The 82,570-nt window shown below is 69.0% G+C and carries 74 protein-coding genes; 42 read left to right on the top strand and 32 right to left on the bottom strand.

Going from position 1 to position 82,570, the window contains the following annotated elements:
* Positions 1 to 141 precede the first annotated feature (141 nt).
* Entirely contained in the window at positions 142 to 570 is a 429-nt protein-coding gene (locus ASE78_RS17925; protein ID WP_056499063.1) for a TIGR01244 family sulfur transferase, read from the top strand.
* A 116-nt stretch (positions 571 to 686) separates the two neighbouring features.
* On the opposite strand, the gene nrdR is transcribed toward ASE78_RS17925, so the two are convergent.
* The 4 genes from nrdR to rpiB form a co-directional block, all read right to left on the bottom strand.
* The gene (gene nrdR, locus ASE78_RS17920) at positions 687 to 1,148 is read right to left on the bottom strand and encodes a transcriptional regulator NrdR (protein WP_082448146.1); all 462 of its coding nucleotides are present in this window, start codon (positions 1,146 to 1,148) and stop codon (positions 687 to 689) included.
* Positions 1,149 to 1,213: 65 nt separating this feature from the next.
* Complete coding sequence (locus ASE78_RS19105) at positions 1,214 to 1,366, bottom strand: hypothetical protein (protein WP_164490767.1); 153 nt, start codon at positions 1,364 to 1,366, stop codon at positions 1,214 to 1,216.
* Positions 1,367 to 1,377: 11 nt separating this feature from the next.
* Positions 1,378 to 2,679 carry a serine hydroxymethyltransferase gene (gene glyA, locus ASE78_RS17915; RefSeq protein ID WP_056499060.1) on the bottom strand — a complete coding sequence of 434 codons (1,302 nt, stop codon included), beginning with the start codon at positions 2,677 to 2,679 and terminating at the stop codon, positions 1,378 to 1,380.
* A gap of 653 nt (positions 2,680 to 3,332) precedes the next feature.
* Positions 3,333 to 3,773, bottom strand: a complete 441-nt coding sequence (rpiB, locus tag ASE78_RS17910) for a ribose 5-phosphate isomerase B (RefSeq protein ID WP_056499057.1) — start codon at positions 3,771 to 3,773, stop codon at positions 3,333 to 3,335.
* 72 nt (positions 3,774 to 3,845) lie between these two features.
* Here rpiB and ASE78_RS17905 point away from each other — a divergent pair, with 72 nt between their 5' ends.
* Positions 3,846 to 4,325 (top strand): hypothetical protein, encoded by a 480-nt coding sequence (locus ASE78_RS17905; RefSeq protein ID WP_156351555.1) that lies wholly within the window; start codon positions 3,846 to 3,848, stop codon positions 4,323 to 4,325.
* Complete coding sequence (locus ASE78_RS17900) at positions 4,318 to 4,803, top strand: DUF3429 domain-containing protein (protein WP_230636037.1); 486 nt, start codon at positions 4,318 to 4,320, stop codon at positions 4,801 to 4,803. The genes ASE78_RS17905 and ASE78_RS17900 overlap by 8 nt, the downstream gene beginning before the upstream one ends.
* 309 nt (positions 4,804 to 5,112) lie before the next feature.
* Here the strand turns inward: ASE78_RS17900 and hemA are convergent, their stop codons facing one another.
* Both hemA and murI read right to left on the bottom strand, forming a co-directional pair.
* The gene (gene hemA / locus ASE78_RS17895) at positions 5,113 to 6,357 is read right to left on the bottom strand and encodes a 5-aminolevulinate synthase (RefSeq protein ID WP_056499053.1); all 1,245 of its coding nucleotides are present in this window, start codon (positions 6,355 to 6,357) and stop codon (positions 5,113 to 5,115) included.
* Positions 6,358 to 6,682: 325 nt separating this feature from the next.
* Positions 6,683 to 7,480, bottom strand: coding sequence for a glutamate racemase (gene murI / locus ASE78_RS17890; protein ID WP_056499359.1), 798 nt, complete (start codon positions 7,478 to 7,480; stop codon positions 6,683 to 6,685).
* 143 nt (positions 7,481 to 7,623) lie between these two features.
* On the opposite strand from murI, the gene plsY reads away from it, so the two are divergent.
* The 4 genes from plsY (at position 7,624) to topA (ending at position 12,645) form a co-directional block, all read left to right on the top strand.
* Entirely contained in the window at positions 7,624 to 8,190 is a 567-nt protein-coding gene (gene plsY / locus ASE78_RS19735; protein ID WP_056499050.1) for a glycerol-3-phosphate 1-O-acyltransferase PlsY, read from the top strand.
* Positions 8,183 to 9,274, top strand: coding sequence for a DNA-processing protein DprA (gene dprA / locus ASE78_RS17880; protein WP_056499046.1), 1,092 nt, complete (start codon positions 8,183 to 8,185; stop codon positions 9,272 to 9,274). Before plsY ends, dprA begins: the two co-directional genes overlap by 8 nt.
* The gene (locus ASE78_RS17875) at positions 9,271 to 9,927 is read left to right on the top strand and encodes a hypothetical protein (RefSeq protein ID WP_156351554.1); all 657 of its coding nucleotides are present in this window, start codon (positions 9,271 to 9,273) and stop codon (positions 9,925 to 9,927) included. Before dprA ends, ASE78_RS17875 begins: the two co-directional genes overlap by 4 nt.
* 117 nt (positions 9,928 to 10,044) lie before the next feature.
* Positions 10,045 to 12,645 carry a type I DNA topoisomerase gene (gene topA / locus ASE78_RS17870; RefSeq protein ID WP_056499040.1) on the top strand — a complete coding sequence of 867 codons (2,601 nt, stop codon included), beginning with the start codon at positions 10,045 to 10,047 and terminating at the stop codon, positions 12,643 to 12,645.
* A 183-nt stretch (positions 12,646 to 12,828) separates the two neighbouring features.
* On the opposite strand, the gene ASE78_RS17865 is transcribed toward topA, so the two are convergent.
* On the bottom strand, positions 12,829 to 13,101 hold the full coding sequence (locus ASE78_RS17865) for a hypothetical protein (protein WP_056499037.1): 273 nt from the start codon (positions 13,099 to 13,101) through the stop codon (positions 12,829 to 12,831).
* A 168-nt stretch (positions 13,102 to 13,269) separates the two neighbouring features.
* Here ASE78_RS17865 and ASE78_RS17860 point away from each other — a divergent pair, with 168 nt between their 5' ends.
* On the top strand, positions 13,270 to 14,274 hold the full coding sequence (locus ASE78_RS17860) for a TrmH family RNA methyltransferase (protein WP_082467312.1): 1,005 nt from the start codon (positions 13,270 to 13,272) through the stop codon (positions 14,272 to 14,274).
* Between the two features lie 306 nt (positions 14,275 to 14,580).
* Here the strand turns inward: ASE78_RS17860 and ASE78_RS17855 are convergent, their stop codons facing one another.
* A complete protein-coding gene (locus ASE78_RS17855; protein ID WP_056499034.1) occupies positions 14,581 to 14,892 on the bottom strand; it encodes a chorismate mutase in 312 nt (103 codons plus the stop codon).
* 124 nt (positions 14,893 to 15,016) lie between these two features.
* Here ASE78_RS17855 and ASE78_RS17850 point away from each other — a divergent pair, with 124 nt between their 5' ends.
* The 3 genes from ASE78_RS17850 (at position 15,017) to ASE78_RS17840 (ending at position 16,999) form a co-directional block, all read left to right on the top strand.
* Positions 15,017 to 15,253 carry a hypothetical protein gene (locus tag ASE78_RS17850; protein ID WP_056499033.1) on the top strand — a complete coding sequence of 79 codons (237 nt, stop codon included), beginning with the start codon at positions 15,017 to 15,019 and terminating at the stop codon, positions 15,251 to 15,253.
* A gap of 350 nt (positions 15,254 to 15,603) precedes the next feature.
* Complete coding sequence (rpsD, locus tag ASE78_RS17845) at positions 15,604 to 16,215, top strand: 30S ribosomal protein S4 (RefSeq protein WP_055758364.1); 612 nt, start codon at positions 15,604 to 15,606, stop codon at positions 16,213 to 16,215.
* A gap of 202 nt (positions 16,216 to 16,417) precedes the next feature.
* A complete protein-coding gene (locus ASE78_RS17840; RefSeq protein ID WP_056499030.1) occupies positions 16,418 to 16,999 on the top strand; it encodes a hypothetical protein in 582 nt (193 codons plus the stop codon).
* Positions 17,000 to 17,230: 231 nt separating this feature from the next.
* Here ASE78_RS17840 and ASE78_RS17835 read toward each other — a convergent pair whose 3' ends face one another.
* Positions 17,231 to 17,815 (bottom strand): septal ring lytic transglycosylase RlpA family protein, encoded by a 585-nt coding sequence (locus ASE78_RS17835; RefSeq protein WP_056499027.1) that lies wholly within the window; start codon positions 17,813 to 17,815, stop codon positions 17,231 to 17,233.
* A 93-nt stretch (positions 17,816 to 17,908) separates the two neighbouring features.
* On the opposite strand from ASE78_RS17835, the gene ASE78_RS17830 reads away from it, so the two are divergent.
* Genes ASE78_RS17830 through ASE78_RS17815 form a run of 4 tightly spaced genes read left to right on the top strand, consistent with a single transcriptional unit; the run spans position 17,909 to position 21,159 of the window.
* Complete coding sequence (locus ASE78_RS17830; protein ID WP_056499025.1) at positions 17,909 to 19,018, top strand: S-(hydroxymethyl)glutathione dehydrogenase/class III alcohol dehydrogenase; 1,110 nt, start codon at positions 17,909 to 17,911, stop codon at positions 19,016 to 19,018.
* 58 nt (positions 19,019 to 19,076) lie between these two features.
* A complete protein-coding gene (locus ASE78_RS17825; RefSeq protein ID WP_056499022.1) occupies positions 19,077 to 20,087 on the top strand; it encodes an aldo/keto reductase in 1,011 nt (336 codons plus the stop codon).
* The gene (locus ASE78_RS17820) at positions 20,084 to 20,815 is read left to right on the top strand and encodes an SDR family oxidoreductase (RefSeq protein ID WP_056499021.1); all 732 of its coding nucleotides are present in this window, start codon (positions 20,084 to 20,086) and stop codon (positions 20,813 to 20,815) included. Before ASE78_RS17825 ends, ASE78_RS17820 begins: the two co-directional genes overlap by 4 nt.
* Positions 20,812 to 21,159: an L-rhamnose mutarotase gene (locus ASE78_RS17815; RefSeq protein ID WP_056499017.1), complete on the top strand. Its 348-nt coding sequence runs from the start codon at positions 20,812 to 20,814 to the stop codon at positions 21,157 to 21,159. The genes ASE78_RS17820 and ASE78_RS17815 overlap by 4 nt, the downstream gene beginning before the upstream one ends.
* 41 nt (positions 21,160 to 21,200) lie before the next feature.
* Here the strand turns inward: ASE78_RS17815 and manD are convergent, their stop codons facing one another.
* Complete coding sequence (manD, locus tag ASE78_RS17810; RefSeq protein WP_156349082.1) at positions 21,201 to 22,448, bottom strand: D-mannonate dehydratase ManD; 1,248 nt, start codon at positions 22,446 to 22,448, stop codon at positions 21,201 to 21,203.
* A 107-nt stretch (positions 22,449 to 22,555) separates the two neighbouring features.
* Between manD and fucP the strand changes: the two genes are divergently transcribed.
* The 3 genes from fucP to dacB are packed head-to-tail and all read left to right on the top strand — an operon-like array spanning position 22,556 to position 26,524.
* Complete coding sequence (gene fucP / locus ASE78_RS17805; RefSeq protein WP_082467311.1) at positions 22,556 to 23,881, top strand: L-fucose:H+ symporter permease; 1,326 nt, start codon at positions 22,556 to 22,558, stop codon at positions 23,879 to 23,881.
* Positions 23,882 to 23,915: 34 nt separating this feature from the next.
* Positions 23,916 to 25,154: a dicarboxylate/amino acid:cation symporter gene (locus ASE78_RS17800; RefSeq protein ID WP_056499013.1), complete on the top strand. Its 1,239-nt coding sequence runs from the start codon at positions 23,916 to 23,918 to the stop codon at positions 25,152 to 25,154.
* Positions 25,151 to 26,524 (top strand): D-alanyl-D-alanine carboxypeptidase/D-alanyl-D-alanine-endopeptidase, encoded by a 1,374-nt coding sequence (gene dacB, locus ASE78_RS17795; protein WP_056499010.1) that lies wholly within the window; start codon positions 25,151 to 25,153, stop codon positions 26,522 to 26,524. The genes ASE78_RS17800 and dacB overlap by 4 nt, the downstream gene beginning before the upstream one ends.
* Here dacB and ASE78_RS17790 read toward each other — a convergent pair.
* The 4 genes from ASE78_RS17790 to ASE78_RS17775 all read right to left on the bottom strand — a co-directional run bounded on the left by ASE78_RS17790 (position 26,519) and on the right by ASE78_RS17775 (position 30,877).
* Positions 26,519 to 27,961, bottom strand: coding sequence for an MFS transporter (locus ASE78_RS17790; RefSeq protein WP_235515140.1), 1,443 nt, complete (start codon positions 27,959 to 27,961; stop codon positions 26,519 to 26,521). The two genes, dacB and ASE78_RS17790, sit on opposite strands and share 6 nt — an antisense overlap.
* Entirely contained in the window at positions 27,958 to 28,887 is a 930-nt protein-coding gene (locus ASE78_RS17785) for a DUF808 domain-containing protein (protein ID WP_056499348.1), read from the bottom strand. Before ASE78_RS17785 ends, ASE78_RS17790 begins: the two co-directional genes overlap by 4 nt.
* Before the next feature lie 74 nt (positions 28,888 to 28,961).
* Positions 28,962 to 30,005, bottom strand: a complete 1,044-nt coding sequence (locus ASE78_RS17780; protein ID WP_056499007.1) for a glycosyltransferase family 4 protein — start codon at positions 30,003 to 30,005, stop codon at positions 28,962 to 28,964.
* Positions 30,002 to 30,877 carry a UDP-2,3-diacylglucosamine diphosphatase gene (locus ASE78_RS17775; RefSeq protein ID WP_235515139.1) on the bottom strand — a complete coding sequence of 292 codons (876 nt, stop codon included), beginning with the start codon at positions 30,875 to 30,877 and terminating at the stop codon, positions 30,002 to 30,004. Before ASE78_RS17775 ends, ASE78_RS17780 begins: the two co-directional genes overlap by 4 nt.
* Before the next feature lie 263 nt (positions 30,878 to 31,140).
* On the opposite strand from ASE78_RS17775, the gene ASE78_RS17770 reads away from it, so the two are divergent.
* Together ASE78_RS17770 and ASE78_RS17765 are read left to right on the top strand one after the other, a co-directional pair.
* On the top strand, positions 31,141 to 31,836 hold the full coding sequence (locus ASE78_RS17770) for a class I SAM-dependent methyltransferase (RefSeq protein ID WP_056499002.1): 696 nt from the start codon (positions 31,141 to 31,143) through the stop codon (positions 31,834 to 31,836).
* A 24-nt stretch (positions 31,837 to 31,860) separates the two neighbouring features.
* Positions 31,861 to 32,472 (top strand): hypothetical protein, encoded by a 612-nt coding sequence (locus ASE78_RS17765; RefSeq protein ID WP_056498998.1) that lies wholly within the window; start codon positions 31,861 to 31,863, stop codon positions 32,470 to 32,472.
* Between the two features lie 141 nt (positions 32,473 to 32,613).
* Here ASE78_RS17765 and ASE78_RS17760 read toward each other — a convergent pair whose 3' ends face one another.
* Complete coding sequence (locus tag ASE78_RS17760; RefSeq protein ID WP_056498995.1) at positions 32,614 to 34,278, bottom strand: aminotransferase class III-fold pyridoxal phosphate-dependent enzyme; 1,665 nt, start codon at positions 34,276 to 34,278, stop codon at positions 32,614 to 32,616.
* A gap of 44 nt (positions 34,279 to 34,322) precedes the next feature.
* Between ASE78_RS17760 and asd the strand changes: the two genes are divergently transcribed.
* Positions 34,323 to 35,198, top strand: coding sequence for an archaetidylserine decarboxylase (asd, locus tag ASE78_RS17755; protein ID WP_200911083.1), 876 nt, complete (start codon positions 34,323 to 34,325; stop codon positions 35,196 to 35,198).
* Positions 35,199 to 35,354: 156 nt separating this feature from the next.
* Here asd and ASE78_RS17750 read toward each other — a convergent pair whose 3' ends face one another.
* Together ASE78_RS17750 and ASE78_RS17745 are read right to left on the bottom strand one after the other, a co-directional pair.
* Positions 35,355 to 36,728 carry a sensor histidine kinase gene (locus ASE78_RS17750; protein ID WP_056498992.1) on the bottom strand — a complete coding sequence of 458 codons (1,374 nt, stop codon included), beginning with the start codon at positions 36,726 to 36,728 and terminating at the stop codon, positions 35,355 to 35,357.
* Between the two features lie 138 nt (positions 36,729 to 36,866).
* The gene (locus ASE78_RS17745) at positions 36,867 to 37,520 is read right to left on the bottom strand and encodes a response regulator transcription factor (protein WP_056499338.1); all 654 of its coding nucleotides are present in this window, start codon (positions 37,518 to 37,520) and stop codon (positions 36,867 to 36,869) included.
* Between the two features lie 113 nt (positions 37,521 to 37,633).
* Between ASE78_RS17745 and ASE78_RS17740 the strand changes: the two genes are divergently transcribed.
* From ASE78_RS17740 to pelF, 13 genes are all read left to right on the top strand, one after another.
* Positions 37,634 to 38,707 carry an ABC transporter substrate-binding protein gene (locus ASE78_RS17740; protein ID WP_056498989.1) on the top strand — a complete coding sequence of 358 codons (1,074 nt, stop codon included), beginning with the start codon at positions 37,634 to 37,636 and terminating at the stop codon, positions 38,705 to 38,707.
* On the top strand, positions 38,704 to 40,215 hold the full coding sequence (locus ASE78_RS17735) for an OprO/OprP family phosphate-selective porin (protein WP_056498987.1): 1,512 nt from the start codon (positions 38,704 to 38,706) through the stop codon (positions 40,213 to 40,215). The genes ASE78_RS17740 and ASE78_RS17735 overlap by 4 nt, the downstream gene beginning before the upstream one ends.
* Before the next feature lie 26 nt (positions 40,216 to 40,241).
* On the top strand, positions 40,242 to 41,543 hold the full coding sequence (locus ASE78_RS17730; protein ID WP_055758313.1) for a CitMHS family transporter: 1,302 nt from the start codon (positions 40,242 to 40,244) through the stop codon (positions 41,541 to 41,543).
* On the top strand, positions 41,543 to 42,580 hold the full coding sequence (locus ASE78_RS17725) for an AbrB family transcriptional regulator (protein WP_056498984.1): 1,038 nt from the start codon (positions 41,543 to 41,545) through the stop codon (positions 42,578 to 42,580). Before ASE78_RS17730 ends, ASE78_RS17725 begins: the two co-directional genes overlap by 1 nt.
* Before the next feature lie 17 nt (positions 42,581 to 42,597).
* Complete coding sequence (locus ASE78_RS17720; protein ID WP_156351553.1) at positions 42,598 to 43,269, top strand: alpha/beta fold hydrolase; 672 nt, start codon at positions 42,598 to 42,600, stop codon at positions 43,267 to 43,269.
* 166 nt (positions 43,270 to 43,435) lie between these two features.
* On the top strand, positions 43,436 to 47,464 hold the full coding sequence (locus ASE78_RS17715) for a cadherin domain-containing protein (protein ID WP_082467309.1): 4,029 nt from the start codon (positions 43,436 to 43,438) through the stop codon (positions 47,462 to 47,464).
* 45 nt (positions 47,465 to 47,509) lie between these two features.
* Complete coding sequence (pelG, locus tag ASE78_RS17710; RefSeq protein ID WP_056498978.1) at positions 47,510 to 48,907, top strand: exopolysaccharide Pel transporter PelG; 1,398 nt, start codon at positions 47,510 to 47,512, stop codon at positions 48,905 to 48,907.
* Between the two features lie 2 nt (positions 48,908 to 48,909).
* Positions 48,910 to 49,773, top strand: a complete 864-nt coding sequence (locus ASE78_RS17705; RefSeq protein WP_056498975.1) for an endo alpha-1,4 polygalactosaminidase — start codon at positions 48,910 to 48,912, stop codon at positions 49,771 to 49,773.
* Complete coding sequence (locus ASE78_RS17700) at positions 49,770 to 51,497, top strand: hypothetical protein (protein WP_056498972.1); 1,728 nt, start codon at positions 49,770 to 49,772, stop codon at positions 51,495 to 51,497. The genes ASE78_RS17705 and ASE78_RS17700 overlap by 4 nt, the downstream gene beginning before the upstream one ends.
* A complete protein-coding gene (locus ASE78_RS17695) occupies positions 51,494 to 52,969 on the top strand; it encodes a hypothetical protein (RefSeq protein WP_056498969.1) in 1,476 nt (491 codons plus the stop codon). Before ASE78_RS17700 ends, ASE78_RS17695 begins: the two co-directional genes overlap by 4 nt.
* A complete protein-coding gene (locus ASE78_RS17690; RefSeq protein WP_056498966.1) occupies positions 52,966 to 53,907 on the top strand; it encodes a hypothetical protein in 942 nt (313 codons plus the stop codon). The genes ASE78_RS17695 and ASE78_RS17690 overlap by 4 nt, the downstream gene beginning before the upstream one ends.
* On the top strand, positions 53,904 to 54,746 hold the full coding sequence (locus ASE78_RS17685) for a hypothetical protein (RefSeq protein WP_056498963.1): 843 nt from the start codon (positions 53,904 to 53,906) through the stop codon (positions 54,744 to 54,746). Before ASE78_RS17690 ends, ASE78_RS17685 begins: the two co-directional genes overlap by 4 nt.
* Positions 54,719 to 56,224, top strand: coding sequence for a GT4 family glycosyltransferase PelF (pelF, locus tag ASE78_RS17680; protein ID WP_235515138.1), 1,506 nt, complete (start codon positions 54,719 to 54,721; stop codon positions 56,222 to 56,224). Before ASE78_RS17685 ends, pelF begins: the two co-directional genes overlap by 28 nt.
* Here the strand turns inward: pelF and ASE78_RS17675 are convergent.
* Genes ASE78_RS17675 through ASE78_RS17660 form a run of 4 tightly spaced genes read right to left on the bottom strand, consistent with a single transcriptional unit; the run spans position 56,221 to position 61,604 of the window.
* A complete protein-coding gene (locus ASE78_RS17675; RefSeq protein WP_056498961.1) occupies positions 56,221 to 56,877 on the bottom strand; it encodes an HPP family protein in 657 nt (218 codons plus the stop codon). The genes pelF and ASE78_RS17675 overlap by 4 nt on opposite strands.
* 47 nt (positions 56,878 to 56,924) lie before the next feature.
* Positions 56,925 to 58,475 carry a TolC family outer membrane protein gene (locus tag ASE78_RS17670; protein WP_056498958.1) on the bottom strand — a complete coding sequence of 517 codons (1,551 nt, stop codon included), beginning with the start codon at positions 58,473 to 58,475 and terminating at the stop codon, positions 56,925 to 56,927.
* On the bottom strand, positions 58,465 to 59,841 hold the full coding sequence (locus ASE78_RS17665) for an HlyD family type I secretion periplasmic adaptor subunit (protein WP_056498956.1): 1,377 nt from the start codon (positions 59,839 to 59,841) through the stop codon (positions 58,465 to 58,467). The genes ASE78_RS17670 and ASE78_RS17665 overlap by 11 nt, the downstream gene beginning before the upstream one ends.
* Positions 59,841 to 61,604 (bottom strand): type I secretion system permease/ATPase, encoded by a 1,764-nt coding sequence (locus ASE78_RS17660; RefSeq protein WP_082467308.1) that lies wholly within the window; start codon positions 61,602 to 61,604, stop codon positions 59,841 to 59,843. Before ASE78_RS17660 ends, ASE78_RS17665 begins: the two co-directional genes overlap by 1 nt.
* Before the next feature lie 132 nt (positions 61,605 to 61,736).
* Between ASE78_RS17660 and ASE78_RS17655 the strand changes: the two genes are divergently transcribed.
* Positions 61,737 to 63,587 carry a M61 family metallopeptidase gene (locus ASE78_RS17655; protein ID WP_056498954.1) on the top strand — a complete coding sequence of 617 codons (1,851 nt, stop codon included), beginning with the start codon at positions 61,737 to 61,739 and terminating at the stop codon, positions 63,585 to 63,587.
* Positions 63,572 to 64,480 (top strand): ROK family protein, encoded by a 909-nt coding sequence (locus tag ASE78_RS17650; RefSeq protein ID WP_056498951.1) that lies wholly within the window; start codon positions 63,572 to 63,574, stop codon positions 64,478 to 64,480. The genes ASE78_RS17655 and ASE78_RS17650 overlap by 16 nt, the downstream gene beginning before the upstream one ends.
* On the opposite strand, the gene ASE78_RS17645 is transcribed toward ASE78_RS17650, so the two are convergent.
* The 3 genes from ASE78_RS17645 to ASE78_RS17635 form a co-directional block, all read right to left on the bottom strand.
* Positions 64,477 to 64,809, bottom strand: a complete 333-nt coding sequence (locus ASE78_RS17645) for a hypothetical protein (RefSeq protein WP_055758270.1) — start codon at positions 64,807 to 64,809, stop codon at positions 64,477 to 64,479. The two genes, ASE78_RS17650 and ASE78_RS17645, sit on opposite strands and share 4 nt — an antisense overlap.
* A 284-nt stretch (positions 64,810 to 65,093) precedes the next feature.
* Positions 65,094 to 66,626 (bottom strand): carboxylesterase/lipase family protein, encoded by a 1,533-nt coding sequence (locus ASE78_RS17640; protein ID WP_162236514.1) that lies wholly within the window; start codon positions 66,624 to 66,626, stop codon positions 65,094 to 65,096.
* Positions 66,627 to 66,771: 145 nt separating this feature from the next.
* A complete protein-coding gene (locus ASE78_RS17635) occupies positions 66,772 to 69,285 on the bottom strand; it encodes a glycoside hydrolase family 3 protein (RefSeq protein WP_082467306.1) in 2,514 nt (837 codons plus the stop codon).
* 252 nt (positions 69,286 to 69,537) lie between these two features.
* On the opposite strand from ASE78_RS17635, the gene ASE78_RS17630 reads away from it, so the two are divergent.
* The gene (locus ASE78_RS17630) at positions 69,538 to 70,740 is read left to right on the top strand and encodes an ROK family transcriptional regulator (RefSeq protein ID WP_056498948.1); all 1,203 of its coding nucleotides are present in this window, start codon (positions 69,538 to 69,540) and stop codon (positions 70,738 to 70,740) included.
* A 95-nt stretch (positions 70,741 to 70,835) separates the two neighbouring features.
* Positions 70,836 to 71,768: an ROK family protein gene (locus ASE78_RS17625; RefSeq protein ID WP_056498946.1), complete on the top strand. Its 933-nt coding sequence runs from the start codon at positions 70,836 to 70,838 to the stop codon at positions 71,766 to 71,768.
* 16 nt (positions 71,769 to 71,784) lie between these two features.
* Here the strand turns inward: ASE78_RS17625 and ASE78_RS17620 are convergent, their stop codons facing one another.
* The 3 genes from ASE78_RS17620 to ASE78_RS17610 all read right to left on the bottom strand — a co-directional run bounded on the left by ASE78_RS17620 (position 71,785) and on the right by ASE78_RS17610 (position 75,022).
* Positions 71,785 to 72,126: a DUF3060 domain-containing protein gene (locus ASE78_RS17620; protein ID WP_055758259.1), complete on the bottom strand. Its 342-nt coding sequence runs from the start codon at positions 72,124 to 72,126 to the stop codon at positions 71,785 to 71,787.
* Positions 72,127 to 72,195: 69 nt separating this feature from the next.
* The gene (locus tag ASE78_RS17615; RefSeq protein WP_056498943.1) at positions 72,196 to 73,548 is read right to left on the bottom strand and encodes an MFS transporter; all 1,353 of its coding nucleotides are present in this window, start codon (positions 73,546 to 73,548) and stop codon (positions 72,196 to 72,198) included.
* Positions 73,549 to 73,621: 73 nt separating this feature from the next.
* A complete protein-coding gene (locus ASE78_RS17610) occupies positions 73,622 to 75,022 on the bottom strand; it encodes a glutamate ligase domain-containing protein (protein WP_056498940.1) in 1,401 nt (466 codons plus the stop codon).
* Between the two features lie 48 nt (positions 75,023 to 75,070).
* Between ASE78_RS17610 and ASE78_RS17605 the strand changes: the two genes are divergently transcribed.
* A complete protein-coding gene (locus ASE78_RS17605; protein ID WP_056498937.1) occupies positions 75,071 to 75,886 on the top strand; it encodes an LD-carboxypeptidase in 816 nt (271 codons plus the stop codon).
* Positions 75,887 to 76,195: 309 nt separating this feature from the next.
* On the opposite strand, the gene ASE78_RS17600 is transcribed toward ASE78_RS17605, so the two are convergent.
* Complete coding sequence (locus ASE78_RS17600; RefSeq protein WP_056498934.1) at positions 76,196 to 77,395, bottom strand: penicillin-binding protein activator; 1,200 nt, start codon at positions 77,393 to 77,395, stop codon at positions 76,196 to 76,198.
* Positions 77,396 to 77,406: 11 nt separating this feature from the next.
* Between ASE78_RS17600 and rsmI the strand changes: the two genes are divergently transcribed.
* Together rsmI and ASE78_RS17590 are read left to right on the top strand one after the other, a co-directional pair.
* Positions 77,407 to 78,243 carry a 16S rRNA (cytidine(1402)-2'-O)-methyltransferase gene (gene rsmI, locus ASE78_RS17595; RefSeq protein ID WP_056498931.1) on the top strand — a complete coding sequence of 279 codons (837 nt, stop codon included), beginning with the start codon at positions 77,407 to 77,409 and terminating at the stop codon, positions 78,241 to 78,243.
* Positions 78,240 to 78,608: a YraN family protein gene (locus tag ASE78_RS17590; RefSeq protein WP_056498927.1), complete on the top strand. Its 369-nt coding sequence runs from the start codon at positions 78,240 to 78,242 to the stop codon at positions 78,606 to 78,608. The genes rsmI and ASE78_RS17590 overlap by 4 nt, the downstream gene beginning before the upstream one ends.
* A 389-nt stretch (positions 78,609 to 78,997) precedes the next feature.
* Here the strand turns inward: ASE78_RS17590 and ASE78_RS18860 are convergent, their stop codons facing one another.
* From ASE78_RS18860 to ASE78_RS17575, 4 genes are all read right to left on the bottom strand, one after another.
* Complete coding sequence (locus ASE78_RS18860) at positions 78,998 to 79,174, bottom strand: hypothetical protein (RefSeq protein WP_156351552.1); 177 nt, start codon at positions 79,172 to 79,174, stop codon at positions 78,998 to 79,000.
* A 97-nt stretch (positions 79,175 to 79,271) separates the two neighbouring features.
* A complete protein-coding gene (locus ASE78_RS17585) occupies positions 79,272 to 80,138 on the bottom strand; it encodes a general secretion pathway protein GspK (protein ID WP_056498924.1) in 867 nt (288 codons plus the stop codon).
* Positions 80,135 to 80,800 carry a type II secretion system protein GspJ gene (locus ASE78_RS17580; RefSeq protein WP_082467305.1) on the bottom strand — a complete coding sequence of 222 codons (666 nt, stop codon included), beginning with the start codon at positions 80,798 to 80,800 and terminating at the stop codon, positions 80,135 to 80,137. The genes ASE78_RS17585 and ASE78_RS17580 overlap by 4 nt, the downstream gene beginning before the upstream one ends.
* Complete coding sequence (locus ASE78_RS17575; RefSeq protein ID WP_056498919.1) at positions 80,797 to 81,819, bottom strand: hypothetical protein; 1,023 nt, start codon at positions 81,817 to 81,819, stop codon at positions 80,797 to 80,799. The genes ASE78_RS17580 and ASE78_RS17575 overlap by 4 nt, the downstream gene beginning before the upstream one ends.
* A gap of 80 nt (positions 81,820 to 81,899) precedes the next feature.
* Between ASE78_RS17575 and gspN the strand changes: the two genes are divergently transcribed.
* A complete protein-coding gene (gspN, locus tag ASE78_RS17570; RefSeq protein WP_056498916.1) occupies positions 81,900 to 82,526 on the top strand; it encodes a type II secretion system protein N in 627 nt (208 codons plus the stop codon).
* Positions 82,527 to 82,570: the final 44 nt, after the last annotated feature.

Here is an 82,570-nt window from a genome sequence, read left to right as displayed (position 1 = left end):
GGGGGGGGGTTAGGTTCGGGGTGGACGCTACGTTCCCGCGCAGGCCAACCCACCCCCGACCCCTCCCTTGTCAGGGAGGGGAGAAGCGGAACGTCGATCCGCCATTTGCACGCCCCCCCACCCCACGCTACACCCGCCCCCATGGACATCCGCCGTATCGACGACCGCATTTCGGTCAGCCCGCAGATCACCGTCGCCGACGTGGCGACGCTCAAGGCGCAGGGCTTCACCACCATCGTCAACAACCGCCCCGACGGCGAGGACATGGGCCAGCCCGATGGCGACAGCATCGCGGCAGCGGCGGAAAGTGCGGGCCTAACCTATCACGCGATCCCGATCACCCATGCCGGTTTCAGCCATCCGCAGATCGACGCGATGACCGCCGTCCTCGCCGACGCACCGGGACAGGTGCTCGCCTATTGCCGCTCGGGCACGCGCTCGTGCAACCTGTGGGCGCTGGCCAGCGCCAAGCGGGGGGAGGCATCGGACACGCTGGTCGCCAAGGGGCAGGCGGCAGGCTACGACCTGTCGGGAATGCGCCCGACGCTCGACGCGCTGGCGGGTAGATAAGCCACATTCGTCACTCCCGCGAAGGCGGGAGTCCATACACGCAACGCCTGCGCATCCTGTCCGAACCGCAGCGTCTATGGATTCCCGCCTTCGCGGGAATGACACAGGGGCAGGTGCTACTCCTGCCCCGCATCCCCCAGCGTCCCCGCGAACGCCTCGAAATCCTTCGCCTCGCGGAAGTCTTTGTAAACGCTGGCGAACCGGATGTAGGCGACCGGGTCGAGGCCCTGCAACCCCTCCATCACCAGCTCGCCGATCCTGAGCGACGTGACCTCGCTGTCGCCGGTCGTCTCCAACTGGCGCTGGATGCCCGACACGATCCGCTCGACCTGAATCGGGGTGATCGGCCGCTTGCGACACGCCGTCGCGACCGACCGGAGCAGCTTGTCGCGATCGAACGCCTGCCGCCGGTCGTCGGACTTCACGACGGTCAGGTCGCGGAGCTGGATACGCTCGAACGTGGTGAAGCGCGCGCCGCAGCCGCTGCACTGGCGCCGCCGCCGGATCGCCGCGCCATCGTCGCTCGGGCGGCTGTCCTTCACCTGACTGTCTTCATGGGCACAAAAGGGGCAGCGCATCGTCATTCCTGTATTCGAGGCCACCCCGGAACCCGGCCGATCGCTTGGGACCGGCCGGGTTTCCCTCAGTAGCGCGGCTTCTTCGCCTTGAAATAGGCATAGCCGGCACCCGCCGCCGCGCCGATCAGCGGGCCGACGAACGGCACCGGGATCGCCACGACCGCGCCCAGCGCGCCCCATTTCGCCATGCTCTTGCCGAGCGTCTTGTCCTTGACCATGCGCCTACTCCTTACAGACCGGGATAGATCGGGAACCGCTCGCACAGCGCCCGAACCCGGGCCTTAACGTCCGCCTCGACCTGTGGGTCCCCGGCCTCGCCCTTCGCGCGCAGACCGTCGAGCACGTCGGCGACCATGTGGCCGATCTGCGTGAACTCGGCCTCGCCGAAACCGCGCGTCGTGCCGGCGGGCGATCCGACGCGGATGCCGCTGGTCTTGACCGGGGGCAGCGGGTCGAACGGAATGCCGTTCTTGTTGCAGGTGATGGCGGCGCGCTCCAGCGCCTCGTCGGCATCGCGGCCGGTGACGCCCAGCGGCGTCAGGTCGATCAGCGCCAGATGCGTATCGGTGCCACCGGCAACGACGTTCGCGCCACGCCCTTTCAGCGTCGCCGCCAGCGTCTGCGCATTGGCCACCACCGCGCGGATATAATCCTTGAACTCAGGCCGCAGCGCCTCGCCGAACGCTACCGCCTTGGCGGCGATGACGTGCATCAGCGGCCCGCCCTGCAATCCCGGGAACACCGCCGAGTTGATCTTCTTGGCGATCGCCTCGTCATTCGTCAGCACCATGCCGCCGCGTGGGCCCCGCAGCGTCTTGTGCGTGGTGGTGGTGACGACATGGGCATGGCCGAACGGGGTCGGGTGCTGCCCGGCGGCAACGATCCCCGCGAAATGCGCCATGTCGACCATGAACTTCGCGCCCACCTCGTCAGCGATCGCGCGGAACCGCGCGAAATCGATCTGGCGCGGATAGGCCGACCCGCCGGCGATGATGAGCGTCGGGCGATGCTCCTTCGCCAGCGCCTCGACCGCGTCGTAATCGATCAGATGCGTCTCGCGGTCGACGCCATACTGCACCGCATTGAACCACTTGCCCGACATCGCCGCCCTGGCACCGTGCGTCAGGTGGCCGCCGGCATCGAGGCTCATGCCCATGATCGTGTCGCCCGGCTTGGTCAGCGCCAGCATCACCGCGCCGTTCGCCTGCGCCCCCGAATGCGGCTGCACGTTGACGAAGCCGCAGCCGAACAACGCCTTGGCGCGGTCGATCGCCAGTTGCTCGACCTCGTCCGACGGGTGGCAGCCCTGATAGTAACGCTTGCCGGGATAGCCCTCGGCGTATTTGTTGGTGAAGACCGACCCTTGCGCTTCCAGCACCGCCTTCGACACGATGTTTTCCGACGCGATCAGCTCGATCTGATAGCGTTCGCGCTCCAGCTCATGGGCGACGCCGGCGAAGACGGCGGGGTCGGCATCGGCGAGCGACGTGTCGAAGAACCCGGCGGGGCGGAACTGGTCGATAGCGGTCATGGGTCAAGCGGCTCCGAAGGAGAATGGGCTTGCGCGCGCACTTAGTCCCCCTGTCATCGAAATGCCACCCGGCAGATGGGGTTTGCTTCCCTGGGATGGGGGTGATCGGGTTTCACGCGGAGGCGCGGTGGGCGCGAAGAAGGTTGGTTCGCGCGGAGGCGCGGAGGCGCAGAGAGGATTCGGACGCGGCAGCGTCTCTCTTGATTCCACAGGTCGTTTCCCCGCACGGAAACGTCACCCCGGCGACGGCTGGGATCAGTCGACATTCAGCGACAACCATGGATTTTCGTCATTCCCGCGAAGGCGGGAATCCATATGCGCCAGCGTCACGACTCCGGCCGACACGTCAGCGGGTATGGACTCCCGCCTTCGCGGGAGTGACGACAAGCGATAAAGCAGTCGTCCTGCGTGAGCGGACTGAACGTCGATCCGGCCGAGGATTTCGAGCAGTTCCTGTCACGCACCCTTGCCGGGAAATCCCAGCCTTCGCTGGGATGACGCTCGTTTCGAGGCACGCAGATCGGACGCCAGCGGCACCGAACAGCGACATCCGGGGCAACAGGTCCGTGCGCCGCACCCCCTCTGCGCCTCCGCGCCTCTGCGCGAACCAGCCTTCTTCTTCGCGCCCTTTGCGCCTTCGCGTGAACCCAAATTCAAACCGGCGGATTGCCCAGCTTGTCCACCCGCCGCCGATGCCTGTCGCCCCCGAACGGCGTCATCAGAAACGCCGACAGGCAAGCCTTCGCCATCTCCGACCCCACCAGCCGCGCGCCCATCGCGATCACATTCGCGTCGTTATGCTCACGCGCCAACGCGGCGGACAGCGGTTCGGATACCAAGGCACAGCGGCACGCCGCCACCCGGTTCACCGCGATCGAGATGCCGATTCCCGACCCGCACAGCGCCACGCCGAAGTCGGCCTCGCCCCCCGCCACCGCCTGCGCGAGCTTGTAGCCATAGTCGGGATAATCGACGCTCGCCGCCTCATGCGGGCCAAGATCGGATACGTCATGCCCCTCCCCATGCAACCAAGTGGCGAGTTCTGCCTTGAGCGCCAGGGCGGCATGGTCGGAAGCGAGTGCGATACGGGCCATGGCGCAGCTTCTAGCGGGACGTGACACGGCGCGCTAGGTCGAGAAGAAGGCAATGCCTAAGGAGTCGGGCGGATGCGATGGGCGATGATCGGACTGGGACTGTCGGTGGCACTGGCCGGCTGCGGAGCGAACGAACGGCGCAGCGAAGGGGCCGCCACCCAGGCCGCGATCGAGAACAGCGCCGAAACCGACCTCCCCGCCCCGCGCTCGCCGACCCCTACGCCAACGCCGACACCCACCCCGACCCCCAGCACCACGGCGACCCCGCCGGCCGACGCCACGCGCTATCGCGGCCGCTGGACCGGGGTCGAAGGGACGTATCTGGTCGTCAGCGACTCCACGCCGGGCGCGGTACAGCTCGAGATGCAGTACGATCTCGACAACAAGGGCAGCTTCCCCGGCACGGTGACGCCCGAGGGCATCCGCTTCGAGCGCGGCGGCGAGACGCTGCTGCTGCGCCCCTCCGACGGGGCGGCGACCGGCCTCAAGTGGCTGGCGGACAAGCGCGACTGCCTGACCGTCGCGTCGGGCGAAGGCTATTGCCGTGACTGATCCGGTCGTCGAACCGTCGCGTAAGCCACCGGTGTCGGCGTTGCTGCTCGGCTATGCCGGGCTGTTGCCGCCGATCATCGCGATCGTCGTGTGGCTGACCAATCCGTTCCTCGGCGGGCTCCTGCTGACGCTATCGCTGCTCTACGCCGCGCTGATCCTCAGCTTTCTGGGCGGCATGTGGTGGGGTGCCGCCGCCGCCCGCGTCACCGGGGCCGGGCTGGCACTGTGGCTGGCGGTCGCGGTCGTGCCCTCGCTCGTCGCGCTGGCGGCGGGTGCGGTGTTCTTCCCATCCCCGACGTCGGGCGCGGCGATCCTCGCCGCCGGGCTGCTCGTATCGCTCACGGTCGACATGGCGCTGGTGCGCGCGGGGCATGTCCCGCCATGGTGGATGAAGCTGCGGGTGCCGCTATCGGTCGGCCTCGCCGTCCTGACGCTGGTCGCCGGGCTGCTGTTGGAGCGGGTGATAAGCGGACTTTGATCCGCGCGTGGGTGTGACGATACGAAGAGGAAGGTCGGCTCGCGCAGAGGCGCAGAGAGGATTCGGACGCGGCAGTGTCCTTCGTGAATTCCGGTCCCATCTACCTTGAAACAAGGCGTTATCCCAGCGAAGGCTGGGATTTCCCGGGGCTGGTGCGCGACAGGAGCCGCTTGAGGCCCCAGCCTTCGCTGGGGCGACGCCTCGATCAAACGGTATGAAACGACCGTGAGCCGCAACCCCTCCGCGCCTCAGCGCGAACCTAAATTCTTCTACTTCTCCGAACTTCGCGACCTCCGCGCGAACCTGAAATCAGGCCGCCTTGCGCAACTCCAGCCGGCCCCAGATCTCGACCAGCGCCGCCGTCAGGTCGCGCATCATCGCCTCGTCATGCGCCGGCCCCGGCGTGAAGCGCAGCCGTTCGGTCCCGCGCGGCACCGTCGGATAATTGATCGGCTGCACATACACGCCATATTCGCGCAACAGGATGTCGCTGATCCGCTTGGCCTTCACCGGATCGCCGACCATCAGCGGCACGATATGCGTGGTCGTATCCATCACCGGCAGCCCGGCGTCGGCGAACAGCGCCTTGAGCGTGCCCGCCGCCGCCTGCTGCCCGTCGCGCTCGGCACACGATGCCTTCAGATGCCGCACGCTGGCCAGCGCGCCTGCGACCAGCACCGGCGACAGCGAGGTCGTGAAAATGAACCCCGGCGCGTACGACCGGATCACGTCGATCACCGTGCGATCGGCGGCGATATAGCCGCCCATCACCCCGAACGCCTTGCCCAGCGTCCCCTCGACGATCGTCAGCCGGTCGGCCGCATCGTCACGCTCCGAAATGCCGCCGCCGCGCGCGCCGTACATGCCCACCGCATGCACCTCGTCGAGATAGGTCAGCGCATTATACTTGTCGGCCAGATCGCAGATCGCGTGGATCGGCGCGACGTCGCCGTCCATCGAATAGACGCTCTCGAACGCGATCAGCTTCGGGACGGCGGGGTCCTCGGCCGCCAGCAGTTCCTCGAGGTGATGGAGGTCGTTATGGCGGAACACCCGCTTCCCGCAGCCCGAATGGCGGATGCCGGCGATCATCGACGCATGGTTCAGCTCGTCGGAAAAGATCACGCAACCCGGCAGCACCCGCGCCAGCGTCGACAGCGTCGCCTCGTTCGACACGTATCCGCTGGTGAACAGCAGCGCGGCTTCCTTACCATGCAGGTCGGCGAGTTCGGTTTCCAGATCGATGTGATAATGGGTGTTGCCGCCGATGTTGCGCGTACCGCCAGAGCCTGCGCCGACGTCGTGCAGCGCTTCCTCCATCGCCGCGATAACGGCGGGGTGCTGCCCCATCGCAAGATAGTCGTTCGAACACCATACGGTGATCGGCTTCGGCCCGTTGTGCCCGGCGAAGCAGCGCGCGTTGGGGAACTGCCCCTTGTTGCGCAGGATGTCGATAAAGACGCGGTAGCGCCCTTCCTCGTGCAGACGATCGATCGCCTGGGCGAAGACACGGTTATAATCGACCGAGCGGGCCGGACGTGCGTCGATGCTCATGGGGCGCGGGTGTACCCTTTGAAACAGGGTGTTGCCAGCGGATAAAAGCGGTCACGCTGATCGTCAGGTTGGACATATTGTCCTATCCGTGGCGCGGGATAGTCGGCTTCACGCGAAGAAGAAAATTTGGTTCGCGCAGAGGCGCGGAGGCGCAGAGAGGACCCGGACGCGGCAGCGTCTCTCCCAATCCGACAGCGCGGCACGGAGCAGCGCCATTCGGCGCGGGACGACCGTGAGCCGCAACCCCTCCGTGCCTCCGCGCCCCTGCGCGAACTAAATCTTCTTCTTCTTCGCGCCCTCCGCGCCTTCGCGTGAACCCGAATCGCTACAGCGCCTCGACCACCCCGAACCCCCGAGCCTGCAACGCCGCCCCCAGCACCGCCTCCCGCTCCCCCAACCGCGTGAACACCAGCGTCCCCGGCGAAGGCGTCCCCGGAAACGCCTGCCCCTCGGTCAACGCCACGATCCGCCGAGCGATTCCCGGCCCGCCATCGATGAACGCCACCCCGGGCAGCACCACGCGCATCGCGTCCTCCAGCAGCGGAAAATGCGTGCAGGCGTTGACGATCACGTCGATCCGCCCGCCCCCCGCCTGCCCCACCAGCCCCGCCAGCTCGCCCGCCACCGCCCCCTCGGGCAGCGGCACCCCCGCCAGCGCCGCTTCCGCCAGCTCGACCAGTGCCGCCGATCCATGCCGCAGCACGGTGCAGTCCGCCGCGAAGCGCGCCGCCAGATCGTCGACATAGGGCTGGCGCACCGTCGCCTGCGTGCCGAGCACGCCGATCACCCGGCTCCGGCTCATCGCTGCGGCGGGCTTGATCGCCGGCACCGTCCCCACCACCGGCACATCGAGCGCCGCGCGCACCGCGCCCAGCGCGATCGTCGAGGCAGTGTTGCACGCGATCACCACCAGCTTGGGCCGATACCGTTCGACCAGCCGCCCGAGCAGCGCCGGCACCCGCGCCGCGATCTCACCCTCCGAGCGCGTGCCATAGGGAAACCCGGCCGAATCGGCGGCATAGACGATCGGCGCGTTCGGCAGCAGCGCCAGCGTCGGCGTCACCACCGACAGACCGCCCACGCCTGAATCGAAGAACAGGATCGGTCGTATCGCCTGCGTCATGATCGTATCCGTACCCTCGGCGCGTCCGGCGCACCCGCCGCGTTGCAAGAAATCCTCCATTCCCTTACCTTGGCCCGCGTTGACGGCAAGTTCAGGGGGCATCACTGCCGAGCGAAATCATCTGGTGGCCGCCGGTCGCGGCGATGCTGATCGGCTATGTACTGGGATCGATTCCGTGGGGAATCCTGCTCACCCGCATCGCCGGCGCGGGCGATCTGCGTTCGATCGGGTCGGGCAACATCGGTGCCACCAACGTCCTGCGTACCGGCCGCAAGGGGCTGGCCGCTGCCACGCTGCTGCTCGATCTGTTGAAGGGCGCCGCCGCCGTGTGGATCGTCGCCGCGCTGTTCCCGGGCGAGCAACTGGTCGCGGGCGCGGCGGCGTTCATCGGCCATTGCTATCCGCTGTGGCTGCGCTTTCGCGGCGGCAAGGGCGTGGCGACGATGATGGGCGTCGTCGTCGCGCTGCACCCGTTGAGCGGCCTTGCCTATGCCGTCGTCTGGCTCGGGCTGCTCGGCACACTGCGCATCTCGTCGGTCGCGGGCATGGCGGCGGCGGTCGCCGCGCCGGTCGCGGCGGCGGCGGCGGGCCGGTTCGATCTGGTGCTGCTGTTCCTCGGGCTGGCCGCGATCGTGCTGTGGAAACACCGCGAGAATATCGACCGGCTGCTCGTCGGCACCGAACCCCGGATTGGCCGCAAACGTGACTGACAGCGCGGCGCGCTTCGCGGCGCTCCGCCTGATCCGCTCGGCGAACGTCGGCCCCGTCACCTTCCGAGCGCTGATTGATCGCTACGGCGATGCGATTCGCGCGATCGACGCGCTGCCCGCGCTCGCCCAGCGCGGCGGCGGCCGCCCGCCGCTGCTGGCCGACGAGGCCATCGTCCGGCGCGAGATCGCCACCGTCCGTTCGCTCGGCGGGCGCTATCTGCTGCTCGGCGATCCCGACTATCCGCCGCTCCTCGCCGAACTGGACACTGCGCCGCCCGCGCTGATCGTGCGTGGCGACCGCTCGCTGCCCGCCCGGCCCTGCGTGGCGCTGGTCGGCGCGCGCAACGCCTCGGCGGCGGCGGTGCGATTCGCACGCGGGCTGGCCGAGGAACTGGGCGCAGGCGGTTTCGTCGTCGTTTCCGGCCTCGCGCGCGGCATCGACACGGCGGCGCATGGCGGCGCGATCGGCCATGCCACGATCGGCGTCATCGCCAGCGGCATCGACGTGGTGTTCCCGCCCGAAAACCGCGATTTGCAGGAAGCGGTGGCGACGCAGGGCCTGCTCGTCGCCGAACAGCCGCCCGGCACCCAACCGCTCGCCCGCCACTTCCCCTCGCGCAACCGCATCATCGCCGGCCTGTCGCTCGGCACCGTCGTGATCGAGGCCGCGCCGAAGTCCGGCTCGCTCATCACCGCACGGCTGGCGGGTGAAGCGGGGCGCGAGGTGATGGCCGTCCCCGGATCGCCGCTCGATCCGCGCGCGCAGGGGTGCAACCTGCTGATCCGCGAAGGCGCGACGCTGGTCCAGACCGCCGCCGACGTCGCCGAAATGCTCCGCCCGATCGACCCGCGCGCGCTCCGCGCGCCCGGTAGCGGTTATGTGCCGCAACCCGCCACCCCGGCCGACGCCGACGACCGCGACCGTAGCCGGATCACGACGCTGCTCGGCCCGGTGCCGGTCGCAATCGACGAACTGGTCCGCCAGTCGGGCCGCCCCACCGCCATCGTCCAGACGGTGCTGCTCGAACTCGAACTGGCCGGCCGGCTGGAGCGGCACGCAGGGGGCAGGGTGAGCCTGACATGACGACGATCGGGAGCGTATCCGGGCTGTTGCATGCGGCATGGCGCGAGGCGATGCGCGATCCGGCGATGGCGGCAATCGCGCTGATCGTACTGACCGGCACCGGCGTGGTTGTCGACATTCTCGACGACGCAGACGCAAACGTCGTGCCGATGGTGCTGCTGATCGCGCTAGCATCGTTCGGCCTGCAATATGCGCTGATCCGCCGCACGATGCGACGGGGCGGACTGCTTGCGACAGCCGCGCCCGGGGCCATCGCAGCGTTTTTCGGACTGTTGTTCGTCAGCAGCATCGCCATCACCCTCGGCTTTGTGCTGCTGATCCTGCCCGGCCTCTGGCTCTACGCCCGCTGGATCGCGGCGGTGCCGATCCTGTTCGCCCACCGCGATCGCGGCGTCATCGAGGCGATGGACGAAAGCACGCGACGCAGCCGTGCGCTGATGCCGCGCCTTTTCTTGATAGCGGTGCTGATCCATCTGCCGGTCGGCATCGGATTGCTCGTTTCCGAACTGGTCTACAACGATGTCCAGCCCGATATTGCACTGACCGTCCTCCTCCGCATCGCCGACAGCGGCTCGCAAATCCTCGGCTGGTATCTCGCGGTCGCGGTCTACCGCGCGACGCAGCCCGAACCGCTCGATGCCGTCTTCGCCTGACACTCCCGTCGCAACCGTCACAAACCCGCGGTACCGATCACGCCCGCCGCGACTTGACGCCACCCCCCGCCGCTCCCCACTCTCGCACGTACACGTAAGGGATCGTTCGCCACCGCCATGCAGCTCGTCATCGTCGAATCGCCCGCCAAGGCGAAGACCATCGAAAAATACCTGGGGTCGGACTATCGCGTCCTCGCCTCCTACGGCCATGTCCGCGACCTGCCGCCCAAGGACGGATCGGTGAAGCCCGACGACGGTTTCGCGATGGATTGGGAAACTTACGCCGACAAGACCAAGCAGTTGAAGGCGATCACCGATCTCGCCAAGACCGCCGACCGCCTGATCCTCGCGACCGATCCCGATCGCGAAGGCGAGGCGATTAGCTGGCATGTGCAGGAAGTGCTGCGCAAGCGCCGCGCGTTGCCCAAGGAAGTCGAACGGGTCACGTTCAACGCGATCACCAAGCCGGCGATCCTCGCGGCGATGAAGGCCCCGCGCGAGCTCGATACCGACCTGATCGACGCCTATCGCGCCCGCCGCGCGCTCGACTATCTCGTCGGCTTCACCCTGTCGCCGGTGCTGTGGCGCAAGCTGCCCGGCGCCAAGTCGGCCGGCCGCGTCCAGTCGGTGGCGCTCAGGCTGCTGGTCGAGCGCGAGCGCGAGATCGAAACGTTCATCGCGCAGGAATATTGGTCGGTCATCGCCAGGATGGAGGCCGACGGCACGCCGTTCGACGCGCGCCTCGTGAAGCTCAAGGGCAAGAAGCTCGACCGCCTGTCGCTCGGCGATGCCGGATCGGCCGAGGTCGCCAAGGCGGCGGTCGTCGACGGCCGCTTCACCGTCATCAACGTCGAGACGAAGCCCGCGACGCGCAACCCGCCGCCGCCGTTCACCACCTCGACGCTGCAACAGGAAGCCGCGCGCAAGCTGGGCTTCGCCGCCAGTCACACGATGCGGATCGCGCAGAGCCTCTACGAAGACGGCGCGATCACCTATATGCGGACCGACGGCGTGCAGATGGACGGATCGGCGATCGACGCCGCGCGCGGCGCGATCGCCAAGCGCTACGACGGCAGCTACGTCCCCGACAAGCCGCGCCAGTATCAGGCAAAGGCCAAGAACGCGCAGGAAGCGCACGAGGCGATCCGCCCGACCGATTTCTCAAAGGACCGCGCTGGCTCTGGCGACCACGGCCGCCTCTACGACCTCATCTGGAAGCGCGCGCTCGCCAGCCAGATGGCATCGGCGCGGATGGAGCGCACCGCCGTCGAGTTGGAGGACCAGACCGGCCAGACCGGGCTTCGCGCCACCGGACAGGTCGTGCTCTTCCCCGGCTATCTCGCGCTGTACGAGGAAGGCCGCGACGATACGGCGGACGAGGATTCGCGTCGCCTCCCCCTCCTGCGTACCGGCGACGCGCCGGCCAAGAAGGACGTCGTCGCCGAACAGCATTTCACCCAGCCGCCGCCGCGCTTCTCCGAAGCGTCGCTGGTCAAGCGGCTGGAGGAACTCGGCATCGGCCGCCCCTCGACCTATGCCTCGATCATTCAGGTACTGAAGGATCGCGGCTATGTCCGCGTCGAGAAGAATCGCTTCTTCGCCGAGGAAACCGGGCGGCTGCTCACCGCCTTCCTCGAACGCTTCTTTGAGAAATACGTCGGCTACGACTTCACCGCCGAGCTGGAGGAGGAGTTGGACGACGTCTCGGGCGGCCGCGCCCAGTGGCAGGCGGTGCTCGAAGCCTTCTGGCGCGACTTCAAGCCGCGCACCTCGGAAGTGATGGAACAGCAGCCCAGCGCGATCACCGCCGAGCTCGACCAGTTCCTGGGGTCCTACCTGTTCCCCGAACGGGCCGACGGCACCGATCCCCGGCTGTGCCCCAATTGCGGCGAGGGTCGCCTTGCCCTTCGCGGTGGCAAGTTCGGTGCGTTCGTCGCCTGCTCCAACTATCCCGAGTGCAAATACACCCGCCGCTTCGCGCAGCCCGGCGGCGAGGAGGAAGGCGACTCCGGCCCCGAAGGGCTGGGCAAGGATCCCGAAACCGGCCTTGAGGTCGAGCGCAAGTCGGGGCGTTTCGGCCCCTATATCCAGCTCGGCGACGGCAAGGAGGCGAAGCGCGCCTCGATCCCCAAGGACATCGGTGAGCTGAATCTGGAGTGGGCGCTCAAGCTCTTGAGCCTGCCGCGCACCATCGGCAACCACCCGGAGACGGGCGAGCCGATCGAGGCGGCGATCGGCCGCTACGGCCCGTACCTCAAGCACGCCGGCAAATACGCCCGGTTGCAGACGACCGCCGACGTGTTCGAAACCGGCATGAACGCCGCCGTCGTGAAGCTCGCCGAAGCGGCGGCGGGCGGCGGGCGCGCGGCACGCGGCGCGGCCAGGGAACCGCTGCGCGTGCTCGGCATCCATCCGCGCACCGAGATCGAGCTGAAGCTGATGGAAGGGCGCTACGGCCCCTATATCACCGATGGCACGACCAACGCGACCGTGCCCAAGTCGATCGACCCGCAGGCCCTGACGCTGGAGGAAGCCGCGCAACTGATCGACGACCGCGCCGCCGCCGCCCCGGCCAAGGGCAAGAAAAAGGCCCCGGCCAAGAAAGCCGCGCCGAAAAAGGCCGCCGCCAAGAAGGCCGACGCCGCCGACGCCCCGGCGAAGAAGCCGGCGGCAAAAAAACCGGCCGCAAAGAAGGCCGCGCCCAAAAAGGCCGAGTAGCCCCCCTTCCCTCTCCCCTTCAGGGGAGAGGGATGCGCAGACTAGGTCCTTGCAAAGCAAGGGCCTAGTCGGAGCTGGGAGAGGGGAAGCGCTCGCGAATGCGAGCGCGCGAGCCTGAAGGGCTCGCTTGCCCCTCACCCAACCTCCGCTAGCCAGCGAGCCGGCAAGCTCCGATACCGCCGCTCAGTTCGCGAGCGCACCCATCGCGACGAACGCCCGCGCCGCCTTCTGCGCCTCGGCAATCTGCCGCGCGGTCATGTCGGTCGCGATCTCGCTGCGCCATTCCTGCGCGGTGTCCAGGCCGGACATCGCCGCCAGATTGAACCACTTGTGCGCTTCGACCAGATCGATCCGCGTGTCGTCGGTCCCGCTCGAATAGCGGATACCAAGGTCCAGCCAGCGCAATCCCTCGTCGCCCGAATGCAGGCGATGCGCGTCCTTCAAGCTCTGCCCCATGTCACAACCCCTGTTCACCAGGCCCTGTCCATCGCGAGCCTTTTGGTACGGAGGTTTGATTACCGGACATGGTGTTGAACAATGGTTAACGCCGCCGCCCACCGTCCGAAGGGATGACGTGTCCGTCCCCCTTCCCCCCGCCGCCCACCGGCGGTATCGAACGCGGCCATGTTCCACGCCTATATCCTGCGCTGCGCCGACGGCAGCTATTTCACCGGCCACACCGACGATCTCGATCGCGCCGTCGCCGCGCACGGCGCGGGTCAGGTGCCCGGCCATACGCAGGACCGCCTGCCCGTCGACCTGATGTGGAGCGAGGGCTTCGACGACGAAGCCGATGCGCTGGCCCGCGTCGAACAGGTGGGCGAATGGTCGCGCAAGAAGAAGGAAGGGCTGTTTCGCGGCGACTGGTCGACCGTCTCGGCGCAGCATCGCGGCGATCCCTCCCCTGCGCGCAGCGACGCCCCGGTCATCGTTCTCGTCCGCCCGCAACTGGGGCAGAACATCGGCAAGGCGGCGCGCGCCATGCTGAACTTCGGCCTCGTCGAAATGCGTCTCGTCGCCCCGCGCGACGGCTGGCCCAATCCCGAAGCGGGTCCGGCCGCCAGCGGTGCCGATCAGGTGCTGCGCGACGCGGTGGTGTATGAAACCGTCGCCGAAGCGGTCGCCGACTGCGCGCATGTGTATGCGACGACGGTGCGCAAGCGCGGCATCACCAAGCCGGTCGTAACCCCCGAAGCGGCCGCCACCGCGATCCGCGCCGAGGGTGGCCGTTCGGCCATTCTGTTCGGCCCCGAACGCTCCGGCCTCGAAACCGACGACGTGGCGCTCGCCCGCACCATCCTGACCGTGCCGATCAACCCCGAATTCGGCTCGCTCAATCTGGCACAGGCGGTGATCCTCGTCGCGTATGAATGGTCGAAGGGCGAGGGGCTGGCCAGCCCACCGGTCGTCGATCTGGGCGAACCCGCCCCGCACGAGGAGCTGGAGGGGATGATCGGCCAGCTCGACGACATGCTGGAGGCGGCACGGTTCTTCTATCCCCCCGAACGCGCCGTCACCTCGCGCCGCACGCTGCGCACCCTGCTCACCAAGGCCGGCTGGACCTCGCAGGAAGTCCGCACGATGCGCGGCGTGCTGTCGGCCTTGGACGGGGCAAAGCGCCGCCGCTGACCCTTGGGCGGGATCGACATTCAGTTTCGGCAGTGGAAACTTGCCCCCGACCCCCGCGTCATCCCCGCGCAGGCGGGGATCCATACACGCCGACGCCGGTAATCGACCCTGGTCCGCTGCGTCTATGGGTTCCCGCCTGCGCGGGAACGACGGAAAGGCGTGACATTGGGTGAATGTCGCGTCCGACATAAACCCCGTCATTCCGGCGCAGGCCGGAATCCATGGACAGGCGAGGTTTGCGATGGAGCCGCTACGGCCCGTATCCGTGGATTCCGGCCTGCGCCGGAATGACAGGTGCGTTGTGGCTTACCCCCGCGTCGCGTCGAACCTTGCCAGTTCATGGGCGATCGACGCCTCGACCAGCGCTTCCCACAGCTCGCCTATCGCCGCCTCGGGCGCGCCCACCGCGACCGCCGCCGCACGCGCATTGGCGATGACCTGCGCTTTCCGCGCCTCGTCGCGTACCGCGCCGCGGTCCGGCTTGATCCGCGCGGCGGCGTCCATATAGCCGAAGCGCCGCGCCAGCAGCGCCACCAGCTCGCGGTCGAGGCTGTCGACGCCAGCGCGGACCTCGGCCATGGTGGTGCAGTCGGCGGGCGGCAGGATCTTGGTCGTCATGGCCACCCGCTTTAGCGTCGCGAACGCCGCTGTCGACCGTCTCGCGACCAACCGGTTGCCCCGCGCATCCCACTCTGCTTGTATCGGGTTCGGCCCGCGCGCCACATCGAAGGACCCTGCCCCCATGTCGACCGCCCTCCTGCTCGCAGCCCTCCTCGCACAAGCGCCCACGCCCCCCGTCGCGCCGGTGCCGCCCAAGAACCCGAACGAGCGCATCTGTCGCAAGATGCCTGCCCCCACCGGATCGCGCGTCGCCGCCAAGCGCGAATGCCACAGCGCGACCGAATGGGCGGCGATCGACGCGGCGAACAACAGCGACGTCGAACAGATGCGCCGCCGCACCAGCCGCCAGAATTATTGAGGGGCGGATCGACTTTCTTCTCCCCTCCCTGACAAGGGAGGGGCCGGGGGTGGGTTGGCCGGTTGTGGAGCGCGTCCGTTCCTCACCAACCGACCCACCCCCAACCCCTCCCTGCCAGGGAGGGGAGCAAGGTTGCCGGCGCTCCGATCGACTTTTGCTCCGCTCCCAGGCGGCACCGCCCCACCCCCGCCTTGACTCCACCGCCCCCGCCGTCTAACCGCGCCGCTTCGCAATTTGGCCCCGCACCCCGGTGAAGCGGTGGCCCCGGCATCCGCCGGCCGCGAAGACCGGGACTCGCGATCACCCTGCCGGGTGGTCAAACGTCATACGCAATTGCATTGGAAATACCCATGTCGAAGCGCTCCAGCGCCAAGTACAAGCTCGATCGCCGTCTTGGCGAGAATATCTGGGGTCGCCCCAAGAGCCCGGTCAACAAGCGCGAATACGGCCCCGGCCAGCATGGCCAGCGCCGCAAGGGCAAGATGTCGGACTTCGGCATCCAGCTCCGCGCCAAGCAGAAGCTCAAGGGCTATTACGGCGACGTCACCGAAAAGCAGTTCAAGCGCACCTACGAAGAAGCGTCGCGCATGAAGGGCGATACCGGCCAGAACCTGATCGGCCTGCTCGAACAGCGCCTCGACATGATCGTGTACCGCGCGAAGTTCGCGCCGACGGTGTGGGCCGCGCGCCAGCTCGTCAGCCACGGTCACGTCCGCGTCAACGGCGTGAAGTGCAACATCGCGTCGCGCCGCTGCTTCGTCGGCGATGAGATTTCGCTCGGCACCAAGGCGCAGGAAATGGCGCTGGTCCTCGAAGCGCAGCAGCTCGCCGAGCGTGACATCCCCGAGTACATCGGCGCCGAAGGCACCAAGGTGACGTTCACCCGCGTTCCCACGCTGGACGAAGTGCCCTACCCGGTGAAGATGGAACCGAACCTGGTGGTCGAGTTCTATTCGCGCTGAGCCAAGGTCCAGCAAAGCTGGACCAAGGCACTTCCTCAGCGCGAACGGCCGGCGCTGCCAAGGCAGCCACCGACGACATGGGCTTCGCCCATGGCGCTGGCAGAAACAGAAAAGGGCGGCCCCGCAACGGGCCGCCCTTTTCGCATATACACCCCACAACGCCTGCCGCATGTTCCACCCCGCTTCCCATCCGCGAGGTTCCATGCGTCACCCGTTACTCGCCCTGTCCGCCCTGTTCCTCACCCCGCTCGCGGCAGCGGCACAGAGCGCCGCGCCGACCGACAACCCCGAAATGGCCCGCCTGTTCGCCGAGGATCAGGCGGTCCGCACCAACATCACGCCTGCGCAGATGCGGGACATCCCCTTCGTTCGGAAGATGCTCGCCGACGATGCCGCGCGCCGCATCCGCACCCGCACCCTGCTCGACACCGGCAAGCTGTCGACCGGCGAGGACTATTACGCCGCCGCCTTCGTGTTCCAGCATGGTGGCAAGCCCGAGGATTATCTCCTCGCCCATTCGCTGGCGCTGGCCGCCGTCGCGCGCGGCAAGGCAGGTGCAAGCTGGATCGCCGCCGCCACGCTCGACCGCTATCTGCAAGTGATCGGCCAGAAGCAGATCTACGGCACGCAATCACGCCAGATGAACGGCCAGCCGCCGACCCGCGACCCCTATGACCGCGCGCTCGTTCCCGACAGCCTGCGTACCGCGCTCGGCGTGCCGGTGCTGGCGGAGCAGGACGCCGACCTTCTGGAGATGCAGGCCGAACGGGTCGCCCCGCGTTGAGGGCTGTCCTACACCCGGCCGATCCGCCATGCTGCCCGCCGCCACCCCTGCGGGTGCCTGCTCCTTGACCCCGTCGAACCCCGTCCCGACGCCCCGGCCCTTGTTGCGAACGCTACGCAACAAATGCGTCGCTAGTGTAAACTTTGTAAACTTTGGCGGGAATGGCGCGGCCCGCCACGGGCAAAGCCCGTGTCGTCGGTCGGCGCTTTTTGCGCCGCCGGCCAGACGCGCCTAGTACGGCTCGGCGCTGCTCCGCAGCGCCTTGCCCGGCGCGTTGTGCAATTGCCCCAGCAAATTCAACCGGATAGCCTCGCTGACCGGCGGCAACCCCCGCGCCGCCTTCCCCTTGCGCAGCCGCGCCCGGTCACGCGCGTCGGGCGAGACAAGCCGCACCCGCACCGGCACCACCCCGGCGCGCGCCACCCCCAACGCCTCGGCCGCGCCGCGCGACAGGTCGAGGATCCGCCCCTTGCCGACGAACGGCCCACGATCATTGATCCGCACCAATATCCGCCGCCCGGTGTCGAGCGCCGTCACCTCGACATAGCTGGGCAAGGGCAGCGTGGTGTGCGCCCCCGTCACCCAGTCGCTGCGAAACCGCTCGCCATTGGCGGTGCGCTTCCCCGACTCGGCACCGTACCAACTGGCCAGCCCGAGCATGTCGTACCCCGGATCGGCGGCGGGCACATAGGCCACGCCCCGCACCCGGTACGGCGCGCCCACCTTGACCACGGCATCGCTGACCGGGCGATAGTCGCCCCCGGCACAGGCGGACAGCAGCAGGGCGGCGCACGGAAGGACGAGACGAAGCGACATCACCCGCCCTCTAGCGCACCGGCGGCGGCGCGTCCCCCCTTGCCGTTCCCGGCCCGTCGCCGCTACCCCACGCCCAACCTCAGGAGACATCCCATGAAGACTCGTGCCGCCGTCGCCTTCGAAGCGAAGCGCCCACTCGAAATCGTCGAACTCGACCTCGAAGGCCCAAAGCCCGGCGAAGTACTGATCGAGATCATGGCGACCGGCATCTGCCACACCGACGCCTATACCCTCGACGGGCTGGACAGCGAGGGGCTGTTCCCCTCGGTGCTGGGCCACGAAGGCGCCGGCATCGTCCGCGAAGTCGGCGCGGGCGTGACCAGCGTGGCGGTGGGCGATCACGTCATCCCGCTCTACACCCCCGAATGCCGCCAGTGTAAATCATGCCTGTCGGGCAAGACCAACCTCTGCACCGCGATCCGCGCGACGCAAGGCAAGGGGCTGATGCCCGACGGCACCACGCGGTTCAGCTACAAGGGGCAGCCGATCTATCATTACATGGGCTGCTCGACCTTCTCGAACTTCACCGTCCTGCCCGAGATCGCCGTCGCCAAGATCCGCGAGGACGCGCCGTTCCAGACGAGCTGCTACGTCGGCTGCGGCGTCACCACCGGCGTCGGCGCGGTCGTGAACACCGCGAAGGTCGCGCCCGGCGACAATGTCATCGTGTTCGGTCTGGGCGGCATCGGCCTCAACGTGTTGCAGGGCGCGCGGATGGCCGGCGCGAACCTGATCGTCGGCGTCGACATCAATCCCGACCGCGAGGAATGGGGCCGCCGCTTCGGCATGACCCATTTCGTCAACCCGCGCGAGGTGGCCGGCGACCTTGTCCAGCATCTGGTCGCGCTGACCGACGGCGGTGCCGATTATACCTTCGACTGCACCGGCAACACCGACGTGATGCGCCAGGCGCTGGAGGCCTGCCATCGCGGCTGGGGCACCAGCATCATCATCGGCGTCGCCGAAGCCGGCAAGGAAATCGCCACCCGCCCGTTCCAGCTCGTGACCGGCCGCAACTGGCGCGGCACCGCGTTCGGCGGCGCGAAGGGGCGGACCGACGTGCCGAAGATCGTCGACTGGTACATGAACGGCAAGATCGAGATCGACCCGATGATTACCCATGTCCTCTCGCTCGACGAGATCAACAAGGGCTTCGACCTGATGCACGCCGGGGAAAGCATCCGCTCGGTCGTCGTCTACTGATCCTTTCGTTTTGACAGGTGAAATTTCTTCGCGAATATAAGCGAAGAGAGGACAGCGCATGACGTCTGGGCAACCGCCCGCCCCGCTTGGTTTCGGCGGGGCGGCGATCGGAAATCTGTATCGACCGATCGGCGACGATGCCGCGCGCGGCGCGGTCGCCGCCGCATGGGACGGCGGCATCCGCCGGTTCGATACCGCGCCACACTATGGCTTCGGCCTGTCCGAACGCCGGCTGGGCGCGGCGCTCGCCGACCTCGATCCCGGCGGCACCGCTCATATCTCGACCAAGGTCGGCCGCGTGCTGCAACCCGTCGCGCCTGATGCATTGTCGGGGGAGCGGCAGGGCTTCGTCTCGCCCGAACCGGTCGAAAGCGCGTTCGATTACAGCCGCGACGGCGTGCTGCGATCGTTCGGGGAGAGCCTGCACCGGCTGCGCCGCGACCGAATCGACCTGCTGCTCGCCCACGACCTCGGGGCGATGACCCACGGCGCGGATCACCCGGCGATGCTCGCGACCTTCCTCGACGGCGGCTACCGCGCGATGCGCGACCTGCGCGACGCGGGCAGCATCGGCGCGATCGGCATCGGCGTGAACGAGATCGCGGTGTGCGAGGAACTGATCGACCGGGTCGAGCTGGACGCGATCCTGCTCGCCGGGCGCTACACCCTGCTCGAACAGGCGGCACTCGATTCGCTGCTGCCGCGTTGCCGGTCGCTCGGCGTCGAGATCATCATCGGCGGCCCGTACAACTCGGGGATTCTCGCCACCGGCACCGGCGGCGACGCGCGCTACAATTACGAATTGGCACCGCCCGACGTGGTCCGCCGGGTCGATGCCATCGCCGAGCTGTGCGACGCCCATGCCGTGCCGATGGCCGCCGCCGCGCTGCAATTCGTCCAGGCCCATCCGGCGGTCGCCGCCGTCATCCCCGGCATGGCGACCGCGCACGAAGTCGCCGATACGCTGCGGCTCGCCCGCCTGCCGCTGCCCCCCGCCCTGTGGCACGACCTGATCGACGCCGGTCTGGTTCGCGCCGACGCCCCCCTGCCCATTTCGGAGCCTGCATGACCCGTCTTTCTGGCAAGACCGCCATCGTTACCGCCGCCGCGCAAGGCATCGGCCGCGCCGCCGCCGAACTGTTCGCCCGCGAAGGCGCGCGGGTGCTGGCACTCGACATCAACGGCGATGCGCTGGCGTCGCTGGCGGGCTGCGAGGGCCATGTCGTCGACCTGCTCGACCCTCAAGCGATCGAGGCGTTCGCGGCCCGGGTCGGCGCGGTCGACATCCTCTTCAACTGCGCCGGCTTCGTCCACGCCGGCACGATCCTGACGACCGGGGAAGCCGACTGGGACTTCAGCTTCGACCTCAACGTTCGCGCGCAATATCGCCTGATCCGCGTGCTGCTCCCGGCGATGATCGATGCGGGCGGTGGGTCGATCGTCAACATGTCGTCGGTCGCCAGCCATGTGATCGCGGTGCCCAACCGCTTCGTCTATACCGCGTCAAAGGCGGCGGTGATCGGCCTCACCAAATCGGTCGCGCTCGATTTCGTCGCCCAGGGCATCCGCTGCAACGCGATCTGCCCCGGCACCGTCCAGTCGCCCTCGTTGGAGGAGCGCATGGCCGCGACCGGCGATGCGGAGGCGGCGCGCGCGTCGTTCACCGCGCGCCAGCCGATGGGGCGATTGGGCCGGGCGGAGGAGATCGCCGAACTGGCGCTGTATCTCGCCTCCGACGCTTCGTCCTACACCACCGGCGCGGTGCATGTGATCGACGGCGGCTGGTCGAACGCATGACCGGACAGGTTCTGACACTGGACCTGATCGACGACGCGGCCGCGATCGCCGAATATGATCGCTGGCATAGACCCGGCAACGTGCCCGCCGGCGTGCTGGCGGCGATCCGCGCGGCGGGGATCGTCGCGATGGAGATCTATCGCACCGGCAACCGGCTGGTGATGGTCATGCGGACCACGCCGGACTTCGACCCCGCCGCCAAATCGCGGGCCGACGCCGCCGATCCGGCGGTGATCGCATGGGAAGCGCGCATGGGGCAGTTCCAACGCGCGCTGCCCCACGCCCCGGACGGCAGCCGCTGGACGCCGATGGCGCGCATCTTTGCGCTCAGCGAGCATCCGTGACCCGCCCCGGCCCGATCGGACGACCGGGCCGGGCTATGGCATCACCAGTGCCACAGCGTCCCGTCGACCAGCCGCGCGACCGGCAACTGCTTCGGGCTATAGGGATATTTCGCTGCCAGCGCCTCGTCGATGTCGACACCGTGGCCGGGCGTGTCGCCAACCTTCAGATACCCGTCCTCGAACCGGTAATCGTGCGGAAAGACCTCGTCGGTTTCGGGCGCATGCGCCATATATTCCTGGATGCCGAAATTCGGGACCCAGGTGTCGAAATGCAGCGCCGCCCCCATGCACACCGGCGACAGGTCGGTCGCGCCATGGCTGCCGGTGCGGACATGGTAGAGCGAGGCGAGATCGGCGATCCGGCGCAACTGGGTGATGCCGCCGGCATGGACCACGGTCGCGCGGATATAGTCGATCAACTGCTCCTCGATCAGCGTGCGGCAGTCGTGGATCGAATTGAACACCTCGCCCACCGCCAATGGCGTGGTGGTATGCTGGCGGATGATGCGGAACCCCTCCTGATTCTCGGCCGGGGTCGCATCCTCCATCCAGAACAGGTTGTACGGCTCCAGCGCCTTGCCCAGCCGCGCCGCCTCGATCGGGGTCAGCCGGTGGTGGACGTCGTGGAGCAGCTCGATCTCGTCGCCATGCGCCAGCCGGATCGCCTCGAACAGCTTGGGAGCATGGCGCAAATAGGCGGGCGTCGACCACAAGGTCTCCTGCGGCAGCGCGCCGCCCGCCGGTTCGTAGATCTTGCCCGCGCCCGACCCGACGCCATAGGCACCCTTAACGCCGGGCACCCCCGATTGCGCCCGGATCGCGCGATAGCCCAGCGCGCGGTAATGGGCGACGGTATCGACCGTCTCCGCGATGTCCGTGCCATTGGCATGGCCGTACACCAGCACGCCGTCGCGCGACCGGCCGCCGAGCAACTGGTAGAGCGGCAGCCCGGCGACCTTCGCCTTGATGTCCCACAGCGCGGTATCGACCGCCGCGATCGCGGTCATCGTCACCGGCCCGCGCCGCCAATAGGCACCGCGATACAGATACTGCCAGACATCCTCGATCCGGTGCGCGTCGCGCCCGATCAGGACGGGGACGACATGCTCGGTCAGATAGGCGGCGACCGCCAGTTCGCGCCCGTTCAGCGTTGCGTCGCCGATGCCGTACACCCCCTGATCGGTTTCGATCTTCAGCGTGACGAAATTGCGCCCCGGACAGGTCACGATCACCCGCGCGTCGCGAATGACCAGCGGTGCGCCGGGCGCGGGATTGGATCGACCTGTCATCGTGCGACTCTCCTGGTATCATGCGGGCATCGTCGTGCGCCTGCGCCATTCGTTAGCGCTAACAACCCGAAGAATGAACCCGGAAATCGCCGGGTCGAGAGGATGCCATGCCGATCCCGACCATTCCCGTCCCGCCCCCGCCCGGACCGTCGCCCGATGGCGGGCGTCATCCGTTCATCACGCCGGGCTATCGCACCGGCTTCGTGGTCATCGTCAGCCTGTTCCTGCTGTGGGCGGTCGCCAACAACTTCAACGACATCCTGATCCGCCAGTTTCAAAAGGCGCTGGCGCTCAACCGGGCGGAAGCGGGGTTCATCCAGTTCGTCTTCTACCTCGGCTATTTCGTCATGGCGTTGCCCGCCGGGCTGGTGATGCGTCGCTTCGGCTATCGTGCCGGCATCCTCGCGGGGCTCGGATTCTATGCGCTGGGGGCGGTGCTGTTCTATCCCGCGGCGGACGTGCGGGTGTATGGCGCATTCCTCGGCGCGCTGTTCGTCATCGCCGCCGGCGCGGCGTTCCTCGAAACAGCGGCCAACCCCTATATCGTCGCGTTCGGCGATCCGGCCCGCGCCGAACAGCGGCTCAATCTGGCGCAGGCGTTCAACGGGCTGGGCGCGACGCTCGCCCCCAGCCTCGGCGCATGGTTCATCTTTTCGGGCGTCGAACACGATGCCGCGACGCTGGACGCGATGAACGCCGCCAGCCTCGACGCCTATCGCGCGGCCGAGGCGCAGATGGTGCAGCTCCCCTATCTGGTGCTGGCCGGAGTCGTCGTGCTGGTGGCGGCGGTGGTCGCGGTCGTCCGTCTGCCGCCGATCGCGCATGACGCGCCCGGCGGCACGCTGCGCGGGATCGGATCGGTCTGGCGCGTAGGCGCGCTGCGCGGCGCGGTGATCGCGCAGTTCTTCTATGTCGGTGCGCAGGTTGGCGTGTGGAGCTTCTTCGTCGATTTCGTCAAGGCGATCAGCCCGGCGACGTCCGAACGCCAGGCCGCCTATTATCTGTCGATCAGCCTGTTGCTGTTCATGATCGGCCGCCTCGCCGGCGCGGCGCTGATGCAGCGGATCGCGGCGGTGCGACTGCTCGCGCTGTTCGCCATCGCCAATATCGTGCTGACGCTGGTCGCGGCCTTCGCCGGGGGCACCGTCGCGATCGGGGCGTTGCTGCTCACCGGCTTCTTCATGTCGATCATGTTCCCGACGATCTTCTCGCTAGGGCTGCGCGATCTGGGGCCGCAGGCGACCTTGGGCGCGCCGCTCATCATCATGGCGGTGATCGGCGGCGCGCTCTTCCCGCCGCTGATGGGCTGGCTCAGCCGGGGTGCCTTTACCATCCAGCATGCGATGCTGCTGCCCTGCCTCGCCTTCGCCGTCGTCCTGGCGTTCGCGGTATGGATGCAGCGAAGGGTGGCATCGCCGCAGTGCGCAGCCTAGCATCGCCGCCGGGGACCCAAGGGGGAGTGGCGGATTGAAGGGGTGGTTCGCTATTCCGTTGTGGCGGCGGGTGCTGGGCGGCCTCGCGCTCGGGCTGCTGCTCGGGCTGTTCTGGCCGCAGGCCGCGCCGTCGGTCGCGATCCTCGGCGACCTGTTCGTCCGGGCGATTCGCATGCTGGTCGCGCCGATCGTGCTGGTGACGATCGCCGCCGGAATCACCCAATTGGCCGATCCGGGCAGACTGGGGCGGATCGGCGGACGCACCGCGCTGCTGTTCGCCGCGACGACGCTGGTGGCGGTCGCGGTCGGCATCGCCACCGCGCTGCTGGTCCGGCCCGGCGTCGGCGCGGGCGTCGGCGGCGCGGCACCGCAGGACCTCGGCGCGATAGCCACCCCCTATGCGCAACTGGTCGGCATCGTGCCGCTCAACATCGTCGAGGCGCTGACGAAGGGGGACATGCTCGCACTGATCTTCGTCGCGATCCTGACCGGATGCGGCACGGTGCTGGCCGGGGAAGCCGGCGCGCCATTCGCCCGACTGCTCCAGTCGCTGTCGGCGGTGTTGCTGCGCATCGTCACGCTGGTGATGGAGGCGACCCCGTTCGGGGTGTTCGCGCTGATCGCCAATGCGGTGGCGAGCGGCGGCGCGGCGGTGTTCGTCCATATCGGCTGGCTGGCGCTGGCGGTGCTGATCGGGTCGCTGGTGCAACTGACGGTGGTTCACGCCGCGCTGGTGCGGCTGGTCGCGCGGCTGCCGGTGCGGCCCTTCTACGCGAAGATCGTCGATGCACTGGTCGTCGCCTTTTCGACCGCGTCCTCCTCCGCCACCTTGCCGGTGGCGATGCGGATCGCGGGCGAGCGACTGGGGATCGCGCGGCCGGTCTATTCCACCGTGCTGCCGCTGGGGGCCAGCATCGGCAAGGACGGGACGGCGATGTATGTCGGCCTGCTCGCCACCTTCGCGTTGCAGGCGTTCGGGGTGCCGCTGACGCCAGCGGTCCTGGTAACGGTATGGCTGACTGGCGCGCTGGCCGCGTTCGGCACCGCGCCGGTCCCGTCGGCGTCGCTGTTCATGCTCGCCGCCGTGCTGTCGGCAGTGGGCGTGTCGGCGGAGGCGACCGCGCTGGTCGTCGGCTTCGTCCTGCCGTTCGACCGGCTGCTCGACATGACGCGGACGGTGCCGTCGGCCAGCGCCAATCTCGGCGTGGCGCTCGCCGTCGCGCGGATCGAGGGCGCGCTCGACCATGATGTCTATCTGGAGCGACGCCGATGAGCGTCGTTCTCGCGCTCCTGCTGGGTGCCGCACCGGTCGAGGCGCAGGTTCGCCAGGTGCTGGCGGAGGCACCGGCGGGCACCCGCTTCGGGCTGGTCGTGGTCGACGATCAGGGCACCGAACACATCGCCATCGCCCCCGACGACCGGTTCGTGCCGGCGTCGAACACCAAGATCTTCACCACCGCCGCCGCTTTCGCGATGCTGCCGGTCGACGGGCCGGATACGGCGGCGACCGGGGTCCGGCTGGAGGGTGACGACGTCGTCCTGGTCGGCGCGGGCGATGCGCGGCTGTCGGCGGCGGCGGATTGTGTCGTCGACTGTCTCGCGACGCTGGCCGATGCCGTCGCCGCGCGGACGCGACGGGTGGGCGACGTGATCGGCGACGACAGCGCCTTCCCCGATCAGCGCTGGTCGCCCGGCATGGCGTGGAACAACATCCCCACCCGCTCGGGCACCGGCGTGTCGGCGCTGACCCTCGACGACAATGAGGCGACACTGACGGTGCGGGTCGATGGCGAGGGCCGGGTGACGGTGGCCGGCGCGAGCTATTACCGGATCGAGTCGCGAGTGATGGTCGGCCCGCGCAGCGCGATCGGCGTCGACCGGATGCCGGGCAGCGACCTGCTGCGCATCCATGGCACGATCGCGCCGGGCACGGTCGAGACGATCCGGGTCGGGATCGACAATCCGGCGCACTATGCGGCATGGACCTTCGCCGCGATGCTGCGGGCGCGCGGCATGGCGGTGCGCGGGCATATCGGCGTGCGCCACCGGCCATGGCAACCGGGCGACGAGCGCGCGGTCGTGCAGCGCGCCGCGCCGCCGGCGATGCTCGCGACCACCGCCCCCGCACCGTTGCCGGACGACCTGCGCATCACCAACAAGACCAGCCAGAATCTGCACGCTGAACTGCTGCTGCGCCGGATCGGCGCGCTGCGTGGCGGCGGATCGATCGGCAACGGGATCGCGCGGATCGCGGTACTGATCGAGGCGGCGGGCGTGCCGCGCACCGCATGGGACCTGTCCGACGGGTCGGGCATGTCGACCTACAACCGGGTATCGCCGCGCGCGATGGTGCGGTTCCTGCGCTGGATCGATGGCCAGCCATGGGGGGCGGCATGGGTGTCGACGCTGCCGGTGGCGGGGGTCGACGGCACGCTCGCCCGGCGGTTTCAGGGCACGGCGCTCGCCGGGCGGCTGTCGGCCAAGACCGGATCACTGTCGGGCACCTCGGCGTTGGCCGGGGTGATGACCGCCGCGAGCGGACGGCGGCTGACCTTCGCCTTCTATGCCAATGATGTCCCCGAGGGCGGTTCGGCGACGGCGATCATGGACCGCGCGCTGCTGACGATCGCCGCCGCGCTATAATGCCGGTTTCGGCCTGACAACGAACGGCACGAACAGGATCGCGGCGAGGCTGAGCAGCGCCGAGAGCAGGAAGAACCCGTCATAGCCGATCGCCACCACCATGCCGCCCCCGGCCCCGGCGAGCAGGCGCGGCAACAGAAAGGCGAACCCCGACAGAAAGGCATATTGCGCGCCCGCGAAGCGCGGATCGACCAGCAGCGACAGATAGACGACGAACACCGCCGCCGCCATCGCATTGCCGAACTGATCGGCGGCGGTGGCGAGGTACAGCCATGCCTCGACCGGCGGGCGATGTGCCAGCCAGACGAAGCCGAGGTTACCGATCGCGGCAAACAACGCGCCCATCGCCAGCCCCCGGCCGGGCGACCAGCGCGCGGCGATCCATCCGCCCGCGCCGATGCCCGCGATCGTCGCGGCGAACGCGACATGGCTGTCGGCCAGCCCGATCTGCGTCAGGCTGTAGCCGAGCGAGCGGATCATCGGCTTCGACAGATTCAGCGCCAGCACGTCGCCCATCCGGTAGAGCGAGACGAACGCCAGCAGCACGATCGCCACGTGGTCGTAGCGGCGGAAGAATTCGACATAGGGTCCAAGCGCGAGCGAGGTTCGCAGCCGGGACGTGGGGCCGGCACGCCGGATGCGCGGCAGGGCGATCGCCATCGCGACGAACGGCAGCATGCAGGCGAGCAGGACATAGGGGGTGACATTGGTCGCCGCGCCGATCCCGCCGGCGCTACCCGCCGCGACCACGCCCCAGGTGATTGCACCGGCGACGAGCCCCACGACGGTCAGGATCGCGGCGCTCGCCAGCAGACCGGTGAGCAACGCCACCGTCCGGCGCCCCTCGCCCTTCATCATGGCGATGAGCGGAAACGGCAGCAGCGCGCCACCGGCGACGACGAGATAGGCGATGCCCCACCCGCCACGATCGGCGAGGAGCAGCGCGCCGCTGCCCGCCGCGACCATTGCCGAACGATAGCCCCACAGGTTCGCCGCCGCGATCGGCCCCTGTGCTTCGGGCGTCGGCGCTTGTTCGATCCGCCACGCATCGACCGCGATGTCGAGCGTCGTCGTCCAGAAGGCGAGCAGCACCGCATACCCTGCGGTCAGCCGCAGGTCGCGCGGATCGCTCATCCCCAGCCCGGCCAACGCGGTGGCGATGCCGAGCAGCGCCAGCAATATCCATCCGCGCCGCCGCCCCCAGCAGCGCGCGAAACCCGGCACGTCGTAGCGGTCGAGCAGCGGTGCCCACAGGAACTTGGCGCTGGGCAGCAACTGCACCCATGCGAAGAAGCCGATGACGACCAGCGCCGCCCCCGCCGCCTGCAACCGCAGCGCGAGGACCGTCGAGAACATCACGAGCGGCAGGCCGCTCGCGAAGCCGAGCAGCGCGAATAGCGGCAGGCGGCCGGGCGATGCCGGCCGAGCGATGCTCAATGCTTGCGCGGGATCAGGTGCAGCGCACCGACGACGATCCCGCCGACGATGATGCCGACCACCGCCGACAGCGCGGCGTTGACGATCCATGCGACCACCCCGCCAATCGCGGGCAGGGCTTGTGCAGCATGATGCGCGGTGTCGTGGATCAGGTGCGGCAGGGTGACGAGGCCGAATTCCTCCATGCCATGCACGATGATCTGTCCGCCGACCCACAGCATCGCCGCCGTGCCGATCAGCGCCAGCGCCTTCAGCAACACTGGCATCGCCTTCACCAGCCCGCGACCGACCGCCTGCGCGACCGCGCTGCTCCGTTTGGCGAGAGCGAGGCCGATGTCGTCCATCTTCACGATCAGCGCGACCGCACCGTACACCCCGGCAGTGATCGCGATACCGACCGCCGCCAGCACCACCGCCTGCATCCCGATGCCCATGTCGGGCAGTTCGGCGAGCGCGATCGCCATGATCTCACCCGACAGGATCAGGTCGGTGCGGATGGCACCTGCGACCTGCCGGTTTTCCAGTTCGACCGGATCGGTGATGGTCGCCGCTTCATCGGCTTCGTGGCCGCCGGTGAACGAACCGATGATCTTGTGCGCCGCTTCGTAGCACAGGAACGCGCCGCCGACCATCAGGATGGGGGTGATCGCCCATGGCGCGAACGCGCTGAGCAGCAGTGCGGCGGGCAGCAGGATCAGCAGCTTGTTCTTGAGCGAGCCCATCGCGATCTTGCCGATGATCGGCAGTTCGCGCGCCGGCGACAGGCCGACGACATAGCGCGGCGTTACCGCCGCATCGTCGATCACCACGCCCGCCGCCTTGGCCCCGGCACGGCTGGCCGCCGCCGTCACGTCGTCGAGCGAGGCCGCCGCCAGCTTCGCGATCGCCGCGACGTCATCGAGCAGAGCCACCAATCCACCGGCCATCGCCTGTTCCCCTTGTCCGTTGCGGACGTGGTAGCGGGCAAGATGCTGCGACGCCACGAAAAGCGTCGGCGGGACTATGGCGCGGGGGCGGGCACCTGTGCGTCGACCAGATTGCCGACGAACTGGTCGGTGCAGCGCGACCAGCAATAGCCGCTGCCGATCCGCGCGCAGGCGTCGCGATCGGCGGTGAGCGCGAGGGTGACGGCGCTGGCCAGATCGTCGTCGATCGCACCGATCCGCTCATGGCCGCCGCCCATCCCGTCGGTGCCGATGACGTCGAGCGGTCCGGGCACAGGATAGCCCGCGACCGGCGTGCCGCAGGCCAGCGCCTCGATCATCACGAGGCCAAAGGTGTCGGTACGGCTGGGGAACACCAGCACATCGGCGGCGCGGTACGCGGCGGCGAGCGCCGCGCCCTGCTTCACGCCCACGAACCGGGCGAGCGGATAGCGCCGTTCGAGGTCGGCGCGCGCCGGACCGTCGCCGACCAGCAGCTTGGTGCCCGGCACGTCAAGTGCCAGAAACGCCTCGATATTCTTTTCGATCGCGATCCGCCCGACATGCAGCAGGATCGGACGCGGCAGCGTCGCAAGGTCGAGCCGGCCGCCATCGGGCTTGAATAACGACAGGTCGACGCCCCGCGACCAGCGACGGGTATGGTCGATGCCACGGCTGGACAGCGCCTCGGCGACGCGAGCGGTGGCGGTCATCACCCCGCTGGCGCGGGCGTGGAAACGGCGCAGAAACGGCCAGAACAGCCCGGCCGGAAGATGCGTCCGCATCGCCAGATAGTCGGCAAAATTGGTGTGGAACGAGGTGGTGAAGCGCGCGCCGCGCGCCTTGCACCAGCCGCGCGCCGCCCAGCCGAGCGGGCCTTCGGTCGCGATATGGATCGCATCAGGATGGAAGGCGGACAGGCGCTTGCCCAGTTCACCACCGCACCCCAGCGCAAGGCGGATTTCGGGATAGCCGGGGCAGGCGCGGGTGGCGAAGCCGTCGGGGGTGAACGTCTCCACCACATGGCCGCGCTGCTGCAACCGGCCGATCGTCGTCTGGAGCGTTCGGACGACGCCGTTGACCTGCGGGGTCCACGCATCGCTGACGATCGCGATCCTCATGCGGTGGCGACCGCCCGGGGCGGGGCGAGCGCCTTCGCCGGGGCATTGGCGAGGTCCCTGCCCCATGTCTCGGCGCGCCAGTCGATCAGCGACATGGCCCCGCTGTGATCCTCGACCAGCGCGGTGCAGCTCTCCACCCAATCGCCGTCGTTGTAATAGGTGATGTCGCCGATCTGGCGGATTTCGGCGGTGTGGATATGGCCACACACCACGCCGTCGACGCCGTGTTCGGCGGCGGCATGCGCCACCGTTTCCTCGAACCGGCCGATGAAATTGACCGCGTTCTTGACCCGGTGCTTGGCATAGGCCGACAGCGACCAGTAAGGCAGGCCGAGCTTGCGCCGTCCGAAGTTCCAGACGCTGTTGGCTTTCAGCAGCGCGGTATAGGCATAGTCGCCGAGGAAGGCGAGCCAGCGGGCATAGAGCACCACGCCGTCGAACTTGTCGCCGTGAAGCACCAGCAGGCGGCGGCCGTCGGCGGTTTCGTGAATGTCCTCCTCGACCATCTCGACGCCGCCAAATTCGAGGCCGACGTAATCGCGGAACGCCTCGTCATGGTTGCCAGGGATGTAGATGACGCGGGTGCCGCGGCGCGCGAACTTCAGGATCGACCGGATCACGTCGTTGTGCGCCGAGGGCCAGTACCAGCCCTTGCGGATCTGCCAGCCGTCGACGATGTCGCCGACCAGATACAGCGTCTCGCATTCGATCGAATGGAGGAAATCGACCAGTTGCGCCGCGCTGCACCCCGGCGTGCCGAGGTGGACGTCGGAGATGAACACGGTGCGATACGAGCGTTTCGGTCCGTCGACCTGATAGGATTGCGGGTCGTTGATCCAGTCCGGTACCTTGCGCGCCAGTGATGTCATCATCGACCGATCGGACTTTTTTGCGACCGGACGAGCTTCCGTCCGGGATATTGTGGTCGTCGTCATCGTTTGCCTCCACGATAGCGGACCGGACCTGCGTCCTTGTTGCCATCGATCTAGCGGCATCGCGCGACACTATTGTTGCGCGGCGATGACGTGCGCTTGCATCAAACTGAAACCTTGGCGACTTCATACCGCCATCGCCGTGTCATCGAAGCGCGTCACCCTTTTTCGTCGGACCGCCGTCTCGGCGCTGACGTGAGGGAATGTACGTTTTGGCTCAGGAATTGAACCGCGTCGGCGTGGCCAGCGCCTATGACCGTTGGGCACCGATCTATGATCTGGTGTTCGGACCGGTATTCCGGCGCGGCCGGCGCGCCGCGATCGACGCCGCCGAGGAAGTGGGCGGGCGCATCCTGGAGGTCGGGGTCGGCACCGGCATCTCGCTGCCGCATTACCGCGCCGACAGCCGGATCACCGGCATCGATATTGCCGACCAGATGCTCGACAAGGCGCGCGACCGGGTGAAGCGGCTGAACCTGACCCAGGTCGAGCGGATCGCGATCGGCGATGCCGAGGCGCTCGACTTTCCTGACGCCTCGTTCGACGTGGTGGTCGCGCAGTACGTCGTGTCGGCGGTGCCGCACCCCGAGCGCGCCTTGAGCGAGTTCCTGCGCGTGGTGCGGCCCGGCGGGCTGATCGTCATCACCACCCGGCTGGGGGCGGAAACCGGGGTGCGATCGAAGATCGAGCGCGCGCTGATGCCCGTCACCAGCCGGCTGGGCTGGCGTACCGATTTCCCGTGGTCGGTCTATGGCGACTGGGCGCTGCGCCATCCGCATGCCGAACTGGTCGAACGCCGCCCGCTCCCGCCGCTCGGCCATTTCTCGCTCGTCTGTTTCCGCCGCACCGCCGACGGACAGGACAATACCCCGACGCTCGCGCACGCCGCGACCGCCTGAACCCCCTTGCACAAGGCTGCTACGATGTCCGGTTTCAAGGAAGCGTTGAAGGAACAGCGGTGGGACGATCACCGCTATTATCACCACAGCATCATCAACCAAGCGCTGCATTTCGTCAGCGCAACGACGTTCCTGATCGCTTATGTGGTGGTGTGGATAGACCCGGCCGTCGCCAGCCTGCTCGGCTGGCTGGTGGCGATGACCGCGCGGCAATCGGGCCATTTCTTCTTCGAGCCCAAGACCTACGATCACCAGAACCAGGCGACGCACGCCCACAAGGAAGAGATCAAGGTCGGCTACAACCTGTTCCGCAAAGTGGTGTTCATGGGACTGTGGGCGGCGACGCCGATCCCGCTGCTGATCGACCCGACGTTCTTCGGCCTGTTCGAGCCGCATGTCGGCTTCGTCGGTTTCCTGCGGCACCTTGCGCTGCTGTGGCTGGGCTTCGCGGTCGGCGGGCTGGTGTTCCGGGTGGTGCAGTTGTTCGTGCAGCGCGACGTGATGACTGGGCTGGTGTGGGCGACGAAGATCATCACCGACCCGTTCAACGACTTCGTGCTGTATCGCAAGGCGCCGGTGCAGTTGTTGAAGGGTGCGCGGATCGATACCGATCTGCAGGAAGCGGCACGGCATTAAGGCGCGCCGGGCAAGGGGGTAGCGCAGCTACTCCCGAGCCGAAGTAGGCGCGCCCGGCCGGCGGCGCGAAAAGCGCTGTTCGACGCCACGGGCTTTGCCCGTGGCGGGCCGGTGGAAGATTGCACTGGGCAGCATTCGCCATCACCGTCCTGCCCACCCCCGCCCGAAGCGCTTGGCGAGGGTTTCCTTCAGCACCGTCCGGCGCAGCAGCTTGTCGGTGGTGCCGGGCGCCGACCACCACCAGCCATCGGCCTGCATCGCGCGCGCCGCCGCGACGAAGCGCGCCACGACGTCGGCGAACGCCGCATCGTCATAGTCGAGGCTGAAGATCAGGCGGCCGGTGCCGACCCAGCTCAGCGCCAGCCCCTCCGCGCGCAGATAATATTGCAGCATCCAGTTGTAGCGCGACGGCACGGTGTAGGTCACGGTCCACACCGTCTGCATGCCCGCCGCGCGTACCGGGAGGTTGGCCGCCGCCATCGCCGCATTAAACTGCGCGATCCGCGCGTCCCAGCGGGTATCGACGCCGTCATACATTGCCTGAACCTGCGGCGAATCGAGGCGATCGAGGAACACGTCCATCGCCCCCATCACATACGGATGCGCGTTGAAGGTGCCGCGCGCGAAACAGATGTCGGCAGGGCGATCGGCGCGGAAGCGGGTCATCAGATCGGCACGGCCGCACAGCACGCCTACGGGTAAGCCGCCGCCCAGCGTTTTGCCATATGTCACCATATCGGGTGCCACGCCGAACGCCTCGGCCATGCCGCCCTTTGCCAAGCGGAAGCCCATGAACACCTCGTCGAAGATCAACACCACGCCGGCCTTGGTGCAGACGTCGCGCAGCCTGACCAGCCAGTCGCGATAGGCGGCGCGATCGAGATGGGCGGCGCGGCTGCTGTCGACCAGCGTGCCGTCGGAGGGTGCGCCCTTGTTGGGGTGGAGCGCCTGCAACGGGTTCACCAGCACGCAGGCGATGTCCTTGCGCGTGGCCAGCACATGGAGGGTGCGCTCGGACATTTCGGCCAGTGTCAGCGTGTTGTCCTGCGGCACCGGGTTGCCGATGCCAGGCTGCACATCGCCCCACCAACCGTGATAGGCCCCGGCGAAGCGCACCACCCGGCGACGACGGGTGTGATAGCGGGCAAGGCGCACCGCCTGCATCACCGCTTCGGTGCCCGACATGTGGAACGACACCTCGTCCATGCCGCTGATCGCCTTCAACCGGGCGACGTTGGCGGTGATGAGCGGGTGGTAGGTGCCGAGCACCGGGCCAAGCGCAGCGACTCGCGCGCTGCCCTCGGCAATGCACGATTTGTAGAAGTCGTGGCCGAACAGGTTGACGCCGTAGGAGCCGGCGAGGTCGTAAAAGACATTGCCGTCGAGGTCGGTGACGGTGACGCCGGCCGAGGATTCGTAGAATGCCCCGGTGGCGAGGCGATCACGGACCAGCGCACTGAACTGGAACGGCACGCGGTAGCGGCCGGTGAATTGCAGGTCAGACAGACCTTCGCGCAGGTCCTTCGTCGCGGCGACGGTTTTGGCGAAACGCTCGGCGTAGAGCGCGGAGAGGCGATCGAAACCGGCGCGGCGCTGTGCGGCGATCTCTGCGGGCACATCGTCGGCGGCGAAGAAGCGCGCGTCGTCATAGTCGTAGAAGGCGACCTGGCGCGCGATCCGCTGGCCCCAGCGGACATGGCCGGTCAGCGAGCCGTGCTTGGCGCGGCTGAGCGCGAGGCGGGTGCGCCCCCTGGTGGCGACGAGGCCGGCGGTGGCGGCGGCGAGAGCGAGAGCGAGCGGCGACATGGCTGACGCGAATATGACCCGATGACGAACTATTGATGACGGCGATGGAACAGACTTCGCCCAACCCGCTCGCCCGGATGATCGCCAGACTGACCGCGATCGAATCGCTCAACTATGCCGCGACGAACTGGCTGCCGCGCCGCACGCTTACGCGGGCGATGGGGCGGTTCAGCAAGATCGAGCAGCCGTGGATTGCCAGGGCATCGATCGCGGTGTGGCGGACGTTCAGCGCGGTCGACCTGTCCGATGCGGCGGAGACGCGCTGGCCCTCGATGCACGCCTGTTTCATCCGGCGGCTGCGGTCGGGCGCGCGGACCTTTGCGGCGAATGCGAATCAGATCGCGTCGCCGTCGGACGGGATTATCGTCGCGAGTGGTCGAATCGAGCGCGACAGCATCGTGCAGGCCAAGGGGCAGCGCTATTCGATTGCCGAACTGACCGGGGGTGAGGGCGAAGCCTATCTCGGCGGGAGCTTCGTGACGCTGCGGCTGACGGCAGGGATGTATCACCGGTTCCATGCGCCGCAGGACGGGACGGTCGACCGGGTGCGTTATTTTCCGGGCGATTGTTTCAACGTGAACCCGCCCGCGCTCAAACGGGTCGAACGGCTGTATTGCCGCAACGAGCGCGCGACGGTGCGGCTACGGCTGGACGATGGCACGCCGGTGTTGCTGGTGCCGGTGGCGGCGATCCTGGTCGCGGCGATCCGGCTGACCTTCCTCGACACGGTAAAGCTGCTGCGCGAGCGGGCGGAGCCGGTGGCGACGTGCGATGCGCGGCTGGAACAGGGCGAAGAGATGGGATGGTTCGAGCATGGCTCGACGATCGTGATGCTGTTGCCCGCGCCGTACCGGCTGGCCGAAGGGGTCGCGACCGGCGACCGGGTGTGGGCGGGGAACGTGCTGTTCGCGCGGGGGTGAGTCACCTTATTGCGCACAATTTCGTCATTCCCGCGCAGGCGGGAATCCATACACGCCGACGCTTGTGCTAGAGTCGTTACGGTAGCGTTTATGGATTCCCGCCTTCGCGGGAATGACGATTATGGGCCGGATAGCGGCGCGACGCGCCGGTCCACGTCAAGGCGTCGGAAAGCGCAGCGTCACGCACAGGCCGGGTTGCGCGTCGGACAGCTCGACGCTGGCGGCCATGCGTTCGGCTGCCGAGCGGACCACCGCCAAACCCAGACCGCTGCCGTCGGGGCCGTCCGCCGGCCCCAGCCGGACGAACCGCTCGAAGGCGCGGGCGCGGTCGGCGGCGGGGATGCCGGGGCCGTCGTCACGGACGATCAGCAGCACCGCATCGGGGGTCAGCGCCAGCGCGATGGTCACGGTGCCGCCGCGCGCGTTGTAGCGGATGCCATTGTCGATCAGGTTGCTCACGATCTCGAACAGCAGCGACCAATAGCCCGCGACGACGAAGCTGCGATCGTCGGCGGCATCGAGTTGCAGGTCGACCCCCGCCTCGATCCCCTGCGCGATGCGGCGCGAAATGACGGCGGTGGCGACCTTGCGCAGATCGACCTGTTCGAACGGGGCGGCGGCACCGGCTTCCTCGGCGCGGGCGAGCGACAGAAGCTGGGTAAGCAGCCGTTCGAGCCGGGTGACGGCATCGCCGATCTCGTCGAGCGCATCGGCCTCGCCGCGCCGGGCGAGTGCGACTTGCAGTTTCAGCACCGACAAGGGCGTGCGCATCTGGTGCGAGGCGTCGGCGGTGAAGCGGCGGGTGGCGGCGGTCGCGGTATCGAGCTGTGCCAGCAGCCGGTCGAAGGCGGTGGCAAGCGGGCGGAGTTCGATGGGCAATGGCCCCGGATCGAGCGGCGAGAGGTCGGGCAGCGCGCGGCCGTCGCGTGCCTCCACCGCGCCGCGCAGGCGGGCGAGCGGGCGCAGGCTCCAGCCGAGTGCCGGGCGCAGCAGCAGCACGGCGATGCCGACCAGCAGCAGCTCGCCGACCAGCAGCGCCACGACCAGCCGCCGGGTAAGCGCGGCGCGGTTGTCGAGCGTTTCGGCCACCTGCACCACCACCGGCTGCGCAATCGCGGGCAGCGCGCGGCGGACCTCGGCGATGCGGATGCGCTGACCGCGATAGGTGGCGAAGCGGAAGCGCGGCACGTCGGTCGTCAGATCGGCAGGATCGGGCGCGGGAAGATCGGCATAGCCGGTGAGCAGATCGCCGCCGACCGCGATACGGTAGTAGACGTTATCGCGCTCGCCGTTCTCCAGCATGCCGAAGGCAGCGGGTGGCAGGTCGAGCGTCACCTCACCGCGTTCGACCTCGACCGTTTCGGCGATCGCACCCAGCGCGCCGCCGAGCACGCGATCGTTGGTGCGGCGCACGACGTCGGCGATGAGCGTCGCGCCGACCAGCGCGACGACGACCGCCACCAGCGCGAGCGGGCCGAGCATGGCGGCGAGCAGGCGCGTGCGCAGCGCGATGGCGCGGGGGGCGGGCATCAGGGGACTATGGCTCCCCTCCCTGACAGGGAGGGGTTGGGGGTGGGTCGGCCGGTTGGTTGGCGTGCGGTCCCTCGCGGGCCGACCCACCCCCGGCCCCTCTCTTCCAGGGAGGGGAGCCATCAGGCATCATCTCCTTCACCCCGCGTCCAGCAGGTAGCCGACGCCGCGCACCGTGCGGATCTGCGGGCCGTCGGGGGCGAGCTTGGTGCGCAGGCGGGTGACGTTCACCTCGATCGCGTTGGGGCCGACCGGTTCGTCATAGCCGAACACTTCGGACAGCAGCAGGTCGCGCGGCACCACCTGTCCGGCGCGGGTGGCGAGTGTGTCGAGCACCGCCCATTCGCGGCGGCGCAAGTCGAGGGTGCGTGTCCCAACCTGCGCGGTGCCGGTCGAGCGGTTCAGGACCAGTGTGCCCACGGTCAGTTCGGGCACCGGATCGCCGCCGCGCCGGCGGCCAAGCGCGCGGACGCGGGCCTCCAGTTCTTCCGGCTCGAAGGGTTTGCGCAGATAATCATCGGCGCCGAGGTCGAGGCCCCGCACCCGGTCGTCGAGCGCATCGCGCGCGGTCAGCATCAGCACCGGCACGCGCTCGCCGCGCCGGCGCATCTCGCGCAGCACGGTGAAGCCATCGATGCCGGGCAGCCCGACGTCGAGGATCGCCAGCGCATAGGGTTCGCCGCCGACCACCTCCAGCGCCTCCTCGCCCGACGCGACATGGTCGACCGCATGGCCGCCGCCGCGCAGCAACGCGGCGATGCTGCGGGCGAGCGCGGCGTCGTCCTCGATCATCAGGATGCGCAAAAATGCCTCGGGGCATGAAAGGTTGCTGACAGCTTCACCACGTATCGCATCATTCCAGCTTATCCGATCCAGAGAAACGGAAAAGCACGAGAGGAACCGGGATGCGCAAGATCCTATTGTCATTGGTGATCGTTGCAGGCGTGGGCGTCCCCGCCGCCGCGCAGCAGCGCCCGACCGGCTATCCCCGTTCCTATGACGCGCTGATCGCCGCCGCGAAGGCCGAGGGCGGCGCGATCGTCTACGGCAATGCCGATACCGCCGAATTGGCGAGCGTGCTGGCGGCGTTCCGCAGCACCTATCCGGGGGTGCGGGTGCGCTATGCCGACCTCAATTCGATCGACATCTATCGCCGGCTTGTCATTGAGACGCGCTCGGGCAAGCGCTCGGCCGACCTTGTCTGGTCGTCGGCGATGGATTTGCAGGTCAAGCTCATCAACGACGGGCTGGCGCAGGCCTATGCCAGCCCCGAGAAGCCCGCGCTGCCACCCACCGCGGTGTGGAAGAACATGGGCTATGGCGTCACCGCCGAGCCGATCGGCATCGTCTACAACCGGCGGCTGATCCCTGACACAAAGATGCCGCGCAGCCATGCCGCGCTGACGCAATTGCTGCGCGCGCGGGCAAAGCTGTTCACCGGGCGGGTCACGACCTTCGATCCGGCGCGCTCGAACGTCGGCTATCTGTATCTGACGCAGGACATGGCGGCGACGCGCGACACGCGCGACCTGCTGGCCGCGATCGCCGCGACGAAGCCGGTGCTGGCGGGCAATACCGAGCCGATGCTGGCGGCGGTGGCAGCAGGGCGGCAGGCGATCGCATATAATGTCATCGGCTCCTATGCGCTGGAACGGGCCAAGAGCGACCGGCGGATCGGCGTGGTGTTCCCCAGCGACTATACGCTCGTCACCTCGCGCATCGCGTTCGTGCCGCGTGCCGCGCGCGCGCCGGCATCGGCCAAGCTGTTCCTCGATTTCCTGCTGTCGCGTCGGGGGCAGAGCCTGCTCGCGCGTGCCAGCCTGTGGCCCGTGCGCACCGACGTACCCGCCCGGCGGCTGCCGCCGGCACAGGCACGGCCGATCCGCGTCGGCCCGCAACTTCTCGTCAATCTCGACCGCATCACCCGCCAGCGCTTCCTGCGTGAATGGCGCAGGGTCCTTACCGGAGCTTCGCAATGAGACATTTCGCTAGTGGCTGCGCCTTCGTCGCGCTGACCGTCGCCACCCCGGCGCTGGCCCAGACGCCGACCCCGGCCGAGCTGGCCGAACTGGTGCGGCAGCAGGCGGCGGAAATCCAGACGCTGCGCGCGCGGCTCGACCGGATCGAGGGGCAGCAGAGCGCCGCCGCGTCCGCGCCGACGACCACGACCGTCCCGACCGCGCAACTGGCGCAACAGGGCGCCGACCCGGCGCTGCTGCTGCCGCAGACCGCCAATACACAGCCGCGCCGCACCGTGCCGTTCGCGCCGCAGCTAGCACCCCCCGGCCCGGCCGACCGCGACGTCACGCAGGCGCAGGCGGCGCGCGACAACCCGTCGGGGCTGACCACCGAATGGGGCGCAGGGCTGCCGGTGTTCCATTCGGCCGATGGCGTCTACACCTTCAAGCCGCGCGGGCGCATCCTCGCCGACGTCAGCTCGACCTTCGGGTCGGACTATGGTGCGCGCAACATCACGACCACCGGCATGCGCGCGCTGCGCCTCGGCCTCGAAGGCGGGGTCGGCACGCATTTCTTCTACCAGTTCGAGATCGATTTCTCCGAAAACGACGTCGATGTCGTCACTGCCTTCATGGGGTGGCGCAACCGGATCGCGCCGGGGATCGATTACGACGTGCGCGCCGGGCACCTGTTCAACGATCGCGGGTTCGAGGGGTCGACGGGGTCGGATTCGACGCCGTTCCTCGAACGCACCACGGTTGCGACCGCGATCATCCCGCAGCGTGGTTTCTATGGCGTGGGCATCATGCCGCGTGTGTTCTGGAAGACGGGCCACGCCTCGCTGACCGTCACCGGCGACCGCATCGACGGGGCACAGGCGGTGGCCGACGGGCGCACCGTGCTGGCGCGCGCGCACTGGAACCCGATCAAGACGCCCGACAGCGTGCTGCATCTGGGCGCGTGGGGCTTCGATGAATCGCTCTCCCCCGCCAACACGTCGCTGACGCGCAACACGGTGATCGGCGGGCGCTTCAACGGGGCGCTGCGCGTGTCGTCGGGGCCGCTGCTGGGCGGGACCGGCACCACCGGCTACGGCCTCGAACTGGGTGGCTACAAGGGGCCGGCGTGGCTGATGGCCGAGGCCGGCCGGCGCGAGGCGCGCACGGTCGCCAATGGCGATTTCGACAGCAAGGCGTGGAGCATCTCGGGCGGGTTCTTCCTGACCGGCGACCTGCCGCCATACAACCCGCGTCTGGGCAGCTTCGGCCAGCCCAAGGTGAAGCGCCCGACGTTCGACGGCGGCCCCGGCGCGATCGAGCTGACCGCGCGCTACGAAAGCCTCGACTATACCGACCTGCTGACCGGCGGCGAGGGCTGGGCCGCGACGCTGGGCGTCAACTGGTATCTCAACAGCTTCACCCGCTTCCAGTTGAACGGCATCCACTGGAACACCGACAACCGCACCGGCGCCTATACCGGCCAGGACAGCGGCCAGACCATCAGCGGCCGCGTGGCCGTCACCTTCTGATCCCCCCACATCCCGGAGACACTGACATGAGCCTCGCCCTGCTTGGCTTCGCGATGGTGGCGGTCTTCATGACCCTCATCATGACGAAGAAGATGACGCCGCTGGTGGCGTTGATCGTCATCCCCACGATGTTCGGCGTCATCGCCGGACAGGCGGCGGGGCTTGGCGACATGATGATCGACGGCATCAAGAACCTCGCGCCCACCGGCGTGATGCTGCTGTTCGCGATCCTGTTCTTCTCGACCATGACCGATACCGGACTGTTCGACCCGCTGGTCGGAAAGCTGATCCGGCTGGTGCATGGCGATCCCTTGCGCATCCTGCTCGGCACGGTCGCGCTGTGCGCGGTCGTCAGCCTCGATGGCGATGGGTCGACGACCTATATCATCACCATCGCCGCGCTGCTGCCGCTGTACAAACGCTATGACATGAACCGGCTGTACCTGTGCTGCCTGTTGATGCTGACCAGCGGCATCATGAACCTGACGCCGTGGGGCGGGCCGACCGCGCGCGCGGCCAGCGCGTTGAAGCTCGATCCGGCCGAGCTGTTCCTGCCGCTGATCCCCGGCATGCTCGTCGGCCTCGGCGCGCTGCTCGCGCTCGCCTTCTGGTTCGGCAAGAAGGAACGCCGTCGCATCGGCCATGTGAAGGCCAACCAGCCGACCGAATTCACCGGCATGGCGGTGTCGCAATATCCCGAGGCGCGCCGGCCGCACCTGATCTGGTTCAATGGCGCGCTCGTCGTGGCGCTGCTGACGCTGCTGGTGTGGGGCATCCTGCCACTATCGGTGCTGATGATGATCGCCTTCGCCATCGCGATGATCGTCAACTATCCGCAGGTCGCCGAACAGAAGGAGCGGATCGCCGCACATGCCGGCAACGTGCTGTCGGTCGTGTCGCTGATCTTCGCCGCCGGCATCTTCACCGGTATCCTGTCGGGCACCGGCATGGTCGAGGCGATGAGTAAGGAAGTCGTCGGCTTCATCCCGCCCGCGTTCGGGCCATATATGGCGCCGATCACCGCGCTCCTCTCGCTCCCCTTCACCTTCTTCATCAGCAACGACGCCTTCTACTTCGGCATGTTGCCGATCCTCGCCGAAGCGGGATCGCATTACGGCGTGTCGCCGATGGCGATCGCACGCGCCTCGCTGATGGGGCAGCCGGTCCATCTGCTCAGCCCGCTCGTCCCCTCGACCTATCTGCTGGTCAGCTTGGCCGGCATCGATCTGGCCGATCACCAGAAGTTCACGCTGCTCCCCGCGATCGGGGTGTGCGTGGTGATGACGATCGTCGGCATGATCGCCCTCGCCTTCCCGTTCGTGGCGTAATGAACCGCGACGCCGCCTCGACGACCCTGCGCTTCCTCGCCGCGCTGGCGGTGGGGGGTGCGGGCGGGGCGGCGTTCGATGCGGCCGGTGCGCCGCTGCCGTGGGTGCTGGGATCGATGGCGGCCTGCGCGGTCGCCAGCGTCGCCGGCGCGCCGATCCGGGCGTCGTCGGCGACCAGGCGGCCGATGGCGGCGGTGATCGGGGTGGTGCTGGGGAGCAGCTTCCACCCCGGGCTGTGGGCGCAGGCGCGAGAATGGATCGTGCCGCTGCTGTGCCTGCCGTTCTTCCTCGGCAGCGCGGCGATCCTGTGCGTCACCTATTTCCGGCGGGTGGCGAAGTTCGATCCGGCCACCGCCTATTTCGCGGGGATGCCCGGCGGCATCGCCGAGATGGTGTTGATGGGCGAGACCCACGGCGCGGACGAACGCGCGATCGGGCTGATCCACGGCGCGCGCATATTTCTGGTGGTGTTCACCCTGCCATGGGCGCTGCACCTGATCCGGCCGGGCGAGGCGGCGGTGGCGGCCACGATCGGCGGCGGGGCGTTCACATGGAGCCTGTTGCCATGGGCTTTGGGCTGCATGGGAGTGGGCCTCGTCGTAGGGCGGGCGCTGCGGCTGCCGGCGTGGCACCTGATCGGCCCGCTGGCGGTGAGCGCGGCGGTGCATGTGACCGGCATCAGCGATTTCCGTATCCCCGGCCCCGTGGTCGCCGCCGCGCAGGTCGGCCTCGGCGCGACGATCGGCTGCCGCTTCATCGGGCTGACCCTGCCTGTCCTGCTGCGCACGCTCGCGCTGGCGGCGGGGTCGACCGCGATCCTGCTGGGGCTGACCGCGCTATGGGCCTGCGCCATCGCCTATCTTACCGGGTTCGATCCCGTCCTGCTGACGCTGGGCTATTCGCCCGGCGGGCTGGCGGAGATGAGCATGGTCGCGCTCGGCCTGTCGCTCGAACCCGGGTTCGTCATCGTCCATCACCTGACGCGCGTCGTGCTCGTGCTCGTCGCCGCCCCCCTCGCCTTTCGCCCTGCCCGCTGAGTCTGGAGATACCGGCCATGGAAGCCTCGCTCGTACCTTTGATGCTGCTGCCCGCGATGGGATGCGACGGGAGGCTCTGGGCGCACCAGATCCTCGATCTGGCCGATGTCGCGGCCCCCGAGTTCAACGACTTGTCGCAGGACGACACGCTGGAGGCGATGGCCGCACGCGTGCTGGCCGAAGCGCCGCCGCGCTTCGCGGTCGCCGGGGTCAGTCTGGGCGGCTATGTCGCGATGGAGATGGTGCGGCAGGCGCCCGACCGGGTGGTGCGCATCGCGCTGTTCGGCACGCGCGCGTCGATGGACGTGCGCAGCCGGACGGTGGGCGAACAGGGCATGCTGGCCACTGCGCCGCACGCCGACCCCTCGCTCAGCCCGATCGTCAGCGGTCCGGTGCAGGCGATGGCCGAGCGCGTCGGCACCGCGGTGTTCGAACGCCAGCGGCGCGCGCTGCTCGAACGGCCCGACATCAGCACCGCGATCGGCGCGATTCATGTGCCCACGCTGGTGGCGGTCGGCGACCGCGACCGCATTTGCATGCCCGACGATGCGCGCGCGCTAGCACGGCGCATTCCGCATGCCGAGTTCCGCATCCTGCGCAACTGCGGACACCTCTCCCCGCTCGAACGGCCGGGCGAGGTGACGATGCTGCTGAACGACTGGCTGCACGACCGGCGATCGGTGCGATAATGAATATTTCGGGACGAACCGGCCGAATCGTCCCGAATTCGCACCCCGCGTGTCAGCGTGATACGGATTAACCATAGCAGCGACTTGCGACCGCCTTATGGATACTTGCGATACTAGTTGCGGGGTGCGAAGCGCCGTCCCATCGAATTCATGGGATTAGGTGGCAATGGCGAACGCGACTCCGATCACGCTCGACGGGAATCTGAACGACTGGAACCAGGCGGACCGGATCGACCGTGGGCTGGGCGAGGGCTATGCGATCTATGCCAAGAGCGACGGCGACGCCTTTGCCTTCGCGCTGAAGGCGCCGGGTGTCATCGGTGCGAACACCACTGCGTGGCTCAACACCGATCGTAACGCGACCACCGGGCATCAGGTGTTCGGGTTCGCCGGCGGAGCGGAATACAACGTCAATTTCAACGGCGATGGCACCGTATCGCTCTATACCGGCAAGGCCGGCGAGACGCTGGTGCTCGCCAATCTCGAGGCGGTGTGGTCGGCGGACAAGTCGACCGTCGAGTTCCGCGTGCCCAAGGCGGCGATCGGCAATCCGCAGGCGATCGACACCATCTTCGACGTGAACGACGACGTATTCCTGCCGGGCAATTATTCGTCGACGCCGTTCACGGTGTTCAACGACACCGGCATCGCCGCCGACCCGGCGCACCGCATCGCGATCGTGTGGTCGGAGTCGACCGCCAACGCCTATTTCAGCAAGACCGCCTATTCGCAGTTGTTCATGGCCGCGCAAAGCCAGGCGATGCAGGCAGGCGTGCCGTTCGACGTGCTGACCGAGAGCGATCTGACCAGCCTGTCGACGCTGGCGAAATACGACAGCATCGTCTTTCCGTCGTTCCGCAACGTCGATGCGGGCAAGGCCGACCTGATCGCGCAGACGCTGGAGCAGGCGACCAAGCAGTTCGGCATCGGCCTGGTCGCCGCCGGCGAGTTCATGACCAACGACCAGGCGGGCAACGCGCTGCCCGGCGACAGCTACAGCCGGATGAAGCTGTTGTTCGACGCGACCCGCGTGACCGGCGGCTTCCCCGCCGACGTGACGATCAAGGCGACCGATCCGAACGGCACCGTGCTCGACGGCTATGCCGACGGGCAGGTGGTCCACGAATACAAGGGCGTGGGCTGGAACGCATTCAAGAGCGAGAGCGGCACCGGCCAGACGATCGCGACCGAGACGGTCAACGGCGAAACCTATTCGGCGGCGATCGCGACGCAGACCGGCGGGCGCAACGTCATCTTCTCGTCGGAAGCGGTGATGGCCGACGAGAACATGTTGCAGAAGGCGATCGATTATTCGGTCCACGGCAACGGCCTGTCGGTCGGTCTGCAGATGACGCGGCAGAGCGGCATGTTCGCGTCGCGCGTCGACATGGACCAGAGCCAGGAGCGCGACGAGGTCAACCCGGAAGAGAACGCGCCGGGCATCTACGACAAGCTGATCCCGCTGCTTGCCGACTGGAAGGAAAAATACAACTTCGTCGGCAGCTATTACGTCAACATCGGCAACAGCCCAACGACGGGCCAGTCGACCGACTGGGCGGTATCGCTGCCCTATTACAAAGCGCTGCTCGACATGGGCAACGAGATCGGCACCCACAGCTACACCCATCCGCACGACACCAACGTGCTGACGGCGGAGCAGGTCGCCTATGAATTCGGCCAGAGCCGCGCCGAATTGCAGAAGCAGATCAGCGACTTCATCGGCCGCGATGCCAAGGTGACGGGTGCGGCGGTTCCCGGCGCCCCCGAACAGATCGCCACGTCGCAGGAAATCCTGAAGTACGTGCAATATCTGTCGGGTGGGTATTCGGGCGTCGGCGCGGGCTATCCCAACGCCATCGGGTTCATGAACCCCGACAATGCGAAGTCGGGCCAGGTCTATATCGCGCCGAACACCTCGTTCGACTTCTCGCTGATCGAATTCCAGAAGAAGACCGTCGCCGAAGCGCAGGCGGTGTGGGCCAAGGAATTCAGCACGCTGACCGCCAATGGCGACGCGCCGGTGGTGGTGTGGCCGTGGCATGATTACGGCCCGACGATGTGGTCGGCCGATGGTCAGGCAAGCGCCTATACCCAGGCGATGTTCACCGAATTCGTCGCGATGGCGGCTAAGAGCGGGATCGAATTCGTGACGCTCGCCGACCTTGCGGCGCGGGTGCAGGCGTTCGATCAGGCGCGGATCGTCACCAGCGTGGTCGGCGACACGATCAACGCCACCGTCACCTCGCCGCTCGGCACCGGCGTGTTCGCGCTCGACGTCGACGGACAGAAGGCCGGTCAGGTGATCCAGAGCGTCACCGGCTGGTTTGCGTACAGCGGCGACAAGGTGTTCCTGCCGACCAATGGCGGCAGCTTCGAGATCAAGATGGGCGCGGCGGCCGACGACGTGACCCACATCACCGAACTGCCGATGCGCGCATCGCTGCAATCGGTGACGGGCGACGGCAAGGACATCAGCTTCACCGCCGAGGGCGAGGGCAAGGTCAAGATCGACCTGAAGGCGCCGGGCACCAACTGGATCACGGTCGAGGGCGGCAAGCTCGAATCGCTGATCGGCGAGGTTGCGACGATCGATCTGGGCGCGATCGGCAGCCATGTCGTGAAGGTGCAGCAGATCGCCAACGCCGGCCCGACGATCACGTCGGCTGGTGGCGGCGACTGGGGCCAGATGGCGCTGGCCGAGAACAACACGGTCGTCGGCGCGGTCGTCGCGACCGATCCGAACGTCGCGCAGGGCGACGCGATCCGCTATTCGATCGGCGAAGGCGGCGAGGGCCGGCTGTTCGAGATCGACCCGGTGACGGGCGTGCTGAAGTTCATGAAGGCCCCCGATTTCGAAAATCCGCAGGATTCGAACCGCGACAACATCTATGACGTCACCGTCGTCGCCACCGATGCGCGCGGCGTGGTCGACAAGCAGTTGCTGTGGGTGAGCGTCAACAACGCGGTCGAACAGACCGGCGGGCCGACGATCACGTCGTTCGCGGGCAGCGATGCGGCGTGGATTCCGGTGGTGACGGAGAACACGACCGCCGTCGCGACCATCACCGCGACCGACCCCGATGTGCGCGATGGCGACAGCGTGCGCTATTCGATCGATCCGGGTCGCGAAGGCCACCTGTTCAACATCGATCCGGTAACCGGCGTGGTGACGTTCAAGAACGCGCCCGATTTCGAGAAGCCGCAGGATGCGGACCGCAACAACATCTATGACGTGACCGTCGTCGCGACCGATTCGTTCGGCGCAACCGACAAGCAACTGCTGTACGTCACGGTCAAGAACGTGTTCGAACAGACCGGCGGGCCGACGATCACGTCGTCAGGCGGCGGTGACAACGGCTCGATAAGCGTGAGCGAGAACACGGCGACCGTCGCGACCGTCACCGCGACCGATCCGAACCTCGGCGACGGCGACAGCATCCGCTATTCGATCGCGGCGGGGGGCGAGGGATCGCTGTTCAATATCGATCCGGTGAGCGGCGTGCTGACGTTCAAGACCGCGCCCGATTTCGAGAACCCGCAGGATTCCGACCGCAACAACATCTATGACGTGACCGTCGTCGCGACCGATTCCTACGGCGTCAGCGACAAGCAGTTGCTGTGGGTGTTCGTGAAGGACGTCGTCGGGCTGAACCAGACCGGAACGATCTTTTCCGAAACGATGAACGGCACCAGCGAGCAGGACATGCTCAACGGGAGCTGGGGCAACGACGTGCTGAACGGCCTTGGCGGCAACGACACGCTGATCGGCGGCGACGGGCGCGACACGCTGAACGGCGGCGATGGCAACGACACGCTGATCGGCGGCGACGACCGCGACGTCATGACCGGTGGTGCCGGTGCCGACGTGTTCCGGTTCGAGCGTAGCGGCGATACGCTGACGTCGTCGTCACTGCGCGATGTCATCACCGATTTCCGTTCGGGCGAGGACAAGATCGACCTGTCGGCGATCGACGCCAACACGTCGTCGTTGGCGCGCGGCGATCAGGCGTTCAGCCTGCTCGGCAACGCCGGCGCGAAGTTCACCGGCGCGGCGCAGTTGCGCTTCAGCTTCCAGATGATCGACGGCAAGGAATATACCGTCGTCGAGGGCAATACCGGGGTCGGCAGCGTCGCCGACTTCTCGATCGCGCTGCTCGGCCACCACAATCTGACCGCCAACGACTTCTTCCTGTAAGAGACTGTTACGAAACCCCGGCTATGGCCGGGGTAGAGGACGGTCATGGCGGGTATCGGGTTTCAACTGGCGCGGGTGGCGCGCGAAGGCGGGGTCGGCGGGATCGCCGGCGCCGCCGTGCATGGCGCGATCATCAGTTCGGGACCGTGGCTCATCACCGCGGGCGCGATGATCCTGCTCGAACGCTGGGCGGCGCATCACCTCTCCGGTGAGGCCGCGCATGTCGTGCAGACGGTGCTGATCTATGCGTTCAGCCTGTCGGCGCTGGCCGCCGCCCCGATCGGCCTCGTCGCGACCCGGCTGGTCGCCGACCGCATCTTCGCGCGCGACGCGGCGGCGATTCCCGGTATCCTGCTGGTCGCGCTGGCGGCGGGGGGTACGATCGGGCTGGTGGTGGGCATCATCCTGTTCGCGCTGCTCGCGGAATTGTCGCTGTGGCCGGCGCTGTTGTCGGCGGTGACGCTGGCGTGGCTGACGCAGATCTGGATCGCGGCACCGATGCTGACGACGCTCAACCGGTTCCGCGCGGTGCCCGCCGCCTATCTGCTCGGCATATCGCTGTCGACCGGGGTCCTGCTGCTCGTGCCGCATGCCGGGCTGACGAGCGTGCTGGCGGTGGTGACGCTGGGGATCGGCACGACACTGGGCGCGATCCTGTTGCTGTTGCGCCGCCATTTCGCGGGCGATCCGGTGCTGCCCTCGCCGCAAGCGATGCCACGACGGCTGGCGACGATCATCGCGCTGGCCGGGGTCGCCGGGGTCGCGGCGATCTGGATCGACAAATGGATCCTGTGGTTCGGTCCTGAAAGTGGTTGGGCGCTGGGGCTGTTGCGGCTCAATCCGATCAACGACGAGGGCAGTTTCCTCGGCCTGCTGACGATCGTGCCGGGGCTCACGCTGCTGCTGATCGTCACCGAAACGCGGTTTGACCGGGCGTTCGGCAGCATGCTGGCGCGCTGCACCGGCACGTCGACGATGGAGCGGATCGAGGAAGCGCGCGGCGACGTGGTGCGCACGATGATCGACGGTATCCGCCTGCTGGTGCTGGTGCAGTTGCTGGTCGCGGCGCTGGCATGGGTGCTGGCGGTGCCGCTGTTCGACCTGATCGGCGCGGACATGCGCGCGATCTTCGCATTTCGCCAGACTTCGGCGGGGGTCGTGTTCCACCTGATCGCGATCGCGACCACGGTGGTGCTCGCCTATTACGACCTGTTCGGGCGCATCCTGGCGACATGGACCGCCTTTGCGATCGGCAGCGCGATCGCTACCTGGGCGCAGTTCGATGCGGGGTTCGCGGCGTTCGGCTGGGGCTATATGGCGGGCGCGGTGGTCGGGGCGTCGGTCGGCATCGCGCTGGTCGCGGAGGCGAGCGTGAACCTGACGTACCTGTTGTTCGTCGGTAACAATCCCGCGGTCGTCGGGCACGGAGGGCGTTGGTTGTGACGATGATCGGACGGCGGCGGCTGATGACGCTGGGCGCGGGCGCCATGGCGCTGACCGTGGCGCTGCGCCGTCGCGCCGAAGGCAGTCCGCCCGCGACGCTGCGCTGGGCGGTCGATTACGGCGCGGCGAGCGTGCCCGCCGTGGCGCAGGGCTATGGCCTGCTCGTCCTGGAGCCGCATCACGCCCGGCCGATCGCGCCGCTGCGCGGGCCGGGGTCGAAGCTGCTCGGCTATGTCAGCTTCGGCGAGGTCGAGCGGCAGCGCCCCTATTTCGCCGCGCTGGACAAGGCCGGCGCACTCGGCAAGCCCAACCCGCACTGGCCCGACGCGCGCTTCGTCGACCTGCGCCATCCGGCGTGGACGAACGCGGTGATCGATACGATCGTGCCCGCGATATTGGCCAAGGGCTATGACGGAATCTTCATCGATACGATGGATAACGCCGAGGCAATGGAACGGCAGGACCCGATCAGGAACAAGGCCATGGTGCAGGCAGGGGCCGCGCTGATCGCCGCCGTGCGCGCGCGGTTTCCCGCGATTCGCATCATGCTGAACCGGGGCTATGCCCTGCTCGATTCGGTCGCGCCGAGCATCGACCATGTGCTGGGCGAGGCGATGGCGACGCGGTGGAACTTCACGACCAAGGCGTATGAAACCCTGTCGGAGAGCGACTGGCAGTGGCAGGCCGACCGGCTCCGGCGTGCCGCCGCGATCAATCCCCGGCTGGCGCTGCATACGCTCGATTACTGGGACCCCGCCGATCCGACCGCCGTCGCCGCGCTCTATGCCCGCGAACGGGCGGCAGGGTTCCTCCCCTATGTCTCGACGCTGGCGCTCGACCGGTTGTGGCCGGAGCCGGGTAGATGAGGGCGGCACCCGACCGGTGGCTGGCGATCGGCGTGCCGGTGGTCGCGGGGCTGGCGATCCTTGCCGCCGCCGCGCTGCTGCTGCCCGGACCGCTGGAGGTGCTGCATGTCGAACGGCGCGCAAGGCCGCCGATCGTCGTGTCGGTCGCGGTGCCGCCGCCGGCGCGGCCCACGCCGGTGATCCCGCTCGACCGTCCGCCGCCGCTGCCGGCGATCGCCGCGCAGATCGCGACCGCCGATGCCGCGACGCTGGCGGCGCTGACCCAGCGGCTGATCGACGCGGGCGAGAAGGTGACGACGCTGCAGGTCGCCTATGACCTTGCCGCCGCCGGGCGCGGGGCTGTGGCGCTCGCCTATCTGGCGGCGCGGCCCGACGGGGCGAGCGCGGCGAGCTGGCCGCTGAGGATGGACCTGCTGGCGAAGACCGGGCGGAAGGACGAGGCGGCGGCGCTGCTGGCGCGGACGGTCGAGGGACGCGGCGAGGTGCCCGCCCCGGCGATCGTCGCGGCGGCGTACGGCCTCGACCGGCCCGACCTGCTAGTACGCGCGGCGCAGGCCGGGGCGATTCCCCGGCCCGATGCGGCGCTGACGCTCGACCTCGTCCAGCGGCTGGAGCAGCGGAAACGCTACGACCTGATCGCGGTGCTCGACCGGGTCGGCAGCGACTGGCGCGCGAAGGACCCGTGGACCGCGATCCGGGTGGCGCAGGCGCGTGGCGACCGGGCGGGCGCGCTGGCGGCGGCGGGGATGCTGCCGCCCGCGCAGGTCGAGGCGGCGCGCGAGGCGATCCTCGCCCAAGCCGGCGACAAGGCGGGGTTGCGCGCGCAGGTGATGGCGCGTGCCGGGGCGAGCGGGGCCGATCTGCCGATGCTCGCCGAACGGCTGCTGGCGCTCGGCGCGCGCGACGATGCGACCGCGCTGCTGATGCGCGCGTCGGCGACCGGCGGGACCGATCGCGCGGCGGCCCGGCGGCTGCTGTATCTGCTGGGACCCCGGCCCGACGCGCGCGATCTGGCGTGGTTGCGGCAGCGCACGCTGAGCGGCGACGCCGACGAACAGCGGCAATGGCTGGCCGCTTATGCCGAGCGCGACCGTCCTGCCGAGGCGCTGGCGTTCCTTGGCCGCCATCCGCTGGCCGACCGGAACGAGACGTTGCTGACCCGGCTGACGCTGGCCAATGCGGCGGGCGATGGCGCGGGCGCGCGGGGCGTGCTGGCGCGGCTGCTCGACGGGCGGGCGCTGTCGATCGATCAGTTGCGCGCGGCGAGTGCAGCGACCCCGCGCCGCGTCGATCCGGCGCAGGCGGCGGCGCTGGCGCGTGCGCGGATCGTGGCGGGAATCGCCTTCCCCCGCGACCGGATCGATCTGGCGTGGAGTGCGTGGAACGGTGGCGATGCCGCACGGACGATCGCGTTGTTGCGCGACCATCTAGGCGACCATCCGAACGATGTCGCCGCGATCCGGCTGATGGCCGATGCGCAGGCCAAGGCGAACGGCGCAGGCGCGGCGCGGCCGTGGCTGGAACGTGCGCTGGCCGCGACGCCCGAGGCGGGGCGGGCCCGCGCCGAACTGCTCGACCGGCTGGGACGCGGGCGCGAGGCGGTGGCGATGGTCGAAGCACTGCGGGACGCCGATCCCGCCGACCGGACGCTGGCCAATCTTCATGCCCGGCTGCTGATCGCGCAGGGGCAGCCGGGGCGTGCGCGAATGGTGCTGGCACAATGATCTTCCTCGCCCTTCTCGCCGCGCAGGCACCGATGCTGCGCGTGCCCCCCGCCGTGCTGAGCGACGCCCGCGTCGTCGGCGACGGCGCACGGCTGGTGTGGCGGCCGGGCACCGCGATCGCCGCCGAGGCGCGGGATGGCGAACTGGTCGTGCGGTCCGACCAGCCGATCGACGACGCGGCGATCGATGCGTTTCGCGCCGCCGCCGGCAATGCGATCGGCGACCTGCGCTGGAACGACGACAGCCTCGTCCTGCGTCCCGCCGCCGGGTGGGACATGACGTGGAGCGCCAGCGGATCGGCGATTGCGGTCGCCTTTGCCGCGCATGCTGATGACATCGTCGTCGACGCGCCCGACCAGCCGGTCGAACTCGACACGCGGCTGCTGGCGATCGAGGCGGATGTCGCCGCCGGCTATCCGGGACAGGGACGCCGCGCCGCCGAGGCCCTGGCGCACGCCTATCCCGACGATCCGCGCATCGGCCGGATCGTCGCCGACGCGCGCAACGCCGATGGCGACCTGCGCGGCGCGGCCAAGGCGTATCGCAAGATCGGCGCGACCGACCGTACCGCGCGCCGCGCACAGGCGTTCGCGCCCGGTGCCGCCAGCGTTGGCGCGACGCTGCGCAGCGGTGGCGACCTGTCGCAGGTCGAGAGCGCGGCGCGGGCGGATGTGGCGGTCGACGACACGCTGACGCTGGGCGGCGGGGTCCGCGCGGTCGCCAGTCGGGTCGATACGGGCACGCGGCGCGAAAGTTACGTCGACCCGATCGTCGATCTGGCGGCGACCGCGCGGGTGGGCGACGCGACGCGGGTGCAGGCGGTGCTGGCCGGCGCGATCGACAGCGGCGTGACCGGCGGCGGCGTGCGCGTGACCGCCGGCTCCGCCGAGGCGCAGTGGCGCGCCGCGCTGCTGCTGCACCAGCCCGATTATTCGACGGTCGAACAAGCGATCGGCGGCGGGCATCTGTCGCGGATCACCGCCGGTGGTGGCTATCGCATCGCACCGGGGCTGGTCGGGCAAGTGGACGTCGGGGCCAATCGCTATGGCCTCGCCGGCATGGGCGGGGCGAGCGACACGCTGACGCTGGCCGGCGGGCTAGACTATATCGTGCGGCGCGGCGGCATCGCGTTCGGCCTCACCTATCGGCTGGAAGGCGAATATGTCCAGCGGCTGCGCCGGTACGGCGACGGCAGCGCGATCGTCGATCTGGTGAACCGCGAAAATCATACGGTGCAGGGGTTGCTGAGCGGCGCGTTCGGCGAGGCGCAACTGACCGGCCTTGCCGGGTGGACGGTCGATCGCTTCGGCGGCAACGGCCCCAATGCCAGCTTGGGCCTCAACCTGCCGGTCGCGACCGCGTGGCGGATCGAGGCGAGCGGCGGCATCACCTCGATCGCGCGGCCGGGCTTTCCCGGCGAACAGGTGTTCGCGCGCGCGCAGGTCAGCCGCGGGCTGGGGAACGGACGATGACCGCGACCCGGAAACGCATCGGCCGGATCGCCGCCGAACTGGTGGTGGGCTTTGGCGCGCTGATCCTGCTCGACCGGCTGCTCGGCACCGGCGGGGCCTTCGCGAAGGTGCAGCCCAATCCGCTGTGGCTGCCGGTGCTGGTCATGGCGCTGGCCTATGGCACGATGCCCGCATTGGCGGCGGCGGCGATCGCTTCGGCGCTGTGGCTGCTCCATGCCGCGCCGGGCGCGGCGGAGCGCGATTATCTCGACCATCTGTTCCACCTGTCGCTGCCGCCGCTGTTGTGGTTCGTGGCGGCGGTGGCGGTGGGCGAGGTGACGATGCTGCGCACCGCGCGCTACCATCTGCTCGAACGGCGGGCCAGCGTCGCGCGGCGCAACGTCGCGCGGTTGACCGACGCGTTCCACCGCCTCGCCCGCACCAACCGCACACTGCAGGTCGAGGTGGCGACCGACCCGCGCACGCTCGGCCATGTCGTCGCCACCGCAAGCCGGCTGGGTTCGGGCGATCCGGCCGAGCGGCGTGCCGCATTGGCCGCGCTGATCGCGATGGCGGCGCGCAGCGAGGATTTCACCTGCTACCGCTTCGCCGGGACCGAGGCGCGCGCATGGCTGCGCGGGGCCAGCGCGATGACCCGGCCCGAGGTGCTGCCCGACGCGCTGGCGACGCTGGCGCGGCGGCGGCAGGGGCCGATCCATGTCGGCCGGCGCGCCGACCGGGCTGCGCTGGCGGGGATCGGCGTCGTCGCCATTCCGCTGGCGCAGGTGGAAAGCGGGCGGATCGCCGGCTGTCTGGTGATCCACGCCCTGCCGTTCGCCGCACTCAACGCCCATGCGCTGGCGGAGATGGCCGAGATCGGCGGCTGGCTGACCCCGCTCATCACCGTGCGCGAACGGGGCAACGCCACGATGATCCAGCCGTCGGGGCGCGTCGCGTGAGATGGGCGTTGCCGGTGGCGGCGGCGATCGACCTTGGCGTCATCGCGTTCGGCGTGGTCGGCGGCGGCGCAGTGGTGCTGGCGGCACATGCGCTGCTGGTCGCGGTCGGCTATGCCTTGTGGCTGCGCGAGGGGCGGCGGGTCGATTTCGCGTCCGCCATGGCCGGCATCTTCGGGCCGGCGGCGTTGCTGCTGGTCGGCTGGATCGTCGTCCATCTGCCGCGAATCGAGCGTCCGCCGTTGCCGCTGCCCGAACTGGCGGCACGCGCCCGGCCGGGGCAGCGCGGGGCAAGCCTCGCGGTCGCGCGGATGCTCGACGGGCGGGTGCTCCATGCCGAGGCCGACACGCTCCATTCGCTGGTGACGGTGATGCGCCACGGCCATGTCGCCGAGCGCCGCCGCGCGCTGGAGACGGTGGTGCGATCGTTCCAGCCGGCGCTCTCGCCGCTGATCGCGCTGGCGCTGACCGACAGCGACCAGACGATCCGCGCGCTGGCCGCCGCCGCATCGGCACGGGTGGTGCAGAATCTGGCGGTCGGCCGCGCGGCACTGGAGGCCGATGCGGCGAACGGGGAAACCCGCGCGACGCTGATCGCGCTGCTGGCCGATCATGCCCGCGCCAATGTGCTGCTGTCCGATTCGCAGCGCGGGCATCTGCGCGACGATGCGCTGGCCTTGCTGGACGACGACGACGACGCGGACGCGGTGCGGATCGAGGCGCTGTGGGCGGCGGGCGACTATGCCGCGATCGACGCGCTGGTCGCGGCCGCCGACCGGCCGGTCGGCGGCGAGCGCATGGCGCAGGCGAGCGCATGGTGGCGGGACAGCGCGGCGGCATGAGCGACGACATGCGTGACGGGCGCGAGGTCGACATCTGCCTGATCGTCGAGGGGGCCTACCCCTATGTCGTGGGCGGGGTGTCGGGATGGTTGCAGGACCTGATCGCCAACCTGCCCGACATCCGCTTCGCGATCGTGGCGATCAAGCCATCGGCGGCCCCCCTGCCCTTTCAACTGACCCCGCCGCCCAATGTCGTGCAGGTCGTCGAGATCGGCCTCGCCCCCGAAACCGCGATGCCGCGCGGCCTGCCGCGTGCCCATGCGACAGCAATCGCCGACGCGCTGATCGAATTCGTCGCGGTGGGCGGGGCGGCGACGCTCGGCAAGCTGATCGACCTGCTCGACGAGGGCACGCGGCGGCTGACCCCCGGCGATATTCTGGCGCATCCCGCCACCTTCGCCCGGTTGAAGCGTCATTATCAAGCGTTGCTGCCGAAGGCGTCGTTCCACCATTATTTCTGGGCGATGCGCGTGCTGCTCGGGGGATTGCTGGCGGTGCTGACCGCGCCGCTGCCCCGGGCGCAGGCCTATCACACCATCTCGACCGGCTTTGCCGGGCTGCTGGCGGCGCGCGCGGCGCGGGTGACGGGGCGGCCATCGTTCATCACCGAACATGGCATCTATCTGCTCGAACGCCAGATCGAGGTGATGATGGCCGAATGGATCGGCGATCAGGTCGACACGGGACTCGAGATGGACCGCACCGTGCGCGATCTGCGCGACCTGTGGGTGCGTGCCTTCACCAGCTATGCCACCGCCTGCTACGACGCCTGCGATCCGATCGTCGCGCTGTACGGTGAGAACAACGCGGTGCAGCGGCGGCTGGGGGCGGCGGCGGACCGGGTGCGGGTGATCCCCAATGGTATCGACGCGCGCCGCTTCGCGCATCTGGCCGATGCGCGCGATCCCGATCACCCGCTGGTGGCGCTGCTCGGCCGGGTGGTGCCGATCAAGGACATCAAGACCTTCATCCGCGCCTGCGCCATCGCGCACGCCGACAAGCCGCATCTGCGCTTCGTGGTGCTGGGGCCGGAGGACGAGGACCCCGAATATGCCGCCGAATGCACGCGCCTCGTGGCCGACCTGAAACTGGGCGACGTGCTGACCTTCGCCGGGCGCGTGCGGATCGAGGAGTGGATGAACCGCATCGACCTGCTGGTGCTGACCAGCCTGTCCGAAGCGCAGCCGCTCGTCATCCTCGAAGGGGGGGCGTGCGGCATCCCGGTGGTCGCGCCCGATGTCGGCAGTTGCCGCGAGATGATCGAGGGGCGCGGAGCCCATGATCCGGGGCATGGCGGAATCGTCACTCCGCTGGTCAATCCGCAGGCGACGGCGGCGGGCATCTGCGCGATCGCCGGCGAACCGACCGTCCGCTGGGAAATGGGTGAGGCGATGCGGCGGCGGGTGCTGCGCGATTACGACCACCCGACGATCATCGGCGCATACCGCGATCTCTATGCGGAACTGGCCGGGCGCTAACGCCGCCGCCCGGCCGCATGGCGTTCGGCATGGGCGAGCAGCGCGTCGAGGTCCTCGCGGGCGATGTCGAAGCTTTCGTGCATGTCGGCCAGCGCCGCGTCGATGTCGGCGGGGGCAAGCGTGACCGGCAGCGGGGCAGGCATGGCGCGGTGCGGATAGCTGCGCAGCGTCGCGTGGTGCCAGACCATCGCGAGGCTGACGAGCGCAATCGAATTGATGCCGACCGGTGCGAAGGCGAAGGCATAGCCCGCGTCATGCACGCCTGCGCTGCCGATCACGGCGGTCAGCGCCGCCGCGCCGCCGGGGGGATGCAGGCAGCGCAGCAGCGACATCAGCGCGATCGCCGCCCCGACCGCGACCCCGGCCGCGACCTCGACGTTGGGGATCAGGTCGAACGCCGCCACCCCGACCAATGTCGAGAGGATATTGCCGCCGAGCACCGGCCATGGCTGCGCCAGCGGGCTGGCCGGCACCGCGAACACCAGCACGGCGGAGGCCCCCAGCGGCGCGACGATGATCGGCAGATCGGAGCCAAGCGCAGGGAGCCCGGCGCACACCACCATCGTCAGCGCGATGCCGATCCCGGCACCGACACAGGCGATCAGCCGGTGGAGCAGGGTCGCGCCGGGCAGCAACGGTTTGAAGAAGGTCATGGGGCCGCCGCCTAGCGGGGGAAGCCCCGGAGCGGCAACGAGTTTTGCTATCCGGTCACGCCGCTGTCGTTGAGGTCGGCGATCACCGGATTGGGCAGCAGCGGCAGCGCGGTGCCGAGCGGCCCTTGCGGCGGCGGTGCGGTGGCGGGACGCAGGACCGGGTCGGTCGCGACCGGCAGAGGCGGTTGGGGCACGAAGGCGCTGCCGGGCATCTGCGCGCGGTCGATCGCCGCCAGCACCGGGTCGAGCGGGCCGATCACCGCCCGCCGCGCCTCGCGCGTGTTGGCGGTGGCGTCATAGGTCGGCACCCCCTGCCCCAGCGCCGCCGCCTGCAACCGGCCGAGCGTTGCGAGCAACCGCGCCTGCGCCGAATAGGCCGAATAGGTCGCATTCGTCAGCACCAGTTGCGCGTTCAGCAGCCGCTGTTCCGAATCGAGCACCTCGAAATTCGAGCGGAACCCCTCGGCGAAACCGCGCTGGACGCCGGTCAGCGCTTCCTGCGCCGCGCCGCTCGCGATCCGACCCGATTCGGCGGCGGTCGTCGCGGCGATCGACTGGTTCCACGCATCCTGCGTCTGTGCCAGCGCCTGTCGCCGGGCGCTTTCGATCTCGAAACCCAGCCGTTCGCGATCCGCCTGCGCCGCGCGGATGCGCGATCCGATGACGCCGCCGGCGATCAGCGGCATGGTGAGCGTCACCCCGCCGCTGGCCTGCGCGCCCAGATCGCGCGTCTGGAAACTGCCCGCCGTGCCATAGCCATAGCCGCCCGACAGCGCCACGACCGGCGCGCGTTCGGCGCGTTCGGCGACGACCCGCGCGTCGCCGGCGCGCGCGGCCAGCAACGCCTCGCCGATCGCCGGGCTTTCGCGCTGGGCGATGGCGAAGGCGGCGTCGAGCGAGAGCGGCAGCCCGGTCAGCACCGGCGGTTCGGCGAGCGTGCCCGGCGTCCGCCCGACCACCGTGGCGAAGCGCGCGCGGCTGACCTGAAGATTCGCCTCGCTCTGCGCCAGTTGCGCGCGGATGATCTCGGCCTGCGCACGCGCCTGCGCGATGTCGGTGCGGGTCAGGTCGCCGCCGCGTTCGCGCGCGATCGCCTGCGCGACCTGCCGGCCATAGCTGTCGAGCGAGCGGCGCTGGATCGCCACCAGATCGCTGTCGCGCCGGACCGAGACATAGGAATCGACGACTTCGAACAGGATCGCGTTTTCCACCTGCCGCAGCCGTTCGCGCGCGGCCAGCACCCGTGCCTCGGCGACCGATACCTGCGCGGCGGTGCGCCCGCCGTTCAGCAATATCTGTTGCGCGCTCAAGGTCGCGGCCATCGTGCGGCTGCGGTTGGTGACGAAATCGTCGAGCAGGTTGCGCTGGTCGGCGGAGCGATATTGGAGCGCCATGTTCAGCCCGACGCTGGGCCGGTACGGCGCGCCCGCCTGTACGATCGTCTCGTCGAGGCTGCGCAGTTCGGCGCGCTGGGCATCGAGCGTCGGGTTGGTGCGATAGGCGTCGGCGATCGCTTGAACCAGCGAGTCCTGCGCCTGCGCCGGGGTGGCGAGGACGAAGAGCGCGACGAGCGGAAGGGTGCGGAGATTACCGTTCATGGAGCGACCGTGAAAAAGCTTCGGTGAGCGGATCAAGCATATATTGCAGCGCGGTGCGGGCACGCAGTTTCACCGTTACCTGCACCGGCACGCCGGGGCGGATGCCGGTGTCACGCCCACGCACCGCCTCGATCTCGGCGATCTGGCTGCGCGGCACAGTGATTTCGGCACTGAAATAGCTGCGGCCGCTTGCCTCGTCGCGCAGCGCGTCGGCCGATACGGTGGCGACGGTGCCGAGCAGGATCGGCAGATCGCGTTCGTGCAGCGACAGGAACTTCACCTCCGCCTCACGCCCCGGCACCACCCCGTCAATATCGGTCGGCAGGAATGTGGCGCGGATGACGAGCGGCGCGGCATCGGGCACGATGTCGAGGATCGGCTGCCCCGCCTGGATGACGCCGCCGACCGAGAACACCCGCAGGCCGACGACCCGCCCGCTGACCGGCGCGCGGATTTCGGTGCGCGCCAGTTGCTCGCGCGCCGCCGCCCATTTGGGCAGCGCCTCGTTCAACTGGAACTGGGTATCGCGCAGCAGCCCGGCCGAATCCTCGACATAGCGCCGCCGCGTCTGCACCTGTTCGGCACGCGCCTGGCCGATCTGTTCGCGCGCCGCCGCGACGCGCGAGGCATAGTCGCCATCGGCCCCGTCAAGTTGCTGGATCGACCGTTCGATCGCGCGCACCGTATTGCGCGAGACATAGCCCTGATCGGCCAGCCGCTTCGTGCTGTCGAGCTGTTGCTGGAGCGACTGGCGCTGGCGTTCGGTGGCGCGCGCCTGCGCGGCGAACCCGGTCGATTGCTGCGCGACGCCCGCCGCCTGTTGTTGCAGCACCGCGCCATTGGCAGCGAGCGCCGAGGCGCGGGCGGCGGCCTGCGCGAGTTGCAACGACTTGGCGCGTTCGACCAGCCGCAGGTCGTCGCCGGTCGCGCGGGCGAATTCGGCGGGCCATTGGATCGCGGTCCCGCGCACATCGGCCTCCAGCCGGGCGCGCTGCGCCTGCAGGTCGATGACGCTGGCCGCCAGCGCGCGTTCGGTCGCGGCGACCTCGGCCCCTTCGAGGCGGAAGAGCAGTTCGCCGGCGCGGACATGCTGGCCGTCACGCACGGCCATCGCGCGGACGATGCCGCCGTCGCGGTGCTGCACCGTCTGGCGGTTGCCGGCGACGACGATCTGCCCCTCGCCCGCCGCCGCCGCGTCCAGCCGCGCGAACGCCGCCCAGCCGAGGCCGACGACAAAGAACAGCACGGCGATGACGATGCCGATCCGCACCGCATGGCGCGGCGAATCGTCGAGCGCGAGGTCCTGCGCGATCCGGGCATGGACCGCGTCCTGCCGGCGGTCGGCGGGGATGATCGTGCCGTCCATCAGCGCGCTCCCCCGGCGGCGGCGGGCGGCGGGGCAACGCTTTGCGGCGTGGCAGGACCACGGATCACCCGGTCGCGATCGTCGAACAACTGGATACGCCCGTCCTTGAGCAACAAGATCTTGTCGACCGCCTGCAACAGTCCGGTGCGGTGGGTCGAGACGACGACGGTCGCGCCGCGCGTGCGCAGCGATTCGAGCGTCTGGACCAACCGCGCCTCCCCTTCGCTATCAAGGTGCGCATTAGGTTCGTCTAGGAACAGGATCGCCGGTTCGCCGTACAGCGCGCGGGCCAGCGCCACCGCCTGCCCCTGCCCCGCCGACAGCCCGGCACCGTCGCCCATCGACAGCATCGTGCCATAGCCTTGCGGCAGCCCGAGGATCAGGTGATGCGCGCCCGCGCGGGTCGCGGCGGCAACCACGCGCTCGTCGATTTCGGGACCGTCGCCGGCCAGCACCGCCTGAAACCGCGAGATATTGGCATGGACCGTCGTCGGGAACAGCGACGGCGACTGCGGCATATAGCCCAGATGCCGGCCGAGTTGTTCGCGGTTCCAGTCGGCCAGCGCCGCGCCGTCGATCCGCACCTCGCCGCTTTCGGGCGACAGCGCGCCCGCCAGTGCGCGCAGCAGCGTCGACTTGCCAGCACCACTGGGACCGACCAGCGCGACGATCTCACCCGGCTGGATCGAGAAGGTCAGGTCGGACAGGATTTCACGGTCGCTGTTCGGCGCGCGCACTGTCAGGGCGCGCACGTCGATCCGTCCCTCGGGGGCGGGCAGCGTGGTGGCGGTGGTGCCGGGTTCGGGCAGATCGCAAAAGGCGGTGAGGTTCGCCCATGCCTGTCGCGCGCTGGCCAGCGGTTTCAGCGCGCCCAATATCTGTTCGACCGGCTGCAATGCCCGACCGAGCAGCAGCGAGGCGGCGAAGATCGCCCCGCCCGAAATATCCTGCCGGATGGCGAGCAGCGCGCCCAGCGCCAGCGCGAGCGATTGCAGCAGCAGCCGCAGGAACTTGGTGATCCCCAGAAAGCGCGACTGCATCGCCGCGATCCCCGCCTGCCGTCGCACCAGATCGGCGCGTTCGAGCAGGTGGCGGGTGACGAGCGCATTGCGCATGCCGAGCACCCGCGCGACCTCCGCCATGTGGATCGAGAAATCCTGTTCGCGATTGGCCAGCACCGCGCGGGCATTGGCGTCGCGCATCGCGGTGGCAGTCGCGCGGTCGCTGGCCCATGCCAGCGTGGCGAGGACGATCGAGCTGGCCAGCGCCAGCACGCCGATCCACGGATGCAGCAGGAACGAGATCAGGATGTAGATCGGCGCCCATGGCGCGTCGAACAGCGCGACCATAATCGGCCCGGTCATCGTGCCGCGCAGCGTGTCGAAATCGCGCAGCGCCTGCATCCGCTGGCTGCCCGTCCCCACGTCGCTGCCCATGATGCGCAGCAGGATGCCGGGTGCCGCGCGCCGCTCCAACCGCATTGATGCGCGCAGCAGCAGCCGCATCCGCACCGCGTCGAGCACCGCGAACACGACCAGCGATACCGCGAGGATCAGCGTCAGCAGCAGCAGCGTCGTCTCGCCGCGTGTCGGCACGACCCGGTCATAGACCTGGAGCATGAAGATCGACGGCACAAGATAGAGGATGTTGACCAACCCCGAGAACAGCGCCGCCGCCCACAGGTGACGACGGCACCGCCGCACGGTGTCGTGCAGCAGATTGCCGGAGGAAGCGGACGCGGACAGCGGAACCGGGCGGGACATGGGCGCACCGTGGCGCAAAAAGGTTAAGAGCTGGCTTGCAAACGATGAACGCCGCCATCCCACACGCCGGCTTGTCGAGGCCACGACGCGGACGATAGAAGCGGGCGGTCCGTCCGGGGGAGTTCACCTGTCATGCGCCGTTCGATCCTTGCCCTGCTGCTGGCCAGCAGCATCGCCCTGCCCGCCGCCGCGCAATCCATCGCGCGCGATCCGGGCGATGCCGCCCGCGTGCGTTACGAGGTCGCCTTTCCCGATGCCGCGCACCACCGCGCGCGGATCACCGCGACCTGGACCAATGTCCCCGCCGGGCCGTTGCGCGTGCAGATGGCGCGATCGTCGCCCGGCCGCTACGCGATCCACGAATTCGCCAAGAACGTGTCGGACGTGCGTGCGGTCGACGGGGCCGGCCGGCCGCTGCCGCTGACCCGCAACGACCCCTATGGCTGGAGCGTCGCGGGCCATGACGGCACCGTCACCGTCACCTACACCCTTTATGCCGATCACGGCGACGGCACCTATGCGCAGATCGACCCGAGCCACGCGCATCTCAACATGCCCGCGACGCTGATGTGGGCGAGCGGCTATGATGCGCAGCCGATCCGCGTGCGCTTCGCCGCGCCCGACCCCAAATGGAGGGTCGCGACGCAACTGCCCCCGGTCGCGGGGCGGAGCGACACCTTCTGGGCGCCCAACCTCCAATATCTGATGGACAGCCCGACCGAGCTGTCCGACCATATGGTGCGCGAATGGCGCGAGGGCGGGCAGACCTACCGCCTGGCGCTCCATCATCTGGGCAGCGCGGCGGACATGGACCGCTATACCGAAAAGGCGAAACGGGTCGTGCGCGCCCACATCGCCACTTTCGGTGCGCCCGCGCCCTATGACTTCGGCACCTATACCTTCATCGCCGATTATCTGCCGTGGGCCACCGGCGACGGGATGGAGCATCGCAACTCGACGATCATCACCGACGTGCGCTCGCTGGCGGCGGCGGACGACGAACAGATCGGCACGCTGAGCCATGAATTCTTCCATAGCTGGAACGTCGAGCGTATCCGCCCCGCCGAACTCGAACCGTTCGATTTCACCCGTGCGAACCCGACGCCGTCGCTGTGGCTGGCGGAGGGGTTCACCCAATATTACGGGCCGCTGGCGATCCGCCGCGCGGGGGTGATGAGCGTCGACGACTATCTCGACCAGTTGGGGCCGACGCTGAGCGGCATCGTCACCAGCCCGGCGCGGCTGCCCGCGCGGATCAACGCCTCGCCGCAGGAGATGAGCCTGCGCGCGCCGTTCGTCGATTCGGCGCGCGCGATCGATCCGGTCGATCCGACGATCTTCGTGTCCTACTACCCCTATGGCGCGGTCATCGGCCTCGCGCTCGATCTCGAACTGCGCCAGCGCTTTCCGGGCAAGTCGCTCGACGATTACATGCGGCTGTTGTGGCGGACGCACGGCGCGCCCGAACGGCCGTATCGCCCCAACGATCTGCGGGTGGCGCTCGCCACGCTGACCGGCAACACGGCGTTCGCCGACCGGTTCTTCGCCCAGACGATCCGGGGGAGCGCGCTGCCCGACTTCGCGCCGCTGCTGGCGCAGGCCGGGCTGGTGCTGCGTCCCGTATCGGGCACGCCGGGCTGGATCGGGCGGAGTGCCGCCACCGCCGAGAACGGCGGGGTAACGCTCGCCCAGTCGCCCGCGCCGAACACACCGCTCTATGCCGCAGGAGTCGATCGCGGCGATACCATCGTGGCGCTCGGCACGACGACGATCGGCGACGTCGCCGGATGGACCACCGCGCTGGCGACGCTGCGCCCCGGTGCCGCCGTGCCGATCCGCTATCGCCGGCGCGGCGGACAGGAGATCACCGCGACGCTCACCCCCGCCGCCGATCCGACGCTGGAGATCGTGCGCGGCGAGACGATCGGCCAGACGTTGACCCCGGCGCAGCGCGCGTTCCGCACCGCATGGCTGGGGCAATAGCCACGCGGCTCTGCGCCGACATCGGCGGCACGTCGATCGATCTGGCGGTGGTGGAAGCAGGCGCCGTGATCCGCCACCGCTGGTCGGTGCCCACCCCGCGCGACTGGCCGGGGTTGGTGGCGGCGTTCGCGCAAGGACTGGCCGCGCATCCTTGCGCCGATGTCGCGATCGCCACCGCCGGGCTGGTCGATCCGGCGGACGGCACGATCACCGCCGTGAACGTACCCGCGATCCACGGCCGGCCGCTGGCGCGCGACCTGTCGGCGGCGCTGGGCGTCGCGGTGCGCGCGATCAACGATGCCGATGCGTTCGTGCTGGCCGAAGCGACCGCCGGCGTCGCGCGAGGGCAGGCCCGCGTGTTCGGCATCATCCTCGGCACCGGCGTCGGCGGCGGATTGGTGCAGGACGAGCGGATCGTGTCAGGCGGCGGCGGGATCGGCGGCGAATGGGGCCATGGCGCGGTGCTGCATCCGGTGCCGGGCCATCCGGGCATGGTGCCGGTGTTCCCTTGTGGCTGCGGGTTGGCGGGATGCCTCGACACCATCGGCGGCGCGCGCGGGATCGAGCGGCTCCACCGCTTCCTCCACGGGATCGACGCCACCAGCCTCGCGATCACCGCAGGAGCCGATGCCGGCGATGGTGCCGCGCTGGCGACGGTCGACGCTTGGGCGGCGCTGCTCGGCGGTCCGCTGGCGATGCTGCTCAACACGATCGCCGCGACGATCGTGCCGGTCGGCGGCGGCCTGTCGCGTGCGCCGGCGCTGATCGCCCGGCTCGATACGGCGGTGCGGGCCAATATGCTGCGCCCGGCGACGACGCCGATCGTCGTGCCGGGCGCGCTCGGCACCGATGCGGGGATCATCGGTGCCTATGCGGCGGGGATGGTGGCTTAGCGCCGATAGCCCGGACGGTTGTTGCGATCGTTGCGGTCGATCCGCACCTTGCGCGACAGCACGTCGAAGCGGCGGTCGAGATCGCGGCGCTCCATCTGCGAAAGGCCGTTCGAGCGGCGATAGCGCTGTTCGAGCTGCGCGATCTGGCGGAACTCGCCGCGCAGGTTCACCGCCTCGCGCCGGCTGAGCGCGCCGCTGCGGATGCCCTGGTCGATCCGGCGCTCGATCTGCGCTTGGCGCTGGTTGACCGACTGCCAGCCCTGCGCGGCGGCGGGGAGCGCGGTGGTGGCGATGCCGAGACCGGCGATCAGAAGTGCGATTTTCTTCATGGGGTTCCTCCTCTTGCTGTGAAGCGAAGATAGGAAACCCTTGTCGCAGCGATTTGTCGCAACCGCATGAAAACTGTGTCGAATTGTCGCGGCGCGGGCGAGTTCGTTCAGCTTCGGCCGGATCGACCTTCCGCCGGAACTGCTCCCCTCCATGACAAGGGAAGGGCTGGGGGTGGGTCGGCCTGCGAGGAAAGCCAACCGCTCCACAACCGGCCAACCCACCCCCGACCCCTCCCTTATCAGGGAGGGGAGGAGTCGAACGCCGCTTTGAAGATCGATCCGCCTTACAGTGCGCTGGTCAGCCGGCAGATGTCACCACGAATGTCGCCGTCGCGCGGGGTCGCGCCCTTTGCGTCGAACAGCATGTTGGCCGGCTTGCCACGCGCCATGCGCGGCCATGGCGTCAGCCCTTCGCCCGACGGATCGCCAGTCTTGGCAAAGGCCACCCAATAATCCTGCAGATACACCGGCCCGGCGCGGCGATCGTGAAAGATATAGCCGATCTCGGCGGCATGGGTGGTCGGCCCGGTGCCGCCGTCGCCCGCCAGATCGAACTCATAGCGCCACACCGGCCAGCCGCGCGTGGCGAGCAGGTTCGCCAGCGTTCCCGCCGGACAGCGGAAGGTCGCGTCGGTCGCGATCTGCTGATCGCGGGTGCCGAGCCGCGCGAGCGGGGCCGGATCGGCCGAATCGAGCCGATAGTAGCTGCGCGCGGCATCGGCATTGGCGCCGAACGACAGGTCGACGAAGCCGTCACGCGCGGCGCGGCCACCGGGCAGGTCGAGTTCGATGAGGTTGCTGCCGATAATCACCGGCCGGCGCGGCGCGGTGACGAACAGCTTGTCGGGGCTGTCGGGCAGCACCGCGCCGTCGATCGTGGTGCGCAGATAGAGATAATCGTCGGCGGTCAGCTTCGCGTCGTGCAGCTTCAGATCGGCCGCCAGCAGCGACTGCGCCGAGGCGCGGCGCAGCGCCGCCGTCCCCTGCGTCCCCATCAGCCCGTCGAGCTGGTCGCCGATGCGGAACGCTTCCTTGAGCGGCCGCCACGGCAGGCCGAACCCCGGCGTGCCCGATTCCATCGCCGCCTTGGCGAACAGCCCGCGCGCCAAGGGCGACGCCAGCAGCAGCGACACGTCCTGCGATCCCGCGCTCTCGCCCGCGATGGTGACGTTGTCGGAATCGCCGCCGAACTTGGCGATATTGTCGCGGACCCAGCGCAGCGCGGCGATCTGGTCCATCAGTCCGTAATTGCCGCTACTCCCCTGCGCTTCAGCCGCCAGATCGCGGTGCGGTAGAAAGCCGAGGATGCCGAGGCGATACTGGATGGCCACGACCACCACCCCGCGCGCGACCATCGACGACAGCACCATGCCCTCGGCCGATCCCGCGCGGTTGCTGCCGCCGTGGATCCACACCACCACCGGCGCCTTGCCGGTCATCGCCGGGCTGCCGACGTCGAGCGTCAGGCAATCCTCGCTGGCATAGACATGGTCGCGGTGGTTCCAGCCATAGTCGTTCTGGAGGCAGGCGGGTGCCGCCTGGGTCGTGGTGCGGATGCCGGTCCATTCGACCACCGGCTGCGGCTCGCGCCAGCGATTGGCGGCCAGCGGCGGTGCGGCGAAGGGAATGCCGCGGAACACGGTGCGGTCGGGCAGCACCTGCCCCTCGACGATGCCGCCCGATACCGACACGCGCGGTGGCACCGGCACGGCGGGAGCGGCCACCGGCGGGGTCTGCGCGGCGGCCGGAACCGCCAGCGCGAGCATCACAAACACCGCGCCGACCTTGCCGCCCATCGTACCTTTCCGTCCGATCATCGCCATCTGCCCCATCGTCACCCCGGACCTGTTCCGGGGTCCACCCATCCGCGCACGCCGGCGGATGCGCCATGATCGGCATCGTTTGCCGAACCGTGGACCCCGGAACAAGTCCGGGGTGACGGCTGGAGGTTCGGTTGCCCGACTACTTCGCGCAGGGCAGCTTCACGTCGGGCGACATGCCGAGCGCGACGCGCGCGATGCTGACCGTCATCCGCCCGGTGGTGCTCAGCACGAACGGCGCGTCGACGGTGGCCATGTTGACGTTGCCGGCGAAGCATTTCAGCGGCACGCCGATCGTCTTCCATTCGCCGACCGGCAGCAGCTCCAGCTTGCCGAGCGACACGTCGTTGCCGCCCGCCCCGGTACGGATGCCGAGCTTCACCGGCTGGGCCGGCGCGGCATCGACCCGCATCGTCGCCAGCAGCATCACGTCGCCATTGGTCTGGCGCGTCAGGTCGACCGGCGACTGGGTGCGCAGTTCGATCTCGGCCGGGCCACTGCCGTCGATCTCGAAGCGCCGCGCGCCTTCCTGCACGCCGTGGTCGGTCGCGCTGACCTTCACCCGGCCGCCGCCCGACTGCGCCGGCACGGTGGTGATGCGCGTGTTGCCGCCGGTGCCAGCACCGCCGACCGACAGCGACCACGACGTCGCGGGCAGGCCCTTGTCCATGAATACGCCGCCCGAATCGGTTTCGGTCACGCGCGGGTCCTCGGACAGCACCGGCACGCTCGACCGGGCGGCACCCGACAGGCCATAGCCGAGCGGGAACAGCGTCGGCCCGGTCGCATCAGCCGTCGCCGGCCATGCGAACGACAGCTTGCCGGTGAAGTCGCGCCGCACCTGCCCGTTCTTCTGGCGGAACAGCACGTCGGACACGCCCGCCCCTTCCGATCCGGGGAGCCATGCGACGACGAAGGCGTCGGCGGCGTTGATCGCCGGGTTCACGAACAGCGGACGCCCGGTCAGCATCACCGCGACGACCGGTATCCCTTGCGCCTTTAGCTTCTTCATCGTCTCGATGGGGCCACGCTGTTCGGGGCGCAGTTGCAGCGTTTTGATGTCGCCCTGGAACTCGGCGTATTGCGTCTCGCCGAACACCACGATCGCCACGTCGGGCTTCGCCCCGGTGAAGGTGCCGGCGGGCGACAGGGTGGCGCTGCCGCCCGCTGCCTTCACCGCGCCGTCGATGCCCTTGTAAAGTGAGGTCGCGCCGGGGAAATATTTGGGATCGATGCCGGTCCCCTGCCACGTCAGCGTCCAGCCGCCCGACTGGCGCGCGACGTCGTCGGCACCGTCACCCGCCACCAGCACCCGCGCACCGGGTTTCAGCGGCAGCAACGAGCCGTTGTTCTTGAGCAGCACCAGCGACTTGGCCACCGCCTCGCGCGCGATCGCGCGGTGTTCGGGGCTGCCGAGCTGGGCGTAATCGCCCGACAGCATCCGGGTCGACGGCTTGCCGACGTCGAACAGCCCGGCGCGTAGCTTGACGCGCAGGATGTTGGCGACCGCGTCGTCGAGGCGGCTCATCGGCACCTCGCCCGCCTTCACCTGGGCGACGAGGCTTTCCCACATCGGCTTCCAGCTATCGGGCGCCATATACATGTCGAGCCCGGCGTTGATCGCGCGCGGGCAACTCGCGTTGGTGCAGCCCGCCACCTGGCCATGCGCGTTCCAATCGCTGACGATGAACCCGCCGAAGCCCATCCGCTTCTTCAGCACGTCGGTCATCAGCCCCTTGTGGCCGGTGATCTTCTCGCCGTTCCAGCTCGAGAAGCTGGCCATGACCGTCTGCACCCCGGCGTTGATCGCCGAGACATAGGGCGTGCCGTGAATGTCGCGCAGCGTCGTTTCGGGGATCCTGGCATCGCCCTGATCCTGCCCGCCGAAGGTGCCGCCGTCGGCGAGGAAGTGCTTGGTCGACGCCAGCACATACGGCCCCTTCAACTGATCGGTCGATCCGGGCGCACCCTGCAACCCCTCGATGAACTGGGTAACATAGCTCGCCACCAGCTTCGGGTCGGACGAATAGCCTTCATAGGCGCGGCCCCAGCGAATGTCCTGCGGCACGGTGATCGTGGGGGCGAAGGTCCATTCGATGCCGGTCGCGCGGATTTCCGCCGCCGTCGCCTGCGCGATCCGCCGCATCAGCGCCGGGTCGCGCATCGCGCCCAACCCGACGTTGTGCGGGAACAGCGTCGCGCCGACGATGTTGCTGTGGCCATGGACCGCATCGGTGCCCCAGATCACGGGAATGCCAACGCCGCCGTCGGACTTGTCGACCGACGCCTCGTAGAAACGATCGGCGAGCTTTAGCCATTCGGAGGCAGGCGCGAACTCGTCGTTGTTCGGCGCGGAATTGCCGCCGTTCAGCACCGAACCCAGGTGATAGCGCTTGACGTCGGCGGGGGTCAGGCTGGCAATATCACCCTGGATGACCTGACCGACCTTTTCCTCGACCGTCATCCGCTTGAGCAGATCGGCGATCCGCGCCTCAATCTTCGCGTCGGTCTTGTACGGCCAGTTGGCACGCGGCCAAAGCTCGGGGTGGACCGTCGCGGCGGGGGCCGGGGCCGGCACGGTCTGTGCCGGTGCGGCGGATGCGGCACCCAGCGCGGCCAGCACGGTGCTCAGCAGGAACGTCTTGGCCGGGGTCATCGCATCACTCTCCTAAGCCGCGCCCCCTCATGCCGGTTGCGCGCGTTTCCGCTTCGATCGTCAAAACAGACAGCGTTGTCAACGACGTTATCGGACCGCTTTGGGAACGATCGCATGTTTTCGGATTGATACCGGTAACGCACTGGTCCACCGTGGCCGTCAAACAAGCTGCCCGGGCCGTTCCACGGGTGGAGCCTCCGGGAGATCAGCCAGCGTGACGACGTTCCTTTCCGCCGCGGGTCGCCCCGATCAATGGTGAGCGCGCCGGAACCCATCCGCCTGTCGGGCACGAACCTGGCCCGGGCGGCGGATCATAACCAGCGGATCACGCTGCACGCCATTCGCGTGTCGGGGTCGCTGACCCGCATCGATCTGGCCAACATCACCGGCCTGACGCCGCCGGCCATCGCCAATATCACCCGTCGGCTGCTGAACGAGGGATTGATCGAGGAAGCCGGGCGCCGGCGCGGTGGGCGCGGCCAGCCGCCGGCCAAGCTGGTCGTGAAGCCCGCCGCCTGCTATGCGATCGGCATCAACGTCGACCGCGACCATGTGACGATCGTGTTGGTCGATTTCGCCGGACAGACGCTGGCGCGCGCCAGCCACGACGTCGATTTCGCGCTGCCCGCCGATGTCGCCGCCTTCTACGGCGCGCAGATCGGCACGCTGATCGCCGATGCGGGGATCGATGCCGACCGCATCGTCGGCATCGGCGTGGCCCGTCCCGACGATCTCGGCACCGTCGATCTACCCGGCCGGCCGGCCAGCTATGCCGAATGGGAAAGCGTCGACATGGCCGCGCTGTTCGCCGAACCGGTCGTACTGCCGGTCTTCGTCGAGAACGACGCCGCCGCCGCCGCGATGGGCGAACAGCAACTGGGCCATGGCCAGCACCATGCCAGTTTTTTCTATATTCTGATTTCTTCCGCGCTGGGCGGCGGACTCGTGCTCGACGGGGCCTATTTCCGGGGAGCGAGCGGCCGTTCGGGCGAGATCGGCTTCCTGCTGGGCAGCGATGGTCGCGGCGGACGGGCCCAGATCCAGCACAGCGTATCGCTCTCCGGCCTGTCGCATCCGTTGCGCGCCGCCGGCTTCACCATCGCCGACATGCTGGGCGACCGGGCGGAGGACCCGACGCTGATCGCGATCGTCGACCGCTGGATCGACGAGGCAGTCGACCGGCTGGTCGAACCGTTGGTCGCGATCAACTGCCTCATCAACCCGGCGGCGGTATTCATCGGCGGGCGCCTGCCCGGTGCCCATGTCGATGCGCTGGCGCGGCGGCTGACCGCGCGGCTGACCGCCGAGGCCGACAATATCCCGGCGCTTGCCCCGGTCCGCCGCGCGATGCTGGCCGAGGATGCCCCGGCGGTCGGCGCGGCGATTCTGCCGTTCAGCCATTTCCTGTTGCCGCGCACCAACGCGCTATGGAAAGCAGTCGTCGAAAGCGATTGAACTGAATAAGAATTTCATATTTGCTATTTAAACCAAAGCCTGCGACGGTGTTGGCAACTACCGGACAACAGGGTTTGACGAGGATGACTGTGGCGATGGACCGCGAACCGCGGTCGGGCGGCGACGTATTGCCGTTCGCAGGGGTGGAACTGGGCGGCACTAAATGCGTCTGCACCCTCGCCTACGGACCCGGTGCGATACTGGCGCAGGAAACCGTGCCGACGACCCACCCGGACGAAACGTTGCCCGCGATCGCTGCGGTGCTGGAGCGCTGGTGGTCGACCCATGGCTTCGCCGCGCTGGGCATCGCCAGCTTCGGTCCGGTCGATCTTAACCGCGCCTCGCCGACCTGGGGGCATATCCTCGCCACCACCAAGCCGAACTGGGCGATGGCCGATGTCGCCGGGCGGCTGTCGGCCGGGCTGGACGTGCCGTTCGCGTTCGATACCGACGTCAACGGCGCGGCCTATGCCGAGACGCGCTGGGGATCGGGCAAGGGGCTCACCGACTTCGCCTATGTCACGATCGGCACCGGGGTCGGTGTCGGGTTGCTGGTCAACGGCGCGCCTACGCGCGGGATCGGCCATGCCGAGATCGGCCATCTGCGCGTTCCCCGTCTGGCGCACGACACCTTGCCCAGCGGCTGCCCGTTCCACGACGATTGCGTCGAGGGGCTGGCATCGGGCACCGGCATTAAGGCGGCGCTGGGCGACGTGCATGTCTCGACCATCCCCGACGATCATCCCGTGTGGGACCGGGTCGTCTCGGCGATCGTCGCGATGTGTCATGCGATGGTCGCGACCACCGGACCGCAGCGCATCGCGATCGGCGGCGGGGTGATGAACAAGCAGCCGCACGTGCTGGCCCGGATCGAGCCGGCGCTGCGCGAGAGCATCAACGGCTATCTGCCGCTGCCCGAGGGCGCGCCCTACATCGTCGCCCCGGCACTGGGCGATCAGGCGGGGCCGCTCGGATCGATCGCGCTGGCGCAGGTGGCGCTGGGCGAACGGATCGCAGAACCGGCCTGACCCCGCCGCGCGGCGCTTACCGTGCCATCGACACCCGGTTGCCAGCCCCGGTCACGCTGACGCGCGGCTTACTGCGGTCGGGGGTGCGCCACACCACCTGATTGCTGGCCCCGGTGATGCGGATCGTCGCGCGGGGGGCCAGATCGACGGTGACGCGGTTGCCCGCGCCTTCGATCACCAACGTCCTGCACGCGCCGGTCACGGTCATGATGTTGCTCGCGCCGACGATGGTCGCGCCCTGCCCGCCGCAGTCCATCTCCTGCGTCGCCCCCGCCCCTTCGTACCGGTCCTGCGCGATGGCGGCGGCCAGTGGCAGGGTGGCGGCGGCAAGGACGATAGCGAGTTTCGTGAACGGCATGGCATGTCTCCTTGTCGATGCCGCGACCATGGCCGCGACATCGACAGAGAGACAGCGGTCAAGCGACGATCAGTGCAGGCTCTTCGCCGAAGCGACGTTGCGCACCCCCGTCCGCCCGGCGGCAAGCGCGAAGAGGCACAGCGCGACATAGCAGAGCGCGGGCACCACGAAGGCGACGCCGTGGCTGGTCGCGCCCGATACGATGCCGACGATCAACGGCACGATCGCCCCGCCGACGATCGCGGTGCAGAGCAACCCCGACGTCGCCGCCTCGCTCGCGCTCGACCGTTCCAGCGTCAAGGTGAAGATCACCGGGAACATGATCGAGTTGAACAGCCCGATGGAGATCGCCACGAACCCGGCGGTGATCCCGCCGACCGCCGCGACATACAGGCACATCGCCACCGCGACGGCAGTGAACAGCGCGAGCAGCTTGTACGCTTTCACCTTCGACAGCAGCACCGATCCGATCGCACGGCCGACCATCGCGCCGAACCAGTAGAAGGCGACCGCCTTGCCCGCTTCCTGGAGCGAGACGCCGGGAACCCCGTCGCTGCCCATCGCGAAGCCGAGCAGCGGCACGCCGAACGCGGCATCGGACATGCCCCACACGCTGTCGGCGTTGAGGAACAGCGCCATTTGCGTCCCGATCGCGACTTCCGCGCCGACATACAGGAAGATTGCGCCCGCGCCGAGCAGCGCCCAGCGCGACGAGAAGGCTTCGGACAGCAGCGTGCCCGCAGACGGAACCTGTGCCGGCGTTGCGGGCACGGCGGCGGAGACGACCCGGCGGCTGAGGAAGAAGAACAGCGCCAGCGCCGCGATCAGCCCGGCGATCCAGAAATAGGCGCGGTCGATGCCGGCCAGCGCCCCGGCGCGGACCGCATCGGTCAGGACCGTGCCGTCCTTCACCTCGACCCCGTCGAGGAACAGCGTGGCCCCGAGCAGCGGCCCGAGGAAGGTGCCGAACGAGTTGAACGTCTGGCTGAGCGTCAGGCGGAAATGGCTGAGCTTCGGATCGCCCAGCGCCGCCGCCAGCGGGTTCGCCGCGACCTGCAGCACGGTGATCCCGGCGGCGAGGATGAACAGGCCGAGCAGCACCAGCGGAAACACCGCCAGATTGGCCGCGACCAGCATCGTCAGGCAGCCGACGACCATGGTGATGAGCGCGAACAGGATCGAAGGCACCGCCTTCAGCCGCGCGAGCAGGATCGCGGCGGGCATCGAGATGAGGCCGTAAGCGAGGAAGAAGGCGGTGGCGGCGAACTGCGCCTCGAAATCGGTGAGGGTGAAGATGCCCTTCACCGCCGCGACCAACGGATCGATCAGCGAGGTGATGAACCCCCACGCGAAGAACAATGTGGTGACGGCGGCGAACGCCAGTCCCGTGGTGGTGGCGTTACCCGCCCGTTTTTCGACCAACCGGCCTCTCCCCTTGTCCGACAAATTCGGCTATTTGTTTATCATATTGCCAGTCGCGGCGGGGCGATAGGGGTTACGTGCGCGTGTCCAGCATCGCCACGATCGCCGCCGCCAGCGCGGACAGCGTGTCGTCGCGCGCACCCATCACGACGATGCGGTCGCCCGGCCGCGCCTGCGCCGCCAGATGCGCGGCGGCGGCGGCGCGATCGGGGATGTAGCGGGCCGGGGTGCCGGTGACGGCCAGATCGGCGACGATGTCGGCGCTGGTCACGTCACGGCTGACGGTGCCGCCGCGATAGACCGGATCGGGCAGCACCAGCAGGTCGTCGCCCTGCAACCGCGCGGCGAACATCGCCACCAGTTCGCGGCGCATGACCTTGAGCGGACCATAGCCATGCGGCTGGAACAGCAGCAGCAGCCGGCCGGGATGCGCGCGCAGCGTGGCGATGGTCGCGGCGATCTTGTCGGGGTTGTGGCCGAAGTCGTCGATGACGGTTACGCCACCTGCGGTGCCGACCAGCTCGAAGCGGCGCTTGAGCCCGGTGAAGCCGGCGATCGCGGCGATCGCCCCTTCGATCGGTACGCCGGCGGCAACGACCGCGCCGATCGCGGCCAGCGCGTTCGCGACATTGTGCGCGCCGGGAACCGCCAGATGGACGTCGTGCGAGCGATCTCCGACCCGCAGCGTGAAGTCGACCGAGGCCGAAAGTTTACAAAGTTTACACCCGATCATGTCCGCCGGGGCATCGATCGCGAAGGTCGTCCGGCGGCTTTCCGGCACTTCCATCGCCAGTGCGGCGGCTTCGGCATCACCGACGTTGACGATCGTATGCCCGGCGCGCGCCGCGAAGCCGCCGAAGAGAGTGCGCAGCTCCTCCAGCGACTTGTGATCGAGGCTGACGTTGTTCAGCACCGCGATGCGCGGACGATAGAAGGCGATCGATCCGTCGCTTTCGTCCACCTCGCTGACGAAGGCATCGCCCGTGCCCACCAGCGCGCTGGCGAAGGGGCGGTCGGGCGCGATGAAATTCTTCATCACCGCACCGTTCATCACGGTCGGGTCGCGGCCCACGGCATGGAGGATATGGCCGATCATGCCGGTCACGGTCGATTTGCCGCTGGTGCCCGCCACCCCGATGGGCAAGGCCGCCGCGTTGAACAGTTCGGCGAGCAGCTCGGCGCGGCCCATCCGCCGTGCCCCGACCGCCACGGCGGCGACGATGTCGGCGACGGTCGGCTCGATCGCGGCGGAGGCCACGACGATCTGGTCGGCCGACACGATGCCGCTGCCGTCCTGGGGGAACAGCGCGATACCGGCGGCGCGCAGCGAGTCGAACTTCGCGGGCAGGCTGTCGGTATCGAGGCTGCGGTCCGACCCGGCGACCGTCGCACCGCGCCCGGCGAGGATCATCGCGAGGGGCAGCATGCCCGAACCGCCGATGCCGACGAGGAAGAAGGATTTGCCGTGGAGCATCCCCCGGCGCTATCGCCCCAAATCCAACCTTGCAAGCGGGACCGGGACATGCGGATCGGAGTGGTGGCGCCCGCGCGGCGGGTGGACGAGGGTGCGATGGCGCGCACTTTGGGGTTTGCCGCCCTCACCTACCCCGCCCTCGACCTTGTGGTGCATCCGCAATGCTTCCTCGACGCCGGGCATTTCGCGGGCACCGACGAACAGCGCGCCGCCGCATTTCTGGAATTCGCCAACGATCCCGGGTTCGACGCGATCTGGTTCGCGCGCGGCGGATACGGGTCGAACCGCATCCTGTCCGCCGTGATCCCGCACCTCAACCGCGCGGCGGCGGCCAAGGCCTATGTCGGCTTCTCCGACATGGGTTTCCTGCTCGGCGCGCTTTATGCCCGGCGGATCGGACGGCCGACTCACGGGCCGATGGCGGGACAGGTCGGCAAGGCCGGCGGCACCAACAGCGCCGCGCGCACGCTGGCATGGCTGGTCGACGGCGACCGGCGGGTGCTCGCCCCCGAGCTGGACGGGCGGCCGACGGTGGCGTTCAACCTCGTCATCCTGTGCGCGCTGATCGGGACGCCGTGGCTCCCCGACCTGACCGACCATGTCGTGATGGTCGAAGAGGTGGGCGAGGATCTATACCGGCTCGACCGGCTGTTCTTCCAGCTTGCCGCCGCGACGCAGTTGCAGGGGATCGCCGGGTTGCGGCTGGGCGCGGTGACGGACCGCAGCCCCGAGGATACCGAGTTCGGCGAGAGCGAGGAGGCGATCGTCACCCGCTGGGCACGGGCGATGGGCGTGCCGTATCTGGGGCGCGCGACGATCGGCCATTATGCTGAGAACCGGGTGGTCCCGTTCGGGGTGGCTTGAGAGCGGACGCTAAAAAGGTCGGTTCACGCGGAGGCGCGGAGGCGCAGAGCGGTTCCGGTCGGAACGGCTGATGCCTGTCCGGCGAAGCGTCCCGTTTGCCGGGTAACAAAGGAAAGCCGCTGGCGCGGCAAGCGCCCCCTTCTCTCCGCGCCTCTGCGCCTTTGCGCGAAAACCCCTTCTTCCTGGTCGAGCGCATCCGCACTCGACCTCATACCGATCAAACCGCCGACCCAGTCGCGAACGCAACGCCTCCGCCTCTCCGCGCCTTCGCGTGAATCAACAAGAAGCGAACGAAACCGACGGGTGGCTCTACTCCCCGAAGGTCCGCGGCGCAGGCGATACCGTCACCGCGCCGCCCGTCCGCACCTCCTGCACCTCCAGCGCGCGTTCGGCCACGCCGTCGCGACCAAAGCGGAACGCGCCGTCCAGCCCCGCAAACCCGTCCTCGCCGCGCAGGCGGGATTCGGGAAAATCGCGGCCGATCGGCCAGTCGCGCGCGATGCGGATGGTCAACAGCACCGAATCATAGCCGAGGCTCGACAGGCGGTAGGGCGCGGCGTTGAAGCGCGCGCGATATTTGGTGGCGAACTGGCGATAGAGCGCGTTCGAGACGCTGGCATACCATGCGCCGTTCAGCGCCGGCATCGACCCCAGCCCGGTTTCGGTGTTCCACAATTCGGTGCCGAGCACGCGCGCGCCCTTGCTCGTGCCCCGGCGGATCGCGGGGACGGCCACGGCGGCGGTGCCGGCCTGGTCGGCGATGAGGACCGCTTCATAGGGCGAGGTGCGCGACAGGCGGGTGACGGCGGCGGCCACCTGCCCCTGCCCCCGGTCATAGGTCTGGAGCGAGACGACCTGCCCGCCGGCCTGTTCGACCGCGCGCAGGAAGCTGGTCGAGGCGCGCTGACCATAGACGCCGGCGGGCACCAGCCCGGCAAAGCGGGTGATGCCGCTGCTGCGCGCATAGCCGACCACCCGGTCGATCGATTGCGCCGGGGTGTAGCCGAGCAGATACGCGCCGTTCCCCGCGACCGACACGTCGTTGGAATAGCTGATGACCGGCACCTTCGCGCCGCGCGCGATGGGCGCCACCGCGCGGACATCGTCGGCGAGCAGGGGTCCCAGGATCAGGCGGTTGCCCTCGGCGATGGCGCGCTGTGCGGCGGCGGCGGCGCCGGTCGCGGTGTCATAGGTGGTGATCCGCACCCGCTCGCTGCGCGAATCGAGCAGCGCGAGCTGCGTCGCATTGGCGATCGAGCGACCGACGCCGCCGTTGGGGCCGGTGAGCGGCACGAGCAGCGCGACGCGGTGGCGCTGGGTATCGATCGGGATGCCGCCGGTGATCGGGTCGGATCGGGTCGGCTGCGGCCGGGTGGGCGCCGGCGGGGCCTGCTCCACCGGCCCCTTGGGCACGATGCCGGTACAGGCGGACAGCAGGGCGGCGCCAAGCACCGCAAACCCCCGCGCGAGATGGTGACGCCATTGCGGGCGGGCGGTGGTGTCTGCCATGGGGTATCCTGATGACCGAGAAACTTGCCCCCGGCCTCTACATCGTCGCGACCCCGATCGGCAATCTCGCAGACCTCAGTCCGCGTGCCGCCGACATCCTGTCGCGCGCCGAAGTGATCGCGGTGGAGGACAGCCGCGTCACCGCCGGCCTGCTGCGTCATATCGGCGTCAAACGGCCGATGATTCCGTATCACGACCATAATGCCGAGGGGATGCGCCCCGGGCTGATCGCACGGATGGCGTCGGAAGCGGTGGCGCTGGTGTCCGACGCCGGCACGCCGCTGATCTCCGATCCGGGGTACAAATTGGTGCGCGATGCGCGCGCGGCGGGCCATGCGGTGGTGACGATCCCGGGGCCGTGCGCGGCGGTGGCGGCGCTGACGCTGGCGGGGCTGCCGACCGACCGGTTCCTGTTCGCCGGCTTCCTGCCGCCCAAGGCGCATGCCCGCGCCGAGGCAATCGCCGAGATCGCCGGCGTGCGCGCGACGCTGGTGTTCTATGAGAGCGGACCCCGGTTGGCCGCCACGCTCGCCGCGCTGGCGCAGGGGCTGGGCGAGCGCGAGGCCGGAGTCGCGCGCGAGATCACCAAGCGGTTCGAGGAATGCGTGACGGGGACGCTGTCGGTGCTGGCCGAACGCTATGCCGATGCGCCGCCCAAGGGCGAGATCGTGATCGTCGTCGCGCCGCCGGGCGCGCCGCCGCCCGCGACGGCCGAGGATGGCGAGGCGGCGCTGCGCGAGGCGCTGACCCGGTTGCCCGCGTCGAAGGCAGCGGGGGAAGTGGCGAAGGCGTTGGGGCTCGACCGCAAGGCGCTGTACGCGCGGGCGCTGGCGATGAAGGGCGAGTGACGCGCACCCGCGCCTCGCGCGTGGCGGCGGATGCGGCCGGGCGGCGCGGCGAACGGCTGGCGGGATGGTGGCTGCGGCTGAAAGGCTGGGAAATCGTCGGCCGGCGGGTGAAGACCAAGGTGGGCGAGGTCGATTTGATCGCACGGCGCGGCGGGCTGATCGCGTTCGTCGAGGTGAAGTTGCGGGCGAGCGCCGCCGGGCTGGACATGGCGATCGACGAACGCCGGCTGGCGCGGGTCGCGGCTGCGGCGGAAGTGCTGATGCCGCGCTATGCGGCGGGTGGCGAGGACGTGCGGATCGACGTGATCCTGATCGCCAAGGGGGCGGGAGTGCGGCATATCGAGAATGCGTGGGTGGGGTATTGAGGGGGCCTAACCCATCGACATGGAAGCGTCGCCCCAGCGAAGGCTGGGGCCTCAGGCGGTTCCTGCCTCGACCTGTCACTATGAGATCCCAGCCTTCGCTGGGATGACGTCCGGTTCTACGAGGACCGATCTGTCCGGCGCGTCAGAACTTCAGCTTCAGCCGCATCCATGTTTGTGCCGCCTGCCGGCATCGTAGCCTGAGCGGGGTCGACATTCAGCAGATGCTACACCTTTTCGTCGTTCCCGCGCAGGCGGCAACCCATAGACGCAACGAGATAGGTTCGATCACCGGCGTCGGCGTGTATGGATCCCCGCCTGCGCGGGGATGACGCGAGGGGTTCGAGGGCAGATTTCCCCTGCCAAGGCTGAATGCCGATCCGGCCTAGCGATCAGCCGTCGTCCGTGAAACCACGCCGTTGGACAATGCTGACGACGAATAGTGCGCCAGCGATCAGGTATAACGGGAACGACCACCCGCTTCGCTCCGGCACAAAAATCACGATCGCTATCGCGACGCTGAAAGCCGACCATCCGACGAAATCGGCATAAGGTGCGATCCGGGACATCCGGGAATGCTAATCGAACAGATGCTTGCTGGAAAGGACGTTATCGGGCGTCAACCGTCGCTACGGTCCTCGTCATCCCGTCGTATCAGCCTGCTCCCTACCCGAACCCCGGCACCTCGGGCGGGATCGCCGCGTTGCGCCAGCGTTCCACCGGCACCGCCAGCGTTCCCGTCTCGGTCTTGATACGTTCGACCAGCGTCGCGCCCTGCTGCACCGTGCCGCCGATCGTCGCGCGGGTGCGGACCCAGTAATGGCTCGACTGGAAGCCGGTGCCCGCCGGCACGGTCACGTCCTCGCGGGTCAGGTCTTCCTTCGAGAGATAGCCCTGCCGGTTGCGCACCGCGAGCAGCCGCTGGACCTGCGCCGGTTCGAACAGCACGCCGAGCAGTTCGGGGGTCGCCGCGTTGAGGTTGACCGGGGTGTCGCCGGGGAGCGCCGTGACCATCCGCGCCAGCAGCGCCGCCTTGTCGGGCGGCAGGAACGCGGCGAGCGGGCGCAAGTCCTGCACCGGGCCGCGCTCGCGGATGAGGGCGATACCGGCGACTGCCTGTTCGTCGGACAGGCCGGCGGCGCGGGCGATGCGGATGAAGACCAGTTGCGGGATCGGGTCCTCGCCGCGCCGCACCGAATTGACGTTGAAGCGCCCCTGCGCATCGGCGATGGCGAGGTCGAAGCGGCCGCCGTCGATCGCGATGCCATTTTCGCTCAGGGACCCCCACGGTTCGCCGGGATAATCCGCCTCCGCCGCCACCCGCGCGTCGCGTTGCAGCGCGGTCAGCGCCGACAGCTCGCCGCCGCGCACCACCGCCAGCGCGCGCGACGCCTCACGCGAGCGGATCGAGCGGTCGAGCGCCAGTTCCTCGCGGTTTATCATGAGCAGGACGAGTCCGCTGGCGATCGCGACGAACATCAGCACGTTGAGGAGGATCATGCCGCGCTCGCCATCGGCCACCGCGCGGCTCATGACGGCTGCGCCGGGACCGGCAGCGTGACGATACGGCGCAGCACGCCCCCGCCCGTCCCGCCCAGTTGCAGCTCGACCACCACCGCGCGCGGCCATTCGCCCGAGCGGTCGGGCGCGGGCGGCCATGCCGGCAACCAGCCGCCGTCGAAATAGCGCCAGCGCGCGCCCGTCACCTGATCGAGCACCTGTTGCGGCCGGCCGCCGACGATCCGTTCCAGCCGGCCGCCGACGACGCGGTAGGCGACCGGCACCGCCGGCCCGCCGAACCCCGGCGCGGCGCGGGCGAAGCGCACCCCAGCGGCGTCCCCGGCGAGCGGCCCCGGCGCGATCTGGTCGAGGTCGCTCGAAATCACCACCATCGCGCGTTGCAGGTCGGCCACCCGGTCGAGTCGCGCCTCGGTCCGCCCGTCGACGCCGATGACGCTGTCGACCAGCGTCAGCCCCGCCACCGCGATCAGCGCGAACAGGCCGAGCGAGATCATCAGTTCGAGCAGGGTGAAGCCGGCTTGGCTAGGTTCGACAACCGGACCCGCCCCTTCATCGTCACCCCGGACTTGTTCCGGGGTCCACGGTTCCGCGCAAGGAACGATCGCGGCGTTTGCGGGACCGTGGACTCCGGAACAAGTCCGGGGTGACGATAGGCTTACACCTGCTTCGATCATGCCCCGCGGCTCTCGGCCACCTTCTCGTACGCGCCGTTGGTGGCGACGAGGATCGCGAAGTCGCGCGCGCAACTGCCGTCGGCGCGGAAGCGCAGCGGGCCGGTGGTGCAGTCGAACCCCGCCTCGCGCAGCACGCCCTCGCGCGTCATCTGATCGGCCTCGCGCAGAGTCTTCGCGATGCCGGCGGCGTCGTGGCCCAGCGCGGCGATCGCGCCGGGCCGGCCACCGTTGCGCGCGGCGAAGGCGGCGGCGAAGGTCGCGAAGCGCGCCGGATCGGGGCTGGCGATCCATGCCCCCTGCAACGCGGCCAGCACATCGGGGCGATAGTCGAGCGCCTGGACGGTCGCCAGCAACTGCACCCCGCCCTCCCTCGCCCGGCGGGCGGCGGCGAGCGCGGTGTCGCTGCCGCCGGGCACGAACAGCGCATCCGCCTCGCCCACCACCCCGCCCGCCGGCGTGGGAAGGATGATGAGGCCGAGATCGCCCTCCGCGCGCTTCGCCGCCGCGACGCAGGCGCTGCTCCACGGCGTTCCGTCGTCGAGCGCCGCGACGCGACGCACCCCGCGCGACCGGGCATAACCGAGCAGCGCGCCGGTCGCCTGCGCCGGGGTGATGCCCAGCACGAACGCGCCATTTCCCTGCGCGGCGGCATCGTTGGTCAGCGCCACCACCGGCACGCGCGCGCCGACGGCGGCGGCCACCGCGCGCGTCTCGGCGGCGGTGAGCGGCCCCAGCAACAGCGCCGCGCCGTCCTTCACCGCCGCCAGCGCGGCGCGTGCCGCACCGTCGGCGCTGCCGCCGGTATCGATCACGCGCAACGCGGCGGCATCGGTTTCGGCGAGCATCGCCGCGGCGGCTATGCTACGGCCCAGCGCCGCCCGTTCACCGGTGAGCGGCACCAGCAACGCGGCCACGCCCTTCGCCCGGCGCGCCGCCCACAGGGGGGATGCGATCGATGCGGCCGACGACAGCGCAAGGCCCTGTCCCACCAGTTTCAGCGTCGCGCGTCGCGTTGGCATTGCCGGGTCTTTCACGGAGTCAGGCACGGCGGCGTAGTATCGCCTTCGCCACCCTCGGCATAGTCTCGTTCGCGATCGCGATGGTCGCGACGCTGCCTGCCAGCCTGATCGTGCGCAACGTGGCGTGGCGCAGCGGGGTCGGCGGTACGATCTGGCACGGCGAGGTCGGCATCGCCGGGGGCAGCCGGCTGGAATGGCGGTTCGCGCCACTGCGCAGTCTCACCAGTCTGGGCTTCGCGGTCGACTGGACCGCGACCGGCCCCGACACCGATCTGGGCGGACAGGCGATCGCCTGGGGAAGTGGCGTACAGCTCGACAAGGTGGCGGGATCGGCCGATGCCTCGCTGCTTCAGGCGCTGCAACCCGATCTGCCCTTCACCTGCGACGCGACGATGCAGATCGACCTGTCCAAACTATCGACCGCCAGCGGAGCGGCGATGGCCGATGGCCGCGTCGCGATCGATCCGGGCAGTTGCGCGACCAGGGCCGGCATTGCGACGCAGACCCCGGCGCTGCTGCTGACCGCCGAGCATATCGGGCAGGAGACGCGGGTGCGGCTGGCCCCCGACGCGCAACGCCGCCGAACGCTGATGGACGCGACGCTGCGCGAGGACGGCGTGCTGAAATTCCAGATGACCGGCGATGGCGCCGCGACGCTGCCGTTCGTGGGGTTGCCGGCGGGCGCGGCGGTGGAGGGGCGGTTCTAGCGCGGATTGACATCAACGGAATGCCGTCCCTCTCTGCTCCCCTC

It is taken from the genome of Sphingomonas sp. Leaf25 (assembly GCF_001421635.1).
GTDB lineage: Bacteria > Pseudomonadota > Alphaproteobacteria > Sphingomonadales > Sphingomonadaceae > Sphingomonas.
The sequence above is the reverse complement of the archived record's forward strand: the minus strand, read 5'-3'. Positions and strand labels throughout refer to the sequence as shown.

Excerpts from the sequence above, each read along its gene's own strand:
- ASE78_RS17925 (WP_056499063.1), top strand. The coding sequence starts at position 142 with ATGGACATCCGCCGTATCGACGACCGCATTTCGGTCAGCCCGCAGATC.
- nrdR (WP_082448146.1), bottom strand. The coding sequence starts at position 1,148 with ATGCGCTGCCCCTTTTGTGCCCATGAAGACAGTCAGGTGAAGGACAGC.
- ASE78_RS19105 (WP_164490767.1), bottom strand. The coding sequence starts at position 1,366 with ATGGTCAAGGACAAGACGCTCGGCAAGAGCATGGCGAAATGGGGCGCG.
- glyA (WP_056499060.1), bottom strand. The coding sequence starts at position 2,679 with ATGACCGCTATCGACCAGTTCCGCCCCGCCGGGTTCTTCGACACGTCG.
- rpiB (WP_056499057.1), bottom strand. The coding sequence starts at position 3,773 with ATGGCCCGTATCGCACTCGCTTCCGACCATGCCGCCCTGGCGCTCAAG.
- ASE78_RS17905 (WP_156351555.1), top strand. The coding sequence starts at position 3,846 with ATGCGATGGGCGATGATCGGACTGGGACTGTCGGTGGCACTGGCCGGC.
- hemA (WP_056499053.1), bottom strand. The coding sequence starts at position 6,357 with ATGAGCATCGACGCACGTCCGGCCCGCTCGGTCGATTATAACCGTGTC.
- murI (WP_056499359.1), bottom strand. The coding sequence starts at position 7,480 with ATGACGCAGGCGATACGACCGATCCTGTTCTTCGATTCAGGCGTGGGC.
- plsY (WP_056499050.1), top strand. The coding sequence starts at position 7,624 with ATGCTGATCGGCTATGTACTGGGATCGATTCCGTGGGGAATCCTGCTC.
- ASE78_RS17875 (WP_156351554.1), top strand. The coding sequence starts at position 9,271 with ATGACGACGATCGGGAGCGTATCCGGGCTGTTGCATGCGGCATGGCGC.
- topA (WP_056499040.1), top strand. The coding sequence starts at position 10,045 with ATGCAGCTCGTCATCGTCGAATCGCCCGCCAAGGCGAAGACCATCGAA.
- ASE78_RS17865 (WP_056499037.1), bottom strand. The coding sequence starts at position 13,101 with ATGGGGCAGAGCTTGAAGGACGCGCATCGCCTGCATTCGGGCGACGAG.
- ASE78_RS17860 (WP_082467312.1), top strand. The coding sequence starts at position 13,270 with ATGTTCCACGCCTATATCCTGCGCTGCGCCGACGGCAGCTATTTCACC.
- ASE78_RS17855 (WP_056499034.1), bottom strand. The coding sequence starts at position 14,892 with ATGACGACCAAGATCCTGCCGCCCGCCGACTGCACCACCATGGCCGAG.
- ASE78_RS17850 (WP_056499033.1), top strand. The coding sequence starts at position 15,017 with ATGTCGACCGCCCTCCTGCTCGCAGCCCTCCTCGCACAAGCGCCCACG.
- rpsD (WP_055758364.1), top strand. The coding sequence starts at position 15,604 with ATGTCGAAGCGCTCCAGCGCCAAGTACAAGCTCGATCGCCGTCTTGGC.
- ASE78_RS17840 (WP_056499030.1), top strand. The coding sequence starts at position 16,418 with ATGCGTCACCCGTTACTCGCCCTGTCCGCCCTGTTCCTCACCCCGCTC.
- ASE78_RS17835 (WP_056499027.1), bottom strand. The coding sequence starts at position 17,815 with ATGTCGCTTCGTCTCGTCCTTCCGTGCGCCGCCCTGCTGCTGTCCGCC.
- ASE78_RS17830 (WP_056499025.1), top strand. The coding sequence starts at position 17,909 with ATGAAGACTCGTGCCGCCGTCGCCTTCGAAGCGAAGCGCCCACTCGAA.
- ASE78_RS17825 (WP_056499022.1), top strand. The coding sequence starts at position 19,077 with ATGACGTCTGGGCAACCGCCCGCCCCGCTTGGTTTCGGCGGGGCGGCG.
- ASE78_RS17820 (WP_056499021.1), top strand. The coding sequence starts at position 20,084 with ATGACCCGTCTTTCTGGCAAGACCGCCATCGTTACCGCCGCCGCGCAA.
- ASE78_RS17815 (WP_056499017.1), top strand. The coding sequence starts at position 20,812 with ATGACCGGACAGGTTCTGACACTGGACCTGATCGACGACGCGGCCGCG.
- manD (WP_156349082.1), bottom strand. The coding sequence starts at position 22,448 with ATGACAGGTCGATCCAATCCCGCGCCCGGCGCACCGCTGGTCATTCGC.
- fucP (WP_082467311.1), top strand. The coding sequence starts at position 22,556 with ATGCCGATCCCGACCATTCCCGTCCCGCCCCCGCCCGGACCGTCGCCC.
- dacB (WP_056499010.1), top strand. The coding sequence starts at position 25,151 with ATGAGCGTCGTTCTCGCGCTCCTGCTGGGTGCCGCACCGGTCGAGGCG.
- ASE78_RS17785 (WP_056499348.1), bottom strand. The coding sequence starts at position 28,887 with ATGGCCGGTGGATTGGTGGCTCTGCTCGATGACGTCGCGGCGATCGCG.
- ASE78_RS17780 (WP_056499007.1), bottom strand. The coding sequence starts at position 30,005 with ATGAGGATCGCGATCGTCAGCGATGCGTGGACCCCGCAGGTCAACGGC.
- ASE78_RS17775 (WP_235515139.1), bottom strand. The coding sequence starts at position 30,877 with ATGATGACATCACTGGCGCGCAAGGTACCGGACTGGATCAACGACCCG.
- ASE78_RS17770 (WP_056499002.1), top strand. The coding sequence starts at position 31,141 with ATGTACGTTTTGGCTCAGGAATTGAACCGCGTCGGCGTGGCCAGCGCC.
- ASE78_RS17765 (WP_056498998.1), top strand. The coding sequence starts at position 31,861 with ATGTCCGGTTTCAAGGAAGCGTTGAAGGAACAGCGGTGGGACGATCAC.
- ASE78_RS17760 (WP_056498995.1), bottom strand. The coding sequence starts at position 34,278 with ATGTCGCCGCTCGCTCTCGCTCTCGCCGCCGCCACCGCCGGCCTCGTC.
- asd (WP_200911083.1), top strand. The coding sequence starts at position 34,323 with ATGGAACAGACTTCGCCCAACCCGCTCGCCCGGATGATCGCCAGACTG.
- ASE78_RS17750 (WP_056498992.1), bottom strand. The coding sequence starts at position 36,728 with ATGCCCGCCCCCCGCGCCATCGCGCTGCGCACGCGCCTGCTCGCCGCC.
- ASE78_RS17745 (WP_056499338.1), bottom strand. The coding sequence starts at position 37,520 with ATGATCGAGGACGACGCCGCGCTCGCCCGCAGCATCGCCGCGTTGCTG.
- ASE78_RS17740 (WP_056498989.1), top strand. The coding sequence starts at position 37,634 with ATGCGCAAGATCCTATTGTCATTGGTGATCGTTGCAGGCGTGGGCGTC.
- ASE78_RS17735 (WP_056498987.1), top strand. The coding sequence starts at position 38,704 with ATGAGACATTTCGCTAGTGGCTGCGCCTTCGTCGCGCTGACCGTCGCC.
- ASE78_RS17730 (WP_055758313.1), top strand. The coding sequence starts at position 40,242 with ATGAGCCTCGCCCTGCTTGGCTTCGCGATGGTGGCGGTCTTCATGACC.
- ASE78_RS17725 (WP_056498984.1), top strand. The coding sequence starts at position 41,543 with ATGAACCGCGACGCCGCCTCGACGACCCTGCGCTTCCTCGCCGCGCTG.
- ASE78_RS17720 (WP_156351553.1), top strand. The coding sequence starts at position 42,598 with ATGGAAGCCTCGCTCGTACCTTTGATGCTGCTGCCCGCGATGGGATGC.
- ASE78_RS17715 (WP_082467309.1), top strand. The coding sequence starts at position 43,436 with ATGGCGAACGCGACTCCGATCACGCTCGACGGGAATCTGAACGACTGG.
- pelG (WP_056498978.1), top strand. The coding sequence starts at position 47,510 with ATGGCGGGTATCGGGTTTCAACTGGCGCGGGTGGCGCGCGAAGGCGGG.
- ASE78_RS17705 (WP_056498975.1), top strand. The coding sequence starts at position 48,910 with ATGATCGGACGGCGGCGGCTGATGACGCTGGGCGCGGGCGCCATGGCG.
- ASE78_RS17700 (WP_056498972.1), top strand. The coding sequence starts at position 49,770 with ATGAGGGCGGCACCCGACCGGTGGCTGGCGATCGGCGTGCCGGTGGTC.
- ASE78_RS17695 (WP_056498969.1), top strand. The coding sequence starts at position 51,494 with ATGATCTTCCTCGCCCTTCTCGCCGCGCAGGCACCGATGCTGCGCGTG.
- ASE78_RS17690 (WP_056498966.1), top strand. The coding sequence starts at position 52,966 with ATGACCGCGACCCGGAAACGCATCGGCCGGATCGCCGCCGAACTGGTG.
- pelF (WP_235515138.1), top strand. The coding sequence starts at position 54,719 with ATGGTGGCGGGACAGCGCGGCGGCATGAGCGACGACATGCGTGACGGG.
- ASE78_RS17675 (WP_056498961.1), bottom strand. The coding sequence starts at position 56,877 with ATGACCTTCTTCAAACCGTTGCTGCCCGGCGCGACCCTGCTCCACCGG.
- ASE78_RS17670 (WP_056498958.1), bottom strand. The coding sequence starts at position 58,475 with ATGAACGGTAATCTCCGCACCCTTCCGCTCGTCGCGCTCTTCGTCCTC.
- ASE78_RS17665 (WP_056498956.1), bottom strand. The coding sequence starts at position 59,841 with ATGGACGGCACGATCATCCCCGCCGACCGCCGGCAGGACGCGGTCCAT.
- ASE78_RS17660 (WP_082467308.1), bottom strand. The coding sequence starts at position 61,604 with ATGTCCCGCCCGGTTCCGCTGTCCGCGTCCGCTTCCTCCGGCAATCTG.
- ASE78_RS17655 (WP_056498954.1), top strand. The coding sequence starts at position 61,737 with ATGCGCCGTTCGATCCTTGCCCTGCTGCTGGCCAGCAGCATCGCCCTG.
- ASE78_RS17650 (WP_056498951.1), top strand. The coding sequence starts at position 63,572 with ATGGCTGGGGCAATAGCCACGCGGCTCTGCGCCGACATCGGCGGCACG.
- ASE78_RS17645 (WP_055758270.1), bottom strand. The coding sequence starts at position 64,809 with ATGAAGAAAATCGCACTTCTGATCGCCGGTCTCGGCATCGCCACCACC.
- ASE78_RS17640 (WP_162236514.1), bottom strand. The coding sequence starts at position 66,626 with ATGATCGGACGGAAAGGTACGATGGGCGGCAAGGTCGGCGCGGTGTTT.
- ASE78_RS17635 (WP_082467306.1), bottom strand. The coding sequence starts at position 69,285 with ATGACCCCGGCCAAGACGTTCCTGCTGAGCACCGTGCTGGCCGCGCTG.
- ASE78_RS17630 (WP_056498948.1), top strand. The coding sequence starts at position 69,538 with ATGGTGAGCGCGCCGGAACCCATCCGCCTGTCGGGCACGAACCTGGCC.
- ASE78_RS17625 (WP_056498946.1), top strand. The coding sequence starts at position 70,836 with ATGGACCGCGAACCGCGGTCGGGCGGCGACGTATTGCCGTTCGCAGGG.
- ASE78_RS17620 (WP_055758259.1), bottom strand. The coding sequence starts at position 72,126 with ATGCCGTTCACGAAACTCGCTATCGTCCTTGCCGCCGCCACCCTGCCA.
- ASE78_RS17610 (WP_056498940.1), bottom strand. The coding sequence starts at position 75,022 with ATGCTCCACGGCAAATCCTTCTTCCTCGTCGGCATCGGCGGTTCGGGC.
- ASE78_RS17605 (WP_056498937.1), top strand. The coding sequence starts at position 75,071 with ATGCGGATCGGAGTGGTGGCGCCCGCGCGGCGGGTGGACGAGGGTGCG.
- ASE78_RS17600 (WP_056498934.1), bottom strand. The coding sequence starts at position 77,395 with ATGGCAGACACCACCGCCCGCCCGCAATGGCGTCACCATCTCGCGCGG.
- rsmI (WP_056498931.1), top strand. The coding sequence starts at position 77,407 with ATGACCGAGAAACTTGCCCCCGGCCTCTACATCGTCGCGACCCCGATC.
- ASE78_RS18860 (WP_156351552.1), bottom strand. The coding sequence starts at position 79,174 with ATGTCCCGGATCGCACCTTATGCCGATTTCGTCGGATGGTCGGCTTTC.
- ASE78_RS17585 (WP_056498924.1), bottom strand. The coding sequence starts at position 80,138 with ATGAGCCGCGCGGTGGCCGATGGCGAGCGCGGCATGATCCTCCTCAAC.
- ASE78_RS17580 (WP_082467305.1), bottom strand. The coding sequence starts at position 80,800 with ATGATCGAAGCAGGTGTAAGCCTATCGTCACCCCGGACTTGTTCCGGA.
- ASE78_RS17575 (WP_056498919.1), bottom strand. The coding sequence starts at position 81,819 with ATGCCAACGCGACGCGCGACGCTGAAACTGGTGGGACAGGGCCTTGCG.
- gspN (WP_056498916.1), top strand. The coding sequence starts at position 81,900 with ATGGTCGCGACGCTGCCTGCCAGCCTGATCGTGCGCAACGTGGCGTGG.